At 71.7% G+C, this 87,475-nt stretch carries 72 protein-coding genes (1 of these 72 cut by a window edge); 39 read left to right on the top strand and 33 right to left on the bottom strand.

Annotated elements, in window-relative coordinates; all coding sequences use genetic code 11:
* Positions 1 to 8 precede the first annotated feature (8 nt).
* The gene (locus SMA5143A_RS33065) at positions 9 to 917 is read right to left on the bottom strand and encodes an aminoglycoside phosphotransferase family protein (RefSeq protein ID WP_107466528.1); all 909 of its coding nucleotides are present in this window, start codon (positions 915 to 917) and stop codon (positions 9 to 11) included.
* A 147-nt stretch (positions 918 to 1,064) separates the two neighbouring features.
* Here SMA5143A_RS33065 and SMA5143A_RS33060 point away from each other — a divergent pair, with 147 nt between their 5' ends.
* From SMA5143A_RS33060 to SMA5143A_RS33050, 3 genes are all read left to right on the top strand, one after another.
* Positions 1,065 to 1,808: a class I SAM-dependent DNA methyltransferase gene (locus SMA5143A_RS33060; RefSeq protein WP_107466527.1), complete on the top strand. Its 744-nt coding sequence runs from the start codon at positions 1,065 to 1,067 to the stop codon at positions 1,806 to 1,808.
* Positions 1,805 to 2,542, top strand: a complete 738-nt coding sequence (locus tag SMA5143A_RS33055; protein ID WP_107466526.1) for an SDR family NAD(P)-dependent oxidoreductase — start codon at positions 1,805 to 1,807, stop codon at positions 2,540 to 2,542. Before SMA5143A_RS33060 ends, SMA5143A_RS33055 begins: the two co-directional genes overlap by 4 nt.
* A 115-nt stretch (positions 2,543 to 2,657) precedes the next feature.
* Complete coding sequence (locus SMA5143A_RS33050) at positions 2,658 to 4,025, top strand: aminotransferase family protein (RefSeq protein WP_107466525.1); 1,368 nt, start codon at positions 2,658 to 2,660, stop codon at positions 4,023 to 4,025.
* 28 nt (positions 4,026 to 4,053) lie between these two features.
* Here SMA5143A_RS33050 and SMA5143A_RS33045 read toward each other — a convergent pair whose 3' ends face one another.
* Both SMA5143A_RS33045 and SMA5143A_RS33040 read right to left on the bottom strand, forming a co-directional pair.
* On the bottom strand, positions 4,054 to 4,944 hold the full coding sequence (locus SMA5143A_RS33045; protein WP_107466540.1) for a TauD/TfdA dioxygenase family protein: 891 nt from the start codon (positions 4,942 to 4,944) through the stop codon (positions 4,054 to 4,056).
* A 74-nt stretch (positions 4,945 to 5,018) separates the two neighbouring features.
* A complete protein-coding gene (locus SMA5143A_RS33040) occupies positions 5,019 to 8,123 on the bottom strand; it encodes a type I polyketide synthase (RefSeq protein WP_107466524.1) in 3,105 nt (1,034 codons plus the stop codon).
* A gap of 179 nt (positions 8,124 to 8,302) precedes the next feature.
* Here SMA5143A_RS33040 and SMA5143A_RS33035 point away from each other — a divergent pair, with 179 nt between their 5' ends.
* From SMA5143A_RS33035 to SMA5143A_RS33010, 6 genes are all read left to right on the top strand, one after another.
* Complete coding sequence (locus SMA5143A_RS33035) at positions 8,303 to 11,710, top strand: non-ribosomal peptide synthetase (RefSeq protein WP_107466523.1); 3,408 nt, start codon at positions 8,303 to 8,305, stop codon at positions 11,708 to 11,710.
* Positions 11,707 to 12,927, top strand: a complete 1,221-nt coding sequence (locus SMA5143A_RS33030) for a cytochrome P450 (RefSeq protein ID WP_107466522.1) — start codon at positions 11,707 to 11,709, stop codon at positions 12,925 to 12,927. Before SMA5143A_RS33035 ends, SMA5143A_RS33030 begins: the two co-directional genes overlap by 4 nt.
* A 60-nt stretch (positions 12,928 to 12,987) precedes the next feature.
* Entirely contained in the window at positions 12,988 to 14,268 is a 1,281-nt protein-coding gene (locus SMA5143A_RS33025) for an ATP-grasp domain-containing protein (protein WP_107466521.1), read from the top strand.
* Positions 14,268 to 14,684, top strand: a complete 417-nt coding sequence (locus SMA5143A_RS33020) for a RidA family protein (protein ID WP_107466520.1) — start codon at positions 14,268 to 14,270, stop codon at positions 14,682 to 14,684. Before SMA5143A_RS33025 ends, SMA5143A_RS33020 begins: the two co-directional genes overlap by 1 nt.
* 100 nt (positions 14,685 to 14,784) lie before the next feature.
* Positions 14,785 to 15,813, top strand: coding sequence for an alpha/beta hydrolase (locus tag SMA5143A_RS33015; RefSeq protein ID WP_107466519.1), 1,029 nt, complete (start codon positions 14,785 to 14,787; stop codon positions 15,811 to 15,813).
* Positions 15,810 to 17,177, top strand: a complete 1,368-nt coding sequence (locus SMA5143A_RS33010) for an ATP-grasp domain-containing protein (RefSeq protein WP_107466518.1) — start codon at positions 15,810 to 15,812, stop codon at positions 17,175 to 17,177. Before SMA5143A_RS33015 ends, SMA5143A_RS33010 begins: the two co-directional genes overlap by 4 nt.
* Positions 17,178 to 17,384: 207 nt before the next feature.
* Here the strand turns inward: SMA5143A_RS33010 and SMA5143A_RS33005 are convergent, their stop codons facing one another.
* A complete protein-coding gene (locus tag SMA5143A_RS33005; protein WP_107466517.1) occupies positions 17,385 to 18,620 on the bottom strand; it encodes a helix-turn-helix domain-containing protein in 1,236 nt (411 codons plus the stop codon).
* A 306-nt stretch (positions 18,621 to 18,926) separates the two neighbouring features.
* Here SMA5143A_RS33005 and SMA5143A_RS33000 point away from each other — a divergent pair, with 306 nt between their 5' ends.
* The 3 genes from SMA5143A_RS33000 (at position 18,927) to SMA5143A_RS32990 (ending at position 21,939) form a co-directional block, all read left to right on the top strand.
* The gene (locus SMA5143A_RS33000; RefSeq protein WP_107466516.1) at positions 18,927 to 19,139 is read left to right on the top strand and encodes a hypothetical protein; all 213 of its coding nucleotides are present in this window, start codon (positions 18,927 to 18,929) and stop codon (positions 19,137 to 19,139) included.
* An 882-nt stretch (positions 19,140 to 20,021) separates the two neighbouring features.
* The gene (locus SMA5143A_RS32995) at positions 20,022 to 20,831 is read left to right on the top strand and encodes a phytanoyl-CoA dioxygenase family protein (protein ID WP_107466515.1); all 810 of its coding nucleotides are present in this window, start codon (positions 20,022 to 20,024) and stop codon (positions 20,829 to 20,831) included.
* A 31-nt stretch (positions 20,832 to 20,862) separates the two neighbouring features.
* On the top strand, positions 20,863 to 21,939 hold the full coding sequence (locus SMA5143A_RS32990) for a polysaccharide deacetylase family protein (protein ID WP_107466514.1): 1,077 nt from the start codon (positions 20,863 to 20,865) through the stop codon (positions 21,937 to 21,939).
* Positions 21,940 to 22,053: 114 nt separating this feature from the next.
* Here the strand turns inward: SMA5143A_RS32990 and SMA5143A_RS32985 are convergent, their stop codons facing one another.
* Positions 22,054 to 23,331: an MFS transporter gene (locus SMA5143A_RS32985; protein ID WP_181362116.1), complete on the bottom strand. Its 1,278-nt coding sequence runs from the start codon at positions 23,329 to 23,331 to the stop codon at positions 22,054 to 22,056.
* Positions 23,332 to 23,423: 92 nt separating this feature from the next.
* Between SMA5143A_RS32985 and SMA5143A_RS32980 the strand changes: the two genes are divergently transcribed.
* Complete coding sequence (locus tag SMA5143A_RS32980) at positions 23,424 to 24,617, top strand: glycosyltransferase (protein ID WP_107466512.1); 1,194 nt, start codon at positions 23,424 to 23,426, stop codon at positions 24,615 to 24,617.
* Between the two features lie 119 nt (positions 24,618 to 24,736).
* A complete protein-coding gene (locus SMA5143A_RS32975; protein ID WP_107466511.1) occupies positions 24,737 to 25,990 on the top strand; it encodes a D-arabinono-1,4-lactone oxidase in 1,254 nt (417 codons plus the stop codon).
* Positions 25,991 to 26,076: 86 nt separating this feature from the next.
* Here SMA5143A_RS32975 and SMA5143A_RS32970 read toward each other — a convergent pair whose 3' ends face one another.
* Positions 26,077 to 27,069, bottom strand: a complete 993-nt coding sequence (locus tag SMA5143A_RS32970; RefSeq protein ID WP_107466510.1) for an aldo/keto reductase — start codon at positions 27,067 to 27,069, stop codon at positions 26,077 to 26,079.
* 139 nt (positions 27,070 to 27,208) lie between these two features.
* Between SMA5143A_RS32970 and SMA5143A_RS32965 the strand changes: the two genes are divergently transcribed.
* The gene (locus SMA5143A_RS32965; protein WP_107466509.1) at positions 27,209 to 28,000 is read left to right on the top strand and encodes an SDR family NAD(P)-dependent oxidoreductase; all 792 of its coding nucleotides are present in this window, start codon (positions 27,209 to 27,211) and stop codon (positions 27,998 to 28,000) included.
* Between the two features lie 249 nt (positions 28,001 to 28,249).
* Complete coding sequence (locus SMA5143A_RS32960) at positions 28,250 to 30,298, top strand: DUF11 domain-containing protein (RefSeq protein ID WP_107466508.1); 2,049 nt, start codon at positions 28,250 to 28,252, stop codon at positions 30,296 to 30,298.
* A gap of 103 nt (positions 30,299 to 30,401) precedes the next feature.
* Here SMA5143A_RS32960 and SMA5143A_RS32955 read toward each other — a convergent pair whose 3' ends face one another.
* Positions 30,402 to 30,602: a type II toxin-antitoxin system VapB family antitoxin gene (locus SMA5143A_RS32955; protein WP_055516534.1), complete on the bottom strand. Its 201-nt coding sequence runs from the start codon at positions 30,600 to 30,602 to the stop codon at positions 30,402 to 30,404.
* Between the two features lie 214 nt (positions 30,603 to 30,816).
* Entirely contained in the window at positions 30,817 to 32,154 is a 1,338-nt protein-coding gene (locus tag SMA5143A_RS32950) for a ferredoxin reductase family protein (RefSeq protein ID WP_181362115.1), read from the bottom strand.
* Positions 32,155 to 32,394: 240 nt separating this feature from the next.
* Here SMA5143A_RS32950 and SMA5143A_RS32945 point away from each other — a divergent pair, with 240 nt between their 5' ends.
* Positions 32,395 to 33,549: a LacI family DNA-binding transcriptional regulator gene (locus SMA5143A_RS32945; protein WP_107466506.1), complete on the top strand. Its 1,155-nt coding sequence runs from the start codon at positions 32,395 to 32,397 to the stop codon at positions 33,547 to 33,549.
* Positions 33,550 to 33,814: 265 nt separating this feature from the next.
* Here SMA5143A_RS32945 and SMA5143A_RS32940 read toward each other — a convergent pair whose 3' ends face one another.
* From SMA5143A_RS32940 to SMA5143A_RS32920, 6 genes are all read right to left on the bottom strand, one after another.
* Entirely contained in the window at positions 33,815 to 34,312 is a 498-nt protein-coding gene (locus tag SMA5143A_RS32940) for a hypothetical protein (RefSeq protein WP_258193871.1), read from the bottom strand.
* Positions 34,309 to 34,986, bottom strand: a complete 678-nt coding sequence (locus SMA5143A_RS32935; RefSeq protein WP_107466505.1) for a DUF5825 family protein — start codon at positions 34,984 to 34,986, stop codon at positions 34,309 to 34,311. Before SMA5143A_RS32935 ends, SMA5143A_RS32940 begins: the two co-directional genes overlap by 4 nt.
* Before the next feature lie 58 nt (positions 34,987 to 35,044).
* Positions 35,045 to 37,012 (bottom strand): RiPP maturation radical SAM C-methyltransferase, encoded by a 1,968-nt coding sequence (locus SMA5143A_RS32930; RefSeq protein ID WP_107466504.1) that lies wholly within the window; start codon positions 37,010 to 37,012, stop codon positions 35,045 to 35,047.
* 91 nt (positions 37,013 to 37,103) lie between these two features.
* Complete coding sequence (locus SMA5143A_RS44230) at positions 37,104 to 37,226, bottom strand: hypothetical protein (RefSeq protein WP_257234620.1); 123 nt, start codon at positions 37,224 to 37,226, stop codon at positions 37,104 to 37,106.
* 53 nt (positions 37,227 to 37,279) lie between these two features.
* Positions 37,280 to 39,109: a S9 family peptidase gene (locus SMA5143A_RS32925; RefSeq protein ID WP_107466503.1), complete on the bottom strand. Its 1,830-nt coding sequence runs from the start codon at positions 39,107 to 39,109 to the stop codon at positions 37,280 to 37,282.
* Entirely contained in the window at positions 39,106 to 40,539 is a 1,434-nt protein-coding gene (locus tag SMA5143A_RS32920; RefSeq protein ID WP_107466502.1) for an MFS transporter, read from the bottom strand. Before SMA5143A_RS32920 ends, SMA5143A_RS32925 begins: the two co-directional genes overlap by 4 nt.
* A gap of 849 nt (positions 40,540 to 41,388) precedes the next feature.
* Between SMA5143A_RS32920 and SMA5143A_RS32915 the strand changes: the two genes are divergently transcribed.
* Positions 41,389 to 42,045: a hypothetical protein gene (locus SMA5143A_RS32915; protein WP_107466501.1), complete on the top strand. Its 657-nt coding sequence runs from the start codon at positions 41,389 to 41,391 to the stop codon at positions 42,043 to 42,045.
* A 32-nt stretch (positions 42,046 to 42,077) separates the two neighbouring features.
* On the opposite strand, the gene SMA5143A_RS32910 is transcribed toward SMA5143A_RS32915, so the two are convergent.
* Positions 42,078 to 43,286 (bottom strand): phospholipase D-like domain-containing protein, encoded by a 1,209-nt coding sequence (locus tag SMA5143A_RS32910; protein ID WP_181362114.1) that lies wholly within the window; start codon positions 43,284 to 43,286, stop codon positions 42,078 to 42,080.
* Between the two features lie 156 nt (positions 43,287 to 43,442).
* The gene (locus SMA5143A_RS32905) at positions 43,443 to 43,919 is read right to left on the bottom strand and encodes a winged helix-turn-helix transcriptional regulator (RefSeq protein ID WP_107466500.1); all 477 of its coding nucleotides are present in this window, start codon (positions 43,917 to 43,919) and stop codon (positions 43,443 to 43,445) included.
* A 106-nt stretch (positions 43,920 to 44,025) separates the two neighbouring features.
* Here SMA5143A_RS32905 and SMA5143A_RS32900 point away from each other — a divergent pair, with 106 nt between their 5' ends.
* Complete coding sequence (locus SMA5143A_RS32900; protein ID WP_107466499.1) at positions 44,026 to 44,547, top strand: PaaI family thioesterase; 522 nt, start codon at positions 44,026 to 44,028, stop codon at positions 44,545 to 44,547.
* Between the two features lie 56 nt (positions 44,548 to 44,603).
* On the opposite strand, the gene SMA5143A_RS32895 is transcribed toward SMA5143A_RS32900, so the two are convergent.
* A complete protein-coding gene (locus SMA5143A_RS32895; protein WP_107466498.1) occupies positions 44,604 to 45,176 on the bottom strand; it encodes a DUF6328 family protein in 573 nt (190 codons plus the stop codon).
* A gap of 286 nt (positions 45,177 to 45,462) precedes the next feature.
* Between SMA5143A_RS32895 and SMA5143A_RS32890 the strand changes: the two genes are divergently transcribed.
* Positions 45,463 to 45,783: a hypothetical protein gene (locus SMA5143A_RS32890; protein WP_181362113.1), complete on the top strand. Its 321-nt coding sequence runs from the start codon at positions 45,463 to 45,465 to the stop codon at positions 45,781 to 45,783.
* On the opposite strand, the gene SMA5143A_RS43190 is transcribed toward SMA5143A_RS32890, so the two are convergent.
* The gene (locus SMA5143A_RS43190; RefSeq protein WP_181362112.1) at positions 45,746 to 45,913 is read right to left on the bottom strand and encodes a hypothetical protein; all 168 of its coding nucleotides are present in this window, start codon (positions 45,911 to 45,913) and stop codon (positions 45,746 to 45,748) included. The two genes, SMA5143A_RS32890 and SMA5143A_RS43190, sit on opposite strands and share 38 nt — an antisense overlap.
* 161 nt (positions 45,914 to 46,074) lie before the next feature.
* Between SMA5143A_RS43190 and SMA5143A_RS32885 the strand changes: the two genes are divergently transcribed.
* Together SMA5143A_RS32885 and SMA5143A_RS32880 are read left to right on the top strand one after the other, a co-directional pair.
* Positions 46,075 to 46,272 (top strand): hypothetical protein, encoded by a 198-nt coding sequence (locus SMA5143A_RS32885; RefSeq protein ID WP_146193987.1) that lies wholly within the window; start codon positions 46,075 to 46,077, stop codon positions 46,270 to 46,272.
* Positions 46,273 to 46,362: 90 nt separating this feature from the next.
* The gene (locus tag SMA5143A_RS32880) at positions 46,363 to 48,252 is read left to right on the top strand and encodes a serine/threonine-protein kinase (protein WP_107466496.1); all 1,890 of its coding nucleotides are present in this window, start codon (positions 46,363 to 46,365) and stop codon (positions 48,250 to 48,252) included.
* Positions 48,253 to 48,325: 73 nt separating this feature from the next.
* Here the strand turns inward: SMA5143A_RS32880 and SMA5143A_RS32875 are convergent, their stop codons facing one another.
* Positions 48,326 to 48,697 (bottom strand): winged helix-turn-helix transcriptional regulator, encoded by a 372-nt coding sequence (locus tag SMA5143A_RS32875; protein WP_107466537.1) that lies wholly within the window; start codon positions 48,695 to 48,697, stop codon positions 48,326 to 48,328.
* Positions 48,698 to 48,771: 74 nt separating this feature from the next.
* Here SMA5143A_RS32875 and SMA5143A_RS32870 point away from each other — a divergent pair, with 74 nt between their 5' ends.
* The 4 genes from SMA5143A_RS32870 to SMA5143A_RS32855 all read left to right on the top strand — a co-directional run bounded on the left by SMA5143A_RS32870 (position 48,772) and on the right by SMA5143A_RS32855 (position 52,606).
* Positions 48,772 to 49,473 carry an NADPH-dependent F420 reductase gene (locus SMA5143A_RS32870; protein WP_107466495.1) on the top strand — a complete coding sequence of 234 codons (702 nt, stop codon included), beginning with the start codon at positions 48,772 to 48,774 and terminating at the stop codon, positions 49,471 to 49,473.
* A 105-nt stretch (positions 49,474 to 49,578) separates the two neighbouring features.
* Positions 49,579 to 50,535, top strand: coding sequence for a GlxA family transcriptional regulator (locus tag SMA5143A_RS32865; RefSeq protein ID WP_107466494.1), 957 nt, complete (start codon positions 49,579 to 49,581; stop codon positions 50,533 to 50,535).
* Between the two features lie 220 nt (positions 50,536 to 50,755).
* Entirely contained in the window at positions 50,756 to 51,754 is a 999-nt protein-coding gene (gene gap / locus SMA5143A_RS32860) for a type I glyceraldehyde-3-phosphate dehydrogenase (protein WP_055711973.1), read from the top strand.
* Positions 51,755 to 51,889: 135 nt separating this feature from the next.
* Positions 51,890 to 52,606 (top strand): bleomycin resistance protein, encoded by a 717-nt coding sequence (locus SMA5143A_RS32855; RefSeq protein WP_107466493.1) that lies wholly within the window; start codon positions 51,890 to 51,892, stop codon positions 52,604 to 52,606.
* Between the two features lie 42 nt (positions 52,607 to 52,648).
* Here the strand turns inward: SMA5143A_RS32855 and SMA5143A_RS32850 are convergent, their stop codons facing one another.
* A complete protein-coding gene (locus SMA5143A_RS32850; RefSeq protein WP_107466492.1) occupies positions 52,649 to 53,341 on the bottom strand; it encodes a GAF and ANTAR domain-containing protein in 693 nt (230 codons plus the stop codon).
* Between the two features lie 369 nt (positions 53,342 to 53,710).
* Between SMA5143A_RS32850 and SMA5143A_RS32845 the strand changes: the two genes are divergently transcribed.
* On the top strand, positions 53,711 to 55,777 hold the full coding sequence (locus tag SMA5143A_RS32845) for an alpha-L-fucosidase (RefSeq protein ID WP_107466491.1): 2,067 nt from the start codon (positions 53,711 to 53,713) through the stop codon (positions 55,775 to 55,777).
* Between the two features lie 2 nt (positions 55,778 to 55,779).
* On the opposite strand, the gene SMA5143A_RS32840 is transcribed toward SMA5143A_RS32845, so the two are convergent.
* A complete protein-coding gene (locus SMA5143A_RS32840; RefSeq protein WP_107466490.1) occupies positions 55,780 to 56,793 on the bottom strand; it encodes a winged helix-turn-helix domain-containing protein in 1,014 nt (337 codons plus the stop codon).
* A gap of 699 nt (positions 56,794 to 57,492) precedes the next feature.
* Positions 57,493 to 58,908: a M1 family metallopeptidase gene (locus SMA5143A_RS32835; protein ID WP_107466489.1), complete on the bottom strand. Its 1,416-nt coding sequence runs from the start codon at positions 58,906 to 58,908 to the stop codon at positions 57,493 to 57,495.
* Positions 58,909 to 59,335: 427 nt separating this feature from the next.
* Here SMA5143A_RS32835 and SMA5143A_RS32830 point away from each other — a divergent pair, with 427 nt between their 5' ends.
* Positions 59,336 to 60,301: a YihY/virulence factor BrkB family protein gene (locus tag SMA5143A_RS32830; protein WP_107466488.1), complete on the top strand. Its 966-nt coding sequence runs from the start codon at positions 59,336 to 59,338 to the stop codon at positions 60,299 to 60,301.
* A gap of 119 nt (positions 60,302 to 60,420) precedes the next feature.
* On the opposite strand, the gene SMA5143A_RS32825 is transcribed toward SMA5143A_RS32830, so the two are convergent.
* Together SMA5143A_RS32825 and SMA5143A_RS32815 are read right to left on the bottom strand one after the other, a co-directional pair.
* On the bottom strand, positions 60,421 to 60,960 hold the full coding sequence (locus SMA5143A_RS32825) for a flagellar hook-length control protein (RefSeq protein WP_107466487.1): 540 nt from the start codon (positions 60,958 to 60,960) through the stop codon (positions 60,421 to 60,423).
* A gap of 411 nt (positions 60,961 to 61,371) precedes the next feature.
* Positions 61,372 to 62,151 carry an MBL fold metallo-hydrolase gene (locus SMA5143A_RS32815; protein ID WP_107466486.1) on the bottom strand — a complete coding sequence of 260 codons (780 nt, stop codon included), beginning with the start codon at positions 62,149 to 62,151 and terminating at the stop codon, positions 61,372 to 61,374.
* 98 nt (positions 62,152 to 62,249) lie between these two features.
* On the opposite strand from SMA5143A_RS32815, the gene SMA5143A_RS32810 reads away from it, so the two are divergent.
* Positions 62,250 to 63,188 carry an AraC family transcriptional regulator gene (locus SMA5143A_RS32810; protein WP_258193870.1) on the top strand — a complete coding sequence of 313 codons (939 nt, stop codon included), beginning with the start codon at positions 62,250 to 62,252 and terminating at the stop codon, positions 63,186 to 63,188.
* A gap of 42 nt (positions 63,189 to 63,230) precedes the next feature.
* Here the strand turns inward: SMA5143A_RS32810 and SMA5143A_RS32805 are convergent, their stop codons facing one another.
* From SMA5143A_RS32805 to SMA5143A_RS32795, 3 genes are all read right to left on the bottom strand, one after another.
* Positions 63,231 to 63,755 carry a DinB family protein gene (locus SMA5143A_RS32805; RefSeq protein WP_107466484.1) on the bottom strand — a complete coding sequence of 175 codons (525 nt, stop codon included), beginning with the start codon at positions 63,753 to 63,755 and terminating at the stop codon, positions 63,231 to 63,233.
* A gap of 288 nt (positions 63,756 to 64,043) precedes the next feature.
* Positions 64,044 to 65,459: a non-reducing end alpha-L-arabinofuranosidase family hydrolase gene (locus tag SMA5143A_RS32800; protein ID WP_107466483.1), complete on the bottom strand. Its 1,416-nt coding sequence runs from the start codon at positions 65,457 to 65,459 to the stop codon at positions 64,044 to 64,046.
* A 101-nt stretch (positions 65,460 to 65,560) separates the two neighbouring features.
* On the bottom strand, positions 65,561 to 67,861 hold the full coding sequence (locus SMA5143A_RS32795) for a beta-L-arabinofuranosidase domain-containing protein (protein ID WP_107466482.1): 2,301 nt from the start codon (positions 67,859 to 67,861) through the stop codon (positions 65,561 to 65,563).
* 456 nt (positions 67,862 to 68,317) lie between these two features.
* Between SMA5143A_RS32795 and SMA5143A_RS32790 the strand changes: the two genes are divergently transcribed.
* Complete coding sequence (locus SMA5143A_RS32790; RefSeq protein ID WP_107466481.1) at positions 68,318 to 69,676, top strand: glycoside hydrolase family 43 protein; 1,359 nt, start codon at positions 68,318 to 68,320, stop codon at positions 69,674 to 69,676.
* A gap of 83 nt (positions 69,677 to 69,759) precedes the next feature.
* On the opposite strand, the gene SMA5143A_RS32785 is transcribed toward SMA5143A_RS32790, so the two are convergent.
* Entirely contained in the window at positions 69,760 to 70,713 is a 954-nt protein-coding gene (locus tag SMA5143A_RS32785) for a LysR family transcriptional regulator (protein WP_055513880.1), read from the bottom strand.
* Between the two features lie 170 nt (positions 70,714 to 70,883).
* On the opposite strand from SMA5143A_RS32785, the gene SMA5143A_RS32780 reads away from it, so the two are divergent.
* The 5 genes from SMA5143A_RS32780 (at position 70,884) to SMA5143A_RS32760 (ending at position 77,160) form a co-directional block, all read left to right on the top strand.
* Positions 70,884 to 72,005, top strand: coding sequence for a PrpF domain-containing protein (locus SMA5143A_RS32780; protein WP_107466480.1), 1,122 nt, complete (start codon positions 70,884 to 70,886; stop codon positions 72,003 to 72,005).
* A gap of 103 nt (positions 72,006 to 72,108) precedes the next feature.
* Positions 72,109 to 73,362, top strand: coding sequence for an SLC13 family permease (locus SMA5143A_RS32775; protein WP_258193869.1), 1,254 nt, complete (start codon positions 72,109 to 72,111; stop codon positions 73,360 to 73,362).
* Positions 73,363 to 73,472: 110 nt separating this feature from the next.
* Positions 73,473 to 74,822, top strand: a complete 1,350-nt coding sequence (locus SMA5143A_RS32770) for an aspartate aminotransferase family protein (RefSeq protein ID WP_107466478.1) — start codon at positions 73,473 to 73,475, stop codon at positions 74,820 to 74,822.
* Between the two features lie 36 nt (positions 74,823 to 74,858).
* Positions 74,859 to 75,944, top strand: a complete 1,086-nt coding sequence (locus SMA5143A_RS32765; protein ID WP_107466477.1) for a phosphotransferase — start codon at positions 74,859 to 74,861, stop codon at positions 75,942 to 75,944.
* Positions 75,945 to 75,987: 43 nt separating this feature from the next.
* The gene (locus SMA5143A_RS32760) at positions 75,988 to 77,160 is read left to right on the top strand and encodes an ROK family transcriptional regulator (protein ID WP_258193868.1); all 1,173 of its coding nucleotides are present in this window, start codon (positions 75,988 to 75,990) and stop codon (positions 77,158 to 77,160) included.
* A gap of 117 nt (positions 77,161 to 77,277) precedes the next feature.
* Here SMA5143A_RS32760 and SMA5143A_RS32755 read toward each other — a convergent pair whose 3' ends face one another.
* The 3 genes from SMA5143A_RS32755 to SMA5143A_RS32745 all read right to left on the bottom strand — a co-directional run bounded on the left by SMA5143A_RS32755 (position 77,278) and on the right by SMA5143A_RS32745 (position 81,423).
* Positions 77,278 to 78,309, bottom strand: coding sequence for a winged helix-turn-helix domain-containing protein (locus tag SMA5143A_RS32755; protein ID WP_107466476.1), 1,032 nt, complete (start codon positions 78,307 to 78,309; stop codon positions 77,278 to 77,280).
* 166 nt (positions 78,310 to 78,475) lie between these two features.
* Entirely contained in the window at positions 78,476 to 80,143 is a 1,668-nt protein-coding gene (locus SMA5143A_RS32750) for an alpha/beta hydrolase (RefSeq protein WP_107466475.1), read from the bottom strand.
* Between the two features lie 137 nt (positions 80,144 to 80,280).
* Entirely contained in the window at positions 80,281 to 81,423 is a 1,143-nt protein-coding gene (locus tag SMA5143A_RS32745) for a substrate-binding domain-containing protein (protein WP_258193867.1), read from the bottom strand.
* 422 nt (positions 81,424 to 81,845) lie between these two features.
* On the opposite strand from SMA5143A_RS32745, the gene SMA5143A_RS32740 reads away from it, so the two are divergent.
* From SMA5143A_RS32740 to SMA5143A_RS32725, 4 genes are read left to right on the top strand one after another with little or no spacing between them, the layout of a single operon-like run.
* The gene (locus tag SMA5143A_RS32740) at positions 81,846 to 84,266 is read left to right on the top strand and encodes a sensor histidine kinase (RefSeq protein WP_107466473.1); all 2,421 of its coding nucleotides are present in this window, start codon (positions 81,846 to 81,848) and stop codon (positions 84,264 to 84,266) included.
* On the top strand, positions 84,263 to 84,739 hold the full coding sequence (locus SMA5143A_RS32735; protein ID WP_181362111.1) for a roadblock/LC7 domain-containing protein: 477 nt from the start codon (positions 84,263 to 84,265) through the stop codon (positions 84,737 to 84,739). The genes SMA5143A_RS32740 and SMA5143A_RS32735 overlap by 4 nt, the downstream gene beginning before the upstream one ends.
* Positions 84,740 to 84,768: 29 nt before the next feature.
* Positions 84,769 to 85,215, top strand: a complete 447-nt coding sequence (locus SMA5143A_RS32730) for a DUF742 domain-containing protein (RefSeq protein ID WP_107466534.1) — start codon at positions 84,769 to 84,771, stop codon at positions 85,213 to 85,215.
* Complete coding sequence (locus SMA5143A_RS32725) at positions 85,163 to 85,777, top strand: GTP-binding protein (protein ID WP_107466472.1); 615 nt, start codon at positions 85,163 to 85,165, stop codon at positions 85,775 to 85,777. The genes SMA5143A_RS32730 and SMA5143A_RS32725 overlap by 53 nt, the downstream gene beginning before the upstream one ends.
* Before the next feature lie 18 nt (positions 85,778 to 85,795).
* Here the strand turns inward: SMA5143A_RS32725 and SMA5143A_RS32720 are convergent, their stop codons facing one another.
* Positions 85,796 to 86,506 carry an AAA family ATPase gene (locus SMA5143A_RS32720; RefSeq protein WP_107466471.1) on the bottom strand — a complete coding sequence of 237 codons (711 nt, stop codon included), beginning with the start codon at positions 86,504 to 86,506 and terminating at the stop codon, positions 85,796 to 85,798.
* A 93-nt stretch (positions 86,507 to 86,599) separates the two neighbouring features.
* A protein-coding gene (locus SMA5143A_RS32715; RefSeq protein WP_107466470.1) for a VWA domain-containing protein crosses the window boundary here: on the bottom strand, positions 86,600 to 87,475 show its 3' portion. 513 nt of this gene lie beyond the right edge of the window; 876 of the gene's 1,389 nt are visible here — the last part of the coding sequence; its start codon lies off the right edge, out of view; it ends in the stop codon at positions 86,600 to 86,602.

Here is an 87,475-nt window from a genome sequence, read left to right as displayed (position 1 = left end):
AACACGCCCTAGGCGAAGTCGTCGTGATCGGAGAGGACCTGGTCGATGACCCGCCGGTGGAAGGCGGCCAGGTCCGGGTCGGTGTCGATGGTCTCGGACAGCATGAGCAGCGACTTCCACAGGGCCCAGCCCCGGGCCCGCGCCCATGTGCCCTCGTCCTGGGCGACCGCGCGCCGGAACGCCTCGCGGCTGTCGCCGGAGAACATCGTCCACGCGATCACCAGGTCGCAGGCCGGGTCGCCGACCCCCGAGGTGCCGAAGTCGATGACGGCCGTCAACTTGCGGTCCCTGACCAGCAGGTTGCCGCTCGCGATGTCCCCGTGGAACCACACGGGCGCCCCGCGGAACTCGGCGGCGAGCGCGGCCCGCCAGACCTCGGCGGCCCGCCCGGTGTCGACGCGGCCTTCGAGGGCGGCGAGACAGCGGCGGGTCTCCTCGTCGTAGTGCGCCGGCGGGGCGCCCCGGTACCAGCTGTGCTGCCCGGCGACCGGGCCGCCGGTGGTGTCGCAGCGCTGGAGGGCGAGGAGGAAGTCGGCGAGGGCGACGGCGAACTGTGCCATGTCGTCGATGCGCTCGGGTGCGGACGTCTCGCCGTCCAGCCAGCCGCGCACCGACCAGGGGAAGGGGTATCCCTCGCCGGGGACGCCCTTGCCCAGCACGGCCGGGATCGCCACCGGCAGCGCGGGCGCCAGCCGTGGCAGCCACGCGCTCTCCTTGTCGACCGCGGGGACGTACCCGGCGGCGGTGGGCAGCCGGACCGACATGTCGTCACCGAGGCGATAGGTGCGGTTGTCCCAGCCGTCAACCTCCACCGGCACCACGGGTAAGTCGGCCCACTGCGGGAACTGACCGGCGATCAGCCTGGTGACCAGCGCGGCGTCGATGCCTGCGCGGCCATCGGGGGGTGTCGAAGCCATGGGCCGATGATCGCTCGAAAGGGCGTGCCCGCGCAACGGATTTGACACTTCCGATCCGCGATCGCTCCACCCGGCTGGCAATGCATTGCCTTTGAGTTGCCAAGCGGGGCAAGATGGTACCGAGTCCATCGAATGAAGGGGTTTCTCATGGCCACCGATCGGAAGTTCGGCGATCCCGCGCTCTTCGGCGAGGTCTGGGCCGACGACTACGACGACAGGACCAGCCTGGACCCCACGCCCGCCGTCGACTTCCTCGCCCCCCTGGCCAAGGGCGGGTCCGCCCTCGAACTCGCCGTCGGCACCGGCCGGGTGGCCCTGCCGCTGGCCGCCCGCGGCATCCGCGTGGAGGGCGTCGAGGGGTCCGCGAAGATGGCCGCGCGCCTGCGCGAGAAACCCGGCGGCGAGGACGTCCCCGTGACCGTCGGCGACATGGCCGACGTACCGGTCACCGGCCCCTTCACCCTCGTCTACCTCGTCTACAACACCCTGTTCAACCTTCTGGAGGCCGAGCGCCAGCAGGACTGCTTCCGCAATGTCGCCCGCGTCCTCGACGACGAAGGCGCCTTCGTGGTGGAGACCTATGTCCCGGACCCGTCGTTCTTCGACCGGGGCCAGCGCGTCCAGGCCCTCTCGGTGACGGAGGACTCCGCCACCATCGAGGTGTACCGCTTCGACCTGGCCGCCCAGCGCTTCCACAGCCAGAAGATCACCTTCGGCGCGGACGGCGTCCGACTGCGCCCCCACGCCGAGCGCTACTGCTGGCCCGCCGAACTCGACGTGATGGCGGCCCGCGCCGGCCTGCGCCTCGACCGGCGGGTCGCCGACTGGTCCGGCCGCCCCTTCGGCCCCGACAGCACCGGTCATGTCTCGGTGTACCGGCCCGAGCGATGACCCCGGACACGATCGTCCTCGTCACCGGCGCCAACCGGGGCATCGGACGGGAGGCCGCCCGGCAACTCGCCGTGCGCGGCGCCCGGGTCCTCCTCGGCGCCCGCGACATCCGGCAGGGCGAGAACGCCGCCCGCGCGCTCGACCGCGAAGGCGTCCATGTCACGCCCGTGGCGCTCGACGTGACGGACGCCCACAGCGCCACCGAACTCGCCGACCGGCTGGAGAAGGAGCACGGCAGGCTCGACGTCCTGGTCAACAACGCCGGTCACTTCCGCGGGGCCACCGCCGTCGACACCGACGCCCGGCTCGTCCGCGACCTCCTCGACGTCAACGTCGTCGGCCCGGTCGCCGTGCTCCACGCCCTGCTGCCGCTGCTGCGCCGCTCCCCGGCGCCCCGCGTCGTCAACGTCTCCAGCACCACGGCCTCGTTCGGCCTCACCACCTCCGGCGCGGACCTGCCCGGCGACGCCTCGGCGCGCCTCGCGTACACCGCCTCGAAGGCGGCCCTCAACATGCTGACCGTCCAGTACGACCTCGCCTTCCGCCAGGACCCGGACCTGAGGCACATCAAGATCAACTCGGTGTCGCCGGGCTGGACGGCCACCGCCATGAACGACTTCCGCGCGCCCCGCACCGTCGAGGAGGGCGCCCGCGCCCTCGTCGCGCTCGCCACCCTCCCCGACGACGGCCCGAGCGGCGGCTTCTTCGACGAGCACGGCCCCCTGGCCTGGTGACCCCACCGGCCCGCGCCCGCGTCCGTGCGCTCCGTCCCGCCGGGACACCGCACGGCGGCTCCGACACCGACACCGACGCAGTCAAGGACCCGACACGCCCGAGAAGAGAGCGCCCATGAACGCACCTTGGACCACCGCCGAACCCCGCCGCCCCGAGACACCGACTGCTCCTGGCGACCGGCCCCCCACCGCCCCCGCCGTCGACCGTGAGGCCGTGCGGGAGCGGGACCGACGGCACGTCTGGCACACATGGACACCCCTGGCCGCCGACCGCTCCGCCCTGACCGTCTCGCACGGAGCGGGCCACCAGGTGTGGGACATCGACGGCCGCGCCTACGTCGACGCCTCCGCCCTCAACTCCACCTGCGGCTACGCCCACCCCGACGTCCTGCGGGCCATCGTCGACCAGGCGTCGCGGCTCCACCACTTCGACCTCTCGGTCGCCGGCCACCGGCCCGCCGGCCTGCTCGCCGAACGCCTCGCCGGACACCTCCCGGCCGACATGACCAAGACGCTCTTCGTCAACAGCGGCTCCGAGGGCTTCGACGCCGCCCTCATGATGGCCGTGTCCTACTGGGCCCACCTCGGCCGCCCCCGCTCCCGGGTGGTCACCTTCGCCCGCTCCTACCACGGTGCCACGCTCCTCAGCCGCAGCCTGTCCACGCTGCCCCGCAACCGTCACCTGCTGGCCGAGCCGCTCCCCGTGACCAGGGTCGAACTTCCCCTCGAAGCACGGGAACTGCGCCACGCGGACGCCCGACCCGCCCTGCTCGCCGCCTTCGAGCAGGCCATCGGGCACGACCCCGACGACCTCCCGGCCGCCGTCGTCGTCGAACCGTTCCTCAACGTCGGCGGCGCCGTCATGCTGCCGCCCGGTTTCCTGCGGGAGCTGCGCGCGCTGTGCGACGCCACCGGCACCCTGCTGGTCCTCGACGAGGTCTTCACCGCGTACGGCCGCTGCGGCGCCATGTTCGCCACGCTCCGCGAGGACGTCACCCCGGACATCCTCGTCAGCAGCAAAGGCCTCAGCGGCGGCTATGTGCCGATCGCGGCGGTCACCGTACGGCAGCGCGTCCACGACACCTTCGACCGGGACCCGGTCATCGGAGGGCTCCGCTACGGACACACCACCTCCGGCCACGCGGTGGCCTGCGCGGCGGCGCTCGCCACCCTCGACGTCCTGGAGCGGCAGCGGCTGCCCGAGCGGGCGGACCGGCTCGGCGCCGACCTGCTCCGCCGGCTGGCACCGCTGGCCGACGCGCCGGGCGTGGTCGACGTGCGCGGACTCGGTCTGATCCTGGTCGTCGAGACGGCCGCACCCGAGCTGGCTACCGACGTCCTGGCCCGGGCCCGCGACAACGGGCTGCTGCTGCGTCAGGTCGGCGCGGCCGTCATGGCCGTACCGCCCCTGGTCATCGACGACGAGGGCGCCACGGCCGTCGTCGACGGTCTGTACGCGGCGGTGTCGGCCGCGGCCGGCTGACACCGCCCCTCATCACCCGGCGACGGCGTCAGGAGACGCCGTCGCTGTATGCCGTGGTGTCGCCGGTCAGCACCGTGCTCGGCCGTCCGTCGACCCCCACGGGGACGGAGCCGGTCACGGTGCACCGTTCCGCGCGCCGGTCCATGTCGCCGTAGTCGAACACGGCGTAGTGCTGCGTGGCCCGGTTGTCCCAGATCGCCAGGTCGCCCTCGCTCCACCGCCAGTGGACGGTGTGCTCGGGCGTGGTGACGTACTCCTGGAGGACACGCAGTACGTCCCGCGAGGCCTGCGGGGAGAGCCCGACCGCCCGGCGCGCGAATCCGCCCAGCAGCAGGGCGCGTTCGCCGGTCTCCGGGTGGACGTGCACCGCCGGGTGCTCGGTCTCGAACAGGGTGGAGATGTACTCGCGGCGCGCCGCCACCGTGGCGTCCGTGTAGTCGGAGTCGTTGCTGTGCACGACCCGCAGCCGGTCGGCGAGCGCCCTCAGCGGCTCGGGCAGCGACTCGTACGCGGTCACGGTGTTCGCCCACAGGGTGTCGCCGCCGTAGGGCGGGGCGATCTTGTTGTGCAGGAAGGCCAGCGCGGGCGGCCGGTCGACGAACGTGAGATCGGTGTGCCAGTGGTTGGCGCGGGTGCCCTGGCGGGAGTCGAGCTCCCTGACCTCGGGCCGGTCCTCCGGCGCCCGGTAGATGGGATGACCGAGCGTCAGGTCGCCGAAGGCGCGGGCGAAGGCCGCCTGGCTCGCGTAGTCCAGCCGCTGGTTCCTCAGGAAGACGACCTTGTACCGGAGCAGGGCCCGGCGCAGTTCCGCGACGGTGGCCGCGGCCGGCGGGGCGGCCGCGTCCACGCCGCCTATCTCGGCGCCGATGTGCCCGGCCAGCGGAGTGACGGTCGGACGGGCCGGTCGCACGGGGGTCATGGTCACGATGTGTGCCTTTCTGTCGGGCGGGGCGGTCGGGTCGGGGCCGCGTGGGGCGGGACGGGGTGGGTGGGTCACCGGGCTGGGGGTGTCTCCCCGGTGGTGAGGTCGTGCAGGAGGGCGGCCTGCGCGCCCAGGGAGCGGGCGGTCATCAGGTCGCGGACGGGGACCGGGACGCCCAGCTCCCGGCTCGCCCCGCGCGCGAGGCGCGTGGCCAGGAGCGAGTCCCCGCCCAGATCGAAGAAGTCGGACTCCTCACCGAGGTCGCCGTGCCCGAGCAGCTCCACCCAGAGGCGGTTCAGGACGGAGGCGGGGTCCTCGACGGGCGCGGCTACGGGTGAGGGTGCGGGCGAGGCGGGTTCGGGTGCGGTCGGTGTCCCGGCCACCGAAGGCCCCGGCGCAGGCACCGGCGTCGTCGCCGGCCCTGGCACAGGTACCGCCCCCGGCGTCGCCGCCGGCCCTGACACCGGCGTGGGCGTGGGCGTCGGCACCGGCTGCCTGACGGACCGTGACGCGTCCGTCCGCGGCGCGGCCTCCGGGGCGATCCAGCGCGGGCCCGCGAAGGGGTAGGTCGGCAGATGCACCCGGCGGCCCCCCGGCCGGCACAGCGCACGGCGGGGGAGGGGCTGGCCCCGGGTCCACAGGGTGCCCAGGGCCGTGAGGACCTCCTCCGCGGGGCGGGCCGTACGGGACGGGGAGAGCGGGACGGACGGCAGGCCCGCCGCCTCCGCGAGAGCGGACAGCACCCGGCCGGGGCCCACCTCCACCACCAGGGCGTCGGGGAGGCGCTCGGCGATCGACGCCAGCGCGTCACCGAACCGCACGGTGCGCCGGGCCTGGTCGACGAACAACTCGGGCCGGACGTCCGTGTCCGGCGGGATCAGGCGCCCGGTGACGGTGGTGGCGAAGGGCACGACCGGCCGGCGCACGCCGACGGCGGCGAGTGCCTCGGCCAGCCGGGGGAGGGCGGGCTCGACGAGCGCGGTGTGGAAGGCGCGCCGCGTGGCGAGACGGCGTACGAGGACACGGCCGGCGAGGCGTGCCTCGAACTCCGTCACGGCCTCGGCCGGACCCGCCACCACACAGCCGTCCGCGGAGTTCACGGCGGCCAGCTCCAGGCCCAGCCCGGAGACGGCGAGGAGCTCGCGCGCCCGTGCCTCCTCGCAGCCGAGCGCGAGCATGGCGCCCTTGGGGCACTCCTGCATGGCGCGGCCGCGGACGGTCACCAGCCGTGCCGCGTCGGCGAGTTCGAAGACCCCGCCGACACAGGCGGCCGTGATCTCGCCGAGACTGTGCCCGGCCAGTGCCGCGGGGGAGACGCCGAGCGTGGTGAGCGCGGTGGCCGCCGCGTACTCGAAGGCGAACAGGACGGGCTGGGCCAGCTCCGTCTCCGCGAGTTCGGCGGCGGGGAACTCCGGGTCGAACAGCGCGCGGCGCATCCGTTCGCCGAGCGCCGGCTCGAACGCAGCGAGGCACTCGTCCAGCGCGGCGGGGAAGTACGGCAGCACCTCGGCGACGGGCACCGCCATGCCGGGGTGCTGGGTGCCCTGCCCGGGGAAGACGAGGACGACGGGCGCGGGCCCCGAGGCCGGGCGGCTGCCGCGGACCACGCCCGCGCCCCGCGTCAGCCGCTGCCCCACCTCGGCACAGGTCCGGCCGGTCACCGCGAGCCGCTCCGGCAACTCCGCCCGTCCGGTGGCGAGCGTCGCCGCCACGTCCCCGAGAGACAGGTCCTCCCCGGCCAGCCGCGCGCCGAGCCGCGCGGCGGAGCGGCTCAGGCCATCGGCGTCGGCGGCGGACACCAGCACCAGACGCACACCCTCTTCGGACCCCTCCCGGTCGTCGGTCTCCTCCCGGACGGGTGCCGGCGGCTGTTCGACGACGACATGGACGTTGGTGCCGCCGATCCCGAAGGAGCTGACCCCGGCCCGGCGCGGCTCGGGTCCGGTCCACGGCGCGCACTCGGTGGGCACGTACAGGGGTGAACCGTCCGTCTCCAGCAGCGGGTTGAGTCGGCTGAACCCGGCCACCGGCGGCACGACCCCCTTCTTCACCACCAGCAGCGCCTTGATCAGGGCGGCCACCCCGGCCGCGTTGTCGAGATGGCCGACGTTGGCCTTCAACGCCCCCACCGCGACGGTGCCCGGGCCCGCGCCCGCCCCGCCGAGCGCCGCCGAGGCCGCCGACCACTCGATGGGATCGCCCACGCGTGTACCGGTGCCGTGCGTCTCCAGGTAGCCGATCGTGTCGCCGTCGACGTCCGCCGCGGCGAGCGCGGCCCGGATGACCTCCTCCTGGCCGCCGACGGACGGGGCGTAGTACCCCGCCTTCGCCGCACCGTCGTTGTTGATGGCGGTGCCGAGCACCACACCGTACGGCTCGGAGCCGTCCTCCAGCGCGTCGGTGAGCCGCCGCATGACGACGCACGCCGCTCCGGACCCGGCCACGACGCCGTCGGCGTGCTCGTCGAACGGACGGCACGACCCGGACGCCGAGTGGATCCCGCCCGGTACGGCGAGGTGGCCCGCCTGCGGATAGGGGACCCCCGCCGCGACGACGAGCGCCTGGTCGCAGTCGCCGTTCAGCAACGACTGCACGGCCATGTGCAGCGCCACCAGGGACGAGGAACAGGCCGTCTGCACGGCCACGGCGGGCCCCGTGAGTCCGAGCTTGTACGAGACGAGGCTCGCCATGAAGTCCGGCTCGGTGCCGTGGATCGCGTCCTCCAGCGTCAGCGGATCCAGCTCCCCGCTCGCCACCATGGCACGCAGATAGCCGCTGCCGCCGGCGGAGGCGAAGACCGCGGTCCTCGGCACGCCTCCTTCCCGGGCCGCGTCCCTGGCGACGGGAGCGACTCCGGCGTCCTCCAGGGCGGCCCAGGCGACCTCCAGCATCAGCCGGTGCTGCGGGTCCATCATCTCGGCCTCGCGCGGACTCACCCCGAACAGCGCGTGGTCGAAGCGGTCGGCGTCGGGGAGATGACCGTGGACGGGAACGTAGTCGGGGTCGTCCAGCACCTCCTTCGGTACGCCCGCGGCGAGGAGGTCGGACTTCTCGTAGCGCGTGGTCAGCACACGGCCTTCGATCAGGGCCGTCCACCACGCGTCGAGGTCGGCCGCGCCGGGGAACCGCGCGGAGACGCCGGTGACGGCGATGTCCAGGGAACGGTCACGAGTCATCAGAACCACCTTCGGCTTCGGGACACCTCGACAGGTTGCCAGCAAAGACAAGCTCGTGGCAATATCTTGTCAATCCTGGCAAGCACTTGACCTGGCGTCCGTTACAGCGCCCCCGGCGCCGCGTCCGTACGCGAGGAACACGCGAGTGCCGTGGGAGCAGTCGAGGGGAGTGGGACCGCTTGCAACCGAACGCCGAGTGGAGCGCGGGGCGCCCGAGCGTCGCGCCCGACGAGGGCCTGCACGAGACGTTCGCCCGACTCGCCCGGGTCCGCCCGGACGCACCGGCCCTCATCGAGGGTGAACACACCGTCACCTACGCGGAGTTGGACCGCGTCGCCGACACCTGGGCCGCGCACCTCGCCGCGGCCGGGGCGGGCCCCGGCGATCTGGTCCCCGTCCTGCTGCCGCGCGGCAGACACCTCGTCGCCGCCCTGCTCGCCGTCCTCAAGACGGGCGCGGCCTACGCGCTGCTCGACCCCACCTGGCCCGAACAGCGCCTCGCCGACATCCGCACCCAGCTGAACCCGCCCCTGGCCGTCGCGGCCCCCGGCACGCGACTCGGCCTGGACGAACCGGTGTCGCCCGTCTGGACACCGCCGCCCTGGCCGCCGTACGCCGAGGCCGCGCCCCCCGGCTTCCGGCCCGTGTCCGCCCGTGGGGCCGACCCGGCGTGCGTCTTCTTCACCTCGGGCACCACCGGCCGCCCCAAGGGCGTGCTGACCCCGCACCGGGCCACGGCACGGCTCTTCCCGCCGGACGGTTTCGTCGCCTTCACCGAAGACACGGTGATGCCCCTGGCCGCGGCCGTCTCCTGGGACGCGTTCTCTCTGGAGCTGTGGTCGGCGCTCCTGAACGGCGGCACCTCACTCATCACCGAGGAGCCCTACCTGACGCCCACCGCGCTCCGCTCGGGCGTGACCCGCCATGGGGCGAACACGGTGTGGCTCACCAGCAGCCTCTTCAACATGATCGTCGACGAGGACCCGGACGCCTTCGAGGGCCTGCGCCACGTACTCATCGGCGGCGAACGGCTCTCCGCCTCCCACGTCCACCGCTTCCTGCGCCGGCACCCGGACACCGCCCTGATCAACGGCTACGGACCCGTCGAGTCCACCGTCTTCACCACCACCCACCGCGTCACGGAGGCCGACTGCGACCTGCCGGGAGGCATCCCCCTCGGCCGGCCCGTCCCCGGTACCCGGGTGTACGTCCTGGACCCGGACGGCACCCGCCCGTCCGCCGTCGGGGAGACCGGCGAACTGTGCGTCGCCGGCGACGGACTGGCACTCCGTTACCTCGGCGCCCCCTCCCTGACCGACGAGAAGTTCCGGACGCTGCCCCTGGGCCCGGACGGCGAGGGCGTACGCGTCTACCGCACGGGCGACCTCGTGGAGTGGGACGGGGACGGACTGCTGCACTACCGGGGCCGGGCCGACCGCCAGGTCAAGATCCGGGGCCACCGCGTCGAGCCCGCCGAGGTCGAACGCCAGGTGGAGCGACTGCTGCCCTCCGTTCGCTCCTGCCGAGTCCTGGCCCGCCCCGACGGCTCGGGCGCGAGCCTGGAACTGGTCGCGTTCTGCACGCCCACCCGACCGGGCGACCCGCTGACCGACGCCCTCCCCGCACTCCACGCCGCACTGGTCCCGTACCAGCGCCCCGTCGCCCTCGTCGGCGTCGACGGCTTCCCGACCACCGACCGCGGCAAGCTCGACGAACGGGCCCTCCTGGCCCTGGCGGAGAGCGCCGCCCCCACGCCGTCCGCGCCGATCCTCGCCGCCTCCGTCGACAAGCTGACGAACCAACCTGTCGACACGCTGGCGACGGACCCCTACGTCGACGCGGTGGCCGAGACCTTCGCCGCCGTCCTCGGCCGCGACTCCGTACCGTTCGACGTGCCCTTCACCGACCTCGGCGGTGCCTCCCTCGGCGCGGGCCGGGTCTGCGCCCGGCTGGCCGGCCGGTTCGGTCGCCCCGTGCCGGTGGCGCAGTTCTACCGCCGTGCGACCGTCACGGCCCTCGCGGACTGGCTGCGGGCCACGGCGGACACCCAGGGCCCCGAGCCCGCCGACGGTCCACCCGCCGCGAACGGCACCACGCCGCTCACCCCCCTGCAGATCGTCTATCTGACCCGCCAACTCGTCGCCCCCGCCGACCTCACCTCGCACTGCCTGCTCACCTGGGTCATCGAGGGCGAACCGGACCGGGAGGCGCTGCGGGCGGCCGTCGCCGCCGTCCACCGACGGCACGAGGCGCTGCGCGCCGCCTATGTCGCCGACCCCAGGCCCTCGGCCGTCCTCGTCGACATCCCGCCACCCGACCTGGAAGCGCTGCCCGACGAACCCACCGTCGACGCGGCCGTCCGCTCACTGCGCGCCGAACTCACCGACGCACTCGACCTGCCCGGCGGAGAGGTCTGGCGCACCGCGCTGGTCCGCGTCGCGGACACGGACACACGTACGGGTACGGACGCATGTACGGGTACGGACACCACGGTGTTCGGCGTCGTGGTGCACCACATCGCCTTCGACGGCTGGTCGGAGTCGGTACTGTCCCGCGACCTCGCCACCGCCTACGCCGCGGCCCGCCGGTCCACCCCCGACACCACACCCCGGACGCCACCACCACCCTCCCTGCGCGAGCAGTACATCGAGCGCAGCCTGCACCGCACCCTGGCCGACACCGACACCGACACCGACGCCCGCGCCGGGACCGCAGCTCAACGAGAGCTCCTGGTCGCCGAGTTGACCGGCGTACCGGAGCTGCGCTGGGCGTCCGGGCCGCCCGATCAGACCTCCGCCGGTCCGGTGCCGCCGCCCCCCGACACACGGTCCGGCCCCGCCCGGGTGGAGGCATGGGTGGGTCCCGCCGTGCTCCGCGCGGTCGACCGGCTGGCCGCCGACTGCGGCGTCACCCGGTTCGTCGCGCTGCTCGCACTGTGGGCCGGAAGCGTCGCGGAAGTGACCGGGCAGCGGGACTTCGCCGTCGGTGTTCCCGTCGCGCAGCGCGACGGGGCGGGGCTGGAGGACGTCGTGGGATGCCACATCACCACGCTGTGCCTGCGGTTGCGCGGCACGGCCCTCGACGGCAGCGGCCTCGACGGCACCGCCCCGCCCCGCACCGTCGTCGGCGGAGGCCCGGCGGCGGCCGTCCGCGCGACCGGCGCCGTCACCGCCCGGGCCCTCGCCGCGCAGGACGTGCCCTTCGGGGACGTCCTCACCCTCGTCGACCCGCCCCGTACCGGCCGCCCACCCCTCTACCAGGTGCTCTTCGCCCTCCAGGACAACCCGGCCCCGGACCTCGAACTCCCCGGCCTGCGCACCACGTTCCTGCGTCAGCCCTACCTGGAGCTGCCCCTGGAACTCCACACCGAGTGCTGGCCGGACGGCGACGGCGGGCTGCGCGTGGAGACCGCGTTCCGCCCGGACGCCGTACCCCCCACCGTGGCCCACGCCATCGCCGAGCACTTCTCGCGGCGACTGGACCACTTGGAGCGACCGGAGACCCCCGCACCCGCCCACCACCCGTCGGAGCCCCGCCATCCACGTCCGGCCCCGGGCCGGCCCGCCCCCCGAAGGTCACCGTCATGACGGCAACCGTCGCCCCGCCCGCCCCCTCCCTCGACCGCATCGCCGACCCCGAACTCCACGCCGACGGCGATCCGCACGCGCTGTGGCGGTGGATGCGGGAGTACTCCCCGGTGCACCGGCACGAGGCGGGTGAGCTGCCCGCCTTCTGGTCGCTGACGAAGTACGAGGACATCCGGGCCGTCTACCGCGACCCGGCCACCTTCAGCTCGGCCCGAGGCGTCCTGCTGCGCCCCGCCCGCCTCGGCGACGACCCCGGCGGCGGGCTCACCCTCGCCCTGTCGGACCCACCGCGCCACAAGGAGCTGCGCTCGCTCATGGCGGACTGGTTCAGCACCCGGGCGGTGCGCGGCCTGGAGGAGACCGTCCGCGCCACCGCACACAAGGTCGTCGCCCAGGGACTCGAACAGGGCACCGTCGACTTCGTCGACCTCGCCGGGCGGCTGTCCCTCTCCGTCATCTGCGGCGTCATCGGCATCCCGGAGGAGGACCACGCCGCTGTCCACCGCTGGACCGACGAGGCCTTCGCGGCCCACACCTCACTCGCGGCGCACCCCCGACTCATGGAGTACTTCATGGAGTTGGTGTACGCGAGGATGGCCGAGCCGACCGACGACCTGGTGAGCTCGCTGGTCAACGGAACCGTGCACGGCGAGCTGCTGTCCGAGCACGAGATCCTCCTGAACTGCGAGAACCTCATCGGAGCCACGGAGAACGGGCGGCTCGCCCTCATCGGCGGCATGCTCGCCTTCCTCCAGCACCCCGACCAGTGGCGGCGGCTGCGTCAGGACCGCGCACTGCTGCCGGGCGCCGTGGAGGAGATCGTGCGCTGGACCTCCAGCGCCACGCACAGCATGCGCACCGCCACCCGCCCGGTCACCGTGCGCGGGCAGCGCGTCGACGCGGGCGACCGGGTCGTGCTGTGGCTGCCCTCCGCCAACCGCGACGAGGACGTCTTCGACGACCCGTACCGCTTCGACATCGCCCGCCGCCCCAACCGGCACATCGCGCTGGCCTCCGGCGAGCACTTCTGCATCGGCAGCACCCTCGCCCGCGCCGAGATGCGGGCCCTGTTCACCGAACTGCTCGACGCGACCGACGCGATCGAGCAGGCCGGCCCCGTGACCCGCGTGCGGTCGAACGCCGTCAACGGCCCGGCCGCCCTGCCCGTACACCTCACCCCGACGAGCCGCGCCACCGCCGGCCCCGGCACGCGATGAGCGCGCTCCACGACGAACTCCGGGAACCACCGGGACACACCGCGAACCACCAGGAGACACATGCGACACGGTGACATGGAAACCGGTCCCACGACACGGGGGCGCCGGACCCTGCTGATCGGCTGGCGGCCCGACGCCATCAAGGCCCTGCGACGCCTCGACGCCGAGGTGACCTGTGTCCTCGCCACGAGCGACGACACCGACGCACGGGCCCTGCTGCTCGACGACGCGCACACGGTTCCCGTACGGGACCCGTCGAGCACCGAGGAGACCCTGGCCGCCCTCGAACGCTTCGACCTGTCCGTCCATGACTTCGACGTCGTGTGCAGCCAGTTCGAGTTCACCCTGGTCAACGCCGCCGTCGTGGGCGGCCGTCGCAGCGGGACCACACCGCAGGACGCCCTGGCGCTGCGCGACAAGGACCTGCAAAAACGCCGGATCCGCGCGGCGGGCATCCCCGTCGCGGACTCCCGACCCGTCGTCCACGCCCGCGAACTGGCCGACTTCCCCCACCCGCGCGGTGTGCTGAAGCCCCTCGCGAACTCCGCCACCCGCGGTGTCCACGCCTGGCGCGACGCCGACGAACGCCGCACTCTCGCACAGTGGCTGGGGGAGACGGGCGCTCTCGGGCCCTGGCTCGCCGAGGAGTGGGTCGACGGCGCGGAACTGCACGTCGACGGTGTGGTCCGTGGCGGCCAGGTGGTGTTCACCTCGGTCGGCCGGTACGCGCAGAACGTGCTGGCCATCAGGGACGGCGGCATCGTGGCCTCCGTCATGGAGCACCCCGCGCACCGGGCCGACCTCTACGAGCGGGCGCACGCCGTGGCCGAGCAGGCCATGAAGGCGCTCGGACACCACGACGGCGTGTTCCACATGGAGGTCTTCGAACAGGGCGACCGCCTTGTCTTCGGCGAGTGCGGCGGTCGTGTGCCCGGCGGCACGTTCGACGAGATGATCCGCCTCCAGCACGGCGTGGACCTCCACGAGGAGTGGGCGAGGGCCGTCCTCGGCCTGGCGCCGTCGGTGACGCCGGAACCGGCCGACCAGTGGTACGGCGACGTCTTCCTGGCCGCCGACGCGGGCACCCTGCGGTCCTTCCCCGGCGCGGCGGAGGTGGCCGCACGCGAGGGCGTCCACCATGTGGCGCTCACCGCCCGGCCCGGCGACACGCTGATCAGCGGCAGGGAGGCGTCCTGCGCGTTCGTCGGCACCGCCGTCGTCGCCGGCCGGGACCCGGAGGAGACGGGGCGGCGACTGCGGGACCTCGCGCACTGGTTCGCGGCGCACACCGAGGTGACCCCCGGGCAGGGAGAACCGCCCACCACACAGGGAGCGTTCTGATGACGACCCGCACACTGACGCACATCTCCGCCCCGGCGGGCGTCGCCCCCAGCGACGGCTACACCCATGTGGTGACCGGGCCGGGCCGGCTCGCCGCCGTCGCCGGCCAGATGCCGTTCGACGAGAAGGGCGAGTTCGTCGGCACGGGCGACCCGGCCGCGCAGACCCGGCAGATCTTCCGCAACTTGCGCGGCTGCCTGGCAGCGGCCGGGCTCACCTTCGACGACGTCATCAAACTCACCTACTACGTCACGGACATCGCCCATGTGCCGGCCGTCCTGGCGGTGCGCGACGAGTTCATCGACACGGAACGGCCTCCGGCGAGCACGGTGGTCCAGGTCGTTGCCCTCTACCGCCCCGACCTGCTTCTTGAGGTCGACGCGTTGGCCCTGGTCCCCGAGGACCCCGCCCCCTGACCGACAACCCCGTCCCCCTCACGTCCCCGTCCCCGCCGACCCGGCGCCCACCCGGGTGCTGCACTCCGCCCTCGGTTCCCCGCGTACTCCTGGGAGCACCATGACCACCATCTCGCCACAGCCCCCCGGCCCTCTCGCCGGGCACTCGGAACCGCCGCCCCTCGACCGGGAGTTGGCGGCTCCGCTCGCGACGATCCTCGACGCCCTGCCGATGCCCCTGACGGCCGACCTCGTCGCGGACCGGCGCCGGAGGTCGGCCACGGGCCGACTGACCGACGAGGAGATCCGCCGCGACGGGCGGTTCACCATCGAGGAGCGCACCGTCCCCGGACCGCCCGGCGCCCCGGACGTGCCCCTGCTGATCTGCCGCCCCACGGCCACGACCGGTCCGTACCCGGCGGTCTACCACACCCACGGCGGCGGCATGGTCGCCGGCAGCCACCGCAGCACGGAGCTGGCCGGCGAACTCGACCGCGCCCAGGAACTCGGCCTGGCCGTCGTCGCGGTCGACTACCGGCTCGCCCCCGAACACCCCGACCCCGCCCCGGTGGAGGACTGCTACGCCGGCCTCACATGGCTGGCGGCCCACGCCCCCGACCTCGGCATCGACCCGGAGCGGATCGTGGTGAGCGGCAACAGCGCGGGCGGCGCCCTGGCCGCCGGGCTCGCCCTCCTCGCCCGTGACCGCCGAGGGCCGCGCCTGCGGGGGCAGTTGCTCCAGTTCCCCATGCTGGACGACCGGTGCGCGACGTTCTCCCACGCCCAGATGGAACACGTCGGCCTCTGGGACGGCGCCTCCAACCGGGCCGGCTGGACGGCACTTCTCGGCGAGCGACGCGGCACACCGGACGTGTCCTGCTACGCGGCCCCGGCACGGGCGGCGGACCTGTCCGGGCTGCCGCCCGCGTTCATCGAGGTCGGTTCTGTGGAGGCCCTCCGCGACGAGGGCATCGCCTACGCGTCACGCCTCTGGCGGACCGGCGGCCGGGCCGAACTGCACGTGTGGTCCGGCGCGTTCCACAGCTTCGACGAATGGGTGCCCCAGGCCGAGATCTCCCGCGCCGCACACCGCGCACGGGTCTCATGGCTGCGCCGCACGCTGGAGAAGGAGAACCAGGACCCCTCATGAGCCGCACATCCACGGACCACGCGACGGCGGACCCCCGGCCGGCCCCCGCCACCCCCCAGCCGACGCCACCCCCGACCCTGCTTCTGCTCGGCGGCGCCAACCCGCTCCCCTCCAGCATCGACATCGTCACGCGCGCCATCGAGGAGGCACGCAACCGCGGCATCCGGGTCCACCTCGTCCACCGGGCGGCGGCACTCGCCCGGACCACCGAGGTCAACGACCTGGCCGACGCCGTGTCCGCCGTCGAACCGGACGACCCGGAGGCGTGCGAGCGCTGGGTACGGGGTCGCGTGACCGCGGGCGAGCGGTTCGATCTGGTGCTCGGTCTGCGCGACGAGGTGCAGGAATCGGTGGCCCGGTGCGCGGCGTACGTCGGCGCTCCGGGCAACGGGGTCGACGCTGTACGGCGTATCCGCAACAAGGACGCCTGCCGTGCCGCGCTGGCCGCCGCCGGGTTCCGCCAGCCGGCGGTCCGGTTGTGCGGGTCGCGGGAGGAGGCGTCGGCGTTCCTGCGGGAGTCACGGGGCCCGTGGGTGGTGAAGCCCCGGGACGGCATGGCCAGCATCGGCGTACGCAAGGTGCGGGACGCGTCCGAGCTGCCGCCGGCGCTCGCGGAACTCCCCGACCCGGAGGTGTTCCTGGTGGAGGAGTTCGTCGAGGGCCCCGAGTACAGCGTGGAGGGGGTGATCCTGTCCACCGGCCCGAAGGTCCTCGTGGTGACGGCGAAGGAGACCCTCCCGCCGCCGTACTTCGTGGAGATCGGCCATGTCCTTCCGGCCGAGCTCCCGGAGTCCACGCGTGCGGCGGTCGACCGCGAGGTGACGGCGGCGCTGACCGCGCTGGACCTGCGCTTCGGTGTGTTCCATGTCGAACTGTGGCTCACGGAAGGGGGCGTCGTCCTGGGGGAGGTCCACGTACGCCCCGGCGGCGACTGGCTGCACCGCCTGCTCACCCATGCCGTCCCCGGCCTGGAACTCTTCGGTCTCCTCTACGACGACCACCTCGGCCGTCCCGAGCGGGCCACCTCGTCCTTGGAGCCCACCCGGGGGGCGGCGGTCCGTTTCCTGGCACCCCCGCCGGGCCGCCTCGTCGACGTGGACGGATGGGGGAGGGTCGAGGCCGACCCGTCCGTCCTGGCCGCGGGGCTCACCCCGGCACCCGGTGACACGATCCGCCCGGTGCGCCAGTCGGGCGACCGCGCCGGCTTCATCGTGGTCGGCGAACGGACACCGGCCCGCGCGCGGGCCGTCGCGACGACCCTCGCGGACTCCCTCCACTTCCGCACCATCGACCCGCCACCCACCGCCCCGGAGGGCCGCCCCCGCAGCACCCCTCGGACACCCGCCCTGCCAACCGCCCACTGACCCCCTGGAATCCCACCCCGCTCACCCCTCGACCGCCACGGCCCGCCGGACCATCCGGCGGGCCGTGAAGGCGTGTACACCCACGACCATGCCGACCCCGACATGAGAACCCCGGCCTCCCCGCGCCGAGATGGGCGGCGCCGGGGAGACCGGGGTGGGGCAGACCGAGGAGGGGGGAGATACGCCGGTGGCTCGCGAAGTCGCGGGTCAGGAACCCGCGTTGTTGCGCGCCCTGCCGGCGTCCTCCAGGGATTCGGCGAGGATGCGCCAGATCTCGGCGGCCAGGTCGATGTTGGACTGCTGGCGGGCCTGCTCGCCCAGCTCCTTCAGCCGCTGGATGCCCTCCGCCTCGCGGCCCTCCAGAAGCATCAGCCGGGCGTCGAGGATGTGGAGCCGGACCTGGTCCCGATAGGTGAGGCGCAGTTCGTCGCTGTGCAGCTGGTCGTGCAGGGCGCGGGCGTCCGCGTACCGTCCCTCCTCGAAGGCGAGATGCGTCTGCAGGGTGAGGAGTTCCTGGCGCAGCACCGGTGTGCCGACCAGGGCGAGGGCGCTGGCCGCCTCGTCGAGGCAGGCGCGGCCGCGTTCGGTCTGCGGGGGTGCGCTCTGCAGGTGCAGGGAGGCGGCGGCCAGCCGCAGGCGCGCCCACAGCGTCAGATCGACGCTGCTGTCCAGTTCCTTCATGGCACGTTCGAGGTAGTTCCGCGCGACCTCGTGGTCGCCCTGGCGGAAGCGTACGGTGGCGGCCGACCACAGTGCCTCGGCGGCCAGCGGATCGGACCGTCCCTCGACGAGCTGGACCAGTTCGTCGACGTGGGCCCGGGCGTCGGGCAGCCGTCCGGCCTCCGCTTCCACGGAGACCAGCGTGAGCAGTGCGCCACCGGTGTCGGTGACGGACAGTCCGGCGCCCTTGGCGAGCTGGTAGGCGTTGACGGCGATGCCGAGCGCGCGTGTCACCTCACCGGTCGAGCGCAGCGAACGGGCGAGCTGGGAGCCGGCCCTGCACTGAAGCTCGGGCAGGGCGAGTTCGTCGGCGACCCGGGCGAGCTTCTCCAGACAGGCCTGCTCCTCGTCGCGTCGGCCGCGGCGCTGCCAGTAGCGGGAGATCAGCCACAGCGCCTGCCAGCGCAGGAACGGGGCCTCCTCACGGACCTGGCCGAGCACGGCGATGAGGTTCTCGATGCCCTCGTCGCCGTCCGTGGACGTGGCGATGGACAGGGCCTGCGCGAGGGAACCTCCGCTCGGCGGGGTGTCGAAGGCGGAGCGATCCACACCCAGAACCTGGGCGAGGTAGGTCACCACCCGCTCCGTGGGCTGTCGCGCGCCTGACTCCAGACGTGACAGGTAACCGGTGGAGATCTCCCCGCCCGCGAGGGCGGCCTGCGACAGACCGCGCTCCACTCGCAACTCTTTGAGGCGTCGGCCGAAAGTCGGCTGTTCCAGCATATAAGTCTCACTATCACTTAGCGTGCGGTGACAGGTATGCGGCTCCACCTCCCCCGCGACTCTCGGCGAGCAGCCAAAGTACTGATCTACCTGGGAGTCTAGTGCCAATCGAACCGACTCAGCAAGCAACTTGCCCACCTCCTTGCCAAGGGATCCGGAAGGTGCCCTTCGATCGTTGGCACGTTCTTGTCAATCTCAGGCAACTTGTTGCCAAGCGTTGGGCGGGCCGGTTAGGTTGGGGATCGCTTCGGGTTCCGCGGAACCTGGAAGTCCGTACCCACCTGTGTTTTCGCTAGAGGAGCAGTTATGCACAAGCGTTTCCGCACCGTGTCCGTCGCCGCCCTCTCCGTGATCACTCTGGGGGCGCTGCCCTCCGTCTCGCAAGGGGACATCGACTGGCCCAAGCAGGCGAGCGCTGTCACTCATGCCGCCGGTAGTGACGGCGGTATTGACTGGCCCAAGAAGGAGAGCGCTTTCTCTGCTGCCTCTGCTGGCAACGAGGACATTGACTGGCCGTAACCACGGCCGGATCGCGCCCACACCGTCGCCGCCCACGCAGGGTGAGCACTCAGGGAGCCCGCAGCACCTCGGAGCCGGGACGTCGGCATGACAACGATGCCGACATGGGCGCCGAGCGGGCCGTACGTCCGGGCCCCACTCCGCGTCGCCCGCGCGACGTGGACTCCTCTTCCCGTCCCGGCCGGGGACGCCTGATGTCATATGTCAGGCAAACTTGTGCCTCCCGACTCGTTCCTGTCCCGTCGGCCGCGGTTCCCTCTGGAGCCCGAAGACCGGCAGGACAGCGTCAAGCGGACACGTTCCGGCCATGCCCATCACGCCGGCGCGTCCGGCGCACCCCTGGGTCAGGCACCTGAGCGGCCGTCACGCCGTCGTCGTGCCGTACCGCGCCGCACCGCTTTCCCTGAACACCGACGTACGCGCCGCGGATGCCGACATCTCCGCGTGCCACGCACCCGCCGAGTACGTCCCTCGCCCAAGTCCCCCTCTTCGCCGGCCCCCTTGGAGGCGGAACTCCGCCGGGGAGCGGCGGGCCGTGCCGACTGCGTCCCACGGGATCGCGCCTCACTTGATCCCACCGACGACATAGCCCGCACCCCATGTGCTCGTGCCCCCGGCGGATTCCGCCCCGGGCCCTGGTCCCCGAACGGGGTCGGCGCGGCGACCCCGTCACCGCGCCTCGGCCGCACGCGACGCCCGGCTCCCCCCCCCGGAGCGCCCCGCCCCCGTCCACCGACCCTCACCGGCGGACTCGGCGTGCCCCGGTCCGCGGGTGGCGACCGGGCCTCTCCCGGATCGCATGGCAGCCCTTCCCACGGCCGGGGCCCGAACCAGCCCTCACACATCGCCATCCATCAACACCGCGAAACGGAGAGCGCCTTCATGACTCCGCACCTCACCCTCCCCCTCGAACGGACGTCGTCGCTGAGCGACGAGCAGATCGAGTCGTTCGCGCGACTCGGCTATGTGATCCTTCCGGGCTTCCTGCCCGACGGCCTGGCCTCCCGGCTGCGGAACGAGGCCGACCACTGGGTCGACTCGGGGCTGCGGGAGAAGTCGATCGCCTCCTGCGTCGACCCCGTCACCCACGGCCTGCCGCCCGTCCTGGAGCTGGAACTCGCGGCCCACGGCGAACTCCTCACCCATGCGCCGCTGATGGACGTGCTCACCCAGCTGATGGGCCCGGACTTCGTCTTCCACCACCTGCACAGCGACCGGCAGAAGCCCGACCTGCCGGGCAAGGACTGGCACCACGACTACGAGCAGCGGCCGCAGACCGACCGCCGCCACACCATGATCCACACACTGCACTACCTGGACGGCCTCGACAGCGACACCTCCTCCCTGGTCGTGCTGCCGGGTTCGCACCTCGACGTCGCCGAGAAGGACGCCCGCGCCCGCCTGGGCACCGCCGCACTGCCGGGCGAGGTCGTCATCGACCACCTGCCGCCCGGCTCGACCGTCGTCGTGCACTCCGCGCTGTTCCACGCCCGCCGCGCCCTGCCCGGCGGCCAGCGTGGCAAGGACCGCTACTTCGTCGACGCCTCGTACTGCCAGGTGGGCACCGCGTGGCCGCCGGTGAAGCCGTACTGGCGGCACATGCTGCGGCGCGCCCGGGCCCTCGGCCTCGACCGGGGCCGGCCCGAACTGTTCGCGGAGCGCCACTTCACGGAGTACGTCAGGTCCGTGTGACCCCCGCCGTCACGACCGGAGGAGGAACCCCATGCTGTACGCGGGAATCGCCTGGGACGCGGGCGGTTACGAGATCGAGGTGGTGGACGGGTCCGGTGCGCCGGCCGCGCCCCGGGCACGGTTCGGCGCGGACCGGATCGCCGACCTGGTCGGGCACCTGCGAGGCCTCGGCCAGGAGCGGCTGGTCATCGTGGTGGAGAGCACCAACGGGATACTCGACGGCCGGCTCATGGCCGCCGGGCTCAGGGTGTTCCGGGCCGACCCCCCTCTGCTGCCGTCGAGACCGGTGTTCGGGTCGGCCCCGGCCGCCGCGATCGCCCGGGCCGCCGCCGGCGCCCCCTCGGCCCTCGCCCGTCTGGTCCGCACCCGCGGTACCCAGACCGGCCGGGAGCCGGAGCTGGAGGCGTGGATCGCGGGCACGACGTCCGAGGTGGCACGGCTGACCGCCGACGGTCTTCTGGTGAGCCACGGTGGGCGCGACCGCAAGGAGATCGCGCTCACCTTCGACGACGGGCCGCAGCCGGGCAACACCGAACGCGTCCTGGACGTCCTCGAACGCTACGGAGTGCCGGCGACGTTCTTCTGCGTCGGCATGAACGCCCGCGCCCATCCCGACATCCTGACCCGGACGCGGGAGCAGGGACACGGGTTCGGCAACCACACCTGGTCGCATCCGTTCCTGCCCGAGCTGACACGGTCCCAGCTCACCGAGCAGATCGAACGCACCCAGGAGGCCATCGCCGAGGCGTCCGGCGGGCCCGCGCCGACCCTGTTCCGCCCGCCGTACGGGGCGCGCACGCCGGAGGTCCTCGGCCGGCTCGCCGAGTCCGGGCTGACGACCGCCCTGTGGGACGTCGTGCCCGACGACTGGTCGATGCCCGGCACCGACACCGTCGCCCGGGTCGTGCTCGACCAGGCGCGGCCCGGCTCGGTCGTCCTGCTGCACGACGGCGGCGGCGACCGCTCCCAGACGGTCGACGCACTGCCCGTCATGATCGAGGGCCTGCTCGAACGGGGCTACCGGTTCACCCGCCTGGACGCGATGACGGCATCCACGGATGACACGGACAGGCAGGCACCGGCCGCGGTCACGTCATCGGTCGCGTGACGGGACACGGGCCACCGGCGGGGCGACCCCGCCGCCGGTGGCCCGCACCGAAGGGGCGGTACGGCTCACAGCCGTACCGCCCCTTCCTGTCGGGTTCCTGGCGGGCCGTGGGAATCACACTTTCCGCAGCCCCGCCGCCAGCGTCACGACCAGCAGGACGAGCAGCCCGGCGAGGGTCGTGCGCAGCCCGAAGGCGCCCGCGAACCAGCCGACGAGGACCGGGCCGATCAACAGGCCGCTGTACGTCATGGTGTTGACCTTCGCCAGGGCGTGCGCCGCGCTCCCGGCGTCCAGGTCGTCGCCCCCGTGGCCGACGGAGCTGAAGATGACCGGTACGAGCACGGAGAGCCCGAGACCGAACAGCGCGAAACCCACGACGGCGGTCACGGGGCCGGGCGCGAGCACGACGACCGTGAGGCCGACGACGGCGATGGCGCCACCCCGGTTGACCAGGGCTCGTGCCCCCAACCGTGCGTGCAGGCGGTCGCCGACGAGCCGTCCGCCCGCCTCGCAGGCGCTGTACGCGATGTAGGCGAGGGAGGCCGTGGCGAGGGTGGCGCCGAGCTTCTCGTGGAGGTAGACGCCTCCCCAGTTGCCGACGACCCCGCTGCACACCAGGACGACCGTGCCGGTCAGCCCGAGGAGCAGCAGCCGGGTCGACCACCCCGACAGCACACCGGCGCCGGTCGCCGTACCGGTGCCGCGCTCCTTGGCCTCGTTCATGGCGGTCTTTCCGACGCGGTCGGTCCGGGCCGGGAGCAGATGCCTGCCCGCCACGAGGGCCAGCGCGACCATGGCCGCCCCGACGGCGGCGTAGTGGGCGGTGAGAGTGAGGCCGGCCTTGATGGCGGCGCCGCCGAGCAGGGAGCCCACGGCCGAGCCGATGCTCCAGGCCGCGTGGCAGCTGTTCATGATGTGCCGTCCGGTCTCCTTCTCCACGGCGATGGCGTGCGCGTTCATGGAGACGTCGATCAGACCGTCGGCCGCACCGAACACGGCCAGCACGACGACGAACCCGAAGACTGAGTGCGCCGAGGACGGCGGGACGAACGCGACGAGCGAGAGCGGCAGCGCGAGGGCCGCCACCCGTACGACGGGCGCGCTGCCGAACCGGGCGACCAGTGAGCCCGTCGCCTGCATGGCCACCAGCCCGGTGAGGATGGGCACGATCAGCAGCAGTCCCAGGGCGCCCTCCGACAGCCCGAATTCCGTCTTCCACAGGGGGATCTGCACGAAGTAGCTCGCGAAGACGAACCCCGTCAGGAAGAACGGCGCCATCGACGCCCACCGCAGCCGGCGCACGCCGGGCGCGTCGGGCACCGCCCCGCCCGGCTCTGCCTTCCCCGTGTTCTCCTCGGTCTCCTCGACCGTGCCGTTCTCTGTCTCTGCCATTGACTTCCACCTCGTCGAGCGACTCCGAAAAGCTTGCTGACTATTCAGGCACAGTGTTGCCAAGTTAGGCAACATTGGGTCACACTCTTGGTATGGATGACTTGAAGTTCAGTGTCGTGATCCCTTACAAGCAGCGGCTGGACAACATCCGCCTCGTCCTGTCGGCGCTGGCCGAACAGACGATGGACCACCGCGACTTCGAGGTCCTCATCGGCGCGATGGAGTACTCACCCGAATTCGTCTCCGTATGCCAGGAGTTCACCGACCGGCTCACCATCGTCTCGACCCTCTCGGCGGACGACTGGAACCTCTGCAAGGCGAGGAACCTGGCGATGCGCCAGGCCCGCGGCCAGGTCACGCTCATCCTGGACGCCGACATGGTGCTGCCCACCCGCTTCCTCGACAACCTGTACGAACGGCACTACGCGCACGGCCAGGACGTGTGCGTCGTCGGGCAGATGATCGGTTACGACGACGTGGTCGAGACGGACGTCGAGCACGTCGAACTCGCCCCCTTCGGTCACTACCGGGAGGTCCTCGCCGAGCTGGAGGCACGGGACCACGTCGTGATGGACGACCGCTGGAACGCCGACAACACCACCGCCTTCCACCGTTTCCCCTGGGTCTACGCTCGCGGCGGACTCGTCGCCGCCCCCACCGCGACCATCCGGCGCCACGACCTCACCTACGACGAGGGCTTCCAGGGCTGGGGACCCGAGGACCAGGAGTGGGCCCTGCGGGTGGCCCTGACCGGCACCCCGATCGTCCTCGGCGAGGAGGTGTACGGGCTGCATCTGCCGCATCTGCGCAGCGTCCAGGACAACGGCCGCACCGCACAGCGCAACAACCGTTACTACCTGGCCAAGTGGCCCCGCCTGGAGCTCGAACTCGCCCTCTCCTTCGGCTGGCGGGAGACCGCCCGCGTCCTGCCCGACGTACGACGCGAACTGAAGGCCGCGGCAGCGGGGTTCGGCCCGCGCCACGTTCTGGGAACCGTGCGCGGCACGGCGAACGGCAGGAGCCTCGTGGTCGTCGGCGCGGCGGTCGACCCCGCCACGCGGACCGCCGCACCGGACGTCGCCGCCCTGTTCGACACCCACGCCGAGCTGACCGTGCTGCCGCTCGCCGGCTTCGCGCTGCCCCACCCGGACGGCGACGCCGACGAGTGCCACGTCCTTCCCCCGGTGGCGCGGCTGAGCCCCCGCTACCGGGACGCCGTCCTGCGCGAGGCCGACCGCGTCGCCGTCAAGGTGTCCTCCCAGATCGACCAGGGCCCGGCCGCGTAGCCGAGACGAAACCAGACCGGGGCGGAGCCCGCCCCGGCGCGATGCCCCACCGGCCGCGCGCCGGCCGAGCGCCGATCCGCGCGGCGCGGGTGCCACGACGACTGCTGATCGGAGTACTCATGACGCTCGACACGGCCACCAACTGGGCCGGGAACCTCACCTTCGGCGCCGCGCGCTGGCACCGCCCGCGCAGCGTGGACGAACTGCGCCGCACCGTGGCGGACAGCGCCCGCATACGGGCCGTCGGCAGCGGCCACTCCTTCAGCGCCGTCGCCGACACCAGAGGCGATCTGGTCCGCCTGGACGCCCTGCCGCCCACCGTCGACCTCGACCCGGACGCCTCGACCGTCACCGTCTCCGCGGGCCTGCGCTACGCGGACGTCATCTCCGTCCTGGAGCGTGCCGGTCTCGCCCTCGCCAACCTGGCGTCGCTGCCGCACATCTCCGTCGCCGGCAGCGTCGCCACCGGCACCCATGGCTCCGGCGACACCCAGCGCTGCCTCGCCGCGTCGGTCCGCGCGCTGCAACTGGTCGGCCCCGAAGGCGATCTGGTCGAGCTGAGCCGGGACGCGGACCCGGACCTCTTCCCGGGCGCCGTGGTGGCGCTCGGCGCCCTCGGCATCGTCACCCGGCTCACCCTCGACATCGAGCCGAGCTACGCGATGGCACAGCGCGTCCGCGTCGCCGTCCCGCTCGACGAGGTGGCCGCCCACTTCGACGCGGTGTCCGGCGCGGCCCACAGCGTCAGCGTCTTCACCGACTGGGGTGGGGAGGAGGCCCAGGTCTGGCTGAAGCGCAGGCTGGACCGGCCCGACAGCGGCTGGAGCGGCGGCCGCCCCGCCGACCGGCCGATGAACCCGGTACCCGGTATGCCCCCGGAGTTCAGCACCGAGCAACTCGACGTGCCGGGGCCGTGGTGCGAACGGCTCCCGCACTTCCGGCCCGAGCTGACCCCGGGCGCCGGGGAGGAGCTCCAGTCCGAGTACTACCTGCCGCGCGCCGCGGCCCCCGCCGCGATCGCCGCTCTGCGGGCCCTCGGACAGCGCCTCGCTCCCGCCCTGCACATCGCGGAGGTGCGCACGGTCCGCGCCGACGACCTCTGGCTGAGCCCCGCCCACGGGAGGGACTCCGTCACCTTCCACTTCACCTGGGTCAAGGACCTCGCCCGCGTCCAGCCTCTCATCGCCGACGTCGAGGACGCCCTGATGCCGCTCGGCGCCCGACCGCACTGGGGCAAGCTGACCGCCCTCGCCCCGAGGGAGATCGCCGCGCTCTACGAACAGATCGGCGTGTTCGCCCAGTTGGCCCGCAAGTACGACCCGTCCGGCACGTTCCGCAACGACTTCACGGACGCACTCCTCGACACGGTCTGACGTCCCACCGCTCACGACAGTGGCCCACGGGGGGCTCCCCGTGGGCCATGCGCATGAGCCTGGGCCTCCCCGCCAGGCCCCGGCTGTCACCAGCGGTCGTGCACCAGGCCCCTGATCCGGCGGTCGTAGAGCTCCTCGACCGCCTTCAGGGTCACCTCCGGCAGGGCGGGCAGCCGCGCCGCCTCGGAGTTGGCGCGGGCCTGCTCCGGCGTGCGCGCACCGGGGATCACCGAGGTCACCCCCGGTTGCTGCACCACCCAGCGCAGCGCGGCCTGCGCCGGTGTCGCCCCCTCGGGCACGAGCGCCGCGAACTCGGCGGCCGCCTCGACCCCCAGCTCGTAGTCGACGCCGGAGAACGTCTCACCCACGTCGAACGACTCCCCACGGCGGTTGTACGTGCGGTGGTCTTCGGCGCCGAACACCGTGTCCCGGCGGTACCGGCCCGACAGCAGCCCGGAGGCGAGCGGGACACGGGCGATGATCCCCACACCGGCCTCCCGGGCCGCCGGGAGCACCCGCTCCAGCGGCCTGCGCCGGAAGGCGTTGAGGATGATCTGCACACTGGCCACATGCGGCCGGGCGATCGCGGCGAGCGCCTCCTCGCACGTCTCCACGCTCACCCCGTACGCCGCCACGCGTCCCTCCTCGACGAGGGTGTCCAGAGCGTCGTACACCGCCCCCGAGAAGAAGACGGGCGTGGGCGGGCAGTGCAGCTGGACCAGGTCGAGGGTCTCCACGCCCAGGTTGTCCCGTGAACGGTCCGTCCAGGCGCGGAAGTTGTCCAGGGTGAACTCGGCCGGGTCCTGCCGGGCGCGCCGCCCCATCTTCGTCGCCACGAGGAGGCCGGCGGCGCGGTCGGGCCCGAGCTGCCCGAGGAAGGAGCCGATGAGCCGTTCGCTGCGCCCGTCCCCGTAGACGTCCGCCGTGTCGAGGAACGTCACCCCCGAGTCCACGGCGGCGTCGAGCACGGCGAGGGCCTCGTCCTCGGCCACCTCGCCCCAGTCGGCGCCCAGTTGCCAGGTGCCGAGTCCCACCACCGAGACGTCGCGACCGATCCTGCGCATCTCCCGCTGTTCCATGAGAACCACCTTGTGAGCCGCCGTCTTGGAAAATCGTTGCCACCAGTCTGGCAATCTACTTGCCAATGCTCAATAAGTGCAGTCAACTTATTGCCAAGCAGTGCCCTGATGGGCAACCCCCGGACAGGAGGCGGCGTCGATGCACATCGCTGGAGCGACAGTTCTGCTCACCGGCGCGACGGGAGGCATCGGCCGCGCCCTCGCGCACCGGCTCGCCCGGTCGAACGCCACGCTGGTGGTGACCGGACGTCAGCCCGGTCCGCTGGAGACCCTCGCGGCGGAGGTCGGCGCCCGCGCCGTCGTCGCGGACCTCTCGGACCCCGACGACATCACCCGGCTCGCCGACCGCTGCCCGGACATCGACGTCCTCGTCGCCAACGCCGCCCTCCCGGCGAGCGGAGACCTCCTCGACTACACACCGGACCAGATCGAGCGCGCCCTCGCCGTCAACCTCACCGCCCCCGTCCTGCTGTCCCGGCTCCTCGCCCCCGGCATGGTCGCGCGGCGTCGCGGCCACCTCGCCTTCGTCGGCTCCATGTCCGGCAAGGCCGCCACCCCCTACTCGTCCCTCTACACCGCCTCCAAGTTCGGTCTGCGCGGCTTCGCGCACAGCCTGCGCATCGACCTCCACGACACCGGCGTCGGCGTCTCCCTCGTCCAGCCCGGCTTCGTCCGCGACGCGGGCATGTTCGCCGCCACCGGCGCCGAGGTGCCCAGCGGCGTACGCACCGTCTCCCCGGACGACGTCGCCGAGGGCGTCCTGCGCGCCGTGGAGGACAACCGGGCCGAACTGAACGTCGCCCCTCTCGAACTGCGGCTGCGCTGCGCCCTCGCCGTCCAGTTCCCTGACGTCGCGGCCCGCTCCCACCGACGCGCCGGCGACAACCCGGCCGTCCACCGGGTGATCGAGGCCCAGCGCGCCTCCCGCTGAGCCCCACCCCTGTGCGATCCATGCGCGATCCGACTGGGTGGCGGGGACGGGGCGGGCGCAAGAGGTGGGCTCGCGGCCACGGAGAACGACACCGGCCCCGCCTGGTACGCGACACCGACCGTGGCGTCCGCGGTTCAGCCGGGCTCTTCCGCCCCGTCCTCACCCGCGGGGATGGATTCCTGCGCCCGGTGAGCGCAACCCCTCCCCTGGCGGTCGTCACTGTGTGCGACCGGCGGAAGGCTTTCGCACATGCTGACACCTCACCTGCGTCCGACGGGGCGGCGACACGGCGAACGCCGGCGCCGGTCCCCGTCGGTGAGAGCCGGGGCCGTCACCGCGACCGTCCTGGCGCTCCTCCTGGCCCTCCCCGGCACCGCGGCCGCGGCGCCCGGCGACCTGGATCCCGCCTTCAGCGGCGACGGCAAGGTACTCACCGGCTTCGCCGACGACGACCGCGCCCACGACGTGGCCGTACAGGCCGACGGGAAGATCGTCTCCGTCGGCTCGTCCGCCGACTACTCGCTGACCGAGGGCCGCTTCGCGCTGACCCGCCACAACGCCGACGGCACCCTGGACCCCACCTTCAGCGACGACGGCCTCGTGACCACCCCGATCAACAACATGGAACCGGACCTCCAGTGGAGCGAGGCACAGGCCGTCGCGCTGCAACCCGACGGCAGGATCGTCGTGGTGGGCAGCAGCTGGCGGGGATGGGAGAACTGCTGCTGGTTCACGGTCGCCCGCTACAACCCCGACGGCACCCTCGACGCGTCCTTCGGCGACGGCGACGGCAGGGTCTTCACCGACTTCGGCGGCCCGGACGAGGCCCGTGACGTGGCCGTGCAACCCGACGGCCGCATCGTCGTCGCCGGTACCAGCGGCGGCCGGGTCGCGCTGGCCCGCTACAACGCCGACGGCTCCCCGGACACGGCCTTCGGCGGCGGCGACGGCTCCGTGACCACCGACCCGGCACCCAGCCTCGACGAGGGCGGCGACGCCAGCGCCCTGGCGCTCCAGCCCGACGGCAAGATCCTCGTCGGCGGTCAGGTGGGAGTGACCCGCTTCGACTTCGTCGTCCTGCGCTACACCGCGAGCGGGACCCTGGACCCCACCTTCAGCGGCGACGGCATCGAACGCACCGACTTCGGCGACTACGAGTCCGTCCACGGGCTCGCGGTCCAGCCCGACGGGAAGATCGTCGCCGCCGGCGGGAGCGGCGGCAGGTTCGCCCTGGCCCGCTACCAACCGGGCGGCGCCCTGGACACGGGCTTCGACGGCGACGGCAGGGTGCTCACCTCCGGCGGCGGCGGAGCCTCCGGTCTGGCGCTCCAGCCGGGCGACGGCCGCATCGTCGTCGCCGGCGGCAACGGGCCCGGCGGCGACTTCGCCGTCCTGCGCTACAACCCCGACGGCAGCCAGGACAGCGGCTTCGGCACCGGGGGAGTGGCGACCGCGGACTTCGGCGGCGCCGACGCCGCCCAGGGCCTCGCCCTCCAGCCGGACGGGAAGATCGTCGCCGCCGGCTCGGGCGGCCCGGACAGGGACTTCGCCCTGGCCCGCTTCGAAGGGGGCGGCAGCGCCCCGCCACCCACCGGCGTGGACCTGTCGGTCACCAAGTCCGGCCCGGCCACGGTCAGCATCGGTGACCGGGCCACCTACAGCGTGCGGGTGACCAACACCAGCACCACGACCTCCGCCACCAACGTGTCCCTGTCCGACATGCTCGGCGGCGTCGCCGTCTCGGTCGTCTCGGCGACCACCGGCCAGGGCACCTGCACCACCACCGCGGGCGGCGCGACCTGTTCCCTCGGCACCCTCGCCCCGGGCGCCGGCGTCACCGTGACGGTCGCCGCCGAACCCCGCGCCACCGGCACCCTCACCGACCACGCCACGGTCACCGCCACCCAGAGCGACCCCGCGTCCGGCAACAACACCGCGACCGCGACCACCACCGTCAACAACGCCCGCGGCTGCACCCGCGTAGGCACCAGCGGCAACGACAGCATCACCGGCACCTCGGGCAACGACGTGATCTGCGCCCTCGGCGGCGACGACACCGTCAACGCGAGCTCGGGCAACGACACCGTCCACGGCGGCTACGGCAACGACCGCCTCGACGGCGGCCTCGGCAACGACACCCTCAACGGGGGCCCGGGCAACGACAACCTGATCGGCAACTACGGCACCGACAACCTCAACACCGTCGACAACGTCACCGGCAACGACACCGCCAACGGCGGCCCCAACACGGACACCTGCACCACGGACCCGGGCGACATCCGCCTCAGCTGCCCCTGACCCGCCCACCCGGAGGGCCCCGCACACCAGGTGCGGGGCCCCACGTCTTCCTCACGCCCCTACGTCGACCACCAACCGACCGGGGCGGCGACTCCGGACGTGATCAGCCCTGCGGGTCCTGCGGTCGCACCTCGACCTCGCGCAGGTTCTGGTCGGTCCGCTCGACCCGCGCCTCCGTACGATGACCGCGGGCGATGTAGTCCCGCACGACCAGCTCCACGGCGTCCTGGGGCGATCCCACCCCGGCCAGGACCATCACCTCCACCACCAGTTCGGCATCCAGACTGACGTTGACCTTGGCCATGGCTCTCCCCTTCGACGCGTGCTGCCCGGACTCTAGTGCTGTGACCGGAAAGGTTCACCGGCTCGCGACGCCCGGCGCGGCACCTCGCGGCGTGACGCCGCGAGCTTCCCGGCAAACCTGCCCGGTCACAGCACTAGCCGCATGACACACGGAGGAGCGCCGCGGCCCGCCTCCCCGGCGGCCACGGCGCTCCGTTCACCCCTCAACGACCCCGTCAGGCCAGCCCGAACCGTTCGGCGTGCACCTGCCGCGGGGGCACCTTCAACGCGCGCAGCGAGGTGAGCACGGCCGTCGTCATCGCCGGCGGACCGCACACGTACACATCGCGTTCGGCCACGTCGGGAACCAGCGCCCGCAGGTTCTCCGGGGCGAACGGCGGGGCGCCCTCCCCGGTGCGGCCGGCGAGCAGGTGCAGCCGCCCACCGAGGCCCTCGACCAGTGTCCGGACCTCGTCGCCCAGCACGGCGTCCTCCTCGCTGCGCACCCGGTAGAGGACGACGACGTCGTCGGCCGCCTCCTCCTCCAGCAGGGCGCGCACCGGAGTGATCCCCACCCCGCCCGCGATCAGCAGCGCGCCGGGCCGCGTCCGGTGCAGCGACGTGAACGCCCCGTACGGTCCCTCGACGAACGCGCGGCTCCCGACCGGGACGTGCCGCAGTCCGGCGCTGGCGCCGCCGACGGCCTTGGCGGTCAGCCGCAGGGTACGGCCGTCGGGCGCCGCCGACAGGGAGAACGGGTTGGCCAGCCACCAGTGGTTGTGTCCGGGGAACCGCCAGATGCAGAACTGACCGGCCCTCGCGGGCAGTTTGTCGAGGTGGCGTCCGGTGACGAGCACCGACACCACGGAGTCCGACTCCGGCACCACGGCCGCGACCTCGAACCGGTGATAGGCGTTGCGCCACACCGGCATCACGATCCGCCCCGTCACCAGCGCGCCGAACGCGAACAGCCACAGCGCCCACCAGTAGACCGTCGCGAACGCGGAGGAGCTGAACGTCGTCGTCTCCTGCAACTGGTGCACGAACGCCAGCCCCAACGCCACGTACAGCAGCAGGTGCAGGCCGTGCCACGTCTCGTACCGCAGCCGCCGCCGCACCTGCCGGGCGGAGACCGCGGCGATCACGACGACGATCGCCGCGGCGAGCATGCCGAGCAGCGACGCCGGCACCCCGGCCAGCGCGAAGAACGTCTTCGTCATCGACGCGCTGTCGAGCCGCGCGTAGCCCAGCACCACCAGCACGGCGTGCGTGAGGAGGGTCCACAGCAGGGTGAAGCCGACCCAGCGGTGCCACACCGTCAGCCGGTCCATGCCGATACGCCGGTCGAGCCACGGCAGCCGGGCCACCAGCAGCAGCTGGAACAGCATCAGCACGGCGGCGTGCAGACCGAAGAACTTGGCGACCGTGAGCGTCCCGTTCTTGCCGGTCCCGGCGGTGAGGAACAAGATCTCGACGATCACCACGTTGACGATGACGAACGTCCACAGCGCCCAGCGCGCCGCTATGACCGGAGGTATGGTGCCCTGCCGCACCCGCGAAATCGTCGCCTCCACCGCTTCCCCTTTTGCTCATGTGAGGTACTCGTACCCGGCACCCGGCGAAACGCGGAGCCCCGAGCGTCCTAACCTGATACAGCCGTGATCCCGGCACAATCCGGTACTTGACGTAATTGAAAGCTTTACGTGGCCGGTACGCGCCCCCGGCTCACCCGGCGGCCGACCCTGCCGCCGTCGCCGGTACGCTGAGTGATTAATGTCTTAACCACAAGCCGTGCAGGGCTGTTGAGGTAAGAGATGACGATCCCGCGGGTCTGGCAGCGGCCCACACTCGGTGCCGTGGCCGAACGGGCCGGGGTGTCCACGGCCACGGTGTCCAACGCCCTGAACGGCACCGGACGGCTGTCGGAGGCGACCAGGCAGCGAGTGCTCACCGCGGCACGCGAACTCGGCCACGCCCAGGCCAGCACGGCCCGCGCCGTGGCCCGCGGCAGCACGGGAGTGCTCGGCCTGACCACCACGGCCTACGGAGACCTGCCCGTCTCGTACACCGAGATCCCCTACTACGCGCAGTTGACGCTGAGCGCGATGGCGGCGGCCCACGAGCGCGGCTACATGCTCATGGTGATGCCGAACTCCCTGTCGCCGTGGATGTGGCTCAACATGCCGATGGACGGCGTCATCCACGTCGACCCCCGCGCCGACGACCCGGTGCGTTCCCTGCTGCGGGAGCGCGGCGTCCCGATGGTCACCGACGGCCGGCCGCTCCTTCCGCACTGGAACGACGCCTGGGTGGACACCGACCACGACGCGGCCATGAGCCTCCTGCTCGGCCATCTCGCCGAGTCCGGCGCCCGGCGCATCGCCCTCTCCCAGCCGCTGCACGACGACGCGTACTCCCAACTGATCGGACGGGCCTACACCTCCTGGTGCGCCGAGCACGACATGCCCGCCCTCGTCGAGGAGTACGCCGTGCTGCCCGACTACTTCACGTCCGAACGGGAGGCGGTCGGCCGACTCCTCGACCGTGATCCCCGCCCCGACGCGGTCGTCGGCGTCTACTCCGACTCCGGCCACAACATCCTCGCCGCCGCCCGGCACCGTGGCCTGCGGGTGCCCCGGGACCTGCTGGTGGCCTGTGTCAGCGAGGACCCGGACTACGCCACGACGAACCCGTCGATCACCGCGCTCAGCCTGTGCCCGGACCGGGTGGGCGTCGAAGCGGTCGACCTGCTGATCTCCCTCATCAACGCCCGCGGCGGGGTGAACCGCAACCGGATCGTCCAGCCGGTCCTGATCCCCCGCCGCTCCACCCGCAAGCCACCGCCGACCGCCCGGCGAAGGGAACGGCCCGGAGCGACCGCGTTCCCCGCGCGGCACCCTTCGCCGGGACACGGTCAGGAGGTGATCGCGGGCTGGTCGGCCACCCACAGCCACGACCCGTCGGGCTGACGACGGGCGATCTCCACGGTGATCTCACCGTCGGCCGGCGTGCAGGCCGTCAGCGCCAGATCACCGGTGATCAGAGGCGGGTGCTGTCGGCGGAACCCCCATGGCGATCAGGCCGACGAACCGACCGCAGTGGTTGCGCGACTCGCTCCGCGACCGTGCCGCCGCGATCGCCGCTCACTACGGAACACCGTCGGAGGCGCCCCCGGACGGGCGTGAGGAGTCCGGGGCCGCCGGATGACCGGGAGACGTGGCGCGAGACCGCGGGTCAGATGCCCATGGAGGCCAGCTCGATGGGCGTGCGGTAGTTGGCGGCGGCGGTGACGACGCAGGCACGGTACGTGCGGCTGGTCCTGACCGCCCGGAAGTAGTCGCGGATGTTCTGCCAGTAGCCGAGGAGGTATCCGATCCCGGGCACGAACCCCGGCGGGCGGGGCACCAGGGCGAACGCCTCGGAGCATCGCAGGATCTCTCCGGTGGCCGTGGACAGGATGTCCGCCACGTCGGTGTTCATGTTCCAGCCGGCCGCCAGTTCCGGCGTCCAGATCGCCCCGGCCACCTCCCGGAGGCGTTCCTGCTCCTCGGGCGTCGGATCGCTCAGTGCGCCCGCGGCCACGCCGAAGTGCGTGCTCGGCGACGACGGACCGCCGGCCGCGGACGCGCTCGGCGCCAGCACGGCCGCCGTGACGACCACGGTCACCCACAACGCCGCCGCCCTGGTGCCACGGCGACGACGCGCCTCCACCGACCCCATCACCGCCCTCATACGGCCATCGCCTCCTGGAGCCAGCGCGAGACCCGGTACGGAAGCCACCACACGAAGTCGTCGACCCGCAGCACGAGGTGCTCGGAGGCGAACTCGTCCAGGATGTCCGCGGGGACGTCCGCGTGGCGCAGACCCCGGTCGAGCCCGCTCACGGCCTCCGCGTAGCGCGGCTCGTCGGCGGTGAACCGCCGCAGGTCCCCCCAGCGCCGGTCGCGGATCTGCAGAAAGCCCGGTCCCTGACGCCACACCAGCTTGCAGAGGTAGTGGCGGGTCCGCCAGGCGTGCAGCGCGCTGTCGCTGTCGGTGGGCCCGGTGAGCGTGCGGGGCGGCTGTAGGTGGGAGAGGACCTTCCACAGGTGGTCCGCCTGGTCCTGGGGGAGCACCAGATCCCAGTCGACCTGGACGGCACGGGCCGTCAGGTCGCGGACGAGGCTCAGCCGGTCGATCGCGGCGCGTGCGGCGTCCGGTCCGGGCGCGGACAGGTCCACGGGGGCGTCGAGTTCGACGAGCCGCGCGCCGAGGGACCACAGGTGCGCGGCGTCGTCGGCAGTGGCCGCGAGAGCGACTCGCCCCAGGGACATGCCCGGCAGCGAACGGGCCTGGGTGTCGTGGTCCCGCCATGCGTGCACGGTCGGGGCCGGTGGCGATGTCGGTGTCGGTGCGCTTGCGGGCATGCTCGGTCCTTGTCGGTGTGCGTGGCCGATGAGGGGAGGGACGGGTGGGGCGCGGTGGTCAGGGCAGCGCGGGTGCCGGGGCCGGGGCGGCGGAAGCCGTGGTGGTGAGCTCCTCGTCGGGTTCGGCGGCCGCCCTGGTGTGCACGTGGCGCATGTAGTCGAGGCGCAGCAGGTCCTGGTTGACCGAGGCGGGCGCGACATGGACGTACTGGCCCGCGTCGGTGAAGGCCACGCCCCTCGCGGTCCACTCCGCCAGCAGGTCCCGCACGTCCCGCTCGGTGCGGTCGCCGAACGCCGGGTCGGCGGCGAGCTTGCGGTGCAGGGCCTTGGGGGAGTGCGGCTGGTCCAGGAGGCGGAAGGTGGCGACGGCGAACGGGTCGGTCAGCCGCAGGGTCCGCCAGTCGAAGGAGTGCCGCCGGCTGACGAGGACGATCTCGTCGCCCAGATCGGTGTGGGTGAGCCGGGCGTCGGTGTGGTGCTTCTTCCACGCGCCGATGGCGTCGTTGAGCCGGTTCACGGTGGCCGAGCCGATGCCGCGCTCGGGCGCCTGGAAGACATAGGCCAGATCGTGCAGTTCCTCTTCGGGCAGGTCGTAGGTGAACAGGTAGTGCTCCTCCGGGCGCAGACCGGTGAAGCCGAGTTCGGGCCGGTTGAAGTAGGGGCTGAACCGTTCGATCGCGATCCGGGCGGACAGGTCGACCGGCGGGTTGAGGTGTTCGAGCGCGGGCAGCTGCCGGATCACCGGCTCGTAGTCCTCCGCGGTCTCGCCCGGGAAGCCGTGCAGGTAGTTCCAGGAGACGGACAGTCCCGTCTCGGCCGCGTCCCGGAGCATCCGTACGTTCTGGCAGCCGCTGACGCCCTTGTCCATGAGGTCGAGGACCCGGCTGTTGAGACTCTCGATGCCGGGCTGGACGTAGATGAGCCCGGCGTCGGCGAGGACCTGGAGCTGCGGGCGGCGCATGTTGGCCTTGATCTCGATGTGCATGCGCAGGTCGTAGCCGCTGTCGATGATCCGGGGCAGCACGGTGGACAGGTACCGCATGTCCAGGATGTTGTCGACGACGTACATGTCGAGGACCCGGTGGCGCTCCGCCAGATCCATGATCTCCTGGTAGAAGGTGTCCGGGCTCTTGCTGCGGAACTGCATGAACGAGCCGTTCAGACCGCAGAACGTGCAGTGGTGCTTCTCGCCCCACCAGCAGCCCCGGGCCCCCTCCACCACCAGCTTCGGCTCCACCCAGTTGCGGGCGACGGACGCGGCGAGGCGTTCGAAGTAGCCGCTGTAGTCGGGGGGAAGGATCGCCGAGGGAGGCATGGGCCCGGTCGGCATCGGGTTGGCGACGGAGGCTCCGTCGGCGCGGTGGCACAGCCCCGGGATGTCCGCGACCGCCCCGGAGGGGGCGTCCGGCGCCTGCTGAAGGGCCTGGAGCAGCCGGGGGAACGCCTCCTCGCCCTCGCCGCGCACCACGAAGTCGACGAAGGGGAAGTTGCGGTGCACGGCGGCGCCCTGTTCGGCGTCGCAGTTGGCGCCACCCATGACCGTGACGATGCCGGGGGCCAGGCGTTTGATGTGCCGGGCCGCGGCCAGGGCCGCCGTGTTCTGCTGGAAGGTGGAGGTGAGGCCCACGACGTCGGGCGCGAGGTCGACCACCCGGCGGGCGATCTCCTCCACGAACTCCGGCACGGTCTCGTGCAGTTGCTTGCTCATACGCATCCGGGAAGCGCGCAGCTTGCCGGTCATCACCTCGGTGAACTCGGCCGTCTTCCACGCCGGGTCGTCGTACAGGGCGCTGGAGAACACCCAGTCGCCGCAGCCGAGGAAGTACGAGGACAGCGCGAAGTACTCGTAGTCCTCGGCGGAGAACTCCGTGCGCTCGGTGATCCAGTCGGTGAACTCCAGGTTGGCGTGCAGCACCTCGCACGTCGCGCCCGGAACGCGCTCGTCGACACTGCGCTTGAGGATGCCCAGGGCCAGGGACGGCAGGTCGATGGGGGACCAGGGCATGTTGAGCAGGAGGACACGCACAGTCGGCTCCTCGGGGGACGACGGGGGCAGGAGAAGGGCCGGTGGGGCAGACCCGGCCGGCCCCTTGTTCTCGGGGCCGGCCGGGCGAGGATCACTCCTCGTCGCCGCCCTCGTCCGCGTTGCGGAACGGGATGGTGATGGTGATGCCGATGCCCGGCTTGCGGTTCTCCTCGTCGCCCGCGAGCGGGTCGTTGTGGATGATGTCCTTCTGCACGGTTCCTCCTCGGTGTTGTGAAGCGGTGCTGTGCGTCCGGTCCCGCTGGTGGCTCAGCGGGACCGGAGTCCCCCCGTCGGTGCGGGGGGACGTCCGATGGCGCGGTGCGCCGGGTCGGGAAGCCGGTCGCGCAGGAAAAGCAGGGCACGCCGCAGGACGGCGACGTGCGCGGCGCCGTCGTAGCCGTCGTGCCCGGTGTCGAGCCACAGGGCGTCATGGGGGACGCCCGCGGCGGCCAGGGCGTCGAGGTAGGCGCGGATCTGGCCCGGCGGACACTTGTCGTCGTGGGTGGCGCCGACCACGAGCAGGGGCGCCGAGACCTTCGCCGCGTACGTGATCGGGGAGCTGGCCGCGTACCGTTCGGGAACCTCGTCCGGGCCGCCCCCGAACAGCTTGACGTCCAGAGCGCGCAACGCCGGTGTGGTGGCCCGGTGCGCCGCGACCCAGTCGGCGACCGGTTTGACGGCGACGCCCGCCCGCCACAGCCCGGGACGCGTACCGAGGGCGAGCAGCACGAGGTACGCGCCCCACGACACCCCCCACAGCGCGCACGCGTCCCCGGCGATCAGGCCGGCGGAGACGAGGTCGGCGCGGACGGCGGTCAGGTCCTCCACCTGGGTGTGGCCGACCCCGGCGGTGAAGTCCCGCCGCCAGTGGGGCCCGTAGCCGGTGGAGCCGCGGTAGTTGACGCGGACCACCGCGTACCCCGAGGCAACCAGCGAGTGCACGGTCGCGTCGTAGGCGTCCCGGTCGTGGTCGGCGGGACCACCGTGGACGAGGAACACGGCCGGGGGCGGTGTCTCGCCCTCCGCCCGCGGAAGACTCAGCAGACTGTGCACGCGGCCTGGACCGACGGCAGTCCACCGGTCGGTGTGGCGACCGGGCACCACGGTCGACGGGCCCGAGGGCGGCAGCAGGAGCGGCGCGGCGTCGGCGGGCGACGACGGGTGCGCCGTCCCGGGTGTCCTGCGCAGGACCGGTGGGTGCGCGGTGTCGGTCCACAGACAGTCGACGGCCCCACCGGGCCGGGGCGCCGCGTCCAGCAGGCTGCCCACGGGCGTCGGTACGACGGTCCGCCGCCGGGCGTCCAGATCGACGCGGTGCAGCAGCGAGCGGCCGTGCCGGTCCTGCCGCACCAGCACCGTCCGCGACTCGGGACACCAGCGGGCGGTGATCTCCGTGTCGAAGGTGCACCACGAGTGGGTGCGCAGTCCGCTGTCCGGCGCCCAGGTGGCGGGGGCGTAGCGGTCGCCGAGGTCGCGCACGAGCAGGAGTTCGGTGTGCCCGGGGCGGGGGGAGAAGCCCTGGCACCACAGCCGGCCGCCCGGACGGCCCGCGCCGGGCAGCTCGGCGACGAGCCGCCCGGCGCGCGTGAGGACCGTGACCGCGTCGGTGTCGTCGGCCGACGACGCCAGCGCGATCAGGGCGCCGTCCGCGCTGATCCCACCCAGCCGGCAGGCCCGGCCTGTGCGCACCACTTCCCGGGGAACACGGCCCCGGCGGCCGACGAGCACCGCGGTCTCCCGCCCCTGCCGGAAGGCCGCCGCTGTCACCCCGTCCGCGGTCACGGCCAGCCCGCGCGGCTGTCCGAGCGGTGCGCCGGGCAGCCCCGGCAGCCGGGGACCGCCGTCGAAGTGCTGGAACCACCAGCGGCCCCGCCCCGCCGGGTCCTCCTCGAACCACCACACCTGGCCGTCGGCGTCGATCGCCCGGTGGAACGTGCCGCCCGGGCTGTCGGTGACCTGCCGGGCCCGCCCGGCGGCGCCGTCCCAGGTGAACACCTCGCAGCGCCCGTCGGCGTCGGCGGTGAACACCATGCGGTGCGGGGCGGTGGGGCACACGTCGGGCAGCGCGGTCACGAACACCTGGTAGGGGCTGGTCATACGCCACGCTCCGAAGGCGGGCCCGCCGGGGCGCAAGCCCCGCCCGCACCCGAGGACTTGAGGGAACGCAGCACCGCCGGCGCCATCCGCTGGGTACGGACCGCGAGCAGCGCCAGGACCACGGCGCAGGCCGCGGCGGGGAGTCGCGAGCCGCCCCAGCTCACCAGGACGGCAGCGACGGCGGGCGCTCCGGCGGCCGTCACCGCGGTGGCCGCCCCGAACACGGCCCCGGTCCGCGACTGCAACCCGTGCGGTATGGCGAGGACGGCCGCCGTGCCCAGCACCACGGTGACCACGGGCAGCACCAGGCAGATGACGCCGAAGCACACCCCCCACAGCCACGGCCCGCCGGCCACGCTCAGCGCGACACACGGGGGCAGCAGCAGCCAGGTGGCCGACGTGAGCGAGCGCCGGGCCCCGAGCCGCCGCACCACACGAGCCGCCAGCAGCGAGCCGACGAGACCGGCCGCGCCGGACACCGCCAGCACCCCGCCCGTCGCGGCACCGCCCGCGGCCGGGCCCAGCACCAGCACCGCCGTGTAGAACAGCAGGGTCAGTCCGCCGCTCGCGACGGACGTCCACCACAGCACCAGCCGCAACACGGGCGAGCGCATCACCACCGTCAGCCCGGCCCGCAGGGTCCCGGAGTACGCCGACCGCCGCGACCCGGTGCCGTCGGCGGGCGCGCCCGCCACGGCCGTCCCGCCGTCGTCCCTCGCCATCGGCGCCGTCTCGGCGTCCGGCGCGTTCAGAGGCGTACGGATGGCGAGCACTCCGACCGCCGCCGCCGCGTACGAGACCGCGTCCACCACGAACGGAAGGGAGCGACCGACTCCGAACAGGACACCGCCCAACGCCGGTCCGGCCACCAGCGCGGCCTGGTCGCCCGCCTGGAGGTTCGCCATGGCGCGCGGCATGTCGTCCGGTGGCGCCAGCAGGGCCAGGGCGCCGCGCGAGGCCGTCTCGTACGCCGTCGCGCACAGACGCTCCGTGAACGCCAGGACCAGCAGGACCCACAACGGCGGGTGCCGCAGACACGCCAGGGCCAGCCCGGCCATCGCCACCGCCGCGAGCACGGCCGCTCCGGTCATGATGCGGCGCCGGTGTCCCCGGTCCACCGGCAGGGCGACCAGCGGGCCGAGCGCCACTCCGGCGAGGGCGGCGGCGCTCGCGAACACGCCGACCACTGCGGGCCCGTGCCCGAGATCCAGGAGCAGCAGAGGGAACACCAGCCCCGACGCCTGACTGCCCAGCCCGTCGACGGCGTTGACGCACCAGAACACGGCGAGGTCGCGCCGCCCGCGCGTACGCCCGGCGGCACCGCGAACAGAACGGGGCGCGGCCTCGGGCACCACGTCCGGCCCGGCCTTGTCCGCGGAGGGCTCCGCGTGCGGCACGGCTTCGAGCGCGGAGGGCTCGGCGACCGGCACCGGCGACTCGCCGTCGGCCGGACGGCGTGTGTGGAACGCGTCGATGGTCCTTCACCCCCCTTGCTGCGCCGCGCAGCCCACCCGCGCACCGCATGCGACATGCGCATGCCAATGCAAGGGGAGATTCGCCGACATCGGTCGTGATGCGTGGAATATGTGCAGGAAGTGCGAAAGCGAGCAGGAGCCTAATCATGCTCGCGGAGCCCGAACAAGGGCCCGGATGCCCTTGGGAGGGTGCTCAAGGGGCCGGAATTAGACGCCTGTTGAGCCACGAGATGCGGTGCTCGCCGTTCCGCTTGTGTCGCTCCCGCCGCGGGATCGCGCCCGTGCACAGCCGGTTCGACGCGTTGCGGTCGTGCATCGGGAGGGGGGCGGCCCGCGTCGTTCCTCGAAGAGTGCGGAGCGGGGTCGTTGCGACGCGAAACAGCGGAACCGTCCGCCCGTACGCGGCGCGTCCCGGAGAGCGGCCGGGGCGCGGCCGCCGTCCACGGGATGAGAGTGCTTGCCGTGTCGTTGCGGGAGGGCGTCACATTGGCCGACAACATCTCCTGATCGACCGGCCCGCGACCCCCGGCGCCGTGTGAGCCCTGCCGGGTGCGCGCCCCTCGGCCCCTCGTTCGACCTCGAAACCCGCCGTGTGACGCGCAGAGGCGCCGCCGCCGCTTCGATCCGCGACCGTCGAACCCGTCTCGTTCAGGGGCCAAAGATTGGCGTGTTCATGGCGATACGGCCAGGACGTCCGCGATCAATACTGCGGTCTGGACCGGCCGGGACTGCCGGCCCGTCGGTACAGGACAGCGGCGCGGCGGGCTCGTCCGTCGCGCCCACGAACTGCGAGGAGACGCTCGTATGAGGGGCTTACGGAGGGCCGGACGGCGGAGATCACTGGCCGGCGTGCTGGCCGCAGCCGCGTTCATGGGTGCCGGTCTGTCCAGCACGGCGGCGTACGCGACGGAAGCCGCCCCGCGCGGCGTCGCTCCGCAACTCGGCATCCAGTTCAACGCGGACGGCGACGCGGGCCAGTGCGGTGGGAGGACCGGCGAGCAGTGGGCCGCCTCGCCGGACTGGACGCAGGCCATCCGCTTCGACACCGACGGCCGTTCCGGCGGCTGCCAGCTCGCGTTCGGCGTCTACGACCCGGACAGGGCCCTCGCGGGGGCCTCCATCAACTACTCGCTCCGGCCGAGCGCCGGCGGTGACGCCGGTCAGTGCGGGAGCCAGCAGGGCAACAACGCCGTTCCGATCCTGCCGATCCCGGTGTTCGGGCAGGCCGTGCGGGTCGACACCGACGGCCGGCCGGGCTGGTGCGACCTCACCTTCACCGTGACCGGCAACATCGTCCTCGACGTCCAGTTCTTCCCCGACGGTGACGCCGGCCAGTGCCCGGACGCCTTGCCCGCGGGCCAGCACCGCTCGGCCTTCGCCGGAACTCCCGTCACGGTGAAGGTCGACGCCGACAACCGTGCCGGCGGCTGCCAGTTCCTGATGCGCCTGCGGCACTTCTAGCACCTCGTACGCCCGACCCCCGGGCCGGTGGTTCAGAGGAAGCGGCGGATGGGGGTGACCGCCGCTTCCTTGGCGCGTTGGAGCCACGCTCGGCGTCTCCATCGGGCGAGGTCGATGTCCACGCTGTTCTCGAGGTCCGCGTCGTAGTCGCGGTCGAGCGCGGCCGTGAACTCCTCGTCCAGGACGGCGAGCATGACCTCCTCGTCGTGGTCCATGGAGCGCCGGTTGAAGTTGGTGGACCCGATGAGCGCGGCGACCGAGTCCACCGTGATGATCTTGGCGTGCATCATGGTCGGCTGGAACTGGCGGATGCGCACACCGGCCTGGAGCAGCCGGGTGTAGTGGTGCTGGCCGGCGAGCTGACAGGCCCGCTGGTCGGTGTGCGGGCCGGGCAGCAGGATCTCGACGCGTACTCCCCGGCGCGCGGTGTCGCGGAGCAGGTCGATGAAGTAGGTGTCGGGGGCGAAGTAGGCGGTGGCGAGCCGGAAGCGTTCCTCGGCGGAGGTGAGCATCACCCGGATGAGGGTCTGCATGTCCTGCCAGCCGATGCTCGCGGAGCCCCGCACGACCTGCACCACCGACGAGCCCACCTGCGGGTGTTCGGTGAAGCGGTCGCGATGGTCGAAGAGTTCGTCGTGGCACTCGGCCCAGTTCTGCGCGAAGGCGGCGGCGATCCCGTCCACGGCCGGCCCGCGGACCTGGACATGGGTGTCCCGCCACTCGGAGGGCGTACGGGCGTCGCCGCACCATTCCTCCGCTATGCCGACGCCGCCGGTGAAGGCCGTGTCCTCGTCGACGACGAGAGCCTTCCGGTGGCAGCGGTGGTTCTGCTTGAACGGCGACAGCCACACCGGCTTGCGGAACCAGGCCACCTGCACGCCCGCGTCGGTCATGAGGTCCAGCAGTCGCCCCTCGATCTCCTTGGCGCCGAAGCCGTCGAGCAGCAGCCGCACGCGCACACCCGCGTCGGCCCGTTCGGCCAGGGCGGCGGCGAAGTCACGGGCGATCTGACCCCGCCAGTACACGAACGTCATCATGTCGATCGTGTGCCGGGCGGAGCGGATCGCCCCGAGCATCGCGGGGAAGATCTCGTCACCGTTGCGCAGCGGCACGAGGTCATTGCCTTCGGTGGCGGCCACGCCGATCAGCCGCTCCAGGCGCCTGCGCAGACGCTGCTTGCGCGCCGCGGCGTCGGGAGCGCCGACGGACGCCGGGGGAGCCGACATCGGGTCGTAGAGCATGCCACACCTCCAACTGGCCCATGACGCCCAGAACGCCACGGGATACCGGGCGAGCCCGAACAACCGAATGCCCGGCCGACACCGCTTCACGCACCGCGAACCGGTCGGAGCCGGGCGGGGCGCCGGTCTGCCGTGGTGAGGTGCTCCACCCCCGGTTCAGTCCTCTCTGTTGCGCCGACGGGCTCCCGCTCCCGGTCGAGCCGTGACGTCCCTCGGGGTCAGCTCGGTGTGTTCGGTCGCGCATTCCACCACCACGCGGACCGGGGCCCCGCAGTCGGCATGCCGGACGTCGAGCACGGGACCCCCCGGGGCGGCGGCGTGCGCCTCTCCCCACTGGCGCAGCGCGATCAGGACCGGCCACAGATCCCACCCCTTGGGGGTGAGCCGGTACTCGTTGCGGGCGCGGCTGCCGGGGTCCCGGTAGGGGACGGTGGTCAGGATGCCGGCGGCCGTCAGCTTCCGGAGCCGATCGCTCAGGACGGCCTCGGACACCCCCATGTGACGGCGGAAGTCGTCGAACCGGCGTACGCCGTTGACCGCGTCCCGCAGGATCAGCAGGCTCCACTTCTCGCCCACCACATCGAGCGTGCGCTGTACGGGGCAGTCCTCCGTACTCACCTCAAGCCACTCCATGCGGTCATGGTAGGGACTCTGGCTTCGACATTGACAGTCAGAAGACGCGACGGCTAACTTCGATCAACGAAGTCAGCTGGGCAGGGTGAAGCGGGAGGCAGGGGCTGTGGGGCGGATACGTACGTACGAGTGGGAGGACCCCGAGCTGACGGCCGCTGCCGTGGGCCGCGTCTCCGGCCTGGAGTTCCTGCGCGAGCTGAGAGCCGGCCGACTGCCGGCCCCGCCCGTCTCGGCCACGCTGGACATGGCGCTCGAAGAGGTGGAGTTCGGCCGGGCGGTGTTCTCGCTGCTTCCGGGCGAGGAGCACTACAACCCGATCGGCAGCGTGCACGGCGGTGTCTTCGCCACCCTGCTCGACTCGGCGGCGGGCTGCGCCGTGCAGTCCACGCTTCCCGCGGGCATGGCGTACACCTCCCTCGACCTGAACGTGAAGTTCCTGCGGCGCATCACGGTGGACACCGGCCGGGTCCGCGCCGTCGGCACGGTCCTCAACGGCGGCCGCCGGACCGCGCTGGCCGAGGCGAGACTGATCGACGACCAGGACCGTCTCCTCGCCCACGCGACCAGCAGCTGCCTGCTGTTCCCGCTCCCGCCGAAGCCGCGTGAGACTCCGCAGCCGCAGTTCTGAGATTCCGCAGCCGGCCTGAGATTCCGCCGACGTCGGGTGGCCGTCGGGGGAGGGGGCTACGCGTCGTCGCGAGCCCGGGAGCGCCGGGCGGCGCGGCGGCGCAGGACCAGCGGGAGCACGTACCAGCACAGGCCGAACCACAGCATGACCCCGCCGACGAGCACCTCGGCGAGGACCCCCGGGACCACGAAACGCAGGATCAGCAGCAGCGTGCAGCCGATGGTCAGCGCCAGCAGGACCATCCCGCACATCATCAGCCGCCCGGCCGTCTCCACCAGGTCGTCCTTCATGCGCTGACCCGACAGGAAACGGTGCATGGAGACGGGTGCTATCAGCGCTCCGGTCGCCGACGCGCCGAGCACCACGGTGGTGACGTAGATCCCGCGGTCCAGCGCCTCCAACTCCTTGAACGACGCGGTGAAGGCGACGCTGAGCAGAAACCCGAAGAGGATCTGCACACCGGTCTGGGTGACCCGTGTCTCCTGAAGGATCTCGTTCCAGCGCCGGTTGACTCTCTCGTGCGCCGCTTCCGGCCCCTCGCCACCGCGCGCCGGGCCGCGCTCGTCGCCGGACGCGCGGCGGGCGGTCTCCTGGCCCGCCGGGTCGGTCGGCTGCTCGGTCATGGCCATGGCATCCTCCAACGTCTCGGGGGACACCGTCTGCCCGCTCGGACCTCTTCCATGCTGGTGGGAGAGCGGAGCGGGAGGCTCCACACGCGGTGGGCTCGAAGCGGACAAGAGGGCCGGTGCACCACGTGGGCCGGTGCGGGAGCCGGCGCAACGCGGTGAACCGGCGGGCCGTCGTGGCGTGCGCGCGACGCACGGCGACGTCGTCACCCGGCCTCGGGCGGACGCGCCGCCGGAATCCGGGTGCCGCGGCAGTGATTTGGGGACCGTCGGGGGTACACGGCCCGGCATGGCATCCGAGAGCGATCACCCCATGCCCCAGCGGGTCGTACGTCAACTGCGCCGCATGCGCGCCTTCTACGCGGTGGCGGCCTCCGGGTGGGCGGCCCTGGCCGCATGGGAGGGATGGGTACAGCCCGGAAGCCGGCCCATGTGGCTGTCCGTCCTCTTCCTCGTCGTCTTCACCGGGCTGCTGACGATGACGAGCCGGTGGTTGCAGGGCCGGCGGCCGGCCGAAGCGGGTGAGGTCCGCACCATGTCGCCCGCCCGTCACACCGGCGGCGCCCCGTGGTTCAGGACCACGGCCGCAGGTCGGGCGGCGGATCGGTGATGGTCAAGTCGTCGCCGCAGCCGATCTCACCCCAGTAGGCACAGCCCGACTCCTCGACCACCGCGCCGGGAACGTCCGGGACGTAGGGGTCGGTGGGCTCCCAAGGCTCGACGGTGGGGTCGTCGGACACGACCGGATCCGGCAGGGCGGTTTTCTCCGACGGCCCGGCCGCCGGCGTGCCGCATGTGGCGGCCTCCCAGGCGACACACGGGCCGTCGTCGGGGACGGAGCCGGGCGGCTCGTCACCGCAGGCCGTCGGCGCCCGTGTCCTGCAGCGGTTGCGGCGGGGTCGTGAAGTCGTGGGTGCCGCCGATCTCGTCGACGCTCACGAGCACGGACCACGGGTACTCCCAGCAGACCACGCTCACCGGCCTCAAGCCGGGCAGCACCTACGCGCTGATCGCCTCCCTCGGCTACCGCACCCCGGCCGGCGGCTCGGCCGCGCTGGGCGGCTACGTCGACATCGGCACGGTCAACGTCCTGCCCTGACGGCGACACGCGGTCCGCGGTTGATCTCCGATTCCTCACGAACCGGGACTCACCGTCCCTGTTGTCGTCGCCTCCGTCTAGGCTCCCCGCATGAGCAGAACGGAGCCCGGCAGACGGGTGATCGACGGCCGCTTCGAACTCGTCGGGCGGCTTGGTGGCGGGGGAATGGGATGGGTCTGGCGGGCCCGCGACCTGGCGTTGCACCGCGAGGTCGCCGTGAAGGAGGTCCGCCCGCCGGACCCCGGCCTCGCCGAGTACGACCCGGAGGGCGCCCGCACCCTGCGTGAACGCGTACTGAGGGAGGCCCGGGCCCTCGCCCGCGTCCACCACCCGAACGTCGTCACCATCCACCACATCGTCGACGGCGGCGAGGGCACCTACCCGTGGATCGTGATGGAGCTCCTCACCGGCGGCTCGCTCCAGGACCGCCTCGACCGGGGCCGCCTGGAACCGTCCGAGGCGGCCCGCATGGGCCGGGAGGTGCTCGACGCGCTGCGCGCCGCGCACGCGGTCGGCATCGAGCACCGTGACGTGAAGCCGGCGAACGTCCTGCTGCGCCCCGACGGACGCCCCGTGCTCACCGACTTCGGGATCGCCGCCGTGCGCGAGGCCACCAGCCTGACCGCCACCGGTTCCGTCATCGGCTCGCCCGACTACATGGCGCCGGAGCGGGTCAGCGGCAAGGAGGGCGGCCCGGCGTCCGACCTGTGGTCCCTCGCGATGATGCTGTACGTGGCCGTCGAGGCCCACCATCCCCTGCGCCGGGACAGCACGCTCGCCACGCTCGCCGCGGTGCTCAGCGAGGACGTCCCGCCGCCCCGTCAGGCCGGCCCCCTGACCGGCGTATTGACCGCCCTGCTCGTCAAGGACCCGCTCGCGCGGCCCGGCGCGGAGGAGGTGGACCGCATGCTCGCCGTAGCGGCGGGACAGGCCGCGCCCCCGGCGACCGGCGGCGCACCGGCCGACGCGACCCCCGGCTTCGGCCCGGCCCCCGGCTTCGGCCCGCCTCCGTCGTTCGGTCCGCCGCCGCCCGCCGACACGTCGTACCGGCTCGCGCCGCCGCCCGGAACGGGACCCTCCGGAACGGGAGCCTCCGGAACCGGTGCGTCCGGGACGGGGCCGCTTGGACCGGCTCACTCCGGACCGGTGGGATTCCCCACTTCCGGGGCGCGGGGAGCGGGGTCGCCGACCGCCGGGGGCGCCTCGCCGTGGAGCCCTACGGGCCAGGGCGGGCCCGGCGTTCCCGATCTCGGCGCCGTGCCCCAGCCCGCCACCAAGGTGACGGGGGGCGGCAGACCTCCACGGCGACGCCCCGTGCTCGCCGTCGTGACGTCCGTCGCCGCGACGGCGCTCACGGGCGTCCTGGTGTGGACGCTGCTGCCCGACTCCGGGAACGACGTGAAGGAGCCCAGGGCGTCGGCGACGTCCCCCGCGGCGGACAAGGAGTCCGGTGCCAAGGCGTCGGCGGACGCCACCACGGACGACGAGAAGTCCGACGCCGCGGACGACGGCACCTCGAAGAAGACGGGCGACCTCCTCACCGAGGAGGGACTGCGGACCACCGCCGCCAAGTTCAAGGCGGTCATGGGCGGTTCGAAGGTCACCCGCTATGTCGTCTACCCCGAGTACGCGCTGGCCGAGGCGCCCGTGAAGGGCAAGGAGAAGCTGTATGACAGCTTCAGCTACCGGGGTGGCGACGTCGCCGTCAAAAACGGCCCCGGCGGCACGATCACCAGCGGGGACGGCCCCGCCGACCTGGACGACTTCGCCTGGGACGCCGTACCCGGCCTGTTCCGCAAGGCCGACAAGACCCTCGGCGTCGACGACCCCACGTCCCGCTACCTCGTCATCAACCCGCCCGGCGTCTTCGACGACGAGCCGACCATGAGCGTCTACCTCGCCAACGACTACGGCGGCGGCTACCTCAAGGCGAACACCAAGGGACAGATCATCTCGACGTACCCGATGGAAGCCGGCTGACCCACCCGAGCCCGCCCGCCCCCGACGGCGGGCGGGCACGGACGGCCCCCCGGCCCGCCGGGGCCGTCGGCGCTCACTCCGATCGCGAGTGGGTGGCGGTGCATTCGGCTTCCTGCGCAGCCATGACCTCATCGCCATGCTCGACGGCCCATGCTCCGACAGCGTCGATGGGTGCGAGCAACGTCCGCCCCAGGGCGGTGAGTCGGTACTCGACGCGTGGTGGCGCTCCGGGGTGCGCCTGCCGGTCCACCAGTCCGTTGGACCGCAGGCGCCGGAGTGTCTCGGTGAGGACCTTGGAGCTGATCCCCCCGATGACCCGGCGTAGTTCGACCGGGCGTCTGGGGCCGTCGCGCAGTGCCCAGATCACGACGGCGTTCCAGGTGTGGGACAGGAGGTCGAAGGCCAGGCGGGCACGGCAGTCGGCGAGGCGAGCGTCGGTCGTCACGTACCACATGGTGCCCGACCGACCCTCTAGCGTCGTTGCAAACGCTCCAAGCAGTCCAGGGGAGGGCATGAGTGATGAGAATCGGCGTACTGGGCACGGGCAACATGGCGGACGCGCTGGCCGCCCACTGGGTCCGGGCCGGGCACGAGGTGACCATCGGAGGACGGAACGCTCAGAAGGCGGAACGTCTCGCGGCGCGCCTCGGGGGCAGCGCGCAGCCGGCCGGTCTGCGTGCGGCGGCCGAGTTCGCCCAGGTGGTGCTGGCCGCGCTGCCCTTCGGCGCAGGAGCGAGCGTGGCGCGGGAACTCCGGGCGGCCCTGCGCGGCAAGGTGCTGATCGACTGTTCCAATCCGGTCGGTCCGGGCTTCCGACTGCTGACACGGAACGGCCTCTCGGCCGCACAGCAACTGGCCGCGGCGGCACCGGGAACCCAGGTGGTCAAGGCGTTCAATCTCTGCCACGAGAACGTGTGGCGCATGTCGCCCCCCGTCTTCGACGGGCGGCCACTGGCCGTTCCGGTCTGCGGAGACGACGAAACGGCTCTAGCACTCGTACACCAGTTGGTACGGGATGTCGGCTGCGAGCCCGTGGTCGGCGGCGGTCTCGAACGAGCCGGGCTCCTGGAGGCGACCGCCGCGTTCTTCATCGGGCTGTGGGTCGGCGAGGGAGTCGACGCCCAAGCCATCGCACCCCCGCTGGCCTATGCGGCCGGACCGGGACGACCGGGGCCGGACGACGCCGGGAAGGCTTCTCGTCAGGAGAGCTCAGCGCCGTGACCGCGGGCCGACGAGGGTCCGGGGTCGGCGCACGGGAACCGTCGGCCCCGCCTGAGAACGATCACAGCTGGATCCACCGGCGGTCGTCCCACGTAACCTCTTCCCGTGCCAGCCTCCCGTCTGCATCGCGTCGCCGTCCTCGTGCTGGAGGGCGCGAAGCCGCTCGACGTCGGAATCCCCGCGCAGGTCTTCACGACGCGCGCGAGCATGCCGTACGAGGTGCGGGTGTGCGGGGCGACACCCGGTCTCGTGACCGGGGGCGACGGCCTCGCGTACCACGTCGACCACGGCCTCGACGCCCTGGCGTGGGCCGACATCGTCTTCGTCCCCGGCTACCGGTTCCCGGACCGCGAGGACCCGCCGCGCGCCGTCGTGGACGCGCTGATCGCCGCCCATGCGAGGGGCGCGCGGCTCGCCGCCATCTCGACCGGCGCCTTCGCGCTCGCCGCCACGGGCCTGCTCGACGGCAAGCGCGCCACGACGCACTGGCACTACACGCGGGCGCTCATGGCCCGGCACCCGCTCGTCCAGGTCGACGAGAACGTGCTGTTCGTCGACGAGGGCAGCGTGCTCACCTCGGCGGGCGCCGCCTCAGGCATCGACCTGTGCCTGCACATCCTGCGCGGCGACCTCGGAGTGGCCGCGTCCAACCACGCGGCCCGGCGGCTGGTCGCGGCCCCCTACCGCAGTGGCGGCCAGGCCCAGTACGTGCCGCGCAGCGTGCCCGAGCCGCTCGGTGAACGGTTCGCCGCCACCCGCGAGTGGGCGCTGCACCGGCTCGGCGATCCCCTCACCCTCGACCTGCTGGCCCGCCAGGCGGGGGTCTCGCCGCGCACGTTCTCCCGGCGCTTCGTCGAGGAGACCGGCTACACGCCGATGCAGTGGGTCATGCGCGCCCGTATCGACCTGGCCCGCGAACTGCTCGAACGCTCGGAGCGCGGCGTCGAACAGATCGCCGCCGACGTCGGTCTCGGCACCGGCGCCAACCTGCGTCTGCACTTCCAGCGCATCCTCGGCACCACCCCGACCGAGTACCGGCGCACGTTCACACGGGGCGAGTGAGCCGCCGGGGGCGCGCAGCCCCCCGGGGGGCGAGTGACCTGCCCGGCGCGGGCCGCCCCTCGCCCGTAGCCCGCCTCCCACCTGGGACGAGTGGCCTGCCCGCCGGACGCTCCCCGCCCCCGACCCGCCTGGCGCGATCCTTTTGAACCATGGCGATGCCGCCACTGTCAGCGTGCCTGCCGACAGGCGAGCCTGGTGGCGAAGGGAAGGGACCCCACTCATGACTCGCATCGCCATCAACGGTTTCGGCCGCATCGGACGCAACGTGCTGCGCGCACTGCTGGAGCGCGACAGCGCCCTCGAGGTCGTCGCCGTCAACGACCTGACCGAGCCCGCCACGCTCGCCCGGCTGCTCGCGTACGACAGCACGGCCGGCCGGCTCGGGCGGCCGGTGACCGTCGACGGCAACGTCCTCGTCGTCGACGGCCGCCGGATCACGGTGCTGGCCGAGCGCGAGCCGGCGCAGCTCCCGTGGGCCGAACTCGGCGTCGACATCGTCCTGGAGGCCACCGGCCGCTTCACCTCGGCGAAGGCCGCCCGCGCCCACCTCGACGCGGGCGCGAGGAAGGTGCTCGTCAGCGCCCCGTCGGACGGCGCGGACGTCACCCTCGCGTTCGGGGTCAACACCGACGCCTACGACCCGGACGTGCACACGATCGTCTCGAACGCGTCCTGCACCACCAACGCGCTCGCCCCGCTGGCCGCGGTCCTCGACCAACTCGCCGGTATCGAGCACGGGTTCATGACGACGGTGCACGCCTACACGCAGGAGCAGAACCTCCAGGACGGTCCGCACCGCGACGCCCGTCGCGCCCGCGCCGCCGGCGTCAACATCGTGCCGACCACGACCGGCGCCGCCAAGGCGATCGGCCTGGTGCTGCCGAACCTCGACGGCAAGCTGTCGGGCGACTCGATCCGCGTACCGGTGCCGGTCGGCTCGATCGTCGAACTCAACACGACCGTCGCCCGCGACGTGACGCGCGACGACGTGCTCGCGGCCTACCGTGCCGCGGCGGAGGGGCCGCTCGCCGGCATCCTCGAGTACTCCGAGGATCCGCTCGTGTCGTCCGACATCACGGGCAACCCCGCGTCGTCGATCTTCGACTCGGCCCTCACCCGCGTCGACGGCCGCCACATCAAGGTCGTCGCCTGGTACGACAACGAGTGGGGCTTCTCGAACCGGGTGATCGACACGCTCGACCTCCTCGCCGCCCGCTGAACGGCTGCTGAACGCTGCCGACCGACCCGCTGACCGACCGCTGACGCCGCCGGGGTGCTGCCCCCGGCGGCGTCAGCGGTCGGCTTGTTCCTCTTCACCGCCTCCGCTGTAGTCAAGTTTGACTAGATTGGAGGCGTGACTGAGACGACGATTCCGATACTCCCGTGCCGCACCCTTCAACCCGTCCTCGACTTCTACACCGCCCTCGGGTTCGACGTGACGTTCCGGCAGACGAGCCCCAACCCCTACGCCGTGGTCGAACGGGGCGGCATCCAGCTGCAGTTCTTCGGGATGAAGCACTACGACCCGACCCGATCGTTCAGCACCTGCTACGTCCGCACCGATGACGTCGACGGGCTGCACCGCGCCTTCCAGGCTGGACTCAAGGCCGCGTACGGAAGGGTCCCGAGTCGCGGACTGCCGCGCATCGGGGCGCTGCGGGACGCCTCGCACGGCGTGCGGCAGTTCCTCATGACCGACCCCGGCGGCAACTGCGTCCGTGTAGGCCAGCCGATCAGCGAGGACCAGCACCACCGGCCCGCGCCCAAGGGGACCTTCGCCCGGGCCCTGCACTACGCATCGCTGTTCGCGGACTCCCGGGAGGACCCGGCGGCAGCCGCCAAGGTCATCGACCAGGCCCTCGGCCGTACCGACGAACACCCCACTCCTGTGCAACTGCTGCGCCTGCTGGTGCTGCGCGCCGATGCAGCCAGACGCCTCGGTGACGAGGAGAGGGCGACCTCCGCGCTCTCCGAGGCCACGGCGGTCCACCTGACCACCGGGGAACGGGACTCGGCCCGCGACGACCTCGCGCGTCTGGCGGAGCTGATGGACGACCAGGACATGCCCTGAACGCGATGACCGGTCAGGCCCACCGGAGCCCGGGCGGGCCGGTCACTTCCGGTCGGTGTGCTCGTCGCGCACCCGCTGGGCGACGTCCCGCAGCTTGATGTTGTGGTGCTGGGAGATACGGCGCAGCACGTCGAACGCCTCGTCCTGGCTCAGCCGGTGGCGCTCCATGAGCATCCCCATGGCCTCGCCGATGGCGTGCCGTGTCTCCAGGGCGTGTTCGAGCTGGTCGATGGTGCGGGCGTCGGCCAGGGCGACCGCGGCGTGGGAGGCCAGCAGCCACCCGGCGGTCTCGATGTCCTCGCCGAACGCGCCGGGCCGGCGGGAGTACAGGTTGAGGGCGCCGAAATCCTCGTCGCTGGTGTAGAGCAGCACACCGGTCATGCTGCCGATGCCCAGCTCGCCGGCGTGGGTCGCGAACCGCTCCCAGGTGGGCTCGGGCCGGGTCAGGTCCGCTATCCGGTACAGGCGCTCGCCGTCCTTCCGGCGGGCGAGGTCGAAGCAGGGCCCCTCGCCCAGCTCGCCCTGAAGGCGGTCGCACTCCTGCACCACGTCCCCGCAGGCGGCCAGGGTCACCGCCTGGCCCTTGCGCACGGCGAGGATCCCGGCCGCGTCACAGCCGTCGACCAGTTTCACCGCCGACGCCGCGATCTCGTCCAGGGTCGCCTGGACCGAGTCCTGAGCCAGCAGATTCCGCGCGAGCAGAGCCATCTGCTCCGCGTACTCCCGCCACTCCATACCCACCACCCGCCTCGCCGTCGGTGCCGTCACAGTACCCCCGGCCGCACCGGGCACCGCCGAGCCGCTCGGCTCCCACCCCGCCGGTTCCTGTCGGCAGTCGTGCCATCTCTCGTCGAGAGGTCCTACGTATAGTCCATGAATCGCCGACGGATTGGCCGCTCGGCTCATGTCTCGCTATGGACCACCCCATTTTTCCAGGGAGTTTGGCTCAATTGTCGTCCGCGCTATGGACGTGACCCTGTCCGGTCTCCTATAAATCCATCCGATGTCTTCGTGGGAGGGGCGCGGAGTGCGGCAGCGATGTCGTGCCGCTGCTCCGCTCCCCTCGCTCTGCCATTCCTCCCCCCCGACACATGGAGCCGCGTCATGTCCTCCACCCCCCTCAGCAGACGCTCTCTGATGAAGGCCGCCGCGCTCGCCGGGGGAGTGGCGGCCTTCGGGCTGCCGCAGGCCCTGTGGCCCGCCACCGCCGAGGCGTACACCGTCCCCTCGAAGATGGACTGGTGGTACCAGGCCCGGTTCGGGATGTTCATCCACTTCGGGTCCTACTCACAGCTCGGCCACGGTGAGTGGGCGATGGACCTGGAGCGGTGGAGCAAGGCGAACTACCAGACGCAGGTCAGCCAGAAGTTCAACCCCAGCCAGTTCGACGCCGCCGCCATCGCCGAACTCGCCAAGAACGCCGGCATGAGGTACCTCGTGATCACCGCCAAGCACCACGAGGGCTACGCGATGTGGAACTCCGAGGTGGCGAGCTTCACCGACACCACCGGCGCCAAGCTGTACAACCTGCACGACTACAGCGGCTTCCAGACCGACGTGCTCGGGGACCTCAAGCGCGAGTGCGAGAGTCGGGGGATCAAGTTCTGCCTGTACTACTCGATCCTCGACTGGAACCATCCTTCACAGACCGACCGCTACCGGGGCGGTTTCACCACGATGTCCTCGCAGGCAGCCCGCACGGCCTACATCGCCGACATGAAGGCGCAGCTCCAGGAACTGCTGGACCGCTACGACCCGGCTCTGCTGTGGTTCGACGGCGACTGGTCCGGCGAGCCTTCCAGCGCCACCCTCACGGACTGGTGGCTGAAGTCGGACGGCGTCGACCTCTACAACTGGCTGATCGCCCGCAAGCCCGGCCTCATCGTCAACGAGCGGGTCAAGCGGGATCTCGGTCTCGGTGACTACGCGGTCGCGGAGTTCGGGGTACCCGCCACGCCGATGGACCGGCAGTGGGAGAAGTGCGCCACCATGAACGGCTCCTGGGGTTACAACGCGGGCTACGAGACCCGCTACAGACCCTTGAAGGACCTCGTCCGGGAACTCGTCACGGTGGTTTCCCGGGACGGCAACTATCTGCTGAACATCGGCCCCACGGGCGAGGGCCTGGTCACCCCCGGAACGGAGAGCGTCCTGAACGGCCTGGCCACATGGATGTCGACATACAGCGACAGCATTCACGGAACCAGCGGCAGTCCGTTCGCCTTCGAACCGGCGTGGGGGAAGGTCACCAAGAAGAGCGGCAAGCTCTTCGCCCATGTCTTCGCCTGGCCCACGAACGGCCAGCTGCGGATCCCGGCGCTCGACAACGCGATCCGCCGCGTCTATCTCCTGAACAACCCCTCGGCCTCGCTCCCGTACACCATCAGCGGCGGCACCATCGACGTCACCGTGCCGGCCGCCGCGCCGGACGCCAACGTCTCCGTGGTGTGCGTCGAGGTCCAGGGCATGCCGATCGGGGTTTCCACGTCAGCGACGGTGTTCCAGAACGTCAACTACCAGGGCAACAGCGCCATTCTGCCGCTGGGCAGCTACACCTCCTCCCAACTGTCCGCCGCGGGCCTGGGGCCCGCCATGGCCTCCTCCGTCCTGGTACCCGACGGCTACCAGGTGACGGGCTACTCCGGCGACAACTTCACCGGCACCGCCTGGACGTTCACCTCGAACAACCCCGACCTCGTGGCGACCGGCAACAACGACGCGATCAGATCACTGAAGGTGATGTTCAGGCCCGACAAGTACTTCCGCCTGACCAATGTCACCAGCGGCTTGGCGCTGGACAGTGGTGGCAATGTCGCCAGCGGCTCGAACCTGAAGCAGTGGCAGCCGATAGACCACACCAATCTCCAGTGGCAGGCGATCGAACTCGGCGACGGTTACTACAGGCTCGTCAACCGCGCCAATGGCATGGTCGCCGATGGTTGGGGCTCCACCACCAACGGCGATCCGGCCCGGCAGAAGGTCTGGGACGGAAGCGACACGCAGCAGTGGCGGATCACCCCCCGCGGCCAGGGCCAGTACTCGATCGCCAACCGCAGCACGGGACTGGTCCTCGACAGCGGCGGCAAGGTCGCCTCAGGGTCCGTGACCAAGCAGTGGACATGGCAGCAGAGCACCAACCTGCTCTGGACGTTCCGGCCGGTCACCACCTGACCTCAGGACGCCGTCGCGTGCGGCGGGAGTTCGCCGCGGAGCAGCGCCGTGCCCAGCGGGGTGAGCGTGTGGACGACCTGGGAGCCGGTGCGCCGGCTGTGCACGAGGCTGACCTCGCGCAGGGCCGTGATGTGCTCGCTCGCGGAGGGCGCGGAGATACCGAGGCGCAGGGCGACCTCCCCGGTGGTCGCGGTGGTGTCCAGGGCGGCCAGTACACGGGCGCGGGTCCGGCCGAGCAGCGTGGCCAGGGCTTCGGGGCGCCGCTCGCGGGTGGCGGGCGGCGCCCACGCCGGGGGATGGGTGACGGGGTAGGCCAGCACCTGCGGCAGGGAGGGGTCGGCCAGGGCGATGGGCGTCCTCCAGCAGAAGTGGGAGGGGATGAGCCGCAGACCGCGCCCACCGAGATGGAGGTCCCGGTCCTCCGGGTAGCGCACGTGCAGCACGGGCGGCCGCCAGTCCATCAGTGGGCGGAAGGAGTCCAGCAGCCCCTCCACACCGCGATCGCGCAGGACGCGCGTCCGCAGCGCCCGGTCGGCCTCCGTGGTCCCGGCCGCCCCGGTCCAGTCCGGCGTGATGATCGTGCGGTGCACCAGCCGGAACGCCGTCGCGACCTCCTCCATCCGGTGCGCCTCGCCCCCGGCGAGACGGTGTGCCCAGCGCGGCAGCGGGTGGGTCCGCGCCAGCCGGTCCATCTCCTGCCGTAACTGCGGCTTGGGCGTGGCCCGCAGTGCCTCCAGCGCGGCGTCCAGGCCGTCGGCCGAAGCGCCCGGGGTCAGGAAGTCGGGCCAGTATCCCGCCGAGGCGGGGGCCAGGGCGGACAGCATCCGCACCGGCCCCACCAGATGACTGTCGGCCAGTCGGGCGCGGGCGTCGCGCCGCCAGGGAGCGAAGACCGGCAGTCCGCGCCGTGGCGCGGTCAGCTGGTGCAGACCCAGCAGGGTCTCCCAGACAGGATCGGGCTCCCGCGCCAGATGGACGCGGGCCAGGTCCCTGTCGGTGAAGTGGATGCGCAGCACCTTGTTTCCCCGGTGTGATGGTCGGCGCCGGGACACACGACAAGTCAGGTGTGTCCTCGAGGAGATGGGCTGCCCGGCCCCGTGCGACAGGGAGACCGCGGGCAGCGGTGACACGCCCGAAGGGTGGGCGCGGCGACGGGCCGTGGTCGCGGACCCTCGGGGAGCGGGCGCTCCGCGTGGTGTGGTCCGGTGGCGGTCGGCCCGGGCGCGGCCGTCACTCGGGTGGGCGGTCGTTCCCGATTCCGTCCGCCCGGCGGTCCTCGCTCCGGTCCGGCACACGGTTCACGCCGGATCGCAGGCGTGTCTTCATCCCGTCGTCCCCCTCGATCAACTGCTGCGACCGCCCCGCGCGTCCGGTGGTCAGCCCGGTCGGCACGGCGGTCCTCCCAGGGTCGTACAGCGGCACCCCGTTTGTCAGGAGACCAGCGGTGAGGAAAATGCGCACGATCGGTGCAGCGGCGCCCCCCGGTCGCGGGCGGCGCGTACCTCCGGGTTTCGGTCCTGGCCGAAAGGGGGCGCGCGAGGGCCCCGCGGGTCGGCAGGCTCGGACGGGACCGGACCGCGGCGGGAGGGCCCACCCGGCAGGGGGACGGGGCCACCCGGCGGCCGGCCCTCCTGACCCCGGGCTGCCGCGCCGCAGGGGCCCACCCCGATCCGGTGCGGCAGCCGGCCACGGCCGCCGCGCCGGATCGGGTGGTGTCAGCGGATGCGGTGCTGCTTCCAGAACGGCCCGAGATCCTTGCCGGTGACCGAGCGGGCGGCCTTCTTGAACGCGGCGGTCGTGGAGACCCCGTACCAGTGGTCCCGCGCGTAGCCCTTGAGGAGCCGCGCCATGGCCGGGGCGCCGATGGTGCGCTCCAGGTCGGCGAGCGCGCAGGACCCGGCCGAGTAGACGAGATGGTACTGATCCCGGTGCTCGGCCCACCGGGCCATCGAGTCGGTGAGCGCGGTGCGCCCGTCCGGCCAGTCGATGTCGGACCGGCACCCGCGGGTGTCCCACCCGTAGAAGCGCGCGGTGGCGTACTGGGCGAAGCCCTCGTCGAGCCAGGGCGCGTCGTACTCGTCGTTGCCGACGACGCCGTACCACCACTGGTGCGCCACCTCGTGGACGACGGCGCTGCCCTCCTTGTCGGTGCCGAGGAGGACGAGGCCGGGATACTCCATTCCGCCGCCGAACTCCTTGGTCATCACGAGGTCGATCTCGCCGTAGGGATAGCGGCCGAACTCCTTGCTGAACCGGTCGACGGCGCGGGCGCCCTCCTCACGGGTCAGGCGGACCCCCGCGGCGGGCGTCTTCGGAGCCCAGTACGACTTCACGCGCACACCGCCGGCGGACGTCTCGGTCGCCGTGCGGAACGGGCCGGACGCCCACGCGAAGTCCCGTACCCGGTGCGCGACGCTGTGGGTGACGGTGCGTCCGGGGCCCCCGGCCTTCGTCCGAGTCCGGCCGGTCGCGGGCACCTTGAGGGCCGACGGGTGGTCGAGGCGGACCCGGAAGTCACTCGCCAGGCTGTAGTAGCTCTCGCCGATCGGCACATGCGGGTCGAGGTGCCACCCCTTCGCGTCGTGCACGGCGAGCACGGGCAGGGCGTTGCCCAGGAAGCGGAACGCGCCCTCACGCCCGAAGCGGGCGTTGCGCCCCGGCACCGTGAGGGACACGTCGAAGGCGATGCTCGCCCGCTTCCCGCGTGTCAGCGGCTTCGGCAGAGTGACGCGCAGTGCCGTGCAGTTCACGGTGAGCCGGCCAGGAGTGCCGCCGCGCACCTTGGTCACCGCGACAGGTGACGGTCTGCCCGGCTTGCCGCACCCGTCGGCGCCGTTGCCCCACAGCCGCACGTACACCTCGCGCAGGGGCCGTTCGGCGGCGTTGCGGAACGACACCCGCTGCCGGCCCTTCCAGTGCGAGCCGTCGGAGTCGCCGCGCAGGGTCACGTCGTAGCGCGGACGATCGGGCGTCGCCGCCACCGGGCGCCCGGCCCCACCCCCCGACTCCGCGACGGCTCCGGGCTCCGCGACGGCTCCGGCCGCCGTGGCACCCGCCGTCACGGACAGGGCGAGAAGAACAACCAGCAGACGACGCAAGGCCGTTGAGGGAGACGGTGAGAGAGACGACATGCGAGCCGATCGTGCCACACCGCACGGACGGAACGCCCCCGGCCCTGGAAGCGAGGGGGCACGCTCCGCTTCGGCGGGCGTCTTCGCGACCCCGAACCGGCCGAACACGGCCGGGACGGCGGCGGGGCGACGGCCCTGGACCCATGCCCGCAGGAAGGCCGTGTGGTCGCTGCTGCCCCGCACGTCGCCCAGTGCGCCACAGTCCGCAGACCCAGCAGACAGACAGGCGCCGGCGCGTTCCCGCGTGCCTTCGCCCCACGGCGGCGGCTGATCGCCCACGTCTTCTCCACGGAGCCGACGAGCGGATCACGCCCCCGCTGACCCGGCACGGGGACCCCGGCGCTCCCGCGGTTGTACGGTTTCTCACGGCGGCAAGATCACGTCGTCCCGTCCGGCCGTGACAACGAGACAGGAGGCGCCGTTCGCGATGGGGACCGTCGTGCACGTCCCGCAGACCCGGGACATGATCGGGGAGGAGCTGTCCGGGGACGAGGCGCTCACCGCGCTGCGTCGCTACGGAGGCCGTCGCCTCCTCCTCGACGCCTTCGCCCGCTTCCGCTACGCCGACGGGTTCACCAACGCCCGCTCGCTCGCCTTCCAAGTGGTCCTCGGCCTGGTGCCGTTCACCATCGCGCTGGTCGGCGTGGCCACCACGGTGCACACCGAGAGCGTCGGGCGGATCATCGAACTCACCCTGGGCCGGATCGTCCCGGGCGCCAGCGCGAAGCTCGTCGAGGACGCCCTCGACGCCACCGCCCGCAGCGCCGGCTCCGGCGTGTGGAACGCCGTCGCCATGTGGCTGGGCCTCGCCTTCGCGGTGCTCAACCTCGCCTCGGCGATGGGGCAGGTGGAACGAGGCGCCAACCGTATCTACGGCATCGAACGGGACCGCCCGTTCCTCTCCAAGTACGGGCGGGCCCTGCTGCTCGCCCTCGCGGCGGGCATGCCGGTGGTCCTCGGCTTCCTCGTCCTCGTCGCCGGGGAAGCCGTGGGCAGCGCGGTGGTGGAGGCCCTCGGCTGGTCCGAGCGCTGGCTCGACCGGTGGCGGCCCCTCGAAGTGCCGCTGGGCGTGGCACTCGCCTGGGTCGCGTCGGCGGTGATCTTCCGCTGGGCCCCGCGCAGGGACCAACCGGGCTACACCTGGCTCGCGTTCGGCTCGGCGGTCCACCTGGTCCTGTGGGTCACGGCGACCTGGCTGCTGGCGCTGTATGTCGCCGAGAGCGGTTCGTTCGGCGCCGTGTACGGACCGCTGACGGCGTTCGTCGCCCTGCTGCTGTGGGCCAACGTGACGGGCGTGGCGCTGTTCCTGGGCATCGCGTTCGCCGCGCAACTCGAAGCGGCTCGGGCCGGTATCACCGAGGCCGTGCGTCCGGACCCGGGCCCGGGCCCGTGACCCCGGGGGCCCGCCCGCCGTCGTGCGGGAAGGCGTCGCGATGACGTCTTCCCGCACGGTGCGGTCACACCTGCGGATCCAGTGGGGCGGGTCGGTGGGGCCGGGAGGGTGGCGGTCGCTCAGTTCCAGGGATTGGCGGGCTGGTCGTTGATGGTGGCCCAGAAGCGCGTGCTCGCGGGCAGGTATCCGTGCGCCCAGAACGACCAGCCGCCGCTCGACTCCAGGTTGCTGCCGTAGCGGCCGTCGTGGAACTCGGCCATGCGCCAACCGGTGCCGTAGTACTGGACGCAGAGGTTGTTGGCGACGGAGAGGCTCGTCAGCGTCTTGCCCTGCACCGGGGGCGTGGCGGCGACGGTGCCGCGAGCCCAGCCCGCGTAGAAGTCCGGGGTGATGCCGGCGGGCACGCCACTGCCGGTGACGCGCAGACACAGCACGGGCAGCGTGGCAGTGGCGGGGGTGTCGCCGTAGTACGGGTCGGTCGCGGAGTCCGCCCCCACGCGGACGGTGCCGTTCCCGGCGCCCTGGGCGAGCACGGTCCAGGTCATCCCGGACGGGATGGCGGACGGAGCGGCCTGGGCGGGGGTTGCCGCTGTGGGTAACAGTGCGAGCGAGGCGGCGGCCGAGAGGCCGATGATGCCCTGGCGGAGCAACTTTCTCATGGTACTCCTCGTGGCAGGCTCGACGAATGTGTGTTCCGGTCGGTGGTGCGGGATCCCGGGCCGGAGCCCGAACCAGCATCCGACACGCACACGAGTCCGTCACGAATCCTTCACATCCATGGCGGCATGCAGTCGCAGATCGGCTCAAACAGCTCCCGCAACCCACCAGTAACGTCAACTGCCCCTCACAGCAGGCAAGTTGACGAGCCCATCACCTCCGAGGAGACGATGACGCGGTCCGGATCCCGGGCTCACCGGGCCAGCGGGTCCGGAGCGGGGTGCCAGGGGCGGCACAGCACGAGGAAGCAGCCGGCCGCGGCCGGCGCGAGGCCGAGCACCGGCGCCGCCATGGGGAACGCGGTGCCCCGGCCGCCGAGGCCGGCGAGGGCGGGCGGTGCGTGCGGGCGCCGCTCAGTTGTCGGCCGGGAACAGGGACCGGTTGGCGATGTCGATGATGAACGGCCCGACATGGGCGGGATACCGGTCGACGATCGCCTTCTTGTACGCGTCGCCGTCGTCGCCGAGGAGTTCGCCGGCGTCGGTCAGGTAGCGGCGGACGTCCTCGTAGACCTCCGGACCGGTGGGCAGGCCGTGCCCGGCGAGGATCGTGTCGTAACCCGACTCGGCGGCCAGGGCGTCCACCGCCCGCTGCCAGCCGGCGATGTCGTTGTTGCCCAGGTAGAGGTGGACGTCGTGGTAGACGAGGTCCTGGGCCACCAGGACACCCTGCTCGGGCAGCTTGACCAGCAGTTCGTCGGCGGCCTCACCGCCGGAGACGGCCTCGAGGACGAAGGGGACCCCGTCGATGACCTCGGTCCCCGGGGTGAGGTCCACGGTGGGGGTGAGGTCGGCGAGCGGAATGACCAGGCCGGTGGGCAGATGACTGTCGCCCCGCGCGACGATCTGCTCGCGCACCCGCGGCAGGGCGTGGACCGGGACGCCGAAGCGGGCGGCGCCGTTGTAGTGGTCCGGGTGGGCGTGCGTGACGACGAGCCGGTCCAGCGGCTTGCCGAGGCCCTTGGCGTACGTGACGGCCTCGTCGGCGTAGGCGGGGAGCAACTGGGCGTCGATCGCGATGATCCGCGCCGGCGTCTCGATCAGCTGGGTGGTCGTGTGGAAGGTGTCGGCCGGGGACATGTAGCTGTGGATGCGGACCGAGCCCCTGTCGAGAACCGTGACCGTGCCGTTCATGGGAGAGCTCCTTGCGGTGGAGGCGGCCTTGCGTGGCCTTGACGATCTCCACTCTCGTCGTGAAACCGCAGGCAGGCGAGATACGCTGAGGACCCGGCATGGTAAATCGAGGACATCTGGAGATCGCGATGGCGCAGGAGGATCCCGGGGGCGCCGACCCAGCTCGGGACGGCGCCATCCTGCGGCTCGACTTCCGTCCGCCCGAGGAGCGCGTCCCCGGCTTCGAGATCATCGACCTGGCCACGCTGCACGAGCGGCGCCGGAGGCGGGGGAGACGACCCGACCTGGTGCACCGGGTCGACTTCCACACCCTCACCCTGATCACGGAGGGCAGCGGGGAGCACGCGATCGACTTCGTGACGTACCCCTGCCGCCCGGGCACCCTGCTGTGGGTCCGCCCCGGCCAGGTCCAGAGCTTCGTCCGGCCGGGCACGGCGAACGGCACGCATCTGCTGTTCACGCCCGCCTTCCCTCCGCACACCAGCAGCGCCGACCGGCTCGTGAACGACTGGTACGGACCGGCATGCCGGCAGTTGGGCGCCAGTCCCGCTTACGCGGTGCTGTCCACCCTGCTGGGCCAGCTGAGGGCCGAGTACGGCCGTCCGGAGGAGACCGTCTCGGTGGAGATCCTCCAACTCCTGCTCGCCACCGTGCTGTTGCAGGTCGACCGGCTGCCCCGCCCCGAGGGTGCCGGTGACCCGCACGCGGGCGGCGAGGCGTACGCCCGTTTCCGTGCCGAGTTGGAGCGCTCCTACGCCACGACCCGGCGCGCCGCCGACTACGCCCACCGGCTGGGCTACACCGTCAAGACCCTCACGCGAGCCTGCGTGGCCGCCACCGGGCAGCCCGTGAAACACGTCATCGACGGCCGTGTGGCTCTGGAGGCCAGACGTCTGCTCGCCCACACCGACGAACCGGTGGCGACCATCGCCCGCCGCCTCGGCTTCCCCGAACCCACCAACTTCGGCAAGTTCTTCACCCGCCTCACCGGCGCGACCCCCGGCGCCTTCCGGCAGACGCATCGGGGCGAGCGGTGAAGGCGGCTGACGGATCAGTGCCTTGGGCCGGGCGGGCGCGGCTCACGCCCCGGTGGTTCCGTCGATCTGCTCGCGGATGAGATCGGCATGGCCGTTGTGCCGTGCGTACTCCTCGATCATGTGCACCAGGATCCAGCGCAGGGAGACACTCGGACCGCCGACGTGGCCCGCTTCGCGTTCGGGCAGCCGGCCGGAGTCGTCCATCGACGCGTCGGCGATCAGCCCACGGCCTCGGGCGATCTCCGCCTGCCAGGCCTCCGTCGCCTCGTCGAGTCCACGGTCGGGCTGGAGCGCGAAGCCGTCGACATTGTCCGCCCCGAAGACAGGCGGTACATCCTGACCTGCGAAGATACGCTGAAACCAGTTGCGTTCCACCTGGGCCATGTGCTGTATGAGCCCCAGCAGCGTCATCGACGAGGGCGGCGCCGGAAGCCGTAATTGCTCATCCTTGAGGCCCGCACACTTCAGGGCGAGGGTCGCACGGTGAAAGTCCAACCACGCCTCCAGCGTCGTGCGTTCGTCGGCGTGCGGGGGCGGTACGGACCGTCCGTCAGGTGTCGTATGCATCGACCCATCGTCGCAGTAACGGCCCCGAGCCACAGCCCTCTTCGCGACGACGGACATCAACATGAATGGACGGCCTATCCGTCGCTGACCTCATGGGGGCGGCGGAGCAGAAGGTCGGGGGTGAGACCGTAGTGCAGGTCGGCGAGCAGCGCGAAGTCGACGGAGGTGGCCGCCTCCATGGTGGCCGCCACGCCGTCGCGCAGGGGTGTCGGTGTAGGGCAGGCGGCGACGCCCGTGAGCGTCGCCGCCGCGACAGCGGTTGTCCGCGAGTGCGTGTGGTCGTGCGGGTCAGCGCTGCAGGATGAGGACGCCCGGCCGGTACGGCCACTTCTCGTAGGGGGTGCCCGCCGGTGTGGCGCCCCGGCCCTGGTAGAGGAACTGGAGGTTGCAGGGATCGATGGTCATGGTCTGGTCGGGGTTGTCGCGGACCAGCTCACCGTGGCTGATGTCGTTGGTCCAGGTGGCGCCACTGTTGGCCTTGCCGGCGAAGGGGTTGCTCTCGCTGGTGGCCTGCGGTGTCCATGTGCCGCTCAGGCTGGAGGCCGTGAACGAGCGGAAGTAGCGCCCGTTCGCCCCCCGCGCCTCGACGATCATGAGGTACTGGTTCTGGCCCTGGATCTTGTACACCTGCGGAGCCTCGAACAGGTTGTCCGCCGTGTCGCTCATGACGGTCGTGTACGAGGAGCCGAAGTTCCCGGGGAAGTTCCCGATCGGCATGCTCGCCCGGTAGATCTTGCCGTTGTCACCGGCGAAGAACAGGTACATGTTCTGGCCGTCGGCGATCAGGGTCTGGTCGATCGGGCCGGTGGGGGAGTTGTCGGTGCTGGGCAGGGTGCCGGTGAACAGCGGCTGCGGCGCGGACCAGCTGTTGGGGTTGGTGGGGTCGGTCGATGTGCGGTAGTTGAAGGCCCAGCCGCCGCTCCACTGGCTGGCCAGTACCCAGATGTTCTTGGGCGCGAAGTAGAACAGGGTGGGCGCCACGGCGCCCTGGCTCATCCCGGTCTGGGTGGCCGAGGCCATGTCCGACCAGTTCGTGAAGGGGGCGAACGCCATCGAGCCCCAGTTCGTCCCGTAGTTCGTCCCGTAGACCAGGTGCTTGCCGTTGTACATCACCGTGGTGAAGTCCTTCAGCGCGGCCCAGCCGTTCGCCGGCTGCGCCAGCGCACCCGTCGAGGTCCACCGGTACGTCGACGGAAGGGAGCACGTGGTGCCCGACCCGGACAGGCCGGTCCACTTCTGGTTGGCGGCGCCGTTGCAGGTCGCGATCTCCACCGCGGAGCCGTTGGCCGTGCCGGAACCTGTGACCGCCAGGCACAGCCCTGACTCCACGGCGACGACCGTGCCGTCGGTGTTCACCCGCCACTGCTGGTTCGTACCGCCGTTGCAGGACCAGATCACCGGCCGGGTACCGGGCGTGGTGGCGTGAGCGGGCACATCCAGACACTTGTTGCCGTACACGGTGAGCTGGTTGTTGTCGGTCAGCGTCCACTGCTGGTTGGCCCCGCTCCAGCAGTCCCAGATCTGTAGGTTCGTGCCATCGGTCTGACTCGCGCCGGGCACATCCAGGCACCGGCCGGAACCGGTGCCGCGCAGGGCGCCGCTGGTGGCCGCCTGGGCCGGGTTGGCGACGAGGGTCGCCGCCGAAGCGACCAGGGCCGCGAGCGCCACGGACAGATGTCTGCGGCTGAAACCACGTCTGCGCATGGGGCCTCATTTCTCAGATGTTCGCCATATCGAACGGTGGTCGAAGTGCCGAGCAGGAGGAAGGGCGGAGGGCGAGGAAGAACTGCCGCCGCCGGCGGACCCTAGTTCCGTACGATGCGCCAGCGGTTGTCGGCGGAGCCGTCGTCCGAGTCCTGGACTGCGAACGCGCCGACTGCGGTGGAGTTGTCCGCGATGGCGAGCAGCTTGCCGCTGTTCGCGTTGCGGATCTTGTAGGTCCCGTCGCCCTGGTCGAGCAGCGTCCAGCGATGGTCGGCGGTGCCGTTGTCCGACCACTGCAGGACGGTCGCGTCGTCCTCCGTGGACATGTTCAGGACGCCCAGCACCTTGCCGCTGTGGGCGTTGCGGAAGCGGAACCCGTCCCCGTCGGTGACCATGTACCAGTCGTGGTCGGCGGTGCCGTTGTCCGACCACTGCAGAGCCCGGCCACCGTTGGCCGTGGACATGTTCTGGATGCCCAGCAGGAGACCGCTGGCCGCGTTGACGAGGCGGAAGGTGCCGCCGGCGTTCCAGTACACGGTGTAGTTGTGGCCGTGCGCGTCGTGGAAGGGGCCCAGGTTGACGGTGGAGCCGTTGGCGGTGGCGGTGAAGGCGAGCGAACTGCTGCTGGTCCGGGTGATCGAGGACGTGTCCAGTGAGGGGAGGGAGGTGAGCGTGGAACTGCCGTAGTTGCCGGACAGGACCACGGGACCGTAGGTGATGGCGGAGACGTTGCGGTTGTCGTTGGCCGCTCGCATGACGACCCGCATGGGCAGGCGGACGGTGACCGTGTCGCCGGAGGTCCAGGAGCGGCTCAGGGTGGCGTAGCTGCCGGGGTCGGTGGTGATGTTCTGCTTGACGCCGTTGACGCTGACGGTGGCTCCGGTGGTCCAGCTCGGGATGCGGATGCGCATCGCCCAGGTCCCGCTGACGCTGCCGGTGACCTGCAAGGTCGTCGTGTCGCTGGTCGGGTAGGTCGTGGTCTGGGTGACCGTGATGCCGCGCTCCGACCAGGTGAGCACCGAGGGCACGAACATGTTCACGATCAGCGTGGTGTCCGTGCGGAAGTAGATGGAGTCCATCAGCCTGGTGTGCATCTCCAGGCCCGTGCCCTGACAGCACCAGAAGGTGCCGTAGTCGGTGCTCCAGGTGCCGCCGCCCAGTGCCGGGCCGACCCCGCGTCGACCTCCCGGCTTGAGGGGGGTGAAGTAGGTGACGTGGCCGTGGTCGTCGGCCGGGTTCTGCTGGCCGATCATCTGGTTCAGCCACGCCCGCTCGTAATAATCGAACAGCTCGACCCGGTTCGGGTCCAGCGCGAACAGCTCCCGGGTGAGGGTGAGCATGTTGACGGTGTTGCAGCTTTCGCACGTGTCGTTGTTCAGGAAGCCGGCGATCGCGTTCGGGGCGCGGAAGTGCTCCGCCTGGCTGTTGCCTCCGATGGCGTAGGTGTGCGCGTTGACGGTGAAGTTCCAGGCGTTGGTGGCGATGTCCCGGTAGCGGGTGGTGCCGGTCGCCTTGTACTCCCGGGCGGCGCCGATCCACTTGGGTACCTGGGTGTTGGCGTGCAGTCCGTTGAGCTTGTCCTGGTTGGCCGCCAGGGGGTCGAACACCGCGGCGTGGTCGAACCGCTGGGCGACGGTGAGCCACCGCGCGTCGCCCGTCTGCTGGTAGAGGTCGGTCAGCACGGTGTTCATGCCGCCGAACTCGATGCGCAGCATGGTCTGCATCTGCTGGCTGGTCAGCCGGCCGGTGCGCCAGTCGACCCATCCGGCCAGGGCGAGCAGCACGTCACGGGCCTGGGTGCTGCCGATGAGGCGCCACACGTCCAGCAGGCCGACGAGGGTCTTGTGGATGGTGTAGTACAGCACCTCGCCACTGGTTCCCTGCTCGAGAGCAGTGAAGTTGGACTCGGGGTAGCCGGAGAGGTACCCGGGGTTGAAACCGGCAGTGCTGTTGTTGGCCTGGCACTTGGCCAACTCCGCGACCATGTACGTGGCCTTGTCCCGGCAGGTGGTGTCCCCGGTCACCGCGTACAGCTGTGCCCATGCCGTGAGGAAGTGCCCCTGGATGTGGGTGCGGAAGCCGAAGTTCGGCGCGTCCCAGCCGCCGTTGGGGGCCGCGCCGTTGGTGGACAGCTTGTGGGTGGCGCGGAAGTTGTACAGCAGCCGGTCGACATCGATGAACCGCAGGTAGTTCTGGGTGCGGTTCTGGTTGTCCAGCCAGCGGCTCGCGGTGAGCCGGACCTGGCCGAAGTCGAACGGGTGAGCGGAGACCCCGATGTCGGCCCTGGCGGGAGGGACGACCGCATGGGCGGAGGACGCGCCGACGAGGGAGCCGGTGGCAGAGGCGACGACGGTGGCCCCGGCTGCTTGCAGGAGGCGCCGTCTGCTGAGGGAGAAAGACATCTCTCACCGTTTCCGTGACCAGAAATCTCTGGTGGTGGGGTGGATTGGGTTCGTATGTCCGGCGGTCCTGGGCGGCACGTCACGGGCTGGCGCGCTGCCGCTGAGGGGTCGAACATCCACACGGTTGCGATCGCTTCGGCCCTCCCCGCTGACACATGGGATGGATTAAGGGATACGAACGTTGTCCGTGTCTAGCCTTGCGACACATGTTTCTTCATCACGGCCGAATCGGCTTCAATCAGGCCCACTTGGCCACGTCGGACATGGGATGTGTCGAACCGTGGGCCGAGGAGGCCGACGTAAACGGAACCGAACCCGTCGGAAACATTGACGCGCCCGTGGCGGAAATCTATCTTCTGCACGAGCTGTCGCACAGTGTTCGTAATTCCGAACAAATCGGCATTCCCGTCGCGGCGGTGATCGCTCAGGCGGCACAGGCACAGCCCGGAGGAAAAGTTGAGAAGAAGCAAGAGAACGCTGCTCGCCCTGCTGGGCCCGCTGCTGCTGGTCCTGTTGGGCTTCCCCGCCCTCCAGGGCACCGCCGCCGCGGCCGCCCCTCCGGCCGGGCAGGCCACGCGGTACACGATGACCGCGTTCACCAACTCCAGTGAGTCGAACATGTACGTCTACGACTCACCGGACGCCACCGGCTTCACCCTCCGCAAGGGCCCGGCGTACACCCCGCCGTCCGGGCTGATCCGTGACCCCAGCATCTTCAAGCACACCGACGGCTTCTACTACATCACCTACACCACCAACTGGACCGGGAACACGATCGGTTTCGCCCGCAGCACCGACCGGGTGAACTGGACGTTCCTGTACAACTACACGATCCCGGTCAGCGGACTCACCCGCACCTGGGCGCCCGAGTGGTTCATCGACACCGACGGCAGCGTGAACGTCATCGTGTCGCTGACGTCGGCGAGCACCGCCACCCACTTCACCGCCTACAAGATCACGGCGACCAACTCCGCGCTGACCACCTGGTCGACGCCCACCCAGCTGTCCGGCATCGGCCCGAACTACATCGACACCTTCATCGTCAAGGTCGGCTCCACGTACCACGCGTTCACCAAGAACGAGACGACGAAGTACATCGAGTACGCCACCGCCTCCAGCCTCACCGGCCCCTACACGTTCCGGAAGACCGGCAACTGGGCGGGCTTCGGTGACTGGGTCGAGGGCCCGGCCCTGGTGCCGCTCGACAACGGCGGCTGGCGCATCTACTACGACGGCTACAGCGCCGGCAAGTACTGGTACAGCGACAGCTACGACAACTTCGCCACCTGGTCGACACCGACCGAGCTGCCCGGCCTCACCGGCTTCGCCCGTCACCTCACCGTGCTGAAGGAAACCGTCTCCGGCGGTGTGACCCTGCCGACCAACACCACCCGGTCGTTGCAGTCCGTCAACTATCCCGGCCGCTACGTCGCGGTCCGTTCCGACAGCCTCGGCTACATCGACCCGGTGACCACGTCCAGCACCACCGCCGTCAAGCAGAGCGCCACCCTCACCGTCGTGCCCGGCCTCGCCGACGCCAACTGCTACTCGTTCCGCGACTCCTCCGGCCGCTACCTGCGCCACTGGGACTTCCGCATCCGCTTCGACACCAGCAACAACACGGCCGTCTTCAACAAGGACGCCACCTACTGCGCCCGCCCGGGCACCGTCGCCGGCTCCGTCCGCCTGGAGTCGTACAACTACCCCGGCCGCTACCTCCGCCACTACAACTACGAACTCCGCGTGGAGACCTACCAGGACAGCGACACGTTCCGAGCCGACAGTTCCTTCACCGCAGTGACCCCCTGGGCCTGACCTGCCCATTCCCTGCCGTGCCGCCGCGGACCCCCCTCCGCGGCGGCACGGCCTTTCTGCGGCCCGCGGATCGCCCCTCGTCGTCAGCCGGGTCGAACCGCCCCGAGCTGGGCCCGGTGCAGTCCGGGAGCGGTGAACCGCTGCGCCACCGTGCGCAGGACGCGGGCCATCGCCTGGGCGGGCGGGGTGGCGGGGCGGGCCGCGGCGCGGGCGAGGAGGATGCGGCGGGTGGGCGCGGGCACGTCGGAGGCGAAGGGCAGCAGACGTACGTCGCTGCGGCGGCTGGTGAGGGCCAGACGCGGGGCGAGCGCGATGCCGAGCCCCGCCGCGACCATGGCCTGCGCCTCCTGGTAGTCGTGCGAGGCGTAGGCGATGCGCGGCTCGAACCCCGCCTGGCGGCAGCTGCGACGCAGGACATCGGCGACCGGGTGGTTGTCGGCGCGGATGATCCACTCCTGGTCCGCGAGATCCCCGAGGCGCACCGAGGGGTGCGTGCGCAGGGGCGAGTCGGCGGGGACCACCAGCACCGTGGGGTCGTCCAGCAGGTGGGTGAGGGAGAGCGCCGGATCGTCGACCCGGTTCCACTCGTAGTCCCAGAGCAGCCCCTGCTCCACCTCCCCGGTGTGCAGCATCTCCCGGAGTTCCTCAAGAACGCCCGCGCGCACCTCGATACGGATTCCGGTGTGACGGCGACGGAAACGGGTGAGCGCGAGGGGCAGCAGGGACGCGCTCGCCGTCGGGAAGGACCCGAGCCGCAACGTGCCCTGGTCGAGGGCGGTGAAGGAATCCAAGTCGGCCTGCGCGGCGCGCAGTTCACGACGGATCGCCTGCCCTCGCTCGACCAGCGCGGCGCCCGCGGGGGTGGGGCGGATCCCCCTCGGCAGCCGCTCGACCAGGGGCTGCCCGGCCTCCTGCTCCAGCAGGGACATCTGCTGAGAGGCGGCGGACGTGGTCATGCCCAGCGCCTCCGCCGCGGCGGTGAGCGAACCGCGCTCGGCCGCCTCGGTGAGCAGCAGCAGACGACGTACGTTCAGCATGCCTGTGACTTTAGCTGAGCTGAACCCATGTGAAGCGAACTGCGATTGTTCCGAAGTCACGTCTCTGCGAAGGTCTCCGCAGTCGCCGAGCGGTTCACCGGCCCGCAGTGCGCCGGTCACCACCGCTTCGGCCCTCACCTCCCCTCGTTGAGCAGGAAAGAGCCTCAGACGTGCACACTCCCGCGACCCTGGTGCGTGGCGGCACCAGCAAGTGCTGGCTGTTCAACCAGGTCGACGTCCCCGCCGACCGTGGCCGGCTGGAGAAGCTGCTGGTCTCCGCGTACGGCGCCACCGACCCCGTGGAACTGGACGGCGTGGGCGGGGCGACCCCCACCACCTCGAAGGCGGCGGTGGTCAGCGCCTCCTCCGCACCCGGCGTGGACGTGGACTACCTCTTCGCCCAGGTGGGCATCGGCACCGGCGCGGTCGAGTGGACGAGCAACTGCGGCAACTGCGCCACAGGCGTCGCCCTCTACGCGGTCACGAAGGGCATGGTGGCGATCACCGGCGACCGGACCCGCGTGGTGATGCGCAACACCAACACCGGCGCGGTCCTCGAAGGGCTCGTCGACACCACCGGAGGCGTCGTCCACCACTTCGGCCGCCAGACCGTGCCCGGCACCCGGGCCGGCGGGGTCGCCGTCGGTCTCACCTTCCTCGAACCGGCCGGCGGCACCACCGGTTTACTGCTCCCCACCGGACAGGCCGCGCAGAGCCTGCGGGTCGCCGACGCCGAGCCGGTACGGGTGACCATGGTGGACGCCGGGGCCCCCGTCGTCCTCGTCGACGCCCTCGACGCCGGGCGTACCGGCGCCGAGTCCCTGGACCGGATGGACACCGACGTGCCCTGGCTTCGCTCCGTGCGCCATGCCGCCGCACCGTTGATGGGGCTGCTCGAACCGGGCGGCGAACCCGGCGACGCGGTGCCCAAGGTGGGCCTGGTCGGCCCGCCCGTTGCGTACACCACCACCCTCGGCGAACCGGTCGCGGCCGAGGACTACGACGTCTCGGTGCGCATGCTCAGCATGAACGCCCCGCACCCCGCGATCGGTCTGACCTCCGCCGTCGCCGTCGCGGCGGCCGGGCTCGTCACCGGCTCCGTGGTCTGCCGGACCACGGGCGGCCCGACCGACGAATGGCTGCGCCTCGGCACCCCCGCCGGCATCGTCGCGGTCCGCTGCACCGACGTACAGGACGGCCTGCCCCGGCGGGTCACCGTGCAACGCGCGGCACGGCTGCTCGCCGACGCCCGCATCTACGTCCCGGACACAGGCACCACGCGAGCCGCCTGAACCGGGACGAACATCACCTCGGTGGGCCGGTACCCCAGCCGTCCGCACCGGGACGACCTCGCGCCCTCGGGGCGCGCCCCTCCCCATCGCACCAAGGACAAAGATGTCTGCTGAAGTGATCTCCATAGGCGCGCTGCTGGTGATGTTCGTGGTCGGCACGGTGCTGCCGATCAATCTGGGCATCCTCGCCTTCGTCGCCACCTTCGCGGTCGGTACCGCCTCGCTCGGCCTCACCGAGGACGAGATCTTCGAGGGGTTCCCGGCGAAGCTCTTCGTCACCATCGTCGGTGTCACCTACCTCTTCTCCGTCGCCCGCCGCAACGGCACCATCGACTGGCTCGTCGCGGCCGGCGTACGGCTGGTGCGCGGCAAGGTCGCGCTCATCCCCTGGGTGCTGTTCCTGGTGGCGGCTCTGCTGACGGCGTTCGGCACGTTCACGCCGGCGGCGGTCGCGATCCTCGCGCCGATCGGCATGAACTTCGCCTACCGCTACAAGCTCAACCCGCTGGTCGTCGGGATGATGGTGATCAGCGGCGGGCACGCGGGCGCGTTCTCCCCGCTCGCCGTCTCCGGCGCGCTCGTCCTCGGCCTGGTCGACAAGACCGACCTGCATGTCTCCGCGGTGACGCTGTTCAGCGCCAGCTTCGTCATCAACCTCGTTCTCTCGGCGCTCACTTACGCCCTGCTCGCCAAGCGCCCCGCACCGCTGGCCGAGGGAGCCGACGACCCGGCCGCCGACGAGGACCTCGCCGTGTCCGGCAGGCCCGACTGGCGCCAGTGGCTCACCCTCGCCTGCCTGCTCGCCCTCGTCGTCGGCGCCCTCGGCTTCCACCTGGAGATCGGCTTCCTGGCCCTGGCGGCCGGCGCCCTGCTGGCCCTGGTGGACATGAAGCGACAGGAGAAGGCCGTGGACGGCGTCAGCTGGTCCACGCTGCTGCTGGTCGCGGGCATGATGACCTACATCGCCATGCTGGAGAAGGCCGGCGTCATCGAGAGCATCTCCGAGCACGCGGCGGGCCTGGGCGCACCGCTCGTCGTCGCCCTCCTGCTGTGCTTCACCGTCGCCATCACGTCCGCCTTCGCCTCCTCCACCGCGATCCTGACCGCGATCATCCCCATCGCCGTCCCACTGCTGCTCTCCAGCCACCTCAGCGCCGCCGGACTGATCGCCGCCCTCGCCATCTCCACGACGATCGTCGACACGTCCCCCTTCTCCACCAACGGCGCCCTCGTCCTCAGCAACGCCCGCGGCGTCGACCCCCGCCGCTTCTACCGCCAGGTCATCGGCTACACCGGCGGAATCGTCGCCCTCGGCCCCATCGTCGCCTGGGGCGCGCTGGTCCTGCCCTGGTCGTAGCGGGCACCGCGATTTGTATTTCAGTCTGGAACTGAAACAAAATCTGGTAGGCTCCTCCTGAGGCAGCCGCGACGAGCTGCGTGCACGCCATGAAGTGAGGGGATCTGCTGATGACGTCGACACCGAGTCGGGCGCTGGCCAACTACCCCAACAGGTTCGATCCCGCGGCGCTCGGCGATCTGCCCGAGCGCTTGCGGTCCACCGTCCGACGACGCAACGACGTGCTGGGCCCGGGCTACGCGCTCAACTACCGGGAGCCGGTCGAGTTCGTCTCCGGCCGAGGCGCTCACCTCTTCGACCGGGACGGCAACGACTACCTCGACGCCTACAACAACGTGCCGTGCGTCGGTCACGCCCACCCGCACGTCGTCGAGGCCGTCTCCCGGCAGTTGGCGGCGGTCAACACCAACACGCGCTACGTGCAGGAATCACTCGTCGACTACGCCGAGCGCCTCCTCGCGACGATGCCCGAAGGGCTCTCCAGGGTCAGCTTCGCGTGCAGCGGATCGGAGGCGAACGACCTGGCCGTACGCGTGGCGCGCTTCCACACGGGCGGCGAGGGCATCGTGGTGACACGCTGGGCCTACCACGGTCTCACTCGCGAGGTCGCGAGCTTCTCGCCGACGCTCGGCACGGGTTCACCGCTGGGGCCGAACGTCCGCGTCATCGACGCTCCGGATCCACGACTCGTCCCGCCCGGCTCCTCGCTCGCCGACCACATGCGGAGCCAGGTGCGCGGCGCCGTCCGCGACCTCGAACGCCACGGCTACCGGCTCGCGGCGCTGATCACGGACTGCGCGTACTCCAGCGACGGCCTCTTCACCGATCCGGTCGGCTACCTGCGTGACATGGTCGAGGAAGTGCACGCCGCGGGCGGCGTGTACATCGCCGACGAGGTGCAGTCGGGATTCGCCCGGCTCGGAGACGCGATGTGGGGGTTCAGCCGCCATGAGGTGGTTCCGGACATCGTCACCATGGGCAAGCCCATGGGCAACGGCATGCCGATCTCCGGCGTGGTGTTCAGGCCTGAGGTGTGCGAGGAGTTCGGACGGAACGTCCGGTACTTCAACACCTTCGCGGGCAGCTCGATCGCGGTCGCGGCCGGCGCGGCGGTTCTGGACGTCTTCGAGGCGGAGAACGTACGCCAGCGCGTCCTCGACAACGGCACGGCACTGCGCGCCGGTCTCGAGGAGATCACCCGCGAGTCGCCCTACGTCGCGGAGGTCCGCGGGAGCGGCCTGTACGTGGGAGTCGAGCTGGTGAAGGACCGGGAGTCGCTGGAACCCGACCGTGTCCTCGCCGACCATGTCATCAACGACATGCGTGAGCGTCGTGTCCTCATCAGCGGCACCGGCGAAGCAGTCAATGTGCTCAAGATCCGCCCGCCGCTGGCCTTCGACTCGGACGATGTGACGCGTTTCCTCGAGACGTTCGCGGAGATCGCCGAGAAGCGCCTGTAGCAGGCCGAAAGCCCGACCGCCCGAAGGGACCGCACGGTGAACACCTCGCCCCCCGCACGTATCGCCCAGCACCTGTTCGAGGAGAGCGGCCTGGCGTCGTCCCACGAGCCCATCGCGACGCGGGTGGTGGACACGCTCCTGGCCCGGCACTACCGACTGAGCGGACGTCTCGAACGGCTGGCGACCGAGAAGGACGACACGTTCCGGCTGCGCACCGACACGGCCGACCACCTGGTCAAGGTGTCCCCGCCCGACGAGGCGGTGGCTGTCGTGGCTCTCCAGACGGCCGTGATGCGCCACCTCCACTCCACAGCCCCTCACCTCCCCACCCAGCGGGTCGAGGAGACCGTCGAAGGCGGCGACCACGTACCGATCGAGACGAAGGACGGCGCGGTGCGGGTCCTGCGTGTCCTCGACTTCGTCGAAGGCACCGTTCTGGCGCGGGCGGACCCCGATGCCCACCAGCTGGCCCTGGCCGGGCAGATGCTCGGACGAGTGGATCTGGCTCTGCGGTCGTTCAGCCACCCCGCGGACGAACGGCGCCTCGTGTGGGACCTGCGGTACTTCGGCCAACTGCGGGAGCTGATCGACCACACGCCCGACCCCGCGCACCGTCGGCTGGCCCGGGAAGTCTTCCGCCTCTTCCACGAGACGGTCGTTCCGCGGCTGGGTGAACTGGAGACCCAGGTGATCCATGGTGACTACAGCCCCTACAACGTCCTGGTGGACCCACGGACCGACAGCTTCGTCACCGGAGTGATCGACTTCGGTGACAGCATGCGCAGCGCTTTGATCTTCGATCCCGCCGTCTCGCTCGCGAACCTGCTCGGCCGGACGCCCGAGGATCCCTGGTACGAGGCATGCGGCTTCGTAGCGGGGTACGAGCGAGCTCGTCCGATCAAGGACACCGAACTCCCGCTCCTGCCCGTTGCCGCGCTGGCCCGCCTCACGCTGCGCGCGCTGGTCACCCATTGGCGCGCCGAACGAGTACCGGAGCGCCGCGACTACCTCCTCGAGCACGCCAGGGACGACTGGGTCAACGTCGAACGGGCCATGTCCGTCGCCCTGGAGGAGACCGTGGCCCGCCTGCTGAGCACCCGTGGCCGGCGCGACCCCGGCTGAGACCCCTGGTTCGGACCAGGGACGGTCTCGATAAGGTCATGAGGTGAGCAGCATCAACCCCACACCACGCGACTACAACAAGGCACGTGTCCTTGATGTGCTTCTCTCCTGTGCGCCGTTGACCAGGAACAAGCTCATCGACGTCACAGGGTTGAGCAAGGCGACGGTGTCGCGTGCCGTCGAGGAACTGCGCGCCGACGGGTTCGTCGTGGACGGGGGAGTCGACGCCGTCGTCGGGCGTGGCCGTCCGTCGACGTACCTCGATGTGCCCGAGACGGCCGGCCATGTCGTGGGGGTCGGCTTCGGCGCCGTGACCACCGGCGTGCTGGTGACCGACCTGCGCGGTCGAGAGATCGGCCAGGTGATCGTTCCGACGGTCGAGCACGACGACGTTCCCGCGGCCGGCCGGTGGCTGGTCGACCTGATCGCGCGGACGGCGGCGTCCGCACGAGGGCCACTGCGCCAGGTCGTCGCGGCACTGCCTGCCCACGTCCGCGACGGCGCCGAGGTCTTCCGGCCCGCCGATCGCATGAGGATCTTCTCCGGCAGGGATCTCCAGCGGACCGTCGAGGAGCTCCTGGACGCCCCGGTGACCTTCGACAGTGACGCGAACGCGTCCCTGCTCCAGGTGCTCACGGACGACACGAGCATCCGCAACGCCGCCCTGTTCAGCGTCAGCAGCACCCTGAACTTCGCCACCTGCAAGGACCATGAACTGGCTCGGGGCCGTACCCCCGCCTTCGGCGACATCGGTGCCCTCTCCTCGGGCGTCGACGACCACACCCTCAACGAGCTGCTGAGCACCGCCGGGTTGGTGAAGTTCGCTCGCGACCACGGATGGGACATCGAACACGTCGAGGACCTGTCGCCGACTCCGCAGCACCGATCAGCCCGTGCGGCGACGCTCAACGCGTTCACGACGGCGCTCACCACCGCCGTGAGCATCGTCGCCGTGACCCTCGATCCGGAATCCGTCTATTTCGTCGGCAGGTTGAGCCCGTTGGTGGACGAGGTCCTCCCCGAGGTACGCGAGCGGCTCGGGCACACCCTGTCGGCCGTTCCCCGTATCACCACCGTTTCCCAGGTTCTGGGACTCTCGGTGGCGAGCGGCGCCGTCCACGCCTGCCTCGCCATGGCCCACGAGCGCCTGCGGGACACGCTGCTCAAAGCACGCAGCCGGGGACCGCACCAGGAACACACCGAGCCGGCCTTCTGATCGCGCTCCCGTCAACCGAAAACGGAGCGGGCGCCCCGCTCCCGATATCCGTGAACGCCCGAGTTCCGCAATCACACGGACCGGGCCGGTCGTCGGCTCAGCTGCCCCATCGTCCCCTCACCGGTCGACCCGGACCACGACTTTCGGGCGTGGCCGAATTCCGCGGGCCGGGCCGCCTCCCAGAAGGTCCGTGCCGAGGCCGGTGACGGTGTGCAGAACGGCGCCACCGATCCGTCGACTCGTGAGCAGGCCCGACTCCCGCAGCACCGACACATGGTGACTGACGGTCGCCGGACTGATCCCCAGGCGCAGAGCCATCTCGCTCGTGGTCCGGCCCTCGACCACCTCCTCCAGGACGGCGGCCCGCGACCTCCCGAGCAGCGCGGCCAGCGCCTGGTGGGTGCCGGCACCGGCCGTTCGCGGGGGCGCCAGCCAGCGGGGGTCATGGGTCACCGGGTGCACGAGCACCGGCGGCAGGGAGCCGTCCTTGAGCACGATCGGGCCGGGCCAGCAGAAGAAGGACGGAATGATCCGCAGACCTCGGCCCTGTAAGTGGAGGTCTCCCCGCAGATGGGCGCCCGCGATGTACAGCACCGGCGCCGACCAGCGCACGCTCGGATGCAGCCCCGCCGCCAGACCGGCGAAACCCGACCGCAGCATGGCCCGCGCCGCGACCGACCGGGCCTCGTCGAAACGGGTGCGGACCTCGGTCCAGAAGGGGGCGACGAACCGTTCGTGATGCCGTCGGACCAGGCCGCCGAGCCCGCGCAGCGCCTGGGTGTCGCCGTCGGCGAGCGGGCGCGCCCAACTGGGCAGGGGCCGGGCGAGGGACAGTTCCGTCAGGTCGGTCCGCAGACGGGCGCGGGGCGTGGCGAGCAGTGCGTCCACTCCCGCCTCGAACCCGGCGGAGGCGCTTGTCGGCGTCAGGAAGTCCGCCGAGTAGCCGCGTGGCGGGGCGAGGTGACGCAGCCGGGACAGCGCCGGGTCGAAGGAGCCCCGCGTGGCCCGCCGCCAGGGGCCGAAGACCAGCGGGCCGTCGCGGTTCTGCAGCAGATGCAGGCTGAGCAGCCCCTCCCACAGCGGGTCGGGCTCCTCCGCCAGCACCACCCGCGCCAGGTCCTCGTACGTGAAATGAATGCGCAGTCCCACCGGCTCGCTCTCTCCGACCAGGGCCCTTCTGACGGCTCTCCGCGGCGTCGCGACGCCCGGCACGCCCTCTCGCCATCGAGGGGCGGGCGCCCCCGGTTCCGCGTCCCACGGACGGCTCCGGCGATCGGAGCCGTCCGCTCATGGACCAGCCCGCAGCGCGAGCCGGTCAGCTCACGTCGCCGATGCGCTCCACGCGCTCGTCGACGCCGTTGCGCAGTTCGTTCAGCGTCGTCCCGGGCGGGGCGACCTTCGGAGCGGAGGACGGCGGCTGCACCTCGTCCGCACAGGTGGTCCCGGCGGCCGGGACCTCCAGGTCGACGAGGTAGTCGACGACCGCGTCCGTCGCGCAGGCGCTGCGGCCGAACGCCGTGTGTCCCTCGGCGTCGAACGTCAGCAGCGAGGCGTTGTCCAACTGCCGGGACAGCGCGACCGCGTCCTGGTACGGGGTGTCCGGGTCACCGGTGGTGCCGAGCACCAGGATCGGCGCCGAACCCCGGGCGCGGAAGGAGCCGTCGTAGCGGCTGGGCGTCTTGGCGGGCCACTGGACGCACGCGGTGGCGTGCTGGTGGTCGTAGGTGGGCGGACCGTAGGCCATGGCCGGGCCGAGCAGTGGCGCGTCCTCGGCGTTGTCCGTCACGTTCCGGTGCAGCTGCCGCAGGCTCCCGGGGTAGTCCTTGTCGACGCACTCGACGACCACGTTCGGGCCGAGGAAGTCGAAGCTCGCCGGGGACGGCGGACGGAGAAGGAAGGACGTGTTGTCCCGCAGTTGCGCCTTCTTGAGGGCCTCGCCGAGGGAGGGCCAGATGACCTTGCCCTCGTTGATGTTGAACATCAGCCGGTAGACGAGTGTGTAGCCGTTCGCCCTGCCGCCGTTGGCCGTGGTGACCGGGTTCGCGTCGAGGTCCTTCTTCAGCTGCTCGAACGCCCCACGCGGGTCGCCGTCGCCGAACCCGCAGGTGGCCTGGTCGGCGGCGCACCAGTCGAGGAAGCGGCCCATCGAACCGTCCAACGCCAGGTACTGGGCCCGGTCGTACGCGTAGGGCCGGTGGGCGTACTTGTACGGGTCGTACGCCCCGTCGAGCGTCAGCGCCCGCACCCGCTCGGGGAACATCGACGCGTAGACGGTGCCGATGTACGAGCCGAACGACCGCCCGTAGTACGTCAGTTGCTCCTCACCGAGGGCGCGGCGCAGCAGGTCGATGTCACGGGCGACGTACTCGGTGCCGACATACGGCAGCAGCGAGCCCGAGTTGTCGAGACAGGCCTGGTTGAACTCGGCGGCCTCGCGCAGCGCCGGCCCGAAGGCACCCTGCCCGGGCACACCCTTGGCGTCGGTGACGGCCTTCGAGTACCGGGTGTCGTCGAAGCAGGTGAGCGCCGAACTGCGGCCGACACCGCGGACGTCGTAGCCGAAGACGTCGAACGAGTCGCGGAGGGCGGCCGGGAGGTCGTCGTAGTTGTTGCGGACGAAGTCCACCCCGGAGTTGCCCGGTCCGCCGGGCTGCATGAAGAGCGTGCCCTTGCGCTTGGCCGGGTCGGCGGCCTTCCTGCGGATCACCGCGAGGGTGATCTTGGCCCCTCGCGGTGCCCGGTAGTCCAGCGGAACGTCCGCGTTCGCGCACTCGTACCCGCCCTGGCAGTCGGTCCAGGTGAGCGTGGGCACGGGCGGCGTGGTCGTCCTCGCCGAACCCGGCTTCTGCGGCGCGTTCTGCGCGGCCATGGCCTGCGTCGCCGATCCCGTCGCCGCGAGAACGAGCGCGGTCACGGCGGCACCGGCGAGTCGCAGACGCGGCAGGCGTCTCGGTGTGGTTCGTGTGTGGTGGTACGTGGACATGGATGCGTTCCCCCTGAACGGTCAGAATCCGCCGTCCCCACTGGTCGAGGTGGGGACGGAGACTGTCTGACTGATGAGAGGGCAAAAAGGCCCCAGCGGTGCCACTGTGTCGTGGTTCTCGCGCAATTTTGACGGCGCTACTTGTCCCAGATCTTGCGGTAGGCCCGGCGGTAGCCCTCGGAGTCCCAGGACAGTGAGCCGCCGCTGTTGTCCGCGGTGGTGATGTGGACGGGAGCGACGTACCCGCTGGCCGGTTCGCCCGCGAAGGCGCGGTTGAACTCGTCGACGATCTGCCAGCCCTGCTCGTTGAGGGGCTCGGGCACGGTGGCCGACTGGTACCGCTTGCCGTTGATGCGCTGGAAGGCCGACGGGTCGCCGTCACCGGCGCCGATGTTGAACGGTGCGCCGTCGCCCTTCTGCCCGGCCGCGCGCAGGGCGGGTGCCGCATGGTCGAAGTACAGGTCGTTGATGGCGGCGGAGTACGTCCACTTGTCGCCGAGGCGGGAGTGGAGGGAGGAGACCTTCTCGACGGTGCGGGTGTTGGCCTCGGGTATGGGGATGTTCTCGTAGCTCAGCAGATCGACGTCGGGGCAGGTGGCCAGCTCCTTCTTGATCAGCTCGGACTTCCGCTTCGCGAAGGGGATCGAGGCGTCGGTGAACAGCACCACGCCGGCACGGCCGTTGGACCGGGCGATGATCCAGTCGGCGCTGATCTTCGCTACGTCCTCGACCTTGGTGGTGATGTTGCTGAAGAGCTTGGGCTTCGTGCTGGGGCCGGGGGCGGCGGTGGCGTGCCAGCCGATGAGCGGGATCCCCGCGGCGTCGGCCTGTGCGACCTGCTTGCTCACGGAGCCGGGGTCGAAGCCGCCGATGACGATGCCGGACGGTTCGAGGGCGATGGCCTCGGCCAACGCGGCCCGGATGCCTGCGGGTGTGCCCTGCCCGTCGATGGTGCGCACGTCCCAGCCGATGACCTTCGCGGCTTCCTGCACGCCCTTCGCGACGCCCGACACACCGGGATTGGTCATGGTCTGCGCGACATAGGCGATGGTCCGGCCGGAGACGGCCTCGGGTCCGCTGGTGGGGCCGCTCCAGGGGGCGTTGACGTCCTCGGCCGCTCTGACGGCCTGCTTCGCCTTGGTGAGGACCGTGGGGCAACCGGGCCCCCGGGAAGCGGTGGGTGCCGCGGTGGCGGTCGCACCACTCTCGCAGCCGGTGGTGGTGGCGGCCGCGGCCAGGAACGCGACGACGGCCGCCGTCGCCTTGCGGGTGGAGGGCACAGGGTCTCCTCGAGGGCAGGAGGGGGTACGGGGATCACGTGGGGGGAGGAGACCGATCCAGCGGGTGGCCGGCAGCACAACGGTCATGACGGTGCCTCCGGCTGTGGCCGGGGGGCCGTCGGGGTGGGAATGTAGCAGGGCTCCGACCTGCCCCTCCACGGCGAGGTCATCGCTCGGTAGGCAGCCGTGAACAATTTGTAATCACGTATTGATTACGTACAGCCTCACAGCGATCACAAAGACGGTAGTCTCCCGCCGACGAGATCCGGACACGTGACGCGAATCAGTACCTCGCGTCGCGGGTCTGGTCGTTCACGCCCGGCGGACCGCCGCGTCAGCGCACAGGTCCGTTCCCCGGGCGTCGACGGCCCGGCGGTCACCGCACCTCGACCGCCGATCAGCACACACCCAAGGAGACCAGCGTGCCCGCGAACACAGTGGAGCCGCCGCCCGGCCATGTGGACGGGACCTCTCCGCTCCGCCGGAAAGCGGGCTCCGTTCTCGCCCGGTGGCCGTTCCGGCGGAAACTCAACGTCCTGGTCGTCGCGCCCATCGCGGTCGTCGGTGTCCTGCTCGGCGTCGGTGTCACCGGACAGATGGAGCAGGCCGGTGACGCCGACCGGGTCGCCGAACTGGTCCGCGACAGCGAGCAGGTCGCCAAGCTCATCAACGACGTACAGGCCGAACACCGGTTGGCGCTGCTGCTGTCCGTGCAGTACGAGGCGGCCCGCCCCGGAGCGGCCCGGCCGTCCACCAGCGCCTACCGCGAGGCCCAACGGGCAACCGACGCGCAGGTCAGGACCGTACGCTCCGCGTTCGGGTCGAGCCTTCCGGCCGAGGAGGAACAGGCCCTCGCCTACATCACCGGTCTGGACGTCCTGCGGGAGAAGCTCGACCGGGACTACGTCCCCGCCGCCAACATCGACCCCGCCTACGCGGCCGCCGTCGGCTACCTGATCGACGGCATCGGCCTCGACCGCTTCTCCGCGACCTCGGCGTCCTCGGTGACCAATCTGCTGGACGCGATCCTGCGCGCCGACGCCGCCCACGCGGCGTTCGAGAGCGCCGTGTTCTCGGCCCAGACCCGGGACGCCAACGCCCTCACCGAGTACACGCGCGCGGCCGGTGCCCACGAGCTGTACACCTACCAGGCCGACCGCTTCGGCCGCATCGCCACACCCGCGCAGGGGCTCGCCATGGGCGGCATCGAGCGCGCCGCCGAACAGAACGACCTCACGTCCCAGTTCGCGGAGCTGCAGATCGACCCGGGCGCCCTCCAGTCGCAGAGCGCCCAGGAACTGCGCAAGAAGATCAGCGCCGGCGAGCGACAGGCCGAGACCCGACTCGGCATCACCCGGACCCTGATCGACCAGACCGCCGCACAGGCCGACTCCGCCTCCGCCGCCGCCCTGCGCAAGGCCTGGATCATGCTCGGCGCGGCCCTGCTCGGCTTCGCCGCCTGGCTCGCGTTCTGCGTCCTGGTCCGGCGCTCGGTCATCCGTCCCCTGACCGCCCTGACCGGCTCCGCACGGCAGGTGGTCGAAGCCGCCGACGAGGAACTCGCCCGGGTCGCGGACGACGAACTCGTCGACAGCGCCCCGTTCAGCCCGCGGGCGATACCCGTCCCGGTGCGCGACGAGATCGGCGAACTGGCCGAGGCCTTCAACCGGGTGCAGGTCACCGCCGCCGCACTGCTGGAACGGCAGGTCCTCAGCCGCCGCAACGTCGCCGAGATGTTCGGCAACGTCGGACGCCGGGTCAGCAACCTGACCACACGGCAACTGCTGCTGATCGACGCCGTGGAACGGCAGGAGACCGACCCCGAACTCCTGGAACGGCTCTACCGCATCGACCACCTCGCCGTACGGCTCCAGCGCAACGCCGACAGCCTCATGCTGCTCGCCGGTATCCGGGAGACCGACGTCGAGGCCAGGCCGATCACCCTCGCCGACGTCATACGCTCGGGCCTCGGCCGCATCGAGGGATTCCGGCGGGTGTCCCTGCGTTCCGAGACCGACATCACCGTGGGCCCCGACATCGCCGGCGACCTGACGCTGATGCTGGCCGAACTGATGGAGAACGCCGTCGCGTTCTCCCCGTCCGACACCACCGTCGAGGTGGTCGTCCGGCCCGGCACCGACGTCACCAAGGACGGCGGCGCACTGATCGAGATCATCGACCACGGCCTCGGCATGAGCGCGGAACGCCTCACCGAGGAGAACGCCCGCCTCGTCCGCCGTGAACGCCTCGACCTCGTCCCGACCAAGGTGCTCGGTCTCTTCGTGGTCGGCAACATCGCCCGCCACCTGGGCCTGCGCGTCACCCTGAGCCGCACACCGGGCGGCGGTGTGACCAGCACCGTGTGGATCCCCGCGACGCTCGCGCGGGTGCTGAGCCCCGGGGAGGCCGCACCGCCTCCCGCCGCCCTGGCCGGGCCCGTGGCGGTCCTCCCACCGAAGACCGCCGCGCCCGCGACGGCCACCCCGGCCACCCCCGAACGGCGGCCGGTCGCCGTGTCCACGACCGGTGACCTGCCCAGACGCGTCCCGCCCCGTGCGAACACCACCACCGGCGCCCCCGACGGGCACTCCCCGTCGACGACGGCCCGGCCACTGCGGCGGCGGGTGCGGGGCGCGACGCTCACCACGACCGCCACCGTCGACCGGAACATCCCCGCCGCGCGACAGCCCGCCGACGCCGACGCCGTCCGCGCGGAACTCGACGAGTTCGAGGCCGCCGTACGCAGGGCCGAACAGGACAGCGCCGCGCCGGCGGCCCCGGACACCGACCGCATGACAGCAGTACGAGAAAACCCCAGAAGGCCAGAAGGAGACGGGCAGTGACCATGTCGACAGATGACAGCACCCCCGAACAGGCGAAGCCCACCGATCTGCGCACCGCCGCGGCCGACTTCACCTGGCTGCTCGACCGTTTCGCCACGGAGACCGCCGGCGTCGTCGACGCCATCGCGGTGTCCTCCGACGGTCTGCTGATCGCGGTCTCCCAACTGCGCGACAGGGCGGACTCGGAGCGGCTCGCCGCGATCGTGTCCGGCGTCACCAGCCTCGCCGCCGGGGTCTCCGGCAACTACGGCCTCGGCGGCCTCAACAAGGTCATCATCGATCTGGAGGGCGGCCACGTACTGGTGTCCGCCATCGGAAACGGCGCCGTACTCGGCGTGGTCGCCTCCAAGGAGGCGAAACTCGGCAACATCGCCTATGAGATGACCCTCTTCGCCAACCGCGCCGGAGCAGCGCTCACCCCGCAACTGGTGATGGAGCTGAAGAACAGCGTCGGCGCCCCCGTGGTCGGCTGACCCATCCCGCGAGGCAGGAGGTCGTCATGGTGGCCGGTGGACGAGAACCACAGGAGACAGAGGAAGGGACTTGGGACGATGAAGAGGAGGCCGCGGTCGGCCGGGCTCCCGCGGTCCGACCGTTCCTGCTGACCGCCGGCCGGGTGTCGGGGGGAGGCGCGGCGGCACCGATCCCGATCGAGACCCAGATCGTGTCGACGGCGGCCGGGCTCAGCGTCCTCGGCAAACTCGCCTTCGAGCACCACGACATCGTCGCCGCCTGCCGACGGCCGCAGTCGGTCGCGGAACTGGCCGCCCGCCTGCGCCTGCACCTCAACGTCGTCCGCGTGCTCGCCGAGGACCTGTGTGCCGCAGGGCACCTGGCGATCTATGTGCCGCACGCCCGGGCCGCCCAGGACATCTCCGTACTGCGAAGGGTTATCAATGGTCTCCGTGCCGTCCCCGACTCACGGGGCACACTCCGCGACAGCGGTTGAACAGCCGCCGCTGCCGGTCAAGCTGGTCATCGCCGGCGGCTTCGGGGTCGGCAAGACCACCACCGTGGGGTCGATCTCGGAGATCCGCCCCCTCACCACCGAGGCCGCGATCACCGAGGTCGCCGCGGGTGTGGACGACCTCACGCACACGCCCGACAAGACCACCACCACCGTCGCCATGGACTTCGGCTGCATCACCCTCGACCCGACCCTGAAGCTGTACCTGTTCGGCACACCGGGCCAGGACCGCTTCGGCTTCATGTGGGACGACATCGTCGACGGCGCGGTCGGCGCCCTGGTCATCGTCGACACCCGCCGCCTCGACGACTGCTACGCGGCCGTGGACTACTTCGAACACAAGCGCATCCCGTTCGCGGTCGCCGTCAACGCCTTCGACGGAGAGGTCGAACACGACCTGGAAGAAGTGCGGTGGGCGCTGGACATCGCCGACCACGTACCGCTGACCGTCTTCGACGCCCGCCGGACCGGCTCGGTGCGGGACGCGCTGCTCGTCGTCCTCGACGTCGCCCTGTCCCGCGCCCAGGCGGCCGCGGCGACGTGACGGTGAGGGGGGCACGGCCTATGGTTCGACGATGTGCCGCAGATAGGCGTGCGGGTCGGCGAGATAGCGCCGCCAGTGATCCACGATGCCGAGCTCCTGCCAGGCGACCCGGCGCATGCCGTGCTCGCCGACCTCGATGATGTCCGCGCCCGGCAGGGCGGTGAGCAAGGGGGAGTGGGTGGCACAGACGACCTGGCCGCCCTCCCCGGCCAACCGGTCGAGGTGCCCGATCAGCTCCAGGCACGACGAGAAGGAGAGCGCGGCCTCCGGCTCGTCGAGAACATAGAGCCCCGGGTCGAGGAACTTCCCGCGGAGCGCCGCGAGAAAGCCCTCACCGTGGCTGACCGAGTCCGGCGAGAAACCCTCCCGGTCCAGGGCGTCCCACGCGGTCTCGGCCCGCAGGAAGAAGCCCTTGCGGGCCGACCAACTGGTCATCATGCGGCGCCCGCGTGAGGTCGCGTCGAACTTCATCCGCCCGCCGAGTTCCGACTTGCCCCGCGAGGGGGCGTGGCGCCAGTCGTGGGAGCCGCCGTACGAGTCCAGCCCGAACCCCTCGGCCAGCGCCTCGACCAGGGTCGACTTCCCCGAACCGTTCTCACCGACCAGAAAGGTCACCGGTGCGGTGAAGCGCAGCCCTTCGTCGAGCAGCTGGCGGACGCAGGGCACCGACCAGGGCCAGGCGTCCTCGTCGTACGAGGAGAGATGAGCGTACGCGCGTTCGACAATCACGGGACCAGTGTCGCTCACCAGGCGGAAGACGCATGCGCCGGCAGACAGTCGGCGTTGCGGAGACCTGACGGTGCGAGGAGAACCCAGGCCGGCTCAGATGATGTGCAGTCGCCGTGCCTCGCGGATCCACGAGGGGAACTCGGACAGCAGCCGGTCGTAGAGCTCTGTGTCCGGTACGCGGCTGATGTCGTCGACGGCGAAGAATCCGACGTTGTCGACGCGTCGGCCCGGGAGCGTGTCGAACCGTTCCAGGACGCCGTACTGAGCGCGTCCCAGTCCGACGAACTGCCAGAAGACCGGTTCGTCCACCGCCTCGCGCAGCTCGGTCTCGATCTCCTTGTTCCGGTAGACGCCGCCGTCGGAGAAGAAGAGAACCAGGGTCGGGGCCGCCGCCGGGTGTTCCCTGACGTAGGTCCGCACCTCGGCGATCACCTTCTGTTCCTCGTTCTGGATGCCGACCGCGCGCATGTCCACCTGGCCCGGCAGCAGTCCCTTCGGTGGCTTCTTGCGCCGGAACAACGCCAGTTCACCGACCCGGACATGGTGCTGGAGCCACTGCGGCAGGTCGCCCAGCGTGAGGTCCGGCAGCCGGGCCGGGTTCGACGCGAACGTCCATGCCTGCATCTCCCCGTCGTCGTCGAGCTGCGCGGCCACCGCGGCCATCCGCTCGACGACGTCGGCGACGACGCCCTTCGAGTACAGCATCGACATCGACCCGGAGGCGTCCAGGACCAGGATGACGCGCGCGGTCACCCCCTCCGCCCCGTGCTTGCGCAGACTGACGGCCACCTGCTCCTTGCGCAGGGAAAGCCGCTTGCGCATGTCCACCGGCAACCGCTCCTCGCCCTTGACGAGCCGCGGGGCGGGTGTCCCCGGGGCGGCGGGCGTGGGAGGGGGAGGAGGCGCGGGTGTGGCCGCGGAGGAAGCCGTCGGCGTGGTGGCGGCCGGGTCTTCGTCCACGCTGATCCC

This window comes from Streptomyces sp. MA5143a (assembly GCF_900290235.1).
Classification (GTDB): Bacteria; Actinomycetota; Actinomycetes; order Streptomycetales; family Streptomycetaceae; genus Streptomyces.
Note: the sequence above shows the minus strand (reverse complement) of the source record. Positions and strands in the feature narration are given on the sequence as shown.

Excerpts from the sequence above, each read along its gene's own strand:
- SMA5143A_RS32870 (WP_107466495.1), top strand. The coding sequence starts at position 48,772 with ATGAGAATCGGCGTACTGGGCACGGGCAACATGGCGGACGCGCTGGCC.
- SMA5143A_RS32975 (WP_107466511.1), top strand. The coding sequence starts at position 24,737 with ATGACGCTCGACACGGCCACCAACTGGGCCGGGAACCTCACCTTCGGC.
- SMA5143A_RS32995 (WP_107466515.1), top strand. The coding sequence starts at position 20,022 with ATGACTCCGCACCTCACCCTCCCCCTCGAACGGACGTCGTCGCTGAGC.
- SMA5143A_RS33000 (WP_107466516.1), top strand. The coding sequence starts at position 18,927 with ATGCACAAGCGTTTCCGCACCGTGTCCGTCGCCGCCCTCTCCGTGATC.
- SMA5143A_RS32985 (WP_181362116.1), bottom strand. The coding sequence starts at position 23,331 with ATGGCAGAGACAGAGAACGGCACGGTCGAGGAGACCGAGGAGAACACG.
- SMA5143A_RS32725 (WP_107466472.1), top strand. The coding sequence starts at position 85,163 with ATGGTCTCCGTGCCGTCCCCGACTCACGGGGCACACTCCGCGACAGCG.
- SMA5143A_RS33055 (WP_107466526.1), top strand. The coding sequence starts at position 1,805 with ATGACCCCGGACACGATCGTCCTCGTCACCGGCGCCAACCGGGGCATC.
- SMA5143A_RS32960 (WP_107466508.1), top strand. The coding sequence starts at position 28,250 with ATGCTGACACCTCACCTGCGTCCGACGGGGCGGCGACACGGCGAACGC.
- SMA5143A_RS32770 (WP_107466478.1), top strand. The coding sequence starts at position 73,473 with ATGACGTCGACACCGAGTCGGGCGCTGGCCAACTACCCCAACAGGTTC.
- SMA5143A_RS32785 (WP_055513880.1), bottom strand. The coding sequence starts at position 70,713 with ATGCTGAACGTACGTCGTCTGCTGCTGCTCACCGAGGCGGCCGAGCGC.
- SMA5143A_RS32775 (WP_258193869.1), top strand. The coding sequence starts at position 72,109 with ATGTCTGCTGAAGTGATCTCCATAGGCGCGCTGCTGGTGATGTTCGTG.
- SMA5143A_RS32830 (WP_107466488.1), top strand. The coding sequence starts at position 59,336 with ATGGGGACCGTCGTGCACGTCCCGCAGACCCGGGACATGATCGGGGAG.
- SMA5143A_RS32980 (WP_107466512.1), top strand. The coding sequence starts at position 23,424 with ATGGATGACTTGAAGTTCAGTGTCGTGATCCCTTACAAGCAGCGGCTG.
- SMA5143A_RS32750 (WP_107466475.1), bottom strand. The coding sequence starts at position 80,143 with ATGTCCACGTACCACCACACACGAACCACACCGAGACGCCTGCCGCGT.
- SMA5143A_RS32970 (WP_107466510.1), bottom strand. The coding sequence starts at position 27,069 with ATGGAACAGCGGGAGATGCGCAGGATCGGTCGCGACGTCTCGGTGGTG.
- SMA5143A_RS33025 (WP_107466521.1), top strand. The coding sequence starts at position 12,988 with ATGCGACACGGTGACATGGAAACCGGTCCCACGACACGGGGGCGCCGG.
- gap (WP_055711973.1), top strand. The coding sequence starts at position 50,756 with ATGACTCGCATCGCCATCAACGGTTTCGGCCGCATCGGACGCAACGTG.
- SMA5143A_RS32845 (WP_107466491.1), top strand. The coding sequence starts at position 53,711 with ATGTCCTCCACCCCCCTCAGCAGACGCTCTCTGATGAAGGCCGCCGCG.
- SMA5143A_RS33010 (WP_107466518.1), top strand. The coding sequence starts at position 15,810 with ATGAGCCGCACATCCACGGACCACGCGACGGCGGACCCCCGGCCGGCC.
- SMA5143A_RS32955 (WP_055516534.1), bottom strand. The coding sequence starts at position 30,602 with ATGGCCAAGGTCAACGTCAGTCTGGATGCCGAACTGGTGGTGGAGGTG.
- SMA5143A_RS32915 (WP_107466501.1), top strand. The coding sequence starts at position 41,389 with ATGAGGGGCTTACGGAGGGCCGGACGGCGGAGATCACTGGCCGGCGTG.
- SMA5143A_RS33040 (WP_107466524.1), bottom strand. The coding sequence starts at position 8,123 with ATGACTCGTGACCGTTCCCTGGACATCGCCGTCACCGGCGTCTCCGCG.
- SMA5143A_RS32905 (WP_107466500.1), bottom strand. The coding sequence starts at position 43,919 with ATGGAGTGGCTTGAGGTGAGTACGGAGGACTGCCCCGTACAGCGCACG.
- SMA5143A_RS32835 (WP_107466489.1), bottom strand. The coding sequence starts at position 58,908 with ATGTCGTCTCTCTCACCGTCTCCCTCAACGGCCTTGCGTCGTCTGCTG.
- SMA5143A_RS32825 (WP_107466487.1), bottom strand. The coding sequence starts at position 60,960 with ATGAGAAAGTTGCTCCGCCAGGGCATCATCGGCCTCTCGGCCGCCGCC.
- SMA5143A_RS33020 (WP_107466520.1), top strand. The coding sequence starts at position 14,268 with ATGACGACCCGCACACTGACGCACATCTCCGCCCCGGCGGGCGTCGCC.
- SMA5143A_RS32890 (WP_181362113.1), top strand. The coding sequence starts at position 45,463 with ATGGCATCCGAGAGCGATCACCCCATGCCCCAGCGGGTCGTACGTCAA.
- SMA5143A_RS33005 (WP_107466517.1), bottom strand. The coding sequence starts at position 18,620 with ATGCTGGAACAGCCGACTTTCGGCCGACGCCTCAAAGAGTTGCGAGTG.
- SMA5143A_RS32810 (WP_258193870.1), top strand. The coding sequence starts at position 62,250 with ATGGTAAATCGAGGACATCTGGAGATCGCGATGGCGCAGGAGGATCCC.
- SMA5143A_RS32805 (WP_107466484.1), bottom strand. The coding sequence starts at position 63,755 with ATGCATACGACACCTGACGGACGGTCCGTACCGCCCCCGCACGCCGAC.
- SMA5143A_RS33045 (WP_107466540.1), bottom strand. The coding sequence starts at position 4,944 with ATGACCCCCGTGCGACCGGCCCGTCCGACCGTCACTCCGCTGGCCGGG.
- SMA5143A_RS32815 (WP_107466486.1), bottom strand. The coding sequence starts at position 62,151 with ATGAACGGCACGGTCACGGTTCTCGACAGGGGCTCGGTCCGCATCCAC.
- SMA5143A_RS33065 (WP_107466528.1), bottom strand. The coding sequence starts at position 917 with ATGGCTTCGACACCCCCCGATGGCCGCGCAGGCATCGACGCCGCGCTG.
- SMA5143A_RS32910 (WP_181362114.1), bottom strand. The coding sequence starts at position 43,286 with ATGCTCTACGACCCGATGTCGGCTCCCCCGGCGTCCGTCGGCGCTCCC.
- SMA5143A_RS33015 (WP_107466519.1), top strand. The coding sequence starts at position 14,785 with ATGACCACCATCTCGCCACAGCCCCCCGGCCCTCTCGCCGGGCACTCG.
- SMA5143A_RS33060 (WP_107466527.1), top strand. The coding sequence starts at position 1,065 with ATGGCCACCGATCGGAAGTTCGGCGATCCCGCGCTCTTCGGCGAGGTC.
- SMA5143A_RS32795 (WP_107466482.1), bottom strand. The coding sequence starts at position 67,861 with ATGTCTTTCTCCCTCAGCAGACGGCGCCTCCTGCAAGCAGCCGGGGCC.
- SMA5143A_RS32990 (WP_107466514.1), top strand. The coding sequence starts at position 20,863 with ATGCTGTACGCGGGAATCGCCTGGGACGCGGGCGGTTACGAGATCGAG.
- SMA5143A_RS33030 (WP_107466522.1), top strand. The coding sequence starts at position 11,707 with ATGACGGCAACCGTCGCCCCGCCCGCCCCCTCCCTCGACCGCATCGCC.
- SMA5143A_RS32925 (WP_107466503.1), bottom strand. The coding sequence starts at position 39,109 with ATGACCAGCCCCTACCAGGTGTTCGTGACCGCGCTGCCCGACGTGTGC.
- SMA5143A_RS32850 (WP_107466492.1), bottom strand. The coding sequence starts at position 53,341 with ATGGAGTGGCGGGAGTACGCGGAGCAGATGGCTCTGCTCGCGCGGAAT.
- SMA5143A_RS32965 (WP_107466509.1), top strand. The coding sequence starts at position 27,209 with ATGCACATCGCTGGAGCGACAGTTCTGCTCACCGGCGCGACGGGAGGC.
- SMA5143A_RS32880 (WP_107466496.1), top strand. The coding sequence starts at position 46,363 with ATGAGCAGAACGGAGCCCGGCAGACGGGTGATCGACGGCCGCTTCGAA.
- SMA5143A_RS33050 (WP_107466525.1), top strand. The coding sequence starts at position 2,658 with ATGAACGCACCTTGGACCACCGCCGAACCCCGCCGCCCCGAGACACCG.
- SMA5143A_RS32940 (WP_258193871.1), bottom strand. The coding sequence starts at position 34,312 with ATGAGGGCGGTGATGGGGTCGGTGGAGGCGCGTCGTCGCCGTGGCACC.
- SMA5143A_RS32935 (WP_107466505.1), bottom strand. The coding sequence starts at position 34,986 with ATGCCCGCAAGCGCACCGACACCGACATCGCCACCGGCCCCGACCGTG.
- SMA5143A_RS32800 (WP_107466483.1), bottom strand. The coding sequence starts at position 65,459 with ATGCGCAGACGTGGTTTCAGCCGCAGACATCTGTCCGTGGCGCTCGCG.
- SMA5143A_RS32895 (WP_107466498.1), bottom strand. The coding sequence starts at position 45,176 with ATGGCCATGACCGAGCAGCCGACCGACCCGGCGGGCCAGGAGACCGCC.
- SMA5143A_RS32945 (WP_107466506.1), top strand. The coding sequence starts at position 32,395 with ATGACGATCCCGCGGGTCTGGCAGCGGCCCACACTCGGTGCCGTGGCC.